At 63.3% G+C, this 114,358-nt stretch carries 99 protein-coding genes and 1 pseudogene (1 of these 100 cut by a window edge); 43 read left to right on the plus strand and 57 right to left on the minus strand.

From position 1 onward, the window contains the following. Window positions 1-71: 71 nt before the first annotated feature. The 3 genes from BLT98_RS02595 to BLT98_RS02605 are packed head-to-tail and all read left to right on the plus strand — an operon-like array spanning window position 72 to window position 1,821. Complete coding sequence (locus BLT98_RS02595; RefSeq protein WP_139178986.1) at window positions 72-485, plus strand: hypothetical protein; 414 nt, start codon at window positions 72-74, stop codon at window positions 483-485. Between the two features lie 9 nt (window positions 486-494). Then, window positions 495-1,139, plus strand: coding sequence for a hypothetical protein (locus tag BLT98_RS29395; protein WP_244517358.1), 645 nt, complete (start codon window positions 495-497; stop codon window positions 1,137-1,139). Window position 1,140: 1 nt separating this feature from the next. After that, a complete protein-coding gene (locus BLT98_RS02605; protein ID WP_092605079.1) occupies window positions 1,141-1,821 on the plus strand; it encodes an RES family NAD+ phosphorylase in 681 nt (226 codons plus the stop codon). Window positions 1,822-1,831: 10 nt separating this feature from the next. On the opposite strand, the gene BLT98_RS02610 is transcribed toward BLT98_RS02605, so the two are convergent. The 14 genes from BLT98_RS02610 to ppc all read right to left on the minus strand — a co-directional run bounded on the left by BLT98_RS02610 (window position 1,832) and on the right by ppc (window position 20,526). After that, the gene (locus tag BLT98_RS02610; protein WP_070280554.1) at window positions 1,832-2,827 is read right to left on the minus strand and encodes a response regulator; all 996 of its coding nucleotides are present in this window, start codon (window positions 2,825-2,827) and stop codon (window positions 1,832-1,834) included. Between the two features lie 13 nt (window positions 2,828-2,840). After that, the gene (locus BLT98_RS02615; RefSeq protein ID WP_092605080.1) at window positions 2,841-6,548 is read right to left on the minus strand and encodes a PAS domain S-box protein; all 3,708 of its coding nucleotides are present in this window, start codon (window positions 6,546-6,548) and stop codon (window positions 2,841-2,843) included. A gap of 362 nt (window positions 6,549-6,910) precedes the next feature. Beyond that, window positions 6,911-7,567, minus strand: coding sequence for a hypothetical protein (locus BLT98_RS02620; protein WP_092605081.1), 657 nt, complete (start codon window positions 7,565-7,567; stop codon window positions 6,911-6,913). Continuing rightward, on the minus strand, window positions 7,564-7,932 hold the full coding sequence (locus BLT98_RS02625; protein ID WP_034785789.1) for a hypothetical protein: 369 nt from the start codon (window positions 7,930-7,932) through the stop codon (window positions 7,564-7,566). The genes BLT98_RS02620 and BLT98_RS02625 overlap by 4 nt, the downstream gene beginning before the upstream one ends. A gap of 75 nt (window positions 7,933-8,007) precedes the next feature. Continuing rightward, window positions 8,008-10,467, minus strand: a complete 2,460-nt coding sequence (locus BLT98_RS02630; protein WP_092605082.1) for a TonB-dependent siderophore receptor — start codon at window positions 10,465-10,467, stop codon at window positions 8,008-8,010. A gap of 166 nt (window positions 10,468-10,633) precedes the next feature. Then, on the minus strand, window positions 10,634-11,611 hold the full coding sequence (locus BLT98_RS02635) for a FecR domain-containing protein (protein WP_092605083.1): 978 nt from the start codon (window positions 11,609-11,611) through the stop codon (window positions 10,634-10,636). Then, the gene (locus tag BLT98_RS02640) at window positions 11,608-12,114 is read right to left on the minus strand and encodes a sigma-70 family RNA polymerase sigma factor (protein ID WP_034788871.1); all 507 of its coding nucleotides are present in this window, start codon (window positions 12,112-12,114) and stop codon (window positions 11,608-11,610) included. The genes BLT98_RS02635 and BLT98_RS02640 overlap by 4 nt, the downstream gene beginning before the upstream one ends. A gap of 135 nt (window positions 12,115-12,249) precedes the next feature. Further along, window positions 12,250-12,732 (minus strand): DUF3617 family protein, encoded by a 483-nt coding sequence (locus BLT98_RS02645; RefSeq protein WP_092606798.1) that lies wholly within the window; start codon window positions 12,730-12,732, stop codon window positions 12,250-12,252. A gap of 89 nt (window positions 12,733-12,821) precedes the next feature. Further along, a complete protein-coding gene (locus BLT98_RS02650; protein WP_092605084.1) occupies window positions 12,822-13,079 on the minus strand; it encodes a hypothetical protein in 258 nt (85 codons plus the stop codon). Between the two features lie 68 nt (window positions 13,080-13,147). Beyond that, the gene (locus tag BLT98_RS02655; RefSeq protein ID WP_170846265.1) at window positions 13,148-14,056 is read right to left on the minus strand and encodes a heparin lyase I family protein; all 909 of its coding nucleotides are present in this window, start codon (window positions 14,054-14,056) and stop codon (window positions 13,148-13,150) included. A gap of 25 nt (window positions 14,057-14,081) precedes the next feature. Continuing rightward, a complete protein-coding gene (locus BLT98_RS02660; protein WP_092605086.1) occupies window positions 14,082-14,879 on the minus strand; it encodes a heparin lyase I family protein in 798 nt (265 codons plus the stop codon). Between the two features lie 165 nt (window positions 14,880-15,044). Continuing rightward, window positions 15,045-16,505: a pyruvate kinase gene (gene pyk / locus BLT98_RS02665; RefSeq protein WP_080698726.1), complete on the minus strand. Its 1,461-nt coding sequence runs from the start codon at window positions 16,503-16,505 to the stop codon at window positions 15,045-15,047. Between the two features lie 91 nt (window positions 16,506-16,596). Then, window positions 16,597-17,607 carry a type I glyceraldehyde-3-phosphate dehydrogenase gene (gene gap / locus BLT98_RS02670; RefSeq protein ID WP_034785764.1) on the minus strand — a complete coding sequence of 337 codons (1,011 nt, stop codon included), beginning with the start codon at window positions 17,605-17,607 and terminating at the stop codon, window positions 16,597-16,599. Window positions 17,608-17,772: 165 nt separating this feature from the next. Next, a complete protein-coding gene (gene ppc / locus BLT98_RS02675; RefSeq protein WP_211614800.1) occupies window positions 17,773-20,526 on the minus strand; it encodes a phosphoenolpyruvate carboxylase in 2,754 nt (917 codons plus the stop codon). A gap of 340 nt (window positions 20,527-20,866) precedes the next feature. Between ppc and BLT98_RS02680 the strand changes: the two genes are divergently transcribed. Beyond that, window positions 20,867-21,325, plus strand: a complete 459-nt coding sequence (locus BLT98_RS02680) for an RrF2 family transcriptional regulator (RefSeq protein ID WP_034785762.1) — start codon at window positions 20,867-20,869, stop codon at window positions 21,323-21,325. Between the two features lie 97 nt (window positions 21,326-21,422). On the opposite strand, the gene BLT98_RS02685 is transcribed toward BLT98_RS02680, so the two are convergent. From BLT98_RS02685 to BLT98_RS02705, 5 genes are all read right to left on the minus strand, one after another. Continuing rightward, entirely contained in the window at window positions 21,423-23,252 is a 1,830-nt protein-coding gene (locus tag BLT98_RS02685) for a hypothetical protein (RefSeq protein WP_092605087.1), read from the minus strand. Between the two features lie 147 nt (window positions 23,253-23,399). Further along, window positions 23,400-25,094 carry a cation acetate symporter gene (locus tag BLT98_RS02690; RefSeq protein ID WP_170846266.1) on the minus strand — a complete coding sequence of 565 codons (1,695 nt, stop codon included), beginning with the start codon at window positions 25,092-25,094 and terminating at the stop codon, window positions 23,400-23,402. Continuing rightward, entirely contained in the window at window positions 25,091-25,399 is a 309-nt protein-coding gene (locus BLT98_RS02695) for a DUF485 domain-containing protein (RefSeq protein WP_034755744.1), read from the minus strand. Before BLT98_RS02695 ends, BLT98_RS02690 begins: the two co-directional genes overlap by 4 nt. A 128-nt stretch (window positions 25,400-25,527) precedes the next feature. Then, complete coding sequence (hmpA, locus tag BLT98_RS02700; RefSeq protein WP_092605088.1) at window positions 25,528-26,709, minus strand: NO-inducible flavohemoprotein; 1,182 nt, start codon at window positions 26,707-26,709, stop codon at window positions 25,528-25,530. A gap of 31 nt (window positions 26,710-26,740) precedes the next feature. Then, window positions 26,741-27,154, minus strand: coding sequence for a hemerythrin domain-containing protein (locus tag BLT98_RS02705; protein ID WP_034785752.1), 414 nt, complete (start codon window positions 27,152-27,154; stop codon window positions 26,741-26,743). Window positions 27,155-27,381: 227 nt separating this feature from the next. On the opposite strand from BLT98_RS02705, the gene BLT98_RS02710 reads away from it, so the two are divergent. The 7 genes from BLT98_RS02710 (at window position 27,382) to BLT98_RS02740 (ending at window position 34,680) form a co-directional block, all read left to right on the plus strand. Next, the gene (locus BLT98_RS02710) at window positions 27,382-28,260 is read left to right on the plus strand and encodes an STAS domain-containing protein (RefSeq protein WP_092606807.1); all 879 of its coding nucleotides are present in this window, start codon (window positions 27,382-27,384) and stop codon (window positions 28,258-28,260) included. Between the two features lie 7 nt (window positions 28,261-28,267). Then, window positions 28,268-28,630 (plus strand): STAS domain-containing protein, encoded by a 363-nt coding sequence (locus BLT98_RS02715; RefSeq protein WP_034785745.1) that lies wholly within the window; start codon window positions 28,268-28,270, stop codon window positions 28,628-28,630. Between the two features lie 10 nt (window positions 28,631-28,640). Then, a complete protein-coding gene (locus BLT98_RS02720; protein WP_244517359.1) occupies window positions 28,641-29,075 on the plus strand; it encodes an ATP-binding protein in 435 nt (144 codons plus the stop codon). Continuing rightward, window positions 29,072-30,166: an ATP-binding SpoIIE family protein phosphatase gene (locus BLT98_RS02725; RefSeq protein WP_244517360.1), complete on the plus strand. Its 1,095-nt coding sequence runs from the start codon at window positions 29,072-29,074 to the stop codon at window positions 30,164-30,166. The genes BLT98_RS02720 and BLT98_RS02725 overlap by 4 nt, the downstream gene beginning before the upstream one ends. Then, window positions 30,163-31,986, plus strand: a complete 1,824-nt coding sequence (locus BLT98_RS02730; RefSeq protein WP_092605090.1) for an ATP-binding protein — start codon at window positions 30,163-30,165, stop codon at window positions 31,984-31,986. The genes BLT98_RS02725 and BLT98_RS02730 overlap by 4 nt, the downstream gene beginning before the upstream one ends. Further along, complete coding sequence (locus BLT98_RS02735; protein WP_092606810.1) at window positions 31,973-33,487, plus strand: ATP-binding response regulator; 1,515 nt, start codon at window positions 31,973-31,975, stop codon at window positions 33,485-33,487. The genes BLT98_RS02730 and BLT98_RS02735 overlap by 14 nt, the downstream gene beginning before the upstream one ends. A 71-nt stretch (window positions 33,488-33,558) precedes the next feature. Further along, window positions 33,559-34,680, plus strand: a complete 1,122-nt coding sequence (locus BLT98_RS02740; RefSeq protein ID WP_092605091.1) for a metallophosphoesterase — start codon at window positions 33,559-33,561, stop codon at window positions 34,678-34,680. A gap of 3 nt (window positions 34,681-34,683) precedes the next feature. On the opposite strand, the gene BLT98_RS02745 is transcribed toward BLT98_RS02740, so the two are convergent. Then, entirely contained in the window at window positions 34,684-35,436 is a 753-nt protein-coding gene (locus tag BLT98_RS02745) for a DUF4303 domain-containing protein (RefSeq protein ID WP_092605092.1), read from the minus strand. A 16-nt stretch (window positions 35,437-35,452) separates the two neighbouring features. Continuing rightward, a complete protein-coding gene (locus BLT98_RS02750; protein ID WP_092605093.1) occupies window positions 35,453-36,376 on the minus strand; it encodes a LysR family transcriptional regulator in 924 nt (307 codons plus the stop codon). Window positions 36,377-36,499: 123 nt separating this feature from the next. Here BLT98_RS02750 and BLT98_RS02755 point away from each other — a divergent pair, with 123 nt between their 5' ends. Beyond that, window positions 36,500-37,267 (plus strand): SDR family oxidoreductase, encoded by a 768-nt coding sequence (locus BLT98_RS02755; RefSeq protein ID WP_092605094.1) that lies wholly within the window; start codon window positions 36,500-36,502, stop codon window positions 37,265-37,267. Here the strand turns inward: BLT98_RS02755 and BLT98_RS02760 are convergent. The 9 genes from BLT98_RS02760 to BLT98_RS02800 form a co-directional block, all read right to left on the minus strand. Then, window positions 37,195-38,205: an NAD(P)/FAD-dependent oxidoreductase gene (locus BLT98_RS02760; protein WP_092605095.1), complete on the minus strand. Its 1,011-nt coding sequence runs from the start codon at window positions 38,203-38,205 to the stop codon at window positions 37,195-37,197. The genes BLT98_RS02755 and BLT98_RS02760 overlap by 73 nt on opposite strands. Next, on the minus strand, window positions 38,192-38,644 hold the full coding sequence (locus BLT98_RS02765; protein WP_034786412.1) for an RrF2 family transcriptional regulator: 453 nt from the start codon (window positions 38,642-38,644) through the stop codon (window positions 38,192-38,194). Before BLT98_RS02765 ends, BLT98_RS02760 begins: the two co-directional genes overlap by 14 nt. 113 nt (window positions 38,645-38,757) lie before the next feature. After that, window positions 38,758-40,158, minus strand: a complete 1,401-nt coding sequence (locus BLT98_RS02770) for a cytochrome c (RefSeq protein WP_092605096.1) — start codon at window positions 40,156-40,158, stop codon at window positions 38,758-38,760. After that, a complete protein-coding gene (locus tag BLT98_RS02775) occupies window positions 40,155-41,765 on the minus strand; it encodes a GMC family oxidoreductase (protein ID WP_092605097.1) in 1,611 nt (536 codons plus the stop codon). Before BLT98_RS02775 ends, BLT98_RS02770 begins: the two co-directional genes overlap by 4 nt. Window positions 41,766-41,774: 9 nt before the next feature. Further along, complete coding sequence (locus tag BLT98_RS02780; RefSeq protein WP_244517361.1) at window positions 41,775-42,299, minus strand: sugar dehydrogenase complex small subunit; 525 nt, start codon at window positions 42,297-42,299, stop codon at window positions 41,775-41,777. A gap of 28 nt (window positions 42,300-42,327) precedes the next feature. Beyond that, complete coding sequence (locus BLT98_RS02785; protein WP_348272726.1) at window positions 42,328-43,494, minus strand: porin; 1,167 nt, start codon at window positions 43,492-43,494, stop codon at window positions 42,328-42,330. Window positions 43,495-43,831: 337 nt separating this feature from the next. Then, on the minus strand, window positions 43,832-44,323 hold the full coding sequence (hpaR, locus tag BLT98_RS02790) for a homoprotocatechuate degradation operon regulator HpaR (RefSeq protein ID WP_240317709.1): 492 nt from the start codon (window positions 44,321-44,323) through the stop codon (window positions 43,832-43,834). A 108-nt stretch (window positions 44,324-44,431) separates the two neighbouring features. Then, on the minus strand, window positions 44,432-46,240 hold the full coding sequence (locus tag BLT98_RS02795) for a DUF885 domain-containing protein (RefSeq protein ID WP_092605100.1): 1,809 nt from the start codon (window positions 46,238-46,240) through the stop codon (window positions 44,432-44,434). Between the two features lie 66 nt (window positions 46,241-46,306). After that, entirely contained in the window at window positions 46,307-47,350 is a 1,044-nt protein-coding gene (locus tag BLT98_RS02800) for a LacI family DNA-binding transcriptional regulator (RefSeq protein ID WP_092605101.1), read from the minus strand. Window positions 47,351-47,455: 105 nt separating this feature from the next. Between BLT98_RS02800 and BLT98_RS02805 the strand changes: the two genes are divergently transcribed. Further along, entirely contained in the window at window positions 47,456-48,649 is a 1,194-nt protein-coding gene (locus BLT98_RS02805) for a phytanoyl-CoA dioxygenase family protein (protein WP_092605102.1), read from the plus strand. A 33-nt stretch (window positions 48,650-48,682) separates the two neighbouring features. Next, on the plus strand, window positions 48,683-49,801 hold the full coding sequence (locus BLT98_RS02810; RefSeq protein WP_092605103.1) for a Gfo/Idh/MocA family protein: 1,119 nt from the start codon (window positions 48,683-48,685) through the stop codon (window positions 49,799-49,801). 14 nt (window positions 49,802-49,815) lie between these two features. On the opposite strand, the gene BLT98_RS02815 is transcribed toward BLT98_RS02810, so the two are convergent. Next, entirely contained in the window at window positions 49,816-51,825 is a 2,010-nt protein-coding gene (locus BLT98_RS02815; protein WP_092605104.1) for a glycoside hydrolase family 3 protein, read from the minus strand. Window positions 51,826-52,033: 208 nt separating this feature from the next. On the opposite strand from BLT98_RS02815, the gene BLT98_RS02820 reads away from it, so the two are divergent. Further along, window positions 52,034-53,071: a helix-turn-helix transcriptional regulator gene (locus tag BLT98_RS02820; protein WP_070280619.1), complete on the plus strand. Its 1,038-nt coding sequence runs from the start codon at window positions 52,034-52,036 to the stop codon at window positions 53,069-53,071. A gap of 229 nt (window positions 53,072-53,300) precedes the next feature. Here the strand turns inward: BLT98_RS02820 and BLT98_RS02825 are convergent, their stop codons facing one another. From BLT98_RS02825 to BLT98_RS02835, 3 genes are all read right to left on the minus strand, one after another. After that, on the minus strand, window positions 53,301-56,378 hold the full coding sequence (locus BLT98_RS02825; protein ID WP_092605105.1) for an efflux RND transporter permease subunit: 3,078 nt from the start codon (window positions 56,376-56,378) through the stop codon (window positions 53,301-53,303). Beyond that, entirely contained in the window at window positions 56,375-57,481 is a 1,107-nt protein-coding gene (locus tag BLT98_RS02830) for an efflux RND transporter periplasmic adaptor subunit (RefSeq protein WP_092605106.1), read from the minus strand. Before BLT98_RS02830 ends, BLT98_RS02825 begins: the two co-directional genes overlap by 4 nt. A gap of 83 nt (window positions 57,482-57,564) precedes the next feature. Next, window positions 57,565-58,185, minus strand: a complete 621-nt coding sequence (locus BLT98_RS02835; protein WP_070256955.1) for a TetR/AcrR family transcriptional regulator — start codon at window positions 58,183-58,185, stop codon at window positions 57,565-57,567. 92 nt (window positions 58,186-58,277) lie between these two features. Between BLT98_RS02835 and BLT98_RS02840 the strand changes: the two genes are divergently transcribed. Next, complete coding sequence (locus tag BLT98_RS02840; protein ID WP_092605107.1) at window positions 58,278-59,762, plus strand: efflux transporter outer membrane subunit; 1,485 nt, start codon at window positions 58,278-58,280, stop codon at window positions 59,760-59,762. 14 nt (window positions 59,763-59,776) lie between these two features. Here BLT98_RS02840 and BLT98_RS02845 read toward each other — a convergent pair whose 3' ends face one another. Continuing rightward, entirely contained in the window at window positions 59,777-60,172 is a 396-nt protein-coding gene (locus tag BLT98_RS02845) for a winged helix-turn-helix transcriptional regulator (RefSeq protein ID WP_092606813.1), read from the minus strand. 162 nt (window positions 60,173-60,334) lie between these two features. Between BLT98_RS02845 and BLT98_RS02850 the strand changes: the two genes are divergently transcribed. The 4 genes from BLT98_RS02850 to BLT98_RS02865 all read left to right on the plus strand — a co-directional run bounded on the left by BLT98_RS02850 (window position 60,335) and on the right by BLT98_RS02865 (window position 62,689). After that, entirely contained in the window at window positions 60,335-60,907 is a 573-nt protein-coding gene (locus BLT98_RS02850) for an FMN-dependent NADH-azoreductase (RefSeq protein ID WP_034786426.1), read from the plus strand. Between the two features lie 108 nt (window positions 60,908-61,015). Continuing rightward, complete coding sequence (locus BLT98_RS02855; protein ID WP_092605108.1) at window positions 61,016-61,303, plus strand: putative quinol monooxygenase; 288 nt, start codon at window positions 61,016-61,018, stop codon at window positions 61,301-61,303. 79 nt (window positions 61,304-61,382) lie between these two features. Further along, complete coding sequence (locus BLT98_RS02860; protein WP_092606816.1) at window positions 61,383-61,955, plus strand: hypothetical protein; 573 nt, start codon at window positions 61,383-61,385, stop codon at window positions 61,953-61,955. Beyond that, the gene (locus BLT98_RS02865; protein ID WP_092605109.1) at window positions 61,955-62,689 is read left to right on the plus strand and encodes a hypothetical protein; all 735 of its coding nucleotides are present in this window, start codon (window positions 61,955-61,957) and stop codon (window positions 62,687-62,689) included. Before BLT98_RS02860 ends, BLT98_RS02865 begins: the two co-directional genes overlap by 1 nt. Window positions 62,690-62,716: 27 nt before the next feature. Here the strand turns inward: BLT98_RS02865 and BLT98_RS02870 are convergent, their stop codons facing one another. The 8 genes from BLT98_RS02870 to alkB all read right to left on the minus strand — a co-directional run bounded on the left by BLT98_RS02870 (window position 62,717) and on the right by alkB (window position 73,350). After that, window positions 62,717-64,258 (minus strand): cryptochrome/photolyase family protein, encoded by a 1,542-nt coding sequence (locus BLT98_RS02870; RefSeq protein WP_092605110.1) that lies wholly within the window; start codon window positions 64,256-64,258, stop codon window positions 62,717-62,719. Between the two features lie 40 nt (window positions 64,259-64,298). Beyond that, a complete protein-coding gene (locus BLT98_RS02875; RefSeq protein ID WP_092605111.1) occupies window positions 64,299-66,758 on the minus strand; it encodes a penicillin-binding protein 1A in 2,460 nt (819 codons plus the stop codon). 73 nt (window positions 66,759-66,831) lie between these two features. Then, entirely contained in the window at window positions 66,832-67,227 is a 396-nt protein-coding gene (locus BLT98_RS02880) for a hypothetical protein (protein WP_092605112.1), read from the minus strand. Further along, the gene (gene blaOXA, locus BLT98_RS02885) at window positions 67,224-68,036 is read right to left on the minus strand and encodes a class D beta-lactamase (protein WP_092605113.1); all 813 of its coding nucleotides are present in this window, start codon (window positions 68,034-68,036) and stop codon (window positions 67,224-67,226) included. Before blaOXA ends, BLT98_RS02880 begins: the two co-directional genes overlap by 4 nt. Window positions 68,037-68,124: 88 nt before the next feature. Beyond that, the gene (locus BLT98_RS02890) at window positions 68,125-71,292 is read right to left on the minus strand and encodes a heparinase II/III domain-containing protein (RefSeq protein WP_170846268.1); all 3,168 of its coding nucleotides are present in this window, start codon (window positions 71,290-71,292) and stop codon (window positions 68,125-68,127) included. A gap of 148 nt (window positions 71,293-71,440) precedes the next feature. Continuing rightward, window positions 71,441-71,608 carry a hypothetical protein gene (locus BLT98_RS29060; protein WP_167468666.1) on the minus strand — a complete coding sequence of 56 codons (168 nt, stop codon included), beginning with the start codon at window positions 71,606-71,608 and terminating at the stop codon, window positions 71,441-71,443. A gap of 76 nt (window positions 71,609-71,684) precedes the next feature. Next, entirely contained in the window at window positions 71,685-72,596 is a 912-nt protein-coding gene (gene folE2, locus BLT98_RS02895; protein ID WP_211614802.1) for a GTP cyclohydrolase FolE2, read from the minus strand. Between the two features lie 91 nt (window positions 72,597-72,687). Continuing rightward, complete coding sequence (gene alkB / locus BLT98_RS02900; protein ID WP_092605115.1) at window positions 72,688-73,350, minus strand: DNA oxidative demethylase AlkB; 663 nt, start codon at window positions 73,348-73,350, stop codon at window positions 72,688-72,690. Window positions 73,351-73,444: 94 nt separating this feature from the next. On the opposite strand from alkB, the gene BLT98_RS02905 reads away from it, so the two are divergent. Then, window positions 73,445-73,915 carry a heme-degrading domain-containing protein gene (locus BLT98_RS02905; RefSeq protein ID WP_034786432.1) on the plus strand — a complete coding sequence of 157 codons (471 nt, stop codon included), beginning with the start codon at window positions 73,445-73,447 and terminating at the stop codon, window positions 73,913-73,915. Here the strand turns inward: BLT98_RS02905 and BLT98_RS02910 are convergent. From BLT98_RS02910 to BLT98_RS02920, 3 genes are read right to left on the minus strand one after another with little or no spacing between them, the layout of a single operon-like run. After that, the gene (locus tag BLT98_RS02910) at window positions 73,912-74,604 is read right to left on the minus strand and encodes an aspartate/glutamate racemase family protein (protein WP_092605116.1); all 693 of its coding nucleotides are present in this window, start codon (window positions 74,602-74,604) and stop codon (window positions 73,912-73,914) included. The genes BLT98_RS02905 and BLT98_RS02910 overlap by 4 nt on opposite strands. A 17-nt stretch (window positions 74,605-74,621) precedes the next feature. Further along, window positions 74,622-75,389, minus strand: coding sequence for an SDR family NAD(P)-dependent oxidoreductase (locus BLT98_RS02915; RefSeq protein ID WP_244517362.1), 768 nt, complete (start codon window positions 75,387-75,389; stop codon window positions 74,622-74,624). Then, window positions 75,364-76,098 (minus strand): GntR family transcriptional regulator, encoded by a 735-nt coding sequence (locus BLT98_RS02920; protein WP_092605117.1) that lies wholly within the window; start codon window positions 76,096-76,098, stop codon window positions 75,364-75,366. Before BLT98_RS02920 ends, BLT98_RS02915 begins: the two co-directional genes overlap by 26 nt. 136 nt (window positions 76,099-76,234) lie before the next feature. Here BLT98_RS02920 and BLT98_RS02925 point away from each other — a divergent pair, with 136 nt between their 5' ends. Together BLT98_RS02925 and BLT98_RS02930 are read left to right on the plus strand one after the other, a co-directional pair. Beyond that, on the plus strand, window positions 76,235-76,675 hold the full coding sequence (locus tag BLT98_RS02925; RefSeq protein ID WP_211614804.1) for an acyl-CoA thioesterase: 441 nt from the start codon (window positions 76,235-76,237) through the stop codon (window positions 76,673-76,675). 153 nt (window positions 76,676-76,828) lie between these two features. After that, window positions 76,829-78,193, plus strand: coding sequence for an amino acid permease (locus BLT98_RS02930; protein WP_070256931.1), 1,365 nt, complete (start codon window positions 76,829-76,831; stop codon window positions 78,191-78,193). Window positions 78,194-78,270: 77 nt separating this feature from the next. Here BLT98_RS02930 and BLT98_RS02935 read toward each other — a convergent pair whose 3' ends face one another. From BLT98_RS02935 to BLT98_RS02950, 4 genes are all read right to left on the minus strand, one after another. After that, the gene (locus BLT98_RS02935) at window positions 78,271-80,787 is read right to left on the minus strand and encodes a TonB-dependent siderophore receptor (RefSeq protein WP_244517363.1); all 2,517 of its coding nucleotides are present in this window, start codon (window positions 80,785-80,787) and stop codon (window positions 78,271-78,273) included. A gap of 104 nt (window positions 80,788-80,891) precedes the next feature. Continuing rightward, a complete protein-coding gene (locus BLT98_RS02940; protein WP_211614806.1) occupies window positions 80,892-81,815 on the minus strand; it encodes a FecR domain-containing protein in 924 nt (307 codons plus the stop codon). Between the two features lie 5 nt (window positions 81,816-81,820). After that, a complete protein-coding gene (locus BLT98_RS02945) occupies window positions 81,821-82,354 on the minus strand; it encodes a sigma-70 family RNA polymerase sigma factor (RefSeq protein ID WP_070280647.1) in 534 nt (177 codons plus the stop codon). Window positions 82,355-82,461: 107 nt separating this feature from the next. Then, complete coding sequence (locus BLT98_RS02950) at window positions 82,462-84,093, minus strand: hypothetical protein (RefSeq protein WP_139178989.1); 1,632 nt, start codon at window positions 84,091-84,093, stop codon at window positions 82,462-82,464. A gap of 260 nt (window positions 84,094-84,353) precedes the next feature. Here BLT98_RS02950 and BLT98_RS02955 point away from each other — a divergent pair, with 260 nt between their 5' ends. The 3 genes from BLT98_RS02955 to BLT98_RS02965 all read left to right on the plus strand — a co-directional run bounded on the left by BLT98_RS02955 (window position 84,354) and on the right by BLT98_RS02965 (window position 86,644). Next, entirely contained in the window at window positions 84,354-85,697 is a 1,344-nt protein-coding gene (locus BLT98_RS02955; protein WP_092605123.1) for a sensor domain-containing protein, read from the plus strand. 48 nt (window positions 85,698-85,745) lie between these two features. Next, complete coding sequence (locus BLT98_RS02960; protein WP_139178992.1) at window positions 85,746-86,132, plus strand: hypothetical protein; 387 nt, start codon at window positions 85,746-85,748, stop codon at window positions 86,130-86,132. A gap of 68 nt (window positions 86,133-86,200) precedes the next feature. Next, entirely contained in the window at window positions 86,201-86,644 is a 444-nt protein-coding gene (locus BLT98_RS02965) for a DUF411 domain-containing protein (RefSeq protein ID WP_092605127.1), read from the plus strand. Between the two features lie 93 nt (window positions 86,645-86,737). On the opposite strand, the gene BLT98_RS02970 is transcribed toward BLT98_RS02965, so the two are convergent. Beyond that, on the minus strand, window positions 86,738-88,969 hold the full coding sequence (locus BLT98_RS02970) for an NADP-dependent isocitrate dehydrogenase (RefSeq protein WP_034786464.1): 2,232 nt from the start codon (window positions 88,967-88,969) through the stop codon (window positions 86,738-86,740). A 2-nt stretch (window positions 88,970-88,971) separates the two neighbouring features. Next, window positions 88,972-89,259: a hypothetical protein gene (locus BLT98_RS02975; RefSeq protein ID WP_092605129.1), complete on the minus strand. Its 288-nt coding sequence runs from the start codon at window positions 89,257-89,259 to the stop codon at window positions 88,972-88,974. 74 nt (window positions 89,260-89,333) lie between these two features. On the opposite strand from BLT98_RS02975, the gene BLT98_RS02980 reads away from it, so the two are divergent. The 10 genes from BLT98_RS02980 (at window position 89,334) to BLT98_RS03025 (ending at window position 103,708) form a co-directional block, all read left to right on the plus strand. After that, entirely contained in the window at window positions 89,334-91,487 is a 2,154-nt protein-coding gene (locus BLT98_RS02980; protein WP_092605131.1) for a TonB-dependent receptor, read from the plus strand. 542 nt (window positions 91,488-92,029) lie between these two features. After that, a complete protein-coding gene (locus BLT98_RS02985; protein WP_092605133.1) occupies window positions 92,030-93,337 on the plus strand; it encodes a flavin-dependent violacein biosynthesis tryptophan-2 monooxygenase VioA in 1,308 nt (435 codons plus the stop codon). Then, the gene (vioB, locus tag BLT98_RS02990) at window positions 93,334-96,354 is read left to right on the plus strand and encodes an iminophenyl-pyruvate dimer synthase VioB (RefSeq protein ID WP_092605135.1); all 3,021 of its coding nucleotides are present in this window, start codon (window positions 93,334-93,336) and stop codon (window positions 96,352-96,354) included. Before BLT98_RS02985 ends, vioB begins: the two co-directional genes overlap by 4 nt. 1 nt (window position 96,355) lies before the next feature. Beyond that, window positions 96,356-97,645, plus strand: coding sequence for an NADP-dependent violacein biosynthesis oxygenase VioC (locus tag BLT98_RS02995; RefSeq protein WP_070256920.1), 1,290 nt, complete (start codon window positions 96,356-96,358; stop codon window positions 97,643-97,645). After that, entirely contained in the window at window positions 97,645-98,763 is a 1,119-nt protein-coding gene (locus BLT98_RS03000) for a flavin-dependent violacein biosynthesis monooxygenase VioD (RefSeq protein ID WP_034786445.1), read from the plus strand. Before BLT98_RS02995 ends, BLT98_RS03000 begins: the two co-directional genes overlap by 1 nt. Before the next feature lie 10 nt (window positions 98,764-98,773). After that, complete coding sequence (gene vioE / locus BLT98_RS03005; protein WP_092605137.1) at window positions 98,774-99,355, plus strand: violacein biosynthesis enzyme VioE; 582 nt, start codon at window positions 98,774-98,776, stop codon at window positions 99,353-99,355. Between the two features lie 91 nt (window positions 99,356-99,446). Further along, entirely contained in the window at window positions 99,447-100,610 is a 1,164-nt protein-coding gene (locus tag BLT98_RS03010; RefSeq protein ID WP_092605139.1) for an MFS transporter, read from the plus strand. Window positions 100,611-100,845: 235 nt separating this feature from the next. Beyond that, entirely contained in the window at window positions 100,846-101,889 is a 1,044-nt protein-coding gene (locus BLT98_RS03015) for a helix-turn-helix domain-containing protein (protein WP_092606827.1), read from the plus strand. A 104-nt stretch (window positions 101,890-101,993) separates the two neighbouring features. Continuing rightward, window positions 101,994-103,355 (plus strand): Vps62-related protein, encoded by a 1,362-nt coding sequence (locus tag BLT98_RS03020; protein ID WP_092605141.1) that lies wholly within the window; start codon window positions 101,994-101,996, stop codon window positions 103,353-103,355. A gap of 65 nt (window positions 103,356-103,420) precedes the next feature. Then, window positions 103,421-103,708, plus strand: a complete 288-nt coding sequence (locus tag BLT98_RS03025; protein ID WP_092605143.1) for a hypothetical protein — start codon at window positions 103,421-103,423, stop codon at window positions 103,706-103,708. Window positions 103,709-103,767: 59 nt separating this feature from the next. On the opposite strand, the gene yddG is transcribed toward BLT98_RS03025, so the two are convergent. Next, complete coding sequence (gene yddG / locus BLT98_RS03030) at window positions 103,768-104,673, minus strand: aromatic amino acid DMT transporter YddG (RefSeq protein WP_092606830.1); 906 nt, start codon at window positions 104,671-104,673, stop codon at window positions 103,768-103,770. A gap of 136 nt (window positions 104,674-104,809) precedes the next feature. Here yddG and BLT98_RS03035 point away from each other — a divergent pair, with 136 nt between their 5' ends. The 4 genes from BLT98_RS03035 (at window position 104,810) to BLT98_RS28580 (ending at window position 107,507) form a co-directional block, all read left to right on the plus strand. After that, window positions 104,810-106,282, plus strand: coding sequence for a hypothetical protein (locus BLT98_RS03035; RefSeq protein WP_139178995.1), 1,473 nt, complete (start codon window positions 104,810-104,812; stop codon window positions 106,280-106,282). Window positions 106,283-106,597: 315 nt separating this feature from the next. Continuing rightward, window positions 106,598-106,678, plus strand: coding sequence for a hypothetical protein (locus BLT98_RS29400; protein WP_244517435.1), 81 nt, complete (start codon window positions 106,598-106,600; stop codon window positions 106,676-106,678). Beyond that, entirely contained in the window at window positions 106,675-106,986 is a 312-nt protein-coding gene (locus BLT98_RS03040; protein WP_092605147.1) for a hypothetical protein, read from the plus strand. Before BLT98_RS29400 ends, BLT98_RS03040 begins: the two co-directional genes overlap by 4 nt. 251 nt (window positions 106,987-107,237) lie before the next feature. Continuing rightward, window positions 107,238-107,507 carry a hypothetical protein gene (locus BLT98_RS28580; protein ID WP_034784458.1) on the plus strand — a complete coding sequence of 90 codons (270 nt, stop codon included), beginning with the start codon at window positions 107,238-107,240 and terminating at the stop codon, window positions 107,505-107,507. Window positions 107,508-107,590: 83 nt separating this feature from the next. On the opposite strand, the gene BLT98_RS03045 is transcribed toward BLT98_RS28580, so the two are convergent. Next, complete coding sequence (locus tag BLT98_RS03045) at window positions 107,591-108,508, minus strand: LysR family transcriptional regulator (protein WP_092606833.1); 918 nt, start codon at window positions 108,506-108,508, stop codon at window positions 107,591-107,593. 137 nt (window positions 108,509-108,645) lie between these two features. Between BLT98_RS03045 and BLT98_RS03050 the strand changes: the two genes are divergently transcribed. Further along, complete coding sequence (locus BLT98_RS03050) at window positions 108,646-109,869, plus strand: FAD-dependent monooxygenase (protein ID WP_092605149.1); 1,224 nt, start codon at window positions 108,646-108,648, stop codon at window positions 109,867-109,869. Between the two features lie 198 nt (window positions 109,870-110,067). On the opposite strand, the gene BLT98_RS03055 is transcribed toward BLT98_RS03050, so the two are convergent. Continuing rightward, the gene (locus BLT98_RS03055) at window positions 110,068-110,970 is read right to left on the minus strand and encodes a LysR family transcriptional regulator (RefSeq protein ID WP_092605151.1); all 903 of its coding nucleotides are present in this window, start codon (window positions 110,968-110,970) and stop codon (window positions 110,068-110,070) included. A gap of 192 nt (window positions 110,971-111,162) precedes the next feature. On the opposite strand from BLT98_RS03055, the gene BLT98_RS03060 reads away from it, so the two are divergent. Continuing rightward, entirely contained in the window at window positions 111,163-112,698 is a 1,536-nt protein-coding gene (locus BLT98_RS03060) for an MFS transporter (RefSeq protein ID WP_244517364.1), read from the plus strand. After that, a pseudogene (locus tag BLT98_RS29635) lies at window positions 112,691-113,020 on the plus strand (LysR family transcriptional regulator); the annotation flags it as partial. The gene BLT98_RS03060 and the pseudogene BLT98_RS29635, both read left to right, overlap by 8 nt. 161 nt (window positions 113,021-113,181) lie before the next feature. Here BLT98_RS29635 and BLT98_RS03070 read toward each other — a convergent pair. Both BLT98_RS03070 and BLT98_RS03075 read right to left on the minus strand, forming a co-directional pair. Beyond that, complete coding sequence (locus BLT98_RS03070) at window positions 113,182-113,916, minus strand: immunity 52 family protein (RefSeq protein WP_092605153.1); 735 nt, start codon at window positions 113,914-113,916, stop codon at window positions 113,182-113,184. 4 nt (window positions 113,917-113,920) lie between these two features. After that, window positions 113,921-114,358, minus strand: partial view of a Tox-REase-5 domain-containing protein gene (locus BLT98_RS03075; protein ID WP_092605155.1) — the 3' portion only. The gene runs 147 nt beyond the window's last position; only the last 438 of its 585 coding nucleotides appear in the window; the start codon falls outside the window, past its right edge — the gene reads right to left on this strand; the stop codon is at window positions 113,921-113,923.

Below are 114,358 nucleotides of genomic sequence, written 5' to 3' on the forward strand. Positions count from 1 at the left end.
GATGATAAAGTTGCGAAACATGAGAATCTTGTATATGATGTTCTTTATTACGCTTCCGCCCAGAGGTCATCATGAATGTATTGTCGCCATCTGAACTGTTCTCCGCCATTGAACGCCAGGCACTGAAAAATGCTTTTGAGCATTTGCGCGCACTCGCGGCTATCGAGCAGGAAAGTGGCATCCTGGCCCAGATCAGGCAGGCGGGCCTGCTTGCGGGGCAATCGATGCAGCGCTTGCGCGATTCCTACCTGCGTTTTTTTGAAGCAGTGGAAAACGCCAGAATGGCGACGGAAGGTGCGCGGCCCAAGCATATGGTGCGGAAATACTATGTGCGGCTGTTAATCAAGCGCGACAAAGACCGTTTGCTCGTGGCGACATTGCAAAAACTGCTGCATTGCATACCGGCCCAAGGCCTGGTGCTCTCCGGCCGGGTTCGGCGAATTACTGCAACGCATCCTTCGATCGCACCACCGACATTTGCCTGAGGAATCAAGATGACACCGAATCTGGATCATGGCGTTCTGGCGCCCGAGCATCGGGAGTGGACAGACAACGACCTTAGGGTGGTTGAACAGTTCTCGCAGCTTGTGGCCGCGCACCTCGATATCCTGGCGCAAGGTCCCGAGCGCAGCCGCTTGATCGACCTGGCCACGCGCGCGCTCCATGAGGCACGCGCCTCGTTGGGCACCGCGTCACCAGCCATGCTGGTCCGGCTTCCCGTGTCAAAACTCAAGGTTTCGGATGTGATCGAACAAGGATGGGTGGCGCTTTCGCAAGCGTCGCTGTACCGCGCGGTGGAAAGCAAGCGGTTTTATTGCGTGACACCCAAAGGGCGCAGTATCGGCAAGGAGTTTCCTGCTTGGCAATTTGTCCAGCCGGTGCCGGAACTGATCGCGCCGGCGCTCGCCATTCTTGCCGACCAGCCGAGTAGTGAAATTCATGCCTTCTGGATCAGCAGTGCCGATGAATTCAACGAACTTTCCCCTGCAGAAATGCTTGCAGGTAAATCGTTTGAAACGCGGGCCGAGGTACATCCCAGTCAGCAAGCGCTGCTGGATTTGCCGGCACGCGAAAGGCTACGCAAGGTCATTGCGGCGGCAACGTGGCAACACAGGGGCATGGCCGATATCATAGGCTAGCATGGCATATCAACTGAACGAAACACCCGTCCCGCCAGAAATGGCGGCACACTTGCCGGCGTTCGAATCGCTGCGCACTGAATTATTGAGTAATGTCGTCACCCCTCAATCAGGCCAAGCCTTGGTACGCGCGGCGTGGAACGAGGCGTCCATCTGGCCCGCGAAGGTCGAGCGCACGTATCGCTTCGGGCCACCCGTCGAACTGGCTGATCCGAACGGTTTCCCCTATCACTGGGTATATGCCGCGGACGATATCTACACGGCGGTCTGGGAAGCCCAGCTTTGCCGTAACGACGTCACGCGACCGGGCACCTTTTACATCGCTCACAACGCGAAACAAGCGCTGATCGCGACGCTGTCATTCAGCGCTCCGCTGCGATTGCTCGACCTCACAGGGCCGGTCGCCAGCCGGCTGGGCATTTATGACCGCTTGCATAGTCCCGACCACGGCTGGTGCCAATGGCTGGGCTGGCAGCTCGATCAGATCATTACACAGGAGGCAGGGGCGATTCATGGCTTCATCTATCCGTCGCGCCGTCAGCCCGGAAAACTCGCCTATGCCCTCTCCTCGCGTTACATGGCAACGCTGGGCAGGAACATGGCGCGTTCGCATCTGACGTTCGGCGACACCCCTGCCTATGCCAGCCTGCTTGCTGAACGCCTGCGCGTGGACCCGCCCTGACTGACACTCCCTACGCCGGCTCGCGCCACTGGTCCTTGATTTCCAGCATGGCCGGCAGCTGTTCGATGAACAGCGCCAGCAGTTGCGGGTCGAAGTGCGTGCCGCTGTCGCGCTGCATGGTGGCGATGGCTTCGTCGACCGTCCAGGCGCGCTTGTACGGGCGTTCGCTGGTAAGCGCGTCGAAGACGTCGGCGATGGCGACGATGCGGCCTTCGTGGGGGATTTCCTCGCCTTTCAAGCCTTGCGGATAGCCGCTGCCGTCCCATTTTTCGTGGTGCGTCAGGGCGATGGTGCGCGCCATTTTCAGCAGGCCGCCCGCATGCTCGCCGATGATGGCGGCGCCGATTTCCGCGTGGCTGCGCATGACTTGCCATTCGTCAGCATCGAGCTTGCCCGGCTTTTGCAGGATGGCGTCGGGGATGCCGATCTTGCCCACGTCGTGCATGGGCGCCGCGTTGAGCAGGTCTTCCGCCCTGGCCGCGCTGTAGCCGGCCGCCAGCGCCAGCTGGCGCGCGTAATAGCTCATGCGGATGACGTGCATGCCCGTCTCGTTATCCTTGTATTCGGCCGCCTGGCCCAGGGTCTGGATCACCTGCAGGCGCGAGCGGCGCAACTCTTCGGCGTCGACCAGCGACAGATGCGTGCGCACGCGGGCGCGCACGATGGGCGGGCTGACGGGTTTCGTGATGTAGTCGACGGCGCCCGCGTCAAAGCCATCCGCCTCGTCCTTCACGTCGCACAGGGCGGTGACGAAAATGACGGGAATGGACGCGGTGGCCGGCATGGCCTTGAGCTGCCTGCATACCTCATAGCCCGTCATGGCGGGCATCATGATGTCGAGCAGGATCAGTTCGACGGGATTGTGTTGCGCCAGTTCCAGCGCCTTCTCGCCATCCTTGGCATACAGCAGGCGGTAATCGTCCTGCAAGATCTGGCGCAGCACCTGCAGATTTGTCGCTTCATCGTCAACCAGCAGCAGGATCGGTTTGTCTTCGTGTAAGGTCATCGTTAGCCCAAGGTCAGGAAAGGTCGGCAGGCGCTGGTGCTTCCAGCCATGCCAGCAGCTGGCGCAGCACGCCCGCGGCGCGCGCAAATTCAAAGTCGTCGATGGCGCTGGCCAGCGCCTGCAGGCGCGGCTGCTGGCCGTGCGGCGCCAGCATGGCGGCAATCTGCGCCATCAAGGCGTCGTCCAGCTGCCCGCCTTCCAGGCTGGCGATGGCTTGCCGCAGCAAGGCGCCGGCGGCGGCTGCATCGATGGGCGCGCTGGCGGCCGGCGCTTCCATGGCGACGGCCGGCATATCCACCTCTTCCAGCTCGCCGGCCAGCGCCATGAAGGCGGCCGCCAGCTGCACCAGCAATTCGGTCACCGGCAACTGGCGCGCGATGGCTTGCTCGATGCGTCCCAGCAGGCTTTCGACCTGCACCAGGCACAGGTTGCCCGCCGCGCCCTTGATACGGTGCAGCAGGTGGCCCGCCACGCTGCTGCCGCCGCGTTCCAGTTCCGCCGCCAGCATCGCGGCGCAGTCGCCATTGGCTTGCACGAAGCGCGCAATGGCGCGCTGCAAGGCCGCGCGTCCGCCCCACAGGGCGATGCCGCGCTGCCAGTCGACCTGGCCGGCGGCGGCACGCGCCGCCGCGCCGGCCGCCGGCGGCGGCATGGCCACGGCGATATCGAGCAGGCGGGCGATTTCCGCCGTCAGCTTGTGCATTTCCAGCGGCTTCGAAGCAAAGCCGTTCATGCCGGCCGTCTGCGCGGCGCGCCGGTCCTGCTCCAGCACGCTGGCCGTCAGGGCGATGATGGGCGTCGCCTTCAAGCCCTGCTCGCGCTCGTGCACGCGGATCAGGCGCGTCGCTTCCAGGCCGTCCATGCGCGGCATCTGCACATCCATCAGGACGATGTCGAAGCTGCCCTTGCTGAACTCGCGCACGGCGCTCTCGCCATCGCTGGCGGCGATCACCTGGTGGCCGGCCGCGCCCAGGCTGATCAGCAGCAGTTCCACGTTCTGCGGCACGTCGTCGGCCGCCAGGATGCGCAGCGGCGGCAAGGCCACCACAGGCTGTTCGCTGCGGCGCGCCACGGCCTTGCCCGGCGCCAGCGGCAGCAGCACGTGGAACACGCTGCCCACGCCCAGGGTACTCTCCACCGTGATGGTGCCTTTCATCAGTTCGACCAATTGCAGCGAAATCGTCGTGCCCAGGCCCGTGCCGCCAAAGCGGCGGCTCATCGAAGAATCGGCTTGCGTAAAGGGGGCGAATATCTTGTCCAGGCGGTCGGCGGGGATGCCGATGCCCGTGTCGTGCACGGCGATATGCACCTGCTCGCCCTGCATGCCGACGGCCACGCGCACATGGCCCACTTCCGTGAACTTGACGGCGTTGCCGATCAGATTCGTCAGCACCTGCTGCACCCGGCGCGCGTCGCCCAGGAAGAACTGGCCCATGCCCGGATCGACATCGACATGCAGCACCAGGTCGCGCGCATGCGCCGTGATGCGCAGCGACGCGGCCACATGGTCGACCAGGTCGGGCAGCGAAAAGTCCACCAGTTCCAGTTCGGTGGCGCCTTTTTCCAGCTTGGCCATGTCGAGGATGTCGTTGAGCAGCTCGAGCAGGGAACGGGCGGACTGGCGCACCGTGCCCAGATGGCGGCGCTGCAGGCTATCCAGGGCGGTCCCCAGCAGCACTTCCGTAAAGCCGATGATGGCGTTCATCGGCGTGCGGATTTCATGGCTCATGTTGGCCAGGAAGCTGGTCTTCGATTCGGCGGCCAGCTCGGCGCGGTCTTTTGCCGCGCGCAGGTTTTCCTGCATGGCGCGCCGCTCGCTGACGTCGGTGGCCAGCTTGACCACCTTGAACGGTTTGCCGTCCGTGTTGAAGATCGGATTGTACGATGCCTGTATCCACACTTCCTTGCCATCCTTGCCGATGCGCTTGTACTCGCCCGTATTGAACTGGCCACTGGCCAGCTGCTGCCAGAACGCGATGTAGTCTGGCGAGGTCACATAACCCGGTTCGCAGAAAATGCTGTGGTGCAGGCCCAGCACATCGTCGAGCTGGTAGCCGACCAGGTCGAGGAAGTTCTCGTTGGCCGCCAGGATGCGTCCCTGCAGGTCGAACTCCGCGACGGCAGTCGCGCGCGAGATGGCCGTCACCTTGCCTTCGTATTCGGCGTTGCGCAATTCGCTTTCCGTGATGTCGAGGATGACGCCATCGATCCAGCGCACCACGCCGTCGTTATCGAGCACGGGGCCGCTGCTTTCGCGCACCCAGCGCTCGCGCCCGTCGCGGTGGATCATGCGGTAGACGTTCTCGAAGTCGCGCTTTTCTCCGGCCGCCTGCACGCAGGTGTCGTTGACGCGCTGGCGGTCGTCCGGGTGCACGAGGTCGAACAGCCTGACGCGCCCTTCGGCGAAGTCCTGCGGCATCCAGCCAGTCAGGTTGAAGACGGCATCGCTGATGAAGATCATCCTCCATTCGGGCGCGAAGCTGCAGTGGAAGGACACGCCGGGGATATTGCGGATCAGGGTGCGGTACTGGCGCTCGCTGTCCTTCAGCGCCTGCTCCATGCTGCGCGACGAGCGCATGTCCGTGACAAACGCCACGAACAGGGGCTGGCCCGGCGTGTCGATCTTGCCGATCGCCACGCGCATGGGCAGCACGGCGCCATCCTTGTGGCAGCCATCGAGTTCGCGTCCGCTGTCGAGGATGCGCGAGGCGCCCGTTTCCAGGTAGTCGCGCAGATAGCCTTCGTACTCGGCCGCGTCGGACGGCTGCAGCAGCACGCTGGCGTCGCGCCCCACGATCTCCGCTTCGCGCCAGCCGAACAGGCTTTCCGCGGCGGGATTGAAGGAGCGCACCTTGCCCTGGCCATCGATGGTGATCAGGCCGTCGGCCGCCGTATCGACGATGGCGCGCAGGCGCGATTCGCTGGCGCTGGCGTGGCGCAGCAGCTGGCGGTAGCGCAACAAGCCGTTCGCGGCGGCCACGAAGACGGTCAGGGTGACGGTGATCAGGGCCACGGCCAGGGCCACGAACGAGGCCTGTACCGTAATCGTGTTCTCGCCCGCCGTGGGCGTGCCGGAAAAGCGGGCCGCCAGCATGCCCGTGTAATGCATGCCGGAAATGGCTAGCCCCATGACAACACTGCTGACCAGCAACGACGCCAGGGGCGTGAGACGCAAACGCATGGCGCTCAGGCCAAAGCGTATCCACAGCGCCAGCATGGCCATGACGACAGCCACCACCAGCGACAGGGCGAACAGCCACGGCTGGTAATGCAGGGTCAGCGAAGTCTGCATGGCGGCCATGCCGCTGTAATGCATGGAACCGATGCCCACGCCGACGAGCACGCCGCCCACCACCAGCTGGCGCCAGTTGATGCTCGGGCGCGCCAGCAGGTGCAGCGCCACCCATGAAGCGGCCACGCCGGGCAGCATCGACAGCAGGGTCAGGCTGGGATCAAAGGATACGCGCGTGCAGATGTCGAAGGCCAGCATGCCGATGAAGTGCATCGACCAGATGCCGCCGCCGAGCGCGATGGCGCCCGTGATGATGGCCGTCTGGCGCTGGAAGCCGCGCTCGCTGCTGCGCGCCATGCCGGCGATCTGCAAGGCCATGAACGAGGCAAAGATGGCGATACCGACGGAAAACAGCACCAGCCACGCATTGTGCGTGCCGTAGATGTACTGCATGGTATCGCTCGATACGGCAAAGATGGAACTAAACATACTGTCGTGGCATAAGGTGAGTGAAACGTGACGTCGCAAAACATGACGGCCCACCGCGCGCGCCGGCGCCACGCTTTTTACTAAAGCGGCAACACAGCGGAAATGACAACGGTAGCAGTCGACTAGGGCAAGGCTCGGTCATCACGCCCGCGCCTGCCGCGCGGGGGAAAGGTGCTTTTTACAGAGTGAAAAAGCGGAATGCGTACGAACTCTGGCGCGGATGGCTGGCCGCCAGCGTGACGATGATTTTTTAAAGAGCCATGAGTATAGTTGCTTTGCGAACATATTCATAGGACTTCAGCAATACAGTTATCAAAAATGATAGTTATTGCGGCGGCGATGCGACACTGGCCCGTCTGCGCCTACGCCTGCGGCCAGCGCGCGCGGATGGCCGCGGATTCCTGGCTGATCGGTCCAGCCGTCTCGCTGACAGGGATACCGGCCAGTCTACAGCGGCGGCTCAGTTCCTCCTTGATCTGGCACAGCGTCCAGCGCTGCGGCACGGGCAAGTTCAGGCCCACCACGCGGATCAGCGGATAGTCCGCGAGTGTCGTGTAGAGCAGCAGCTCGACGCGCGCCAACGGTGCCGGGGTCCGATAGACCTGCAATGCGCCCCCATACGTGACCACGTCCAGCCGCTGCAGCTGCGACCAGTCCAGCTGCACGCTTTTATCCCAGCCGGGCAGGCGCCGCGCATGGCGCCGCAGCAACAGGCCCGCATCGTCAAGTTCCACATGAAAGAGCAGACTGCGTCCCGGAAACAGCACCAGGCCCGCGATCCAGGCGGCCAGCGCCAGCGGACAGAACAACACTGCCTCGCCCGCGTACGGCACGTCGCGCCAGACGGCTTGCAGGACAAAGGCGAGGATCAGGGCACAACCGCCCAGCAGCACGCTGCGCCACAGCACGGGACGCAGATTGGCCATCATCGCCGCATGCGAGCTTGCATCGTCGGCCGGCGAAAAACGGATCCATTCGGCGCGCGCCGGCTTCAGCGCGGGTCTCAGCTCCCCGCTCAAGCGGTCGGCGCCAGCATGCCGCGGAACCACGCCAGCTGCTCGCGCGTCAGGTAATTGGCGCCATCGCCATGCAGGAGGACGATCTCGATCTCGGGCGGAATCGAGGCGATCAGCTGCGCGCCCGTCACGGGAATCTTGGGAAAGTTGATGCCAGCCAGGAAGGCCAGATCTTCCGCCACCGTCACGCACTGGCGCTCGGGATTGGGCGATGGCACGAGGAACAGGTCGATCTGTTCGCTTTGTCCGCCGATGACGACGTGTAATTGCGCGGTCAGCAGTTCGGGCAGGATCAGCTCGATATTATTCTCGGCGCGCGATTGCTGGAAAGCGCTTTTCAGGGGCGTGAGGACAGGTGTGGCGGACATGGAGACAGTCAGAAATGGGGACGGCGGCAGTGTAGCAGAGGCGCCCGCCCGGGACGCGCTCTGCTGGCGCAACGGCTACATCTTGTAGTTCAAGGACAGCAGCACGCTGCGCGGCGCGCCGTAGCGCTCCAGCCCGCCCGACCACGAATAGCCGAGTCCCTGGTAGTAGCGGCGGTCGAGCACGTTGTCGACATTCACGCGCAGCTGCAGCTGCTCGCTGATCCGGTAGCCGGCCGTCAGCCCGACGATGGCGTAAGCGCCCTGCCGCGTATCGAAGCCCGTTTCGCGGCGGTAGATCTTGTCCTGCGCGTAGACGGAGGCGCCCAGGTTCCATTTCGCCAGGCTGCCGCTCAGCTGTACATTCGTGTACAGCTTGAACAATTGCTTCGGCTCATCCGTGGCGATGCGCTGGCCGATGTTGGCCGCTACGCTGTCCTTGGTGTACTTGGCCAGTACATAGGTGTAGCCACCCGCGATCTGCCAGCCCGGCAATGGCGAGCCCGACAATTGCAAGTCGATGCCTTCGCTCTGCACCTGCCCGGCCGCGCGGGCGCAATAGATGGCGCCGCCCGTGGGGCAATTGACCTCGTCGGCCATGGCGCGGTTGTTTTGCCTGATGCGGAACAAGGCGCCGCTGGCATTGAGCCTGCCGCCAAAATATTCTCCCTTCACGCCCACTTCCAGGTTGGTGCCGCTCAAAGGCGGCAAGGTATTGCCGCGCACATCGAGCTCGCTTTGCGGCTGGAATATCTGCGTCCCGCTCGCATACACGGAATGATGCTGGTCCAGGTCGTAGACGAGGCCCGCGTATGGCGTGAATTTCGCGTTTTCCGTCAGGCTGCGGCGCCAGGCCGGGTTGGTGGAATACCAGCCCGTGACATCCTGCGCATACCAACCGAAGCGCCCGCCCAGCACCAGGCGCAGCGGATCGGCCAGGCTGAAGTTACCGGCCGCATACAGGCCCTTCTCGTCCGTCTTGCGGCCCCAGTTATATGGCTCGAACGGCGCGCCGTTCATGCGGTAGGCGCGCGGATTCCAGTGGCGGATATCGATCACGCGCTTCCCGGCGCCTTCCCAGCTCTGGCCCGCGTCGGAATCGTCATGGCGGTAGCTGGCGCCCACGATAAGGTCATGCTGGCGGCCGAACCAGGTGACGGGGCCGCTCAAGCGCCAGTCGGCCACCACTTGTTCCGTGTTGTACTTCCAGCCCGTTTCCGACTGTTCCAGCAGATACGTTTCGCCATCGACGCGGCTGTTGGTGGTGTTGCGCGTGCTCGACGAGGCATCGATGCGCGTGATGGCGAAGCGGCTGCGCCAGCCCTTGTCCAGCTTCGTTTCCAGGTCGGCGAAGACGACGTTGTTGTCGCGCTTCTGGAAGGAATCGGCATTATTCAGGAAGGTCCAGCGGGGCAAGTCCATGTGACGGCCATCGGGCAAGGTCGGCAAGCCGACGAACACGCCGTCGGTGCGGCTGTGCTGGCGCGAAAAACCGATGCCGGCCGTGGTCGACGGCGTCAGATCCGCCTCGACGATGGCATACACGGTGCCGTTGGTATTGTTGACGACGTCAACAAAACTGTCGCTGTCGCGCCAGCTGGCCGCGACACGCCCCCGCAGGCTGCCCGAAGCGTTCAGGGCATTACTGGCGTCCACCGTCAATTGCCGGTCCTTCCAGCTTCCCAGGTGGGCCGAGGCGTTCAGCAAGGGTGTGGCCGTGGGACGCTTGCGCACCATGTTGATGCTGCCCGACGGAGCGCCCGCCCCTTCCATCAGGCCCGTGGCGCCGCGCACCACTTCCACCCGGTCGTACATCAGCATGTCGGCGGAAACGTTGCGCTCATTGAAACCCGTCACATCGAGCGGCAAGCCATCCACGTTGACGTGGCTCAAGGCAAAGCCCCGGGCGAAATACGTGGTTTCCTGGTCGGACACACCCTGCGTCTTGCCATACAGGCCGGGCGTGGCGCGCGCCACGTCCTGCAAGGTGGTCAGATCGAAATCTTCCATTTGCTGGCGCGAAATGACGCTGACCGTTTGCGGCGTGTGGCGCTGCGACAGGTTTAGGCCCGTGGCCGTCGACATATTGCGCGCCGTATATAAGCCCGTGCCTTCCGTGGCGCGGTCCGCCTCGGCGCTGACGACCACGGCGGGCATGCTGGCCAGGCCGCCATCGGCCGTGCTGGTATTGATTTTACGCAAGAGGTAATTGCCATTGCCACCGTCCGTCACTTCGAGGCCGCTGCCTTGCAGCAGTTTTTGCAGGCCGGCAGAGATGCCATGGCGCCCTTGCAAGCCCGGCGTCACCAGGCCGTCGAGCGCCACGCCCTGGGTGGACAGGTTGACGCCGGCGGCGATGGCAAACGATGCCAGCGCGTTGCGCAGGCTGCCGGCGGGAATGCTGTAGTCGCGCACGCTGGCGGCCGGGCCGGACTCGGCGGCCAGCGCCGCTTGCGGCAAACCGGTGCCGGCGACGCCCACGGCGAGGAGCAGGACCAGCGCGGCGCGCACGGCGCCGGTGGTGGGATGGAGCGTCATTCGTGCTGCGGTAATGCGGTGCTGCAAAGCCATGTGGACCCTTTCGATGGTTCGGATTGTTCGTTCTCCACCTTGTATGACGAAGCAATCCGGAAAAAGGGACAGGCAAAAAGTAAATTGGGGCATGTCGGCTTAGCGTGGCAAGGCCACGCGTAAGCCGACAATCTCAAGCCGCTTCGACACTGATCCAGTAGCGCGTGCGGCGCGCCAGACGGATCGGCAAGGAACGCTGCAGCAAGAGCAGGATGTTGTCCGGGTCGTTCAACTGGAAGATGCCGTCCACGGGCATGGCCTCCAGCGCGGGATCGCAGCGCAGCACGCCATAGCGGTAGCGCGCCACCTGTTCGAGCACCTCGCCCAGCGGCATGCGCTCGGCGATCAGCACGCCCTGCAGCCAGCCGGCAGCGCGCGGCGCCAGCGGCGTCAAGGCAGAAACGGCACGGTCGTCGAAACTGCCCTGCCGGCCCGCATCGATCCTGCGCAAGGCGTCGGGAGCGTCCCGTGGCTGTATCTCGACGGCGCCTTCGCTGACGCTCACCTCGGTGCGCGGCGCCAGCACGCTGCCAGCGTGGCGCACGCTGAAATGCGTGCCCAGCGCGCGCACGGCGCCATTGCTGCTGCGCACGAGGAAGGGGCGCGCCGGCACGGCCCCGTCGTGCGCCGTGCCGACATGGATTTCCCCTGCATGCAGCACGAGCAGCCGCGCCGCGCCGTCAAAATGCACATCGATGGCCGTGTCCGTGTTAAGCACCAGTCGCGTGCCGTCAGGTAAGGTCATGTGGCGGATTTCCCCCCTCGCCGTGCGGATGGCGGCGCGCCACGCCTGCCACGGCGCCGACTGACTGGCCAGCCACAGCGCCGGCCCCGCCGCGATCAGCCCGGCCAGGCCGTAGAGCACGGCACGCCGGTGCGGCGACTGAGGCGCCGCGTCCGCCGTCTGGCGCAGCGCGGGCGGCACGCTGGCCAGGGTGCTGCACACGAGTTCGGCACGCTGCCAGGCCGCTTCGTGCGCGGGATCGCTGGCGCGCCAGGCCTGGAACGCTTGCTGCTCGCCTGGAGTCAAGGCGCCCCCGTGCAGGCGCACCAGCCATTGCGCCGCCGCCCGCGCGGCGCGGGGATCGATGGCAGCCGTGCTGGCGCTCACAGGATCAGCAGGATGCAGCGCTCAAACGCCTGCACCATGTAGCGCTTGATGCTGCGCTCGCTCACGGCCAGGCGCCGGGCGATTTCCCCATACGCGAGACCATCGACATGCGCCAGCAGGAAGGCGCTGCGCACCGGCGGCGGCAAGCCGTCGAGCATGGCATCGATGCGCTGCAGGGCTTCGCGCACCAGCAAACGCTCTTCCGGCGACTGCATCAGCAGATCGGGCTGCTGCGCCAGGGTTTCCAGCCAGGCTTGTTCCAGCGACAGGCGCCGGTAATGGTCGATCAGCAGGCGCTGCGCCACGGTCGTCAGGTAGGCGCGCGGCTCGTGCAAGGTTTGCCGGCCCTCAGGCGGCGCCGTCAGCAGGCGCACGAAGGTATCCTGCGCCAGGTCGGCCGCATGGTCGGCGCACTGCAGCTTGGCGCGCAGCCAGCGCATCAGCCAGCCGTGGTGGCTGCTGTAGATGCCGGCTATCGACTCGCTGGACTGCGCAATGTTCACTAGGGACTCCGATGCGCACAAGGCAAGGCGCGGCCAATTGATAATAATTCTCATTATCACAAATCATTGCCTCCGCCGTCAATGCCGGCGCCTGCCTATCCGTGGAAACTGTTGTTTCAACGCGGTGGCAATCCTCTAGCGCTTGATGTACAGGCTCTTCATCACCATGCCGCCGCGCATTTTCTTCGCGCCCGGCGCCAGCCCTGCAGGACAAGCGCCCTGGAACACGGCTGCCAGTTCCGTGTGCTGCACTTCGTTCTTGCCATTGACTTGCACGGTGGTGTCGGCGCTCAAGGTATATGCCTTGGCCAGGTCGCCCTTGAAGGCACCAGCCAGCCTGGCGTCCGGGCAGCCGGCCTCGAATTGATAACTGTCGCCCTGGCGGCTTTGCGACTCGATCTTGCATTCCTGCTCGAAGCCGGACCACAGATCGTCGTCGATCAGGCGGTCGCGCGGCTGGTCGACGCAGATTTCCCAGGAAAATGGCGAGGTGGCGGGCGTCACCTTCCACAGCCCCGTGGCGCGCTGCAAGCGCTGCACCGGCTCGGCCGCCGAGGCGAACGTGGCCGCGCACAGGGGAAGGATGGTCATCAGAAACAAGGTCGCGCGGCGCTTCATGGGCATGCTCTTTCGGCTAAAAACTTGAATATAGCAAAGAGAAATGCCCGCAGGCCACACGCTTAGCCGTACATGACGGCCGCGTGGATTTACGCCGGATAGGCTTTCCCGGGCTTTGCGGCCAGCACGAAGGGGATGGCAAACGGCCCAAAAAAGGTCACCAGGACGGCCCGGACGGCCGTTGTCCTGACCTGGCGGCGCTTGGCAATGCACATGCAGGCAAAGGCCGACAAAGACCAGATCAAGGCAGGCAAGTATGCAATCATCATGAACTCCGGATGCGCCTTGGAAGGCAGGAAAACCATGCTGACACGGAAATGTGGCCAAGGCAACGGCTGATTGGGCATCTGCCATGCAATGCGCCGCTGATCACGTTTTTTTCAGCCATTCTTAAGACTGCAGTTCATTGCCCTGACTACGTTGCCGGCGGCACGGGGCATGGCGTCTCAGCGGCCATTTGCGCATAGGTACTGGCGCCGCCGCCCAGATGGATGAAATCCGTGTACAGGACACGCTTGCCCTGCAGCGTGTCGTGAAATCCGCCCAGGTAGGCGCCCGTCTTCGGATAATTGCCGCGCGACGGCAAGTCCACATTCATATAGTGGGTCGGGAAATTGCTTCCCTCATACACCAACTTGCCATTGAGCCAAAGGCGCGATGCGCCCGTGCCTGAGGCATGCTGCCAATCCGCATCGAGCACCACGCAATACCATTTCTCACGTTCAATTTTTCCCAACATCAGACGTTGCTGCACCGTGTTGTTCGCGGTCGCATCAGCCACCATCACGCCGTCCTTCAGCGTGTAGGTATCGCGGTGATTGGCCCGCGTCTCCATCACCAAGTCGGGTCCATCGGCGATGATCGAGAACGGCGGCGACGTCACGACGATGCCCCTGGCGCTGTGCACCTGGAAGACGACGATCCAGCCATCCTTGCCCGTCAAATCCCAGTCGGCGGGAAAATACACGCCGCCCGCATACCAGCGGCGCCCCTGGGGCATGCGCTCATACGATGGCGTTACCTCTGTGCGCTTGCCATACTCGTCAGGATCGCTGGCATTGACCGTCATGCGAAATACCTTGCGCGTCTCAACGCCTTGCGTCACCGCAGGATCACCCACCAATTCCACTCCGGCAGGATTGCCGGCGCTGATGCCGTACAGCCAGCTGAAATAGCGTGTTGTCACGTTGTCGAAACTGGCGGGCCTGGGCAGGCTGGTCGGCGCCATGGTGGTCACGGGTCCGCCGATGCTGTTGACGACCTGCGCGTGCAGCGGCGTGGCAGCCAGCAATGCCAGCATGGCGGTGGCGATAGATGAGCGCATGGGAAACCTTTGTTTCAGGGATTGCTCAGGGCGCCGCATGGCAAGGCGTCTTTTGCGTCAAGTCATTGAGTGATGCGGCGGCATCGCCCACCCATATAAAGTCGGCATACATCACGCGATGCCCGGGCGCAGCCCCCTCCGGCACGCTCAAGCCCACGCGCGGCACATGCAGCGCGCCCGCATAGCTGTTGTGGCTTGAGCGGGCAAAGAAAGTTTCCTTCGCACTGCCATCCATGTACACCCGCAATTCACCGGTGCCGGCCACCGCAGACCAGTCGGCGCGCACCACCATGCAATGCCAGCTGTCCAGGGTTGCCGGCCCGGCCAGCACCGTGCGGCGCGCGGAATTGGCGGGCGTGATATCGCTCGTCCGATGATTGAAATTCATGTTCAGCATCAGCTGGTCGCCACGTATCTGCAGTGCAAGCGGCGGCGCCAATGCACCTGCCCCGCTGCCGTTGTCGACCTGCGCCACGGTGACGGGCACGCTGGTGGTGATCCAGTCGGCGGGCAGGAAGACGCTCATGGCATACCAGCGCCGCGTCGATTGCACGGGATGCTGTTCGCTGAACAGATAGGCATCGCTGTGCGGCGTGGCGTCCGTGCTGTACCAGTCCGCGCGCACCACCGGCCGCGTGACGCCGCCCAGCGTCGCCGTCATCACCTGGACACGCTGCTGCGCATGCTGGCGCACGCCATAGTAATCAGTGAAATGCTGTGCGATGTCCGCCGCCGCAGCGGCAGGAAAGACGGCCGCCACGGCATGGGCCGGCAAGCCCGCAGCAGTCAACAAGGAGATGGCGGCAAGACGGAATAACTGCATGCAAAGCCTTTATGGATGGGCTATCGAAAACACGATGCATGCAATTGTATTTAAATCTATTAATTTCCACAATTAATAAATATATTTTCACAATATTACTGGATATACGGGGCAAAGCAGGATGATGCCGGGTCCGCCAGGCGGGAACCGGCACCAGTGGACGATTCAGTGCTGGCCGATCTTCATGATTTTCAGCGCGTTCGTGCCGCCGACCTTGCCCATCGGCTCGCCCCAGGTCAGCACGACGGTGTCGCCCTTGGCCACGACCTTATGTTCCACCAGCAAATCTTCGGCCTGCTGCAAGACCTTGTCGCGGTCCGTGCCGGACGTCAGTTCCAGGGTGCTGACATTGCGGTACAGGGCCAGCTTGCGGCGCGTGCCCACGCTCGGGGTCAGGGCCACGATCGGGATGTCGATATTACAACGGCTCATCCACAGTGCCGTGGAACCCGATTCTGTCAGGGTGGCAATCGCCTTCACGCGCAGGTGATGGGCCGTAAACAGGGCGCCATACGCGATCGACTGGTCGATGCGCGAGAACGTGGCGTTGAGGAAATCGGCGTCCAGCTTGCAGGTATCCCATTTCTCCGCGTCCAGGCAGATGGCGGCCATCGCTTCCACCGTTTCGATCGGATAACGGCCCGAGGCCGTTTCCGCCGACGTCATGACGGCATCCGTGCCATCGAGCACGGCATTGGCCACGTCCGACACTTCCGCGCGGGTCGGCACGGCGTTGACGATCATCGATTCCATCATCTGCGTGGCCGTGATCGCCAGCTTGTTCGAGGCGCGCGCCATCTTGATCATGCGCTTTTGCAAGGCCGGTACGGCCGCGTTGCCCACTTCCACGGCCAGGTCGCCACGGGCCACCATGATGCCGTCGGACGCGTCGAGAATTTCTTGCAGCGCAGGAATAGCTTCCGCGCGCTCGATCTTGGCGATCATCATCGGCTTGTGGTCCCACGCTTCGCCGGCGATATTGGCCAGCTGGCGCGCCATGACCATGTCGGTGGCGTTTTTCGGGAAGGACACAGCCACGTAATCGGCCTGGAAGCTCATCGCCGTTTTTACGTCTTCCATGTCTTTCGCCGTCAGGGCCGGAGCGGACAGGCCGCCGCCCTGGCGGTTGATGCCCTTGTTGTTCGACAATTCGCCGCCGATCTTGACGGTGGTGTGGATTTCGCTGCCGACGACCTTGTCCACCGTCAGCACGATGAGACCGTCATTCAGCAGCAGCACGTCGGCCGTGCGCAAGTCGCGCGGCAATTCCTTGTAGTCGAGGCCGCAGCGCTCGATATTGCCCAATTCGCCGTTTTCGCCCCATTTCGCGTCGAGGATGAACTTGGCGCCGTTTTCCAGGAAAATCTTGCCTTCTTCAAACTTGCCGACGCGAATTTTCGGGCCTTGCAAGTCGGCCATGATGGCCACTTCGCGGCCGCACAGGGCAGCCGCTTCGCGCACCATGCGGGCGCGGTCGATATGGTCTTGCGCCTTGCCATGCGAAAAGTTCAGGCGCACGACGTCGACGCCGGCCTTGAACATGCGGACCAGAGTATCGATATCGTTGGAAGCGGGGCCGATGGTGGAAACGATCTTGGTGGCGCGTTGCTGTACTTGCATGGTCATGGTGTGCTGCTTTCTATAAAGTTCGTGCTGCTACAAGGGCCGGCCTTGTGGGCCGGCCGTCCTGGTGCGCTGGATCAGCGGTACTACGTTCTTACTTGGCCGCCATCAGGGCGACCGTCGTGTCGAGCATGCGGTTCGAGAAGCCCCACTCGTTGTCGTACCACGACGACACTTTCACGAGGCGGCCCGAGACCTTGGTCAGGGTCGAATCGAAGTTCGACGAAGCGGGGTTATGGTTGAAATCGATGGAGACGAGCGGTTCCGTCTGGTACGTCAAGATGCCTTTCAGGGCGCCTTCCGACGCCGTTTTCAGCAAGGCATTGACTTCCTCGACGCTGGTATCGCGCTTGGCAATGAAGGACAGGTCGACCAGCGAGACGTTAATCGTCGGCACGCGCACGGCAAAACCGTCCAGCTTGCCATTCAGTTCCGGCAAGACCAGGCCGACGGCGGCAGCCGCGCCCGTCTTGGTGGGGATCATCGAATGCGTGGCCGAACGGGCGCGGCGCAAGTCTTCATGCATCACGTCGCTCAATACCTGGTCGTTCGTGTAGGCGTGCACGGTGGTCATCAGGCCCGATTCGATGCCGATGGCGTCGTTGAGGGGTTTCACCAATGGCGCCAGGCAATTCGTCGTGCATGAAGCGTTGGAAATCACGGTATCCGTGGCTTTCAGCACATGCTGGTTGACGCCGAACACGATGGTGGCGTCCACGTCCTTGCCGCCCGGCGCGGAAATGATGACCTTTTTCGCCCCGCCCTTCAGGTGGGCCGAGGCTTTTTCCTTGGTCGTGAAGAAGCCCGTGCATTCGAGCACCACGTCCACGCCGAGTTCGCCCCACGGTATCAGGGCCGGGTCGCGCTGCGCGAAGACGCGGATGCGGTCGCCATTGACGATCATGTTGTCGCCGTCGATGGTGACGACGCCGGGAAACTTGCCGTGTACCGTGTCGTAGCGCGTCAGATGTGCATTCGACTTGGCGTCGCCCAGGTCATTGATGGCGACGATTTCGATATCCTGCTGCTTGCCGCCTTCATAAAACGCGCGCAAGACATTGCGGCCGATGCGGCCATAGCCATTGATGGCAACTTTGATGGTCATGCTGTCTCCTTGATATTATTTAAATGATTCACCTGATACGTACAGCGCCGAACAAAACCGTAGCGAGCGGAAGGGAGTTGTGGCTGAGAAGCGGAACTGTGCTTGAGCACAGTGAGCATCGCAGGCCGCAAATCACGACGCGCAGTAGGTTTGGTTCGGTGCCATCTAACCGCTGTTGCGCAACCCCGCCGCAATGCCGTTGATCGACAAATGGATGCCCGTGCGCGCCGCCGCGTCCTGCTTGCCTTCGCGGAAACGTTTCAGCAGCTCCACCTGCACGTGGTTGAGCGGATCGATATACGGGAAGCGGTTGCGTATCGAACGCTGCATCAGCGGATTGGCTTGCTGCAACTCTTCCTGGCCCGTGATCAGCTTCAGGGCGTCGAGGGTGGCCGCGTATTCGGCGCGGATGCGCGTGAAAATGGCGTCGCGCAAGGCCTTGTCCTTGACCAGTTCCGCATACTTGCCGGCAATGGCGATATCGCTCTTGGCCAGGACCATATCCATGTTCGACAGCAAGGACGTGAAGAATGGCCAGTCCGTGTACATGCCGCGCAGCACGTCCGCGCCATCGGCAGGATGGGCGGCCAGGTAGGCTTGCACGGCGGAACCGAAACCAAACCAGCCCGGCAGCATCAAACGGCATTGCGCCCAGCTCAGGACCCAGGGAATGGCGCGCAAATCCTCGATGGACGTGGATTTCTTGCGCGAGGCGGGACGGCTGCCGATATTCAGGGCGGCAATCTCCGCGATCACCGTCGATTCCCAGAAATACTGTTCAAAGCCATCCGTGCCGTAGACGAGGTCGCGGTAGGCGTTCAGGGCCGTGCCCGAAAGTTCTTCCATCGCGGCCAGATGGCCCGCGCCAGCCGAGGCCTTCGGTTGCAGCTGCGCCTGCGGCAGCAGGGTCGACTGGATGGTGGCCGCCACCAGCACTTCCAGGTTGCGGCGCCCTACTTCCGGGTTCGCATACTTGGCCGTGATGACTTCGCCTTGCTCCGTCAAACGGATCTGTCCCTGCACGGCGCCGGCCGGCTGGGCCAGGATGGCTTCGTAGCTGGGTCCGCCGCCACGGCCGACGGAACCGCCGCGGCCGTGGAACAATCGCAGCTTGATCTGGTATTGCTTGAACACCGTCACCAGCTCGATCTCGGCCTTGTAGAGTTCCCAGCCGGAGGTCAAGAAGCCGCCATCCTTGTTGCTGTCCGAGTAACCAAGCATGACTTCCTGCTGGTCGGCGCGCGACGCGAGCAAGCCGCGGTAGAACGGCAAGCCGAAGGCGCGCGCCATGATGGCGGGGCCCGCGCGCAAGTCGGCTATGGTTTCGAACAGGGGAATGATGTTGACATCGACTTCGCGGCTATCCTGGTGCAGCAAGCCCACTTCCTTGAGCAGCAAGGCTACTTCCAGCAAGTCCGAGACGCTGGCCGCCTTCGAGATGATGCAGTTCGGTACCGATTCCTTGCCATATTTGACATGGGCCTGGCGCACGGCGCGGAAGATGTCGAGTTCGGACGTCGTTTCTTCCGAGTAGTGCGCATACGGCGAGGTCAGCAGGCGTGGCGACTCCAGCTCGGCCAGCAGCAAGCTGATGCGCTGCTCTTCATCGAGGTCCAGGTAGACGAGGCCCGGCTGGGCACCCGCGAACAGTTCGCCCACGACGCGCTCATGCACGTCGGAATTCTGGCGCAAGTCGAGCGGTGCCAGCGAAAAGCCGAAGACCTTGACGGCGCGGCGCAGCTGGCGCAGCCGGCCGCGCGCCAGCGCACGCAAGCCATTGCTGACCAGCGAATGCTGGACGACGTCCAGGTCAGCCAGCAGTTCAACAGCGGCGGCGTAGGGCTGCACGCCGTCTGCCTGCTTGCCCTTGCCGGATAGCACCACGCGCGTGGCGTCCAGGCGTGTATGGATGCCGTGCAGGGCGCGGCGGTACGGCTCGTCGACCCGGTGCGGCGACGCATCGGCCGAGCGCTCGGCCAGCGCGCGCAGCGGCTCGCTGCACGCGTTCAGTATTTGCGCCAGCGACAGTTGCGAAGCGAGCTTGCGCAATTCACCGAGGTAAAAATCGAGCACCTTGTCAGCCTGCGTTTGCAGGGTACTGCGCAGGATGTCGGCCGTGACAAACGGGTTGCCGTCGCGGTCGCCGCCTATCCAGCTGCCGACTTTCATGAAATTGGGTAATTCCGCATCCTCCCAGCGGGCATCGCGCTGGGCCAGCATGGTTTCCAGCGAGGAATACAATTTCGGCAGTTCACGCAGGATCGTATGGTCGTAGAACGACAGGCCATTGGCCACTTCATCCATGACGGACAGCTTGCTGGTGCGCAGCAGACGCGTCTGCCACAGGGTGACGATGCCGCGGCCCAGCGCTTCTTCGTTTTGCTCGGCCTCTTCCGGCGTCATTTGCACGCGGTCGCGCTCACTCAACAGGCGGGCGATGGCCATCTGGCAATTCTGGATACTCTTGCGCTGCACTTCCGTCGGATGCGCCGTGAAGACAGGGCTGACAAACGCATCTTCAAAGAACGATGCCAGCGCATCGGCCTTGCCGGCGTCAAACACGTTGCCGACGGCATGGCTGAGGCTACCCTGGCGCGGCGGCGAGCCGGCGATCAGATGGGCGCGCGTGCGGCGGATGTGATGTTGGTCTTCTGCAATATTGGCCAGCAGCGAGAAATAGCTGAAAGCGCGCGTCAACTGCGTGGTTTCTTCCTGCGACAGCGCTTGCAGCGCGTCCGACAGCTGCGCGCGCGCCGCTTCATCATTGTCGCGGCGGAAACGGATGGCCAGCTGGCGCACATGTTCGATGCGTTCGAAGGCGGGGTCGCCCAGGTGGTTGCGGATGGCGTCGCCCAGCAGACGGCCCAGCTGGCGGATATCGCTGCTCAGCAGCTCGTCTTTCACTTCATTCATTTGCATGGTATTCATTTCCTGGGGCGGCCACGGCGGCACCGCACAGATTGCGTAGTACGCGCTTCCCGGCCCGGGAAACGCCCATCGTCCAATTTGTAGTAAATTTACCTTATTGCTTCACCATCCTCTTGATTTCCATCAACAAAAATCCCACCCAAAGGGTAGGCAAGGGCTAACGAGCTGTTTGCCACGGCAACAATATGAAAATTTACTACGCATTTGAGCGAAAGGCAATCAACTTTTGTCTTTCGAGGCTGAAAAGTGACGGCGCAACACACAGGGCCGGCGCTCTCCTGTATGCTGCGGTTCAAACAAGGATGTAATCCACATCTTATGAATGATACCCATGCGACTGACTGCCTATACCGACTACACCCTGCGCACCCTGATGTACTTGGGCGTGCACCGCGACCGCCTCGTGACCATCCAGGACATCGCCGACCTGCATTCCATCTCGAAGAATCACCTGATGAAGGTGGTGCACCAGCTGGGCCTGTCAGGCATCGTGGAAACGGTACGTGGGAGAAATGGCGGCCTGCGCCTGGCGCGCGACCCGGCCGAGATCAATATCGGCACCGTCGTGCGCGAGACGGAAAGCGATTTTTTCATGGCAGAATGTTTCAACAAGGAAAACAACACTTGCCCGCTGACGCCCGATTGCCTGCTGAAGGCCAAGCTGGGCCAGGCCACGGCCGCCTTCCTGGCCGTGCTCGACACGGTGACCCTCGCATCGATACTCGAAGCGACGCCGGGCGCGCCAGCGCCGATGGCAGGCGTGATCCGCCTGCACGTGGAAAATACCTGATAATTGTCAGGAGCAGGCAGGCAGTCCTGATGGGCGATAGGCGCGATGTGCGCCACGAAACTTGGTGGCGAGGGGGCTGCGCACCAGAACATGCTTGCTATTCTTTATTTTTATGCTTTGCCTGCTTTACATGTTTTGTCTGCTTTTTCGACTTTGTTTTTGAACTGCTGCTCTTGGCACTGGTGGCGGGTTCCTTCTTCCCGGCAATCGCCTTCGCAAAATCCGCATTAAATTTCCCGCTATCTATTAACTCATCCACAATCCCGGGATAATCCTTCAACTCGGGCACCCAATCCCTGATCTCTTTGAAAAGGCCTGCCATATGCCCTTTTTTCCTGTATTTGACCACCATCTCATTCCATTGCTCGGCATAAGTGTCTGGTTTTGAATGCTGAGAGAATGTCTGGTAGAAAATGGCGTTGGTGCGGAACGGGTCTGCCAGCTTACGATCGAAGCTTTGTCTTAATGGGTTATGCTCCTCATGCAGCCCATTATGGATTTTACGTACGTGGGGGCGGTCACCGGGTTTGTCCGGGTGTATGAAAGCATCCGTATTCGATTGAAGATCGTCGCTATTAAAAAATAGCGGCCGCGTTACGCTGGACCGCATTTTCTTGGCATGGTAATGAAGTTTGCTGAATTCACCTGCCAATTCTTCGCTTGTCTTCCCGCGAAGCAAGGATTTGGATGCCTCATTGTAAGCGGCGAAGCCGGCATTCAGATTCTCGGGCAAAAGGGCTGCTGCTGTACCGCGTTCCTTTAAAAATACAATATTAGGTTGATCAGCATCAGGGTAAAGCAATGACGAAGGAGAAGCGCCAAGCGACGGCAGTACCGACCCTGGCAATTTGCTTTGCTCCTTGTAATGCCTAAATTTCTCGGGGTCGAGCACGGTGTTGAGATTATCGGCGCCAACAAGTTCCCTCCCGTCGGCCTGTGACACCCCCAGGCCGGTTGAGACGGAAATATGTTTTGGCGCATGCCAGGTTCTGTAGACAAGCCGGGTTTCTTCAAATGCCTTGTCAAGCGTATCGCTAGCCTCATGCTTATCGATATCTTTTTCAAGCAGGCTTCCAAGTTCCTCCAATTGCGCTGCTGACAAGCTTTTCAATTGATGATAAAAATCAGACAGCAGGCGCACTTTCTCCGCCTGTTTTTGCTCTGCCTCCATGTCCGACCCATCGACGGCGGCAAGCGCCTGCATGAATTCACCATACGTGTCTTCGGAATGGTACGGTTGCAAGGGCTGGTGCTGTGGAGCCACGCTACGCCATTCCACGCCCAGCTCGATCGGATGTTGATCGCCATCCTTGTACTGCATCTGCAGGCCGATCATATTGGGGTTTTCGTCCAATTCCGGCAATGCGCGTCCCGTCGCTACGGACACCCACGGGTTGAGTTTTGCCTGGACCTCGAAGCGCCCGTTCGGCACAGGCACGATACGCGTTGCCTGCGGACGCAGCACGCCCAGCTGATGGGCGATCGCCGCCGGATTGCCTGCGCCGCCGATGCCCGGCATCCGCACCCGTCCATTGCCGATACTGGCCGAGCCCGATTGCAAGGCGTCCGCCACCGGCCTGCCAGGCGCAGTGGCCGTCGCTTCCAGCGATTGCGCGAGATCGCGCAGGTGCATGGCCCCGACGTCGGGCCGCTGCGTCATTTCCACCTCGCCATCGCGCAGTCTGCCTTGCCGGGCCCTGGCCAGCATATCGTGCACGCGGGATGGATCGGCCGTGCCGTACATGGCATGGCTGCCCGCACCGCCAGCCCCATCCACCATGCCCGGCCATTTACGCGAGCCTGTGGCTTGCGGCCGCTCACTGCCGGAATGGAATGCCGCGGCCAGCTGCCCTGCCCCGCTGCCAGCGCCGGGCGCGACGAAACGATCCTGTCGCTCCTGTTTTTTTACCGCGTAGGTGTGCTTCATTGGCTCTTTCAAGTTGCACTTACTATCAGTAACAACAAGCGGACCTTCTCTGCGCGAGAGTACACCGGCCGGCCAGATCGTGCAAATCGCAGACAAAAAAAACACCCCTGCGAAAGGGGCGTTCAAGGTGTAGAGCGATTCAAATGCTCAATGCGCGCTGGCGCCTGCCGCGCCGATACCCGTTTCCGAACGCATTTGCTGCGCTTCGTAGCCGGCGCGGTCGATGCGCGCGCGGGGGCTCTTGTCGAGCACAGAGAACAGCCAGATGCCAACGAAGCCGGCCGTCATCGAAAACAGCGCCGGCGACGCGTAAGGGAACAGCGCTTCGCCATGACCGAGCACGTCGACCCACACGGACTTCGACACCACCGTCAGCGCAACGGCCGTGGTCAAGCCCAGGAAGCCGCCGATGGTGGCGCCCCGCGTGGTGCAATCCTTCCACAGCACCGACATGAACAGCACGGGGAAGTTGGCCGAGGCGGCGATGGCGAATGCCAGCGAGACCATGAAGGCGATGTTCTGCTTTTCAAAGGCGATGCCCAGCACCACGGCGATGATGCCCAGCACGACCGTCGTCACGCGCGACACTTTCAATTCGTTGGCGCCCGTGGCCTTGCCCTTCTTGATGACGGTGGCATACAGATCGTGCGACACGGCCGACGCGCCCGACAGGGTCAAGCCCGCCACGACGGCCAGGATGGTGGCAAACGCGACCGCCGACATGAAGCCGAGGAAGACGTTGCCGCCCACGGCCTTGGCCAGGTGCACGGCCGCCATGTTGTTACCACCCAGCAGCTTGCCGGCAGCATCCTTGAACTCGGGATTGGTACTCACCAGCACGATCGCGCCAAAGCCTATGATGAAAGTCAACACATAGAAGTAAGCGATCCAGGTGGTGGCCCAGAACACGGATTTACGCGCCTCCTTGGCGCTCGGCACCGTGAAGAAACGCATCAGGATGTGCGGCAAGCCGGCCGTGCCGAACATCAGCGCCATGCCGAACGAGATGGCCGAGATCGGGTCCTTGATGAAGGAACCCGGGCCCATGATGGCTTCCTTGGTCGCGTGCACGTCCACCGACTTGGCGAACAGCGCTTCCGGGCTGAAGTTGAATTGCGCCAGCACGGCCACGGCCATGAAGGTGGCGCCGCCCAGCAGCATCACCGCCTTGATGATCTGCACCCAGGTGGTGGCCGTCATGCCGCCAAACAGCACGTAGATCATCATCAATGTACCGACCAGGACGACGGCGATCCAGTATTCGAGGCCGAACAGCAGCTTGATCAGCTGGCCCGCGCCCACCATCTGCGCGATCAGATAAAAGGCCACGACGACCAGGGTGCCGGAAGCCGAAAAGATGCGGATCGGCGCCTGCTTGAAGCGGTAGGCGGCCACGTCGGCAAAGGTAAAGCGTCCCAGGTTGCGCAAGCGCTCGGCCATCAAAAAGGTGATGATGGGCCAGCCGACGAGAAAGCCGATGGCGTAGATCAGGCCATCATAGCCGTTCAAAAAGACGGCCGCGGAAATACCGAGGAAGGAGGCGGCCGACATATAGTCGCCCGCAATGGCCAGGCCATTCTGGAAACCTGTGATACCGCCGCCGGCCGTGTAGAAATCGGAGGCCGACTTGGTCTTCTTGGCCGCCCACTTGGTGACGAACAATGTAAAAATAACGAAGGCGGCAAACATGATGATCGCCGTCCAGTTGGTCGGCTGCTTGACTGCCTGGCCCAGGTCGGCGCCGGCCGCGAACGCGGCATTGCTGGCGCCCAGCAGCGCCAGGGTGCTCAGGCAGGCACTCAGGCAAGACACGCCGCGCAGCGCATGCTTGGCGGCGCTCATGCTTGCACCCGTGCCTGGATGGCGTTGCTCAGATCGTCGAATTGCTTGTTGGCGCGGCGCACATAGATGCCGGTGACCAGCACGGTAAACACGATGACGAACAGGCCGATCGGCATGCCCCAGGTCATCACGCCGGCGCCCGTCTTAGTGGCCAGAAATTCCTTGTTGAAGGCGATGAGCAGGATGTAGCCGTAGTACACCAGCATCATCAGGCCCGTCAGCGCCCAGCCGAAGCGGGAACGCACCTTGACCAGCTGATGATAGCTGGGGTCGCTCTTGATTTTTTGAACCAGATCGTCATGCATTGTGTTGCCTCCTGTTATGTAAAAGCTGCTCTTTTGTTTTCGAGCTTGGATTCACAGTACAGTGCGAGGCTTACCCGCCCCTTACGGCAGCGTTTTTTCTCGCGGGGACAACACAATGCAGAAAAAAATTAATTCAGTGCGGCAGCCGGTCCGAAGAACTCGTGGTGCGTCTGCTGTTCCGGCACGCCCAGCTCGCGCAGATACTGCTTGATAGCGCGCATGAATGGCTGCGGTCCCAGGAAGTAGGCGTCGACGTCGCGCGAAACCGGCAGCCAGTGACCGAGCTGCTCCTTATTCAACAAGCCGACGGCGTCCGGTGCGTCCTGTTCGCCGCCATGTTCCGCGTAGCAGTAATAGCGCTGCAGCTGCGGGTGCTGCGCGGCCAGTGCGTCGATCTGCGCGCGGAACGCATGCACGCCCTGGTTGCGCGCCGCGTGGATGAAATGCACGGGACGCTTGCCGCGCAGGGCCGCCGTCAGCATGGCCAGGGTCGGCGTGATGCCCACGCCGCCGCTGATCAGCACCAGCGGCTTGTCGCTATCCGTCAACACGAAGTCGCCCGAGGGCGGCGTCAGCTGCACGGTGTCGCCCGCCTGCACGTGATCGTGGAAGAAATTCGAGACCTTGCCGCCCTCTTCGCGCTTGACGCTGATGCGGTAGGTCTGGCCATTGCTGGCGGCAGACAGGGAATACTGGCGGCGCATGGGCACGCCATCGACGGTGGCCAGCACGCCGATATACTGGCCTGGCGCAAAGTCGAGCACGGCCTGGCCATCGGCGGGCGCCATCAGGAAGGAGGTGATCTCGCCGCTTTCCACCGTCTTGCTGCGCACTAAAAAATCGCGCGCGCCGCTCCAGCCGCCCGGTGCGGCGGCCTGCGCCTTGTAGATGCGCCCTTCTTCGCCGGCCAGGATATCGGCCAGCTGGCCATACGCCGCGCCCCAGGCGTCGATGACGGCATCGCTGGCGATCTCTTCGCCCAGCACTTCGCGTATCGCTTGCAGCAGGCTGGCGCCCACCAGCGGATAGTGCTCGGCGCGGATCTGCAGGGCCACGTGCTTGTTGACGATGGTGGCCACCAGGTCGCCCAGCGCCGCAAGCTTGTCGATATTTTTGGCATACATCAGCACGCCATTGGCCAGCGCGCGCTGCTGGTCGCCGCTGTGCTGGTGCGCCTGGTTAAAGTACGGCAGCACTTCGGGATGGTCGCGGAACAGATTCTTGTAGAAGTGGCGCGTCAGCGCTTCGCCGCCCTGCTCGAGGATGGGGACGGTGGCCGTGATGATGGCGCGTTGTTCTTGGGTCAGCATGTAAAACTCCTGTGTATATGTGTAAGCGGTCTCAGGCCAGCGTTTCAACGGCTGGATATAACTCGTGGTCTTCGCGCCGCATGCGCTGGAACAGCGCGTGCAGCACGGTATTGGCTTCGCTGCGGAAGGCTTCCGGTTCGGCCTCCAGGCGCACGGGCGTATTCCAGCGGCCGGCGAAATCCAGATAGGCGCCGGCGATGCCTTGCATTTCGTTTTCGTACCGGCGTCCCAGTTGTGCCACCTTGGCCACGCCGGACGCTTGCGCAGCTGGATACAGGTAGCGCTGTTCGACGGCCAGGTGCAGCTTGATCAAGCCGCTCATGGCAATGATCTGTTCGGCAATGGCTTGCGCCTGCGCAGCGACACCGCCGCGCGCCAGCCGGCGCAAGTCGTCAATGGCGGCCAGGATGTCCAGGTGCTGCTGTTTGAATTTGTCGATATTCATGGCGTGTTTCTCTTGTTGAGTGTTCCCAGTGTAGCGGAATTCGCTTAAACATGCAAATTACATGCATCTTTAAATGCATAAGTGTTTCCTGAAGGAATCTGGAACGACATGCGCCACTATGTGCGCCAGAGAACACAAGCTACGGCCATGTCTGCCTATAATTTATTTATCACAGCACAGGCCCGTTTGCGGCCGTGCCGCACCCTCCACTCCAGCCAAGGATGAGCATGAAAAACAAGACGGGCACGGGCCAGGCGCAGCAACTGGCAGGCATCATCAACGAGCACCACACGGACCTGCTGGACGGCTGGATGGCCGGCCTGATCGCCCGCCTGGTGCGCCGCGACAAGATCGCCGAGAACGAGCTGCGCCAGCAGGCATCGCAATTCCTGCCGCTGCTGGCGGGCGCGCTGGAAAGCGGCGACTCGTTCGACATCGAAGGCGGCGCCTGGGACGATACGCGCCAGCTGCTGGCGGAGATATCGCAGTCGCGCGTGCGCCAGGGCTATTCGCCGATCGACACGGCCAGCTTCATGTTCTCCCTCAAGGAGCCGCTGTTCGCCTACCTGCGCAAGGCAATCACGGCGCATCCGGAGCAACTGGGCGACGCCATCGTCAGCACCAGCAAGCTGTTCGATGAACTGGGCCTGCTGACCATCGCCATCTACCAGAAAGCGCGCGAACAGGTGATTCTGCGACAGCAGCAGGAATTGCTCGAGCTGTCCACGCCCGTGGTGCAGCTGTGGCAAAACGTGCTGGCCCTGCCCCTGATCGGCACCCTCGACAGCGCGCGCACGCAGGTGGTGATGGAAAGCCTGCTGCAAAAGATCGTCGACACGGGCGCCCTGATCGCCATCATCGATATCACGGGCGTGCCTACCGTCGACACCCTGGTGGCGCAGCATCTGCTGAAAACCATCGCCGCCGCGCGCCTGATGGGCGCCGACTGCATCATCAGCGGCATCCGCCCGCAGATCGCGCAAACCATCGTGCACCTGGGCGTCAACCTGGAAGACGTGATGACCAAGGCCACGCTGGCCGACGCTTTCGTCGTGGCCCTGAAACGTACGGGCTCCAGCATCACCTACCAGCAGCAACAACACTGAGGCGCCTATGGAAAGAATCCCCATTTTACGCATGGGCCGGCTGCTGCTGGTGACGATCCAGGTGGACATGCATGACCGCCTGGCGATGACCTTGCAGGATGACCTGACCACCCGCATCGTGACGGACCGCGCCACGGGCGTGCTGATCGACATTTCCGCGCTCGACATCGTCGACTCCTTCATCGGCCGCATGATCAGCAACACGGCGGCGATGGCGAAAATCCTCGACGCGCGCACCGTCGTCGTCGGCATGCAGCCGGCCGTCGCCATCACCCTCGTGGAACTGGGGCTGACGCTGGAAGGCGTGAGCACGGCGCTCAACGTGGAGCTGGGCATCAAGCTGCTGGAACGGGGCGGCGCATGCGCATGACGGGGGCGCCGTGCTAGGCGCGCAGGAGCAGGCTGGAGTGCAGCAGACGCAGCAGATTCTGCCCCTGCACAGCGACGAAGACGTCGTACGGCTGCGCAAGCAGGTACGCGACAGCATGGTCGCCATGGGTTTTGGCCTGATCGAACAGACCAAGATCATCACGGCGGCGAGCGAACTGGCGCGCAATACCCTGCGCTACGGCGGCGGGGGCGAAGCGCGCATCGCGCGCGTCAGCGATGGCGCGCGCCAGGGACTGGAGCTGCGCTTTGTCGATGCGGGACCGGGCATCGAAGATATTCCCCTGGCGCTGACCGATGGCTATACCAGCGGCGGCGGGCTGGGACTGGGGCTGGGCGGCGCCAAGCGCCTGGCCGACGCATTTCACATCGACACGGCGCCCGGCGCGGGCACCACTGTCACCATCGCGAAATGGAAGCTGTTTTGAACCACCTCGAGCAAGCCCCTGACATCGTCAGGCAACGCAGTTTTCCCATCGGCGAACCGAGCGAGATCGCCGCGGCCCGCCGCGCCGGCAACGAACTGGCGCGCCGCATCGGCTTCGACGACGTGCGCACGGGCCAGCTGGCCATCATCATCAGCGAGGCGGCGACCAACATCGTCAAGCACGCGCAGCGCGGCGAAATCCTGCTGCGCAAGGTGCTGCGCGGCGGCACCAGCGGCATCGAAGTGCTGGCCATCGACAACGGCCCCGGCATGGCCAACGTGCGCCAGCACATGCAGGACGGCCATTCCACCACGGGCACCTACGGCGTGGGACTGGGCGCGATACGCCGCCTGAGCCAGGAATTCGACCTGTACACGGCGCCCGGCAAGGGCACGGTGCTGATGATGGTGGTATGGGGACAGCACGCCAGCAGCGCCATTCCTGCCAGTCCGAACTGGCAGATCGGCGCCGTATGCCTGCCGCTGGCCTCGGAACAGGTGTGCGGCGACGCCTGGAACGTGGTTTGCGAAGGCCATGAACTGAGCCTGATGGTGGCCGATGGCCTGGGCCACGGCCCGCTGGCGGCGCGCGCTTCGGAATGCGCCAGCGCCCTGCTGGAACACAGCACGCCCGGCTTGCCGCCCCTGCCCGCCTCCTTCATCGAACTGGCCCACGGCGCCCTGCGTGCCACGCGCGGCGCAGCCCTGGCGGTGGCGCATATCGACAGCGCACGCCGCGAATTGCGCTACGCCGGCGTGGGCAATATCGCCGCCTGCGCCTTCGACGCACAGCAGCGCCGGCATCTGCTGTCGCATAACGGCATCGTCGGCAGCAATCTGCGCAAGGTGCAGGAGTTTTGCTTTCCATGGCAGCAGGCCACGACACTGATCATGCATTCGGACGGCTTGCACACGCGCTGGGACCTGGAGCGCTATCCGGGCCTGGCGCAATGCCACCCCAGCCTCGTCGCCGCCGTGCTGTACCGGGATTTTGCCCGTGGGCGCGACGACGTCACGGTGGTGGTGCTGCGCGAACATGAGGAACACCAGGCTGTAACAGCTGAAACAGCGGAAGGAACAGGTGCGGCATGACACAACGCATATTGACAGCCCATATCGGCAGCGAACTCGATGTGGTGGGCGCGCGCCAGCGCGCTCGGCAGATCGCCGCCCTGTGCGGCTTCGGCGTGCAGGACCAGGTGCGCATCGCCACGGCCGTATCGGAACTGGCGCGCAACGTCTACAACTACGCCGGCAGCGGCAAGGTGCATTTCGCCATCGATGGCCAGACGGCGCCGCAGGTGCTCAGCATCCGCATCGAGGACCAGGGCCCCGGCATCGCGCAGCTCGACAGGATACTGGCCGGCACCTACCGCTCGCCTACGGGCATGGGCCTGGGCATCCTGGGCGCCCAGCGCCTGATGGACCGCTGCCATATCCATAGCACGCCGGGCGACGGCACGCAGATCACCCTGCACAAGCTGTTCTCCCGCGACGCTCCCCTGCTCGACGGCGCCACGATCGGCGTGCTGTCCGGCAGCCTGCAGGCGCTGCCCCCGGATATCACGCTGTCCGAAGTGCAGCAGCAGAACCGCGAACTCCTGAGCACCCTGGCCGAACTGAAGACGCGCCAGGACGATCTGCTGCAGCTGACGCGCGAACTGGAAGACACCAACCGGGGCGTGGTGGCGCTATTCGCGGAGCTGGACGAGAAAGCCGACCACCTGCGCCGCGCCGACCAGATGAAATCGCGCTTCCTGTCCAACATGAGCCATGAATTCCGCACCCCGCTCAGCTCCATCCGCGCCCTGTCCAAGCTGCTGCTCGACCGCATCGACGGCGAGCTGTCCGAGGAACAGGAAAAGCAGGTGCTGTTCATCCTGCAAAGCGCCGTCAGCCTGAGCGAGCTGGTCAACGACCTGCTGGACCTGGCCAAGATCGAGGCCGGCAAGGTCGACGTGCATGCCAACAGTTTCCAGGTGGCCGACCTGTTCAGCGCCCTGCGCGGCATGCTGCGCCCGCTGCTGGTGTCCGAGTCGCTGACCTTGACCTTCATCGACCCCGACCCGGCGCTGCACATCCACACGGATGAAGGCAAGCTGTCGCAAATCCTGCGCAACTTCATCGCCAACGCCCTGAAGTTCACGGAAGCGGGCGCCATCATCGTCAGCGCCACGCCCTTGCCGGAGCAGGATGCCATCCGCTTTTCCGTCTCCGACACGGGCCTGGGCATCGCCGCCGAGGACGTGCAGCTGATCTTCGAGGAATTCAGCCAGGTGGAAAACCACATGCAGCGCAAGGTCAAGGGCACGGGCCTGGGCCTGCCCCTGTGCCGCAACCTGGCCACCCTGCTCAATGGCACGGTGAGCGTGGAAAGCACGCCGGGCGAGGGATCGCTGTTTTCCGTCGTCCTGCCCGCCAGCTACCATGCGCCCGAGGGCAGCCTGCCGCCGTGCACGCCTGCCAATGACAATGGCAACGACCAGCGCATCGCCGTGCTGGTGGTGGAAGACAATCCGCCCGTGCGCCTGCTGTATGAAAAATTCCTGGCCGGCAGCGAATTTCGCGTGGTCCCCGCGCGCAGCGTGCGCGAAGCGCAGGAGCGCTGGGAGCAGCAGCGCCCCGCCGCCGTCATCCTCGACATCATGCTGCACGGCGAAACGGCCTGGCACTGGCTGGCCGAGCTGAAAAACGACCCGCTGCGGCGCCAGGTGCCCGTCATCGTCGCCACCGAGATCGACGACGTGCGCAAGGGCCTGGCCCTGGGCGCCGACGCCTACTACGTCAAGCCGCTGCCGCGCCAGCAATTGCTGGCGACCCTGCGCGCGCTGATCGGCAATCCACACCACCGGCAAGAGCCGGTTCCGCCGCAAGGCACAACCACATGGGACAATGCGCATGCTACCGGATAACAACAGCGATGCTCTGATCCTGAACGTCGATGACAGCGATGGCGCACGCTACGCCAAGTCGCGCATCCTCAAACGCGCCGGCTTCAAGGTCATCGAAGCCTCGAACGGGGGAGACGCACTGCTGCGCGCCCGCCAGGACCGCCCCAACCTGATCCTCCTCGACGTCAAGCTGCCCGATATCAACGGCCTGGAAGTATGCCGCCAATTGAAGGGCGGCACCGAGACGAACACCATCCTGGTGCTGCAGACGTCCGCTTCCTGCATCGGCTCGGCCGACAAGATCCGCGCCCTCGACGGCGGCGCCGACAATTACCTGGTCGAGCCGATCGAGGCCGATGAACTGATCGCCAACGTCAAGGCGCTGCTGCGCCTGGGACGGGTCGAGCGCGCGCTGCGCGACGTGGACCGCCGCAAGGATGAATTCCTGGCCACTCTCGCGCACGAATTGCGCAACCCGCTGGGCCCCATCCGCACGGCGCTGGCCCTGCTGTGCAAGCTCGATCCCGTCGTGCCGGCCGTGCAGGACAATGCGCGCCGCACCATCGGCCGCCACACGGACCACCTGGTGCGCCTGGTCGACGACCTGCTCGACGTGTCGCGCATTTCACAGGGCAAAATCTCGCTGCAATGGGAAAGCGTAAGCCTGGCCAGCGTCATCCGCAGCGCGCTGGAAACGAGTTCGCACAGCGTCGAGGCGCGCGGCCATGCGCTGGACGTGAACCTGCCCCAGGAAGAACTGTGGGTCTGCGGCGACGCCGTGCGCCTGTCGCAGATCGTCGCCAACCTGCTGCTCAACGCGGCCAAGTTCACGGCGCCGGGCGGGCGCATCGCCATTAGCGCCGGGCGCGAAGGCGACAACGTGCGCATCCGCCTGAGCGACAACGGCATCGGCATCGCCGCCGCCAGCATCGACAGCATCTTCGGCCTGTTCGAGCAGAGCGGCCATTCGCCCGACCGGGTGCAGGATGGCCTGGGCATCGGCCTGTCGCTGGTGCGCAACCTGGTGACCTTGCACGGCGGCCAGGTCAGCGTGCACAGCCCCGGCGTGGGACTGGGCAGCACCTTCGAAGTCATCCTTCCGCTCGACGCCAACGTGCCGCTGCCGGCCGCGCCAGTGCCGGAGGCGGCCACCGGCGGCAGCCAGCGCATCCTCGTCGTCGACGACAACTGCGATGCGGCCGACACCCTGGCCGAATTGCTGGAGATGTACGGCCACACGGTGCGCACAGCCTACACGGGGATACAAGCCACCGAGCGCACCCTGGAATTCAAGCCCGACATCGTCTTTCTCGATATCGGCCTGCCCGACATGAGCGGCTACGACGTGGCCGTCAAACTGCGCCAGTTGCCGATACCGCAGCAATTCCTGCTCGTCGCGCTGACCGGCTACGGCCAGGAACACGACCGCCAGGCGGCCCTGCAGGCCGGTTTCAACGAGCACTTCGCCAAGCCTGTCGATTTCGGCAAGCTGGCCATGCTGGGATTGCATATCGCCCCCTGAACAGGGTGGCGGCTGCCTGCGGCCAGGGCGTCGGCTATAATCGGCGGCCGCCTCACCTCTGGAACCATGACATGACCACCCGCACGCCGCTGCTGCGCATCACCATGATACTGGGCGCCCTGCACGCCCTGCTGGGCTGGCTGCTGTTGCCTTCGCTGCCCGTCGGCCTGGCCGGCTGGCTGCTGGGCGGCCTGGTCTTGCTGGCGTCGACCATGCTCATGCCGATGACGATCTTCGCCCGCGCCGTCACCAACGATGCGCGCCTGGCCGACCGCCTGATCTGGGCCGGCTCGCTGTGCATGGGCTTTTTTTCCTCGCTGTTCGTGCTCGCCGTGCTGCGCGAACTCACCTTGCTGATACCCGCCGCCCGCCAGCACGCGCAGGCGTCCGCCGTAGCCGTGCTGCTCCTGGCCCTGCTGGCCACCATCGTCGGCTTCATCAACGCCCGCCGCGTGGCGCGCGTGCGCGAAGTGACAGTGCCCATCGCCGGCCTGCCGGCCGCCTTGCAGGGCTTGACCATCGTGCAGCTGAGCGACATCCACGTGGGCGCCACCATCAAGCGCGCCTACGTGCAGGCCATCGTCGCGCGCGCCAATGGCCTGCAGCCCGACATCATCGCCATCACGGGCGACATCGTCGACGGCACGGTGGCGCAACTGGGCAGCCATACGGCGCCGCTGGGCGAGCTGCGCGCGCGCCATGGCGTCTTCCTCGTCACCGGCAACCACGAGTACTATTCGGGCGCCGCGCCGTGGGTGGCGGAATTTCGTCGCCTGGGCTTGCGCGTGCTGATGAACGAACATGCGGTGCTCGAGCACAACGGCGCGCGCATGGCGCTGGCCGGCGTGACCGATTTCAATGCCGCCGCCTTCGACCCTGCCCAGAAAAGCGACCCGCAGGCCGCCATCGCCGGGGCACCGGCCGATATCCCCCGCATCCTGCTGGCGCACCAGCCGCGCAGCGCGCCCGAGGCGGAAGCGGCCGGCTACGACCTGCAACTGTCGGGCCACACGCATGGCGGCCAGTTCTGGCCATGGAACCTGTTCGTGCCGCTGCAGCAGCCGTATGTGGCGGGATTGCACCGGCAAGGCCGGCTGTGGATTTATGTCAGCCGCGGCACCGGCTACTGGGGGCCGCCGAAACGCATCGGCGCGCCGGCGGAGATTACGCTACTCAGGCTGGTGGCGGAGTAAGACTCACTCCGCCCAGCTGGCCATCCACGCCGCGAAACGCGCCACCACCGCCGGCGGATTCAGGCGCGCCATGGCGCCGTCCACTGCTTCGCTGTCGCTGACCTCGAACAGCAGCACGCTTTCGTCGCGCTGCGCTCCGGCACCAAAACATCCCTCGCCATCCAGCTGCTCCAGGGCCCCGATGCAGGCGTCGAACACGCCGGCGCGGAAGGTGGCGAAATCCACGTCAAACGGCAAGTCGCGGTGCGCCTGCAGCAACAAGCGGTAGGCGCTGTCGAAGTACGCGCCACCTTCGTCGAACGCCCATTCGGCCGGGTTCCACAGCATCTCTTCGCCGTATTCCGAGGCAGCCAGCGCTTCGCGGCTATTCGCCATGGGGCCGATGGTCATGGCGCTGTCGTCGCTCACCAACGCGAAGGCGTCGATGTGCTGGTCCGGATGCGCACGGCGCACGGCTTCGACAGCCTGGCGCGCGGCGTGCGCCACCAGGGTTTGCAGCAGCGCGAAATCGAAGACAGCCGGGTCGATCAGCATGGCGCGCGCCAGGGCATAACCGTCGGCCAGCGCTGCATGGCAGTGGGCCAGGTAGGCGGCATGCGCCTGCGCCTCGCTGGCGTAGTCGTTGCGCGTCTCTTCGCCCCAAGTCATGGCCGCGCCGCTGGCCGTCCAGACGCTCGTGCCGAATACGCGCGCTTCGCGGAAATGCAGGGGCTGATCGCCGTCAAAGGTGTAAAACAGGCTGTAGTTACTATGCATGGGAATTGTTCATCGTTTAATCGGGCCGTATCTGCGCGGCGAAATCGCGGTGGCGGAACTGCTCCAGCAGGAAATCGACGAACACGCGCGTCTTCGCGGGCAAAAGCTTCTTGCTGGGATAGTACACGGACAGGGGACCGGAATCGGCATGCCAGCCAGGCAGCAGCCGGACCAAGGCGCCGCTGCGCAGATGGGCCAGCGCGTGCGGCATGGGCAGCAGCGCCACGCCGACGCCGAGGATGGCCGCCTGCGCCATCGCTTCCGGATCGTCGAAGATGGCGCGCGGCCTGCATTCGGCCACGCCCTCGCCGCCGGAGCCGTCGCGCAGTATCCAGCTGCGCAATCTGCCGCTGCCGGCCGAGCGGCGCGCCACGCCGTCGAAGTGCGCCAGGTCCGACGGATGCACGGGCATGGCCTTGCCCTGCATGAAGGCCGGCGACGCCGTGGCGACGATGTGGGCGTGGCCCAGTTCGCGCGCCACCACGCCGGGCGTCAGCTCGATGCCGCCGCCGATGGCCACGTCAAACCCTTCGCCGATCAGGTCCACTTGCCGGTTATCGAAATGGCAGTCGGGAATGACGCCAGGGTAGCGGGCGATGAAGTCGCCCAGCAGCGGCACCACATAGCTGCGTCCGAACGACGGCGCCATGCTGATTTTCAGTATGCCGGCCGGCTGGCCGCCCTCTTCGGCCACGCCGGCGATCGCCTCGCGCAAGGTGGTCAGGGCGCCGCCGATCTGCTGCAGGAAGCGCTCGCCCCCTTCCGTCAGGGTCAGACGGCGCGTGCTGCGCTGGAACAGCCGCAATCCCAGGCTCGCTTCCAGCCGCGCCACGTTCTTGCTGACGGCCGCCGGCGTCAGCCCCAGGCGGCGCGCGGCGGCGGAAAAGCTGCCCAGCTCGGCAGACAGCACGAAGGATTGCAAGTGATTGAGAGCGTCCATGCGCCTATTCTACCCGCTCATCTGATACCAATGGTTGAAAGTAATTGTAGCGATTCATGGCTAGCGCGGCAGGAATGAAAGGCAGATACTGAACTCCTCGACTCCTCACTTAGAAAGCACATCATGCAAACCCAAACCACCACCAGCACCTCTTTGCCACTGCAAGACAAGATCGCGTTTGTGACGGGCGGCTCGCGCGGCATCGGCGCCGCCATCGTGCGCCGCCTGGCCAGCCAGGGCGCCAACGTCGTCTTCACCTATCAAAGCTCCGCCGCCGAAGCGCAGGCGCTGGCCGGCAAGGTGGAGGCCGCAGGCGGCAAGGCCCTGGGCGTGCAAGCCGATGCGGCCGATGCCACGGCCCTGACGGCGGCCATCGACAAGGTGGCGGCGCAGTTTGGCAGCATCGACATCCTCGTCAACAATGCGGGCGTGTTCCTGCCCGGCGCCATCGATGATTTTTCGCTGGAAGACTTCGACAAGACCTTGAACGTCAACGTGCGCGCCATCTTCGTCGCCATCAAGGCAGCCGTGGCGCACATGCAGACGGGCGGGCGCATCATCAATATCGGCAGCACGAATGCGCACCGCATGCCGTTCGGCGGCGCGGCTGCCTACGCCATGAGCAAATCGGCGCTGAGCGGCCTGACGCAAGGCCTGTCGCGTGACCTGGGCCCGCGCGGCATCACCATCAACAATGTGGAACCGGGCCCCGTCGCCACGGACATGAATCCGCCCACAGGCGACTTCGCCGACCTGATGCACGGCCTGATGGCCCTGCCCCGCCACGGCACGGCCGATGAAATCGCCGGCATGGTGGCTTACCTGGCCAGCCCGGAAGCGGCGTTCGTCACGGGTGCCGGGCTGAAGATCGATGGCGGTTTTGCCGCCTGATCCAGTCCGAACATCAGCGAGCGGTGTGCTGCCACGCCTGCCATGGCGCCATCGGCCACCGCGAACGCCACGCTGCCAGCCATGCGGCCCGCATCGCCGCAGCAAAAGACGCCGGGCACGCTGCTGGCCTTTTGCTCGTCGGTGCGCACGAACGGTCCCATGGCACCGTCTTCCAGCAAGCAGCCCAATTCGCCGGCCAGGGAACTGGCCAGGCGGGTGCGGGTCGCCACGAACAGGCCGGCCATGACGTGGCGGCTGCCGTCCGCCATGACCACGTCGGCCACGCCGTCGATCCGCGCCACGGGCGCGCGCACCATCGTCACGCCCCGCGCGGCAAGTTGCGCCAGCTGCGCCGCATCGGGCTCGAATGCGCCATTCAGGAAAAAAGTGACCGTGCCCCAGTCGGGCAGCATCAGGGCATGGTGCATGGACAGGGGGCCGGTGGCCAGCACGCCGATGGCGCCCTGCTCCAGTTCATAGCCGTGGCAATACGGGCAGTGAAAGACGCTGCCGCCCCAGCGTTCGGCCAGTCCATCGACGGGCGGCAGTTCATCGATCACGCCGGTGGCCAGCACCAGGCGGCGGCCGTGAACGACACTGCCGTCCGCCAGGGTCACGCCGAAGCCATCGCCATCGCTGCTGGCGGCTGCCTGCGTGGCCGTGCCGTCCAGCCAGGTGACGGTGGCATACGCCAGCAGCTGCGCCTTGCCTTCGGCCGCGATGGCGGCCGTCCCGCTGCCGTCCTGGGTCAGGAAACCGTGGGAATGGCTGGCGTATCGGTTGCGGCGCTGGCCGCCGTCGATTACCAGCACGCGGCGGCGGGCGCGCGCCAGTTGCGTGGCCGCGGACAGGCCCGCGTAGCTGCCGCCGACGATGATGGCGTCGAACGGGGCGGCAGGCGTGCCGCTGCCCGCGCCTTGGAGTTCAGGAATGTGCATGCGGTGCTCCTCTGTGGTTGGCGTATTGTTGGCTGAAACGGTCGGCCAGGTCGGCCAGGGTGACGGCGCCAAAGCGCTGGATCAGCAGCGCCTCGGCTTCGTCGAAGGCGCCGGCCAGCGACTGGTTGACCACTTGCTCGACCAGGCAGCCCGGCTGGTCGACGCGGTTTCCCATGGCGAAGATGGTGGGCGAACCCACGGCCACGTAGATGTCTTGCAGGGTCACGCGGTGCAGGTCGCAAACGATGCGCCAGCCGCCGCCATGGCCCTTGCCCGACGCCACGTAGCCGCGCTCGCGCAAGCCTGCCATCACGCGCCGCACCAGCACGGGGTTGGTGTCCAGGTAGCCGGAGAGTTCCTCGGACGTCATCGGGCGTCCCGCATGGGCCATGTGCAGCAGCACATGGAGGATCGATGATAGTTTGCTGTCGCGTCTCATGTAACTAATGATAGTACATAATCTGCGCAGATGCAATTGAGTTGCAATTTTTGCGGCATAAAAAAAGGGCCAGACTTTGCGGCCTGGCCCCAGCTTATGCGATCAATTCACGCTTACACCGGCTTGCGCCGCGGTCCCCGCCACCATACCAGCAAGGCCAGCAGCACCAGCACGCCGACGATGATGCCCGCGCGGGCCAGGCCGATCAGGTTTGACGGCGCGCCGCCATTGCGCAAGGTCGTCACCTGTTCCGCCGTCACCTTGATGGCGGGATTGCCGTACATCTTCTGCACGTAATTGCCGAGGGTGACGATCTGTTCGTCCGACAGAGTCTGGCGGAAGGCAGGCATCAAATGACCGGCATGGGCACCCCTGCCATCCTGCCGCTCGACGCCATCGAGGATTGCCATCACCAGGTTGTTGCTGTTGCTGCGGCCCGTCACCGAGTTATGGAACAGCGGCGGCAAGCTGCCGTCGAAACTGCCCTCGCCCCTGGCCTGGTGGCAGCTGGCGCACTGCGCATCGTACAGCTGCGCGCCCGACATCTGGTTCAGGTTTTGCGGCAGCGGCACGCCACGGATGGCGTTCAGCTCGTCGCCCGCCTGGCCCCATTGCGTCACCGGTTTCACGTCCGCCTTGTCGCGGATGGCGGGTACGCTCTTGATGTAATGCGCGATGGCGTTCAAGTCCGCGTCGCTCAGATGCTTCAGGCTATGGTCGATGGCTTCGGCCATCGGTCCGGCCGCCTGCGCCTTGTTGGCCGCGCGGCCCGTACGCAGGTAGCCGGCCAGTTCCTGCTGGCTCCAGCCGCCGACACCGCTGTTGACGTCCGACGTGATATTCGGCGCATGCCAGGTGCCCAGATCAGCGCCGCCCAGTTCCTTCGACAGCTGCTCGGCCATCAGCGCATTGCGCGGCGTGTGGCAAGTGCTGCAGTGGGCCAGCCCCTGCGCCAGGTAGGCGCCGCGGTTCCACTCCATGCTTTTCGATGTATCTGCCACAAACAGTTTCTTGTCGAGGAAGAGCAGATTCCAGCCCGCCATCGACAGGCGGATATTGAACGGGAATGGCAAGTCCGTCTTTTGCGCCGGCGCCGTGTCCACCGCCGCCACACCATGCATGAAGTAGGCGTACAGGGCGGCCGTATCGTCATCCGTCACTTTGGCGTAGGCCGTGTAGGGCATGGCCGGGTACAGGCGCGCGCCGTCGGCCCGCACGCCATGGCGCACGGCAGCGGAGAACTGCGCCAGCGTGTAGTTGCCGATGCCATGCGTTGTCGACGGCGTGATATTGGTGGCAACGATGGCGCCCAGCGGCGTCGCCAGCGCCAGGCCGCCCGCCATCGGCTTGCCGCCAGGTACGCTGTGGCAGGCAATGCAGTCGCCGGCCGTGGCAAGGTAGCGGCCACGTTCGATCGCCTGCACGTCCGCCCCAGGGGCTTGCGCCGCCAGCACCGGCATGGCCGCGAGGGACAGCAAGGCGGCGCCGGCCGCCAGTCGGAAAGCCGCCATCATGCTGTGCCTCCCTGTTGTTCATCGAGGATGTGCTTGACGGTGCGCAGTGCCACGGCCAGGCCGTTTTCCGTCGAATTGCAGGTGCCGGACGTGGGCAGCACGCCGGTGCTGCACAGGAACAGGTTGGCGTGATCGAAGGTGCGGCCCCACTGGTCGCACACGGCCTTGGCAGGGTCGGAACCCATCGACAGGGTGCCGCAGATGTGCTGGTTGTTGGCGAACACGCCTTCCTTGCTGTGGCGCAGATTGGTGCCGCCCATCAGCCTGGCGATCTGCTCGAAATCCTGCTTCGAGCGCTCGTGGCCCCGCTTGGTGTACTCGTCGATCGCATAGTGCGCCTGCGGCTTGGGAATGCCCATGGCATCCTTTTCGCCGCTGAGGGCGATGCGGTTTTCCGGGTTCGGCAGCACTTCCAGCACGTTTTTCAGGCTCATTTCACGCGCCGAGCGGAAACGCAGTTGCTGCTCGAATTCCTCGCCAAACACGCCCTTGCCGATGAGTTCCTTGGTGGCCCCGTCGACGCGCGAGATGTTCGTGAAATCCAGGCGGTACGGCGAATGCTGGCTGCGGAAGTCGCCGTCGCGCATGGTGTTGATGGAGTTGGGGCTTTGCGGGCCTCGGCCCAGCCACAGGTCTTCATCGGCGTCGAAGGTGATCGAGGTGCTCGGGTGGTCCATCAGGTTGCGGCCCACCATGTCGCTGCTGTTGGCCAGGCCGTTCGGGTATTTGTCCGAGGCGGAAACGAGCAACAGACGGGGGCTTTCGATGCCGTTGGCCGCCAAGATGAAGGTCTTGGCCATGACGCGGTGGCTGTTCTTGTCGACGTCGTAGTACAGGGCGGCCGTGATGCGGCCCTGCGCGTCGTGTTCCAGCTTGTAGACGTTGGCATTGCAGACGATATTCACGCCCGCGTCTTCGGCCTGCTGCGCGGCGATGCCGCCGTGGTATTGCGCGTCGATGGGGCAGATCGGCTGGCAGCTGTTGTTGCCGCAGCAGGCCGGGCGGCCATCGTAGCTGACGCTGTTGCGCGCCACCGTGTTGCCGACCACCTTGAACGTGGGATCGAGGCGTTCGCGGATGCGGCGCATGGCGTACGGCTCCGTCACGGGGTCCATCGGGAAGGCCTGCTTGCGCGGCGAACCCGTATTGTCCGCACCGGAAACGCCCATGATGTCTTCCGCTTCCTGGTAGAACGGCTCCAGGTCTGCGTAGCTGATGGGCCAGTCGACGCCCACGCCATACAGGCTATGGATGCGGAAGTCGTTCGGCACATTGCGCCACGCCTGCGCGGCCCAGTGCCACGAGGTGCCGCCGAACTGGCGGATGTATTCGGCTGGGTACGGATACGGGCCGGCCTGCACCAGGTAGCCATTATCCTTCGGCTGGTAGATCGGGTGCGGCGCCGTGGCCACAGAGGGATACGGCGACATCCAGTCGCTGCGGCGCGTCGTGTTGCGGAAGCGGGCGACGATTTCGCCGCGCGACACGCGCGGCCCCGCTTCCAGGATCAGCACCGAGGCGCCGGCCAGCGCCAGCTTGCGCGCGGCCAGCGAACCGATGATGCCGGAGCCGATCACGAGGTAATCGGCGGAGAGTTCTTCAGCCATGATGGCTCCTTAAATTGGTTTTCTGGCCCAGCTGCCGTAGGCGCCGTAGGAATACGTGGGAGGCTTGAGCACATCGGCCACGACGGCCGCGTTCAATGCCTGCTCGTAGGCGACGCAGACGGCCGCCTCGCCCGTGCCGACGATGCCCAGGTACCAGGCGCTGGCGATCTGGCGCGGCAAGGCCGCCAGCGGCGACTGGGCCGGATCGAGTCCGTCGAGCGCTTCCTGCAGGCCGGCCGCCTGCAGACCCTGCGCATTGATCAGGGCCAGCAGCGCGCGCACCTTCACGGGGAAGGCCGCGTCCTGCGCCACCAGCGCGTCATACAGGCGCCTGGCCAGCACGGGATCGAGCACCTGGCGCCCCACCAGCATGGCCGACACGCCCAGGAATGCGCCCTGCTCCGCACTGGCGACCGGTTCGGCCAGCGCCCAGGGGATCAGCGCCGCGGCCGAAGCCGACAGCAAACCGGCCAGCACCATGCGGCGGCCGGGATTCAGAGGGCCGCGGCCCTCCTTATTGTGTGTAGCGTCCAATTGAAGCTCCCGTGAGTTCAGCAACCGTTCAGAAAGAATGCTTGAGACCGACCATCACCACCGTCTGGCCGCCGTTCGACGACGGCGTGCCGTTTTGCGAATCGCCGACCGAGGCGACGGCGTTGACGATGCCGCCGTCCTGGCCCAGGGTCTGGCCGCGCGCCAGCTGGCGCGCTTCGATCAGGTAGATCGCGGTGCGCTTGGACAGCGCGTAATTCTGTTCGAACGACAGCTGGCGGTAGCGCGCGCGGTCCGACACGCCGTTGGCGTGGCTGGCGAAGGTGTCGCTGTAGCCGGCGGACAGGAACCACTGCGGCGTCAGCTGGTAGCTGGAGATCAGGCCGGCCGTGTTGAAGATGGCCGTGTCGCGGAAGGCCGAGCGGCTGCCCGCCTGGTACTGCACGTTGCTGGCATTGGCGCCCACCATCCACTTGCCCATGGTGTAGCGCGCGCTGGCGGCGATGAACGCTATGCTTTCCGCCGAGGCGTAGCCCTGGTTGATGGCGGAGATGCCGAAGCTGCCCGATGCGTTGTCGCTCCAACCGGCGCCATTCTGTCCATTTTTCAGTTTCAGGTAGCCGAGCGCGAATTCGGCTGGCGACGCGCTGTACTTGACGGCGGCGCTGAAGCTGCTGCCCGCGGCATTGCCGTCGGCCGCCTCGCCAAAGCCGTATTGCGCGCTGGCCTGCAGGCCGCGCCATGCGGGCATGCTGTAGGTGACGGAATTGCTGATGCGCACGGTCGTATCGAGGCCGTCGATATCGCCCGGGTGGGCGCCGGTCGCGCCCGTCAAGACATTGCTCGACGCCAGGGAACCCACGAGCAGGTAGTACGGCGTGTACTGGCGTCCGGCCGTCACGGTGCCGTAGGCGGTCGATTGCAAGCCCACGTAAGCCTGGCGATTGAACAGGGAACTGGCGGAGCTTTGCGCGCCCGTGTCGCTTTCAAAGCCGTTTTCCAGCAGGAACAGCGCCTTCAGGTCGCCGCCCAGGTCTTCCACGCCCTGGAAACCGATTTTGCTGGCAGACAAGCTGCCGCTGCGCATGTAGGTATTCGAATTGCCGCCCTGGTTGCTCGCGTATGCGGTGGCTGCGTCGACCACGCCATAAATGGTGACATTGCTTTGGGCGCAAACGTTTGCGCCGATGAGCGTGGAGACGGCCAGCGCCGCAGCGCGCATGCATGTAGTGTTCATTTTTTTCCTGACTTTCCTGTTTTATCTGGCGGAATACGGGCGTGGCGCCCGTTGCCGCCCCATCCATCGATACGGGCGTCCGCTGTTCTTCTTGATTTGGATCAAGTGAGGCAAATTATACGCTTATTTACTCACATGTAAGTGATTGACTGTAAGGCATAGTCTTATAGCAAAACTTTCTTGTGTCTTATAGCAAAATCGGCAGGAGCACGGCCGCATGCCCCGCAACGCGCGGAAATGCGGGGAACAGATATGGGGAAAGCAGCGGCGGCGCGTGTCGGAAAACACGCGCCCGGTGGATAGTCAGGCGGGCAGAAAAACGGGGGAGCCGGGAAGGTCAGCGCAGGATGGCGGGCGCCACCGGCAGGGTTTCGAGGGCAATGAAGGCCTCCAGGGTGCGGCGCATGTCTTCGAACACCTGCTTGCCATAGGCCGCTTCCAGGTGGGCATATTGCAGGTCGATGAGTTTACCCATCTGCATCAGCAAACTGGCGCCCGCTTCCGACAGGTGCACCTTGCGGCGGCGCTGGTCGCCTTCGAACTTGCTGCGCCCGATCAGGCCGATTTCTTCCATCCGCGCCAGGATGCCGCTCATGCTGGGACTGGAAATCTGGCAGATCTCGCACAGCTCGCGCGGTTCCAGGGTCGGGCTTTCATTCAGCGCGCGCATGATGCGCCACTGCTGCTCCGTCACGCCGAAGTGATTGAGGATGGGGCGGAAATGCTGCAGCAGGCTGTCGCGGGCCTTCAGCAGCAGTTGCGGCATGTTCGGATAACGGATCGGTAGCTGCAAGTGGAACTCCTGGGTGGCCAGCACAATGAGCGTCATTATACGACTCGCCCGGGGACAATAGCGGCAAAATTCCCCCTCCATGCCGCTCCGGATGGCGCACGCCGTTCGCCGCTGGCATGCGGCGTGCCATCCCCTGCCATCGCGTCAGCCCCTGGCTTTTCTCTGCTCCGGGATGAAGTGTTCGCGCACGGCCTTGGCCAGCAAGTCCGGCGGCAGCAAGCCCTGCCCCAGCAGGAAATTATTGAATGCCAGGCGGTCGAATCTGTCTCCCAGCGCCAGCTCCGTTTCCGCGCGCAGCTGCAGGATGCGCGTGTAGCCATAGAAATAGCTGCCCGCCTGGCCCGGCGCATTGAAGGTGTAGCGGTCCAGTTCCTGGCGCGCCATCGGTTTCGACAGCATCACTTCTTCCGTCAGGATACGGCCCGCCTCTTCGCGCGTGACTTGCCCCAGGTTCAGCATCGGGTCGAGCATGGCGCGCGCCGCGCGCAGCATGCGGAACTGCAGCGCGATGAACTGGCCTTCGGCCGGCTCGTAGGGAATCATCTCCGCCTCCGCGTACAGCGCCCAGCCTTCCACGTTGACGCTGTTGAACGCGTACAGGCTGCGCGCCTGCGACACGCCCCGCTCCACCATGGCGCTGAACTGCAGCTCGTGGCCAGGGCGGCCTTCGTGCGCGCTCAGGGTCCAGGCGGCGCCGGCGAAATTGAAATCGTCATAGGCTTCGCCCTTGCCGCTGGCAGCCGGATTGCTGACGGGGAGGACGAACTGGCCGTGCTCGCCCATATTGCCGATCAGCGGAGGCGGACGCATATGCGGCGCCGGCTGGGCCGCCGATTCGGCGGCGGATGCCAGGCGCATGGTCATGGCGCGCGCAGGAATATCGACCACGCGCTGCCGGGCGATGCGCTGCTCCAGCTGCGTATTGACGCCCTTGTAGTGCGCCTCGAGCTGCTCGTTGGGGATGGAATCGGCCTTCAGCGCGCGCAGCACCTGGCGGTAATCACTGCCGTCGACGCCCTTCAAGGCCAGCTTGGCCGCCACCACGGGCGCCAGCGCCTGCATGGCGGCGCGCGTTTCCAGGTAAGCCACCTGCGCCCGTTCGACCAGCGCACGCGGTTCGATATCGATGCCCACCTGCTTCAGGCGGAATGCGTACAGCTCGGGCGCCATGCGGAAATCCGTGCGCGACAGGGGCACCACCACTTGCTTTTCCCACGCCGCATACTCGTTCAACTGCAGTTCCATGGCCGCCAGCGCAGGCTCTGCGCCAGTGATTTTCATGTCGGCGAACAGCTTGCGTATGCCGGCGATATACGTCGGCACGTTTTCCAGCGACTGCTCCACCTGCAGCCGCACGGGTCCCGCCAGGCCAGGCTGGCCGATTTGCTCCGTGAAGCGCGCCTTGGCTTGCTGCGTGATCGGCGTGCTGCCCGGGAACTGGCCCACATAGCGCTGCAGGCGTTCGAGCGCCTTGGCGCGGCGCGCGGCCGGGCGCTGTTCCTGCAGCAGGCTTTGCATGCTGCCAAAGACCATTTGCGGCACATCGACCCACGGCAATGTGTACTTGGCCTCCAGCTGGGTGTCCGTGATTTCCTGGTCCACAGCGCCGATCAAGATTTCCAGATCCTGGCGGATGCGCTCGTCGCGTTCCAGTTCCAGCTTTTGCTGCAATTGCGCGCGCGCCTTCTGCATGGCCGCCACATGGCGCTCGGTGATGTTCGGCCCCAGGTCGGCGGCCAGGCCGTCGTACTGGGCCAGACCCGTGTCGGAGGCGTCTTCGGGCGAGAACTGCGCCTGGGCCGCCAGCACGATGGCCGCGTTGCGGTTGCTCGCTTCCACCCAGGCCGATGAAGCGCTGGCAGTTGCAGGGGCGGCGGCCATGGCGGGCATGGCAAACGAGACGGAAAGTGCGGCTACCAGCACGGTCTTGGACAATTGCGGAGTGACGGACATCGGGGGATTCCTTCCTGAGGTGAGCGATGAGCGAAGCGGCGAGTATCGGCCAGCCTCGCATGCCTGTCAATTCAGGCCGTTCAGCGCGGGCAGGTTCCACGGCGTGACGATCTGGATCGCGGACAATGGCGGCGCCTGCGCCAATGCCGGCAGCGCGCCTTGCGCCCGCAGGATTTCCTGGCAGGCGCGGCGCATGTCCTGGCCCAGGTCATGGTGCAGCACGGCCTGGATGGCACCCGACTTGAGCAGCGCCACGTTGTCCGCATCCAGGTCATGACCGATGAAGACCTGGCAAGGCCGGTCCGCCTGCGCGAATGCCTGCACGATGGCGGCATTGCCGCCGCCGATGGAATACACGGCGGCGATATCCGGATGATCTGCCAGGGCTTGCCGCACCAGCGCGCCCGTGGCGCCATCGATGCCATGGCCTTCGCTCACTTCGACGATGCTCAAATGGCGGTGCCGTTCGCGCAGCGCGCGGCGAAAGCCGATCTCGCGCTCTTCCTCGCCATGAAAGCGGTTGCTGCTCAGGGTCACCAGCACTTGCTGCTGCCGCCTGCCCGCGCCCAGCCACTGGCCGATCAGGCAGGCGGCCGTTTCGCCCGCCGCGCGGTTATCCATGCCCACATAGCTGCGGCGCGCGGAAGCTGGCAAGTCCGTCACCAGGGTTACCACGGGAATGCCGGCCGCCGCCAGCCGGCTCACCGCCTCGGCCACCGGCGGCAAGTCCGGCGCTTTCAGCAGCACGCCGTGGCTGCCGTTCTTGCGGATGCGTTCCAGCAGGTCGACGATGCTATCCGCGTCCAGCGTTTCATGCAGGTGAAAGCGGGAGCGCAGCACGGCCGGATGCAAGGACGGCAGTTCCGTTTCCAGCGCCACGCGCACGGCGTGCGTAAAGCGCTGCGGCGCCACCATCAGCACGTCGAGCATGAATTTTCTGCCGGCCAGCCCCACCTGCGTGCTTTGCCGCGCCAGCTCATCGAGCGCCTGCATCACGCGGCGCACGGTATTGGCGTGCACGCCGCCGCGCTGCTTGATCACGCGGTCGACCGTGGCCACGCTGACGCCGGCCTGCAGTGCCACAACCTTGACGGGAAACGGATGCGTCATGCCATGTCCGATCTAATTGATGGTTTTTTGATGGATTTCTTGATGAAAAATGCGGATTTTCATCCCTATACTGATACTACAACATACAACATCAGGAGACACCGCATGCCCACCACAAACGCCGGCGCAGCGCCGCCCAGCCCCTTCTGGCTGTCGCAGCAAGACTGCCGGCTCGATGATTTCATCCGTACCGTCAGCCAACGCACGGCGCTGGCCGACTATCCGCACGCCGCGTCGGTCGATGCGAATATCCTCGTCTACGACTGCGACGCCGTGCGTGCGCTGGCCGCCAATGCGGCGTCGCTGCGCGCGCTGCAGGCAGAATGGGGCAAGGCGCTGATGGATGGTCCCGGCGTCATCGTGCTCCAACGCGCCGTCGACGACACGGCGACTCTGGAACAGGTCAGCGGCGTGTTCCGCGCGCTGATCGCCGAACAGCATGCCAGCGGCCAGGCAGGCGGCGACCACTTCGCCAAACCGGGCGCGAATGACCGCATCTGGAACGCCCAGCAAAAACTGTGTCTGCGCGCGCCCGAGGCGTTCGCGCGCTACTACGCCAATCCCGTTTTCGCCTGGATATCCGAGGCCTGGCTGGGGCCCGCCTACCAGATGACGGCGCAAGTGAACGTCGTCAATCCCGGCGGAGCGGCCCAGGCGCCGCACCGCGACTACCACCTGGGCTTCCAGAGCGCGGCCAGCTGCGCCGCCTATCCCGCGCCCGTGCACCAGATGTCGGCCCTCTTGACCTTGCAGGGCGCCGTCGCCCACTGCGACATGCCGCTCGAATCGGGCCCCACCCTGTACCTGCCCTATTCGCAGCGCTACCCGGCCGGCTTTCTCGCCTGGCAGCAGCAGCCTTTCCGCGATTACTTCGCACAGCATTGCGTGCAGCTGCCGCTGTCGCAAGGCGACGCCGTCTTCTTCAACCCCGCCCTGTTCCATGCGGCAGGCCACAACCGCTCGTCCGATATCCGGCGCATGGCCAACCTGCTGCAGGTATCGTCGCCATTCGGACGCGCCATGGAAGCGCTGGACCGCCGCGCCATGAGCGCAGCGCTATATCCGGCGCTGCAGGCGCTGCGCGCGCAGGGCGACTTGAATGACCTTGGCATAGGCCACGCGATCGCCGCCTGCGCCGAGGGCTATGCCTTCCCCAGCAACCTGGACCGCGACCAGCCCATCGGCGGCATGGCGCCGCCCACGCAGCAGCAGCTCATGCACGAAGCGCTGGCACAACACTGGCCCGCCGCCCGCTTCCTCGATGCCCTGGACAGCCATGCCTGGCGCCAGCAAGCCTGATCCCATCCCCCGTCACTTCCGGAGCAAGCTCATATGCAAGACCTCAACATCGGCCTGATCGGCGCCGGCTACATGGGCAAGGCCCATACCATCGCCTACAAAGCCGTGCGCAGCATTTTTCACATGTCACTGAACCCCGTGTGCGCCTGCATCAGCACCAGCAGCGAAGCAGGCGCCGCCCGCAGCGCGCAGGAACTGGGCTGGCAGCGTTCCACGGGCGACTGGCGCGCGCTGGTGGCCGATCCCGCCATCGGCGCCATCGTCGTCGCCACGCCGCCGGCCACGCACAAGGAGATCGTGCTGGCGGCCCTGGCCCTGGGCAAACCCGTATTTTGCGAAAAGCCGCTGGGCATGACGGCCGCCGAATCCCTGTTACTGGCGCAGGCGGCGGAAGCAGCGGGCGTGGCCAACATGGTCGGCTATAACTACATCCGCACACCGGCCAGCCAGCTGGCGCGGCAGATCATCGAGTCGGGCGAAATCGGCGAGATCATCCACGTCGCCGCCGAACACGTGGAAGACTACCTGCATGATCCGCGCGCCCCCGCCTCGTGGCGCACGCGCGAAGCCACGGCGACCAGGGCCGGCGCGCTGGCCGACGTGGGCTCGCACCTGCTCAACCTGGCCCTGCGCCTGGGCGGCCCCGTCGACTCGCTGGTGGCGGACATGAACACCGTGCACGCGCAACGGCAAGGGCCCGATGGCATGGAGGCGGTGGAAAATGACGACCAGGGGAATGTGATGCTGCGCTTTGCCAGCGGCGCGCTGGGCGCCATGACCTTCAGCCGCGTGGCGGCCGGGCGCAAGATGGGTTACACCTACCGCATCACGGGGACGAAAGGCGCGATCGCCTTCGACCAGGAAAACCAGAATGAACTATGGCTGTACGACGCCAGCCGCCCCGCGCAGCGCCAGGGTTTCCAGCGCCTGCTGATGGGACCGGCCCACCCCGACTACCTGGCATTCAGCCAGGGCGCCGGGCACGGCACCGGTTACAACGAGCAAATCGTCATCGAAGCGCGCGATTTTCTGCAGGCGATCGCCAGCGGCCAGCCGGTCTGGCCCACCTTCCGTGACGGCTACGAGGTGGACCGGCTGATCGACGCGGCGCTGCGCTCCGTGCAGGAGCGCAGCTGGATCACGCTGCGCTGACAGCAGGAGCGTGATCAGTACGCCAGGCCGTAACCGAACTTGTACAGCGGATGGGCCGTGTCATACGGCATATCCGATTTCTGCACCTGCACTTCGGCCATCGACGATGGCAGTTCGAACGGCAGCTTGCCTTGCGGCTTGGCCTTGCCCGTCAGGACGTCGAACAGCGCGCCGTCGCTCACGCCAAAGTTGGCGAGGATGGCGCTGGCCTTGTCCTGCACGTTGCCGAGGATGGCCGGGCGGTCCAGATACACGGTGACCACCGTCTTCGGCGCGTACTTCGCCGCGTTCTTGATCGCCTCGTAGTCGGCGTCGCCATCGGCGTAGTTCAGGCGCCCCTCGTGCTGCATGCTGCCGAAGATGTAGTTCGGGTGCAGTATCTCGAATGGCGCGGCCACGCGCAGCAGGGCCACGTCCGCTTCCTGGGGCGTGGCGACCACCGTGTAGCCATACTGCTTCGCCACGGCCGCATCGATGCCGTACAGGTAGACCTTCTTGACGCTGGCCGCCAGCGGCAAGACCTTGTCCTTGTTTTCCAGCAGGACCAGCGAGCGGCGCTGGGCATCCAGGCCCGCCTCGATGAAGTCCGCCTTGCCCACGGTGGTGGCCGCCGCAGCCGCATCGACGAACGGATGCTCGAACAGGCCCTGTTTGAATTTCTGCACCAGGATGCGGCGCGCCGAGGCGTTGATGCGCGCTTCCGTCAACTGGCCCCGCTGCACGGCTTGCGTCAGGTACGGCGCTTCCGTCACGCCGCCAAACTGGTCCATCCCCGCCGTCACGGCCTTGACATAGCGCTCGGCCTTGGTGGCGTCCTCCATGCCCCACGGCGTGCCGAAGCCGATGAAGGACGGCGCCACGCCAGGCGCCGTGCCGTTGCGGCAATTGGCATCGCAGTCGGACGTGATGCCCCAGTCGGACAGGATCACGCCGTCAAAACCGTATTTGCCGCGCAGCAGATCCGTCAGCATGGTCTTGCTGAAACCGGCCGCCACCTGTTCCAGGGCAATGCCGTCGATGGTGATGTTCCCATCAGGCAGAGCGTAGGTCGGCATGACGGAGGCCGCCTTGGCCGTGAAGGCGCCCTCGAACGGTTTCACGTGGTAGGCGAAGTTGTTGCCCGGGTAGGTCATGTAGCGGCCATAGTAATTGTGGCCGTCGAAGCCCTCTTTCGTGGCGCCGTAGCCGACCCAGTGCTTGACGACGGCCACCACGCTGCCATCGTGCAAGCCCGTGTTCCCATCCTGGAAGCCTTCGATATAGTGCTGCACCATGCGCTTGGCCAGGTCCGCGTCTTCGCCAAAGGTGCCGTTGATGCGCGACCAGCGCGGCTCGGTAGCCAGGTCGGCCTGCGGCGACAGCGCCTGCGTGATGCCGACGGCCAGGTATTCCTGGCGCGCGATATCGCCGAAGCGGCGCACCAGCGCATCGTCGCCGATGGCGGCCAGTCCCAGGGTTTCCGGCCACTGCGAGAATCCCTTGGTGCCGGCGCTGGCGCCCACCGTGTACTGGAAATGGTGGCGCGGATCCGTGCTGATGGAGACGGGAATGCCGTGGCGCGACGTTTCGCTCAGGGCCTGCACCTTGTTGTACTGGGTCGCCATGTTGGCCGCGTCGCCCGCCATGCGCGTGATGAAGGTGTTGACGTACTGCTTGACGATCAGGTCCTGCAGGGCCGTCAAGTCGTACGCGCCGCCCTGGCCGATGCCGGTGGGGTCGGCTACGGTGGGCGCCGTGCCGTGCATCATCAGGCCAGCTTTTTCATCAAGGCTCATGCGCGACAGCAGGTCGTCGGCGCGCGCCTCGGCCGACAGGCGCCAGTCTTCGTACGGGTCGATCTTGCCGTTGCGGTTCATGTCCTTGAAGGCATAGCCGTCGACCTTGAGCTGGGCATAGGTGGTGGCGCCGAACACGGGCTGCTTGTATTCCTCGCTGACGGTGTCGTTGCCGCAGGCGGCCAGGGCAAGCGTGGCGACGCAGCCGGCGACCATGCGGGCCATCGGTTTCAAAGTGCAATTCATCATTATCTCCAAGACTGTTTTTGTAGGTATCAAGGCGCGGCAGCAAGGCCGGCCGAAAACAATATAGCGTGAGAATGCGTGAGTTTCTTGACCGCGCAGCACGCGTTTTATACCCGCGAGAACAATTTTTGGTTAGACGGCACGACAACCAACAATCTCCTACAAAGTGCTAATATTTGTGAAAAATTACTACAACAAGCAGGAGACACCCTTGCACAAACCCGATACGCGCACGGTTTCGAACCGGATCGCGCAGCAATGCGCGCGCGCCATGCAGGCCGATGGACACGATCCCGCCGACTTTTTTCAGCAAACGGGCATCACGCCGGCGCAGCTTACGGAACCTGGCGGGCGCATCAACGCCGAGCGGCACCGCCGCATGACGGCCTACGCCCAGCAACTGCCGCAGCACCGGGCCCTTCTCGACCTCGACGTGACGCACTGGTTCGCGCATTACTCCGGCATCGCCCACGTCTGCTTCAACCGCCCCACCCTGCGCAGCGCGCTGCACGAGCTGCTGCACTTGCGGGGCCTGATCGGCGAGTTCGACTTCATGCTGATGAGCGAGAATGGCACGCGCATCGAGATCGAATACCTGTCCGAGTTCTGCCCGGCAGGCGGCGCCATGCAGGCGCTGGCCAATTTCCGCATGCTGTCGCTGGTGGCGCGCGCCTACGACGATGGCGCGCCCACCGCCTTCCATGCCGGCTTCCAGGGCAAGGCGCCGTGGTTCGCGCCAGCTATTTCCGAGTGCTTCGGCGCCACGGCCACCTTCGGCCAGGCACGCAACACGCTGACGTTTGACGCGCCGGCGCTGGACCGGCCTTTCGCCCAGTTCAACGCCATGCTGGCGCCGCACGCGCTGCGGCACGCGCAGGGGCAATTGCAGCAGCTGCAAGGCGCGCAGCTGTTTTCGGCCCGCGTGGAGCAAGCCATCATCGATTTGCTGGGCCGGCAAGGTGCAGGAGATGCCGACGGCGCCTCGCTGCTGCCGGCCCTGTGCGACGGCCTGGCGATGAACCGCTGGACCTTGCAGCGCCAGTTGCAGCAGGAGCAGACGTCGTTCCGCGCGCTGGAACTGCGCGCCAAGAGCCGCGAATCGCGCCGGCTGCTGCGCGAAACGAGCCTGAGCGTGGTGGAAATCGGCGAGCGCCTGGGCTTTTCCTCGCAAAGCGCGTTCACCCGCTTCTTCAAGAACCAGTTCGAATTGCCGCCGGCACGCTACCGGCAGGATGCCGCCGGAGCCTAGAGAAAGAGACAAGTGGCAAGCAACAAGAAACAAGAAACAAGCAAACCTGCAAACCACGAAACGGCCCAAGTCAGGGAGACAGGCTCCCCGGGCCAAGCGGGCCTGAAAAATGTCGAGGGCAAGGCGCAGCGACGCAGACAGTACGCACGTACGGCAAGGAAGCTGCAACGCCGCCATCGGAATTTTCTCAGGCCCGCGTCTCCGGCCCGCTGTTTCAAGCTCTACACCCTTAGGGCTGCGCCACCACCTTTACCTGCGGCCGTATCCGGAACCAGATCGCATACATGGCGGGCAGGAACACCAGGGTCAATACCGTTCCGGCAAACGTACCGCCGATCAGGGTGTAGGCCAAGGTGCCCCAGAAAACCGAATGGGTCAGCGGGATAAACGCCAGGATGGCCGCCAGTGCCGTGAGGATCACGGGACGCGCGCGCTGCACGGTCGCTTCAACCACGGCATCGAACGGCGCCAGGCCGGCCACTTCGTTCTGGTGGATCTGGCCAATCAGGATCAGGGTATTGCGCATCAAAATGCCCGACAGCGCGATCAGGCCAACCAGCGCATTGATGCCGAACGGCTGCTGGAACAGCAGCAAGGTGGGCACCACGCCGATCAGGCCCAGGGGACTGGTGAGGAGCACCATGACCATCGCCGAGATCGAACGCACCTGCAGGATGATCATCAGCAGGGTCAGCGCCAGCATGATGGGAAACAGCGGCAGCATGGCTTGCATTGCCTTGGCCGATTCCTCGATGGAGCCAGCCTGCTCGATGCGGTAGCCGGCTGGCAGCTTGTCGATGACGGCTTGCAGACGGGTCGAAATGGCGCCCGAAACGTCCGGCGGCTGCAGGCCGTCGGCGATGTCGCCGCGCACGGTGATGGTCGGCTGGCGGTCGCGCCGGCGCATCACGGGTTCTTCCGAGCGCACCTCCACTGTCCCCACCTGCGACAGCGCGATGCGTTCGCCATTCGCGCCGGCCAGGGTCAGGTCGGCGATGCGCGCCGGATCCAGCCGCACGTCGCCGGCCGCGCGCGCCACCACCTGCACCGTGCGGATATCTTCTCGCACGGCGGTGACCGGCATGCCGCTGAGCAAGAACTGCAGTTGCTGTGCCACGGCGCCGGACGTCAGGCCCATCGCCTGCAAGCGCTCCTGCTGCAGGCTGAAATACAGGGTCGGCGTGCGCGTGCCCCAGTCGGTATTGACGGTACGCATCATGGGACTGGCCTGCATCACGCGCTGCACCTCGCCGGCAATGCCGCGCAACACCGCGGGATCGGGGCCGCTGACCCGATAGGCGACGGGGAACGGCGAATACGGGCCGAACACCAGTTGCGTGACGCGTACCCTGGCCTCGGGCGCCAGCCCGGCGGCCACGGCCACGCGCAGGCGCTGCTTCAGGGCGTCGCGCGCCTGCTGGCTGTCGGTGCGCACAACGATCTTGGCAAACGACGGGTCAGGCAATTCCGGGCCCATCGCCAGGTAGAAGCGCGGCGCGCCCTGGCCGACATAGGCCGTGACGATCTTCGCCTCGGGCTGGCCCGCCAGCCACGCTTCGACCCTGGCCGCCGCGCCGCTGGTCTGTCCGATCGCGCTGCCGTACGGCAGTTGTACTTCGATCAGTACTTCAGGACGGTCCGAGATCGGAAAAAACTGCTTCTTGACGATGGCCATGCCCAGCACGGCCAGCACGAACAGCCCGATCACTGTGCCGAACACCAGCCATTTCCGGGCGATCACGCGCCCCAGCAGCCGGCGAAAGCGGTGGTAGCGCGGCGTGTCATACAGGCCTTCGTGGCCGCCGGCGACCTGTTTGAGCTCGGGCAGCAGCTTCACGCCCAGGTAGGGAGTGAACACCACCGCCACCACCCACGAGGCGATCAGGGCGATGCCGACGATCCAGAACATATTGCTGGTGTATTCACCGGCGCTGGAGCGGGCAAAGCCGTTGGGCATGAAGCCCACGGCCGTGACCAGGGTGCCCGCCAGCATGGGCGCGGCCGTGTGGCTCCAGGCGTAGGCGGAGGCGGCGATGCGGCTGTAGCCCTCTTCCATTTTCACGACCATCATTTCGATGGCGATGATGGCGTCGTCCACCAGCAGGCCGAGGCCCAGGATCAGGGAACCGAGGGTGATGCGGTCAAAGTTCTTGCCGGTCGCCGCCATCACGATAAATACCACCGCCAGGGTCAGCGGCACGGCGGCGGCCACCACGATGCCGACCCGCCAGCCCATGCTGATAAAGCACACCAGCATCACCACCAGCAGCGCGGCGAGGAACTTGAGCATGAATTCGTCGACCGCCGCGCCGATATTGACGGCCTGGTCGGTGACCTTGGCCAGGCTCATGCCCAGCGGCATGGCGGCGCCGATGGCCGTCACTTCCCCTTCAAGCGCCTTGCCCAGGTCCAGCCCGTTCCAGCCGTCGCGCATGACCACGCCCAGCAGCAGCGCCGGCTCGCCGCCATTGCGCACCATGAAGCTGGCCGGATCTTCCTGGCCACGGCGCACGGTGGCGATATCGGACAGGGTCAAGGTGCGCCCCTGCGCCACCACGGGCGTATCGCGGATCTTTTGCAGCGCATCGAGCGCGCCCTCTAGGCGGATGAATACCTGCGGCCCGCGCGTTTCCACCGAGCCGGCCGGGCTCAAGGCATTCTGGCCGTTCAGCGCGGCGAACACGTCCTGCGCCCGCACGCCCAGGGTGGCCAGGCGCTCCTGAGAAAACTCCACGTAGATGCGTTCGGCCTGTTCGCCGATGATATTGACCTTTTTGACGCCAGGCACATGCAGCAGACGCTGGCGCAAGGTTTCCGCCTCGCGCACCAGCAGGCGCTGCGGCTCGCCTTTGGCTTTCAGTGCATACAGCGCAAAGGTGACGTCGGCGTATTCGTCATTGATCATGGGACCGATCACGCCGGCCGGCAAATTGGAAGCCTCGTCGCCGGCCTTCTTGCGCGCCTGGTAAAACTCGGCCTGCACCTGCTCGGGCGGCGTGCCGTCGAGCAGGGTCAGTGTCGTGAAGGCCAGGCCTGGCGTGGTGTAGGTCTCGGCCCGGTCATACCAGCGCAGCTCCTGCAGGCGCTTTTCGATCTTGTCGGCCACCTGGTCCTGCATTTCGCGCGCGCTGGCGCCTGGCCAGGCGGTGACGATGGTCATCACCTTGACCGTGAAGGCCGGGTCTTCCGCGCGCCCCAGCTTGAAGAACGACAGCAGGCCGGCCAGCGAAATGAGGCAAATCAGGAACAGGGTGACGGAACGCTCGCGCACGGCCAGCGACGACAGGTTGAAGCCGGGCGCGCTCATGGACGCGCTCCGGCGCCAGCGGCCATTGGCGCCTGCTCGACCCTGACCCGTTCGCCCTGATGCAGCAGATGGGCGCCCAGCGCGACGATGCGCTCGCCCGCCTTCAGGCCACTGACGTCGGCGCCGTCATCGTGCAGCCCCTGCACCTTCACGGGCCGCCAGGTGACTTGGGCCGGCACACCGGCGATGACCCACACGCCCTGCCCCTTGCCCCCATCGTACAGGGCCGCCAGCGGCACTTGCACGGTGCCGCCGGCCGTTTGCGCACCGGGCAGGCGCAAGGTGACGGTGGCGCCCAGCGGCGCGCTTGACAGCGCCGCATCGAGCACATAGCGCGCCTCGAAGGTCCGCGTTTGCCGGTCCGCCGTCTGCGACAACTGGCGCAAGGTGGCCGGCACGCTGGCGCCCGGCCGGCCGAACAAGGTAGCCTGGCCGGTGGAGCCGAGCGCGGGGCGCACGGTTTCCGGCAGCTGGATCGCCGCTTCGCGCCGGCCGTCATGGGCCAGGCGCACCACCACCTGCCCGGCCGCCACCACCTGGCCCGGTTCGGCCAGGGTATCCATCACGACGCCGTCTGCGTCGGCCAGCAGCACCGCGTAATGCAGCGCATTGCGCGCCACCCCGGCCTGGGCTTCGGACGCCTTGAGCTGGGCGCCGGCCGCGTCAGCCGCCGCCCTCACCTGGTCGTAGTTTGATGCCGAAATGGCGCCGGTACCGCGCAAGTCGCGGTAGCGCGCTTCTTCGTCCGCCGCCTGGCGCGCGCGGGCGCGGTCGGCCGTGACGGACTCCTGCCGCGCCTGCGCCAGCAGCTGCAAGTCGTCGGCGTCGAGGCGCATCAACGGCTGGCCGCGGCGCACGGACTGGCCGGCGTCGACCAGCCGTTCGCTTACCTTGCCGGAAACGCGAAAACCGAGATCGCTCTGCACGCGCGGCGCGACCACGCCCGTAAAGCTGCGCGCGCCCGGTTCGGCGCCCTGCACCGCGACGGCGCGCACCAGCGGCGTGGCGGTGCGCGGATCGGCCTGCGCCTTGTCGGCACAGGCGCTTAAAGCCAGGGGCAAGGTGGAGATGACTACAGATGAAGCGAGGCGGCGCCAGCGCATAAGAATCCCATGAACGAGTGATCAGGGTTCTCATTCTGGTACTAGTGACCAAATAAGTCAATGGTCACAATCTGACTGGAAGGTTATGGCGACAGGCTGCGCAACACAAGGCTGGACAGTTGCACCACCGCCGTTTCGCTGCTGTCGACGCTGTGTTGCAACAGCAAGGGATTGACGTAGGGGCGCATCACCAGATAGATCGCGCTGGCCGTCTCGTCGAGCGGCGTCTTGCGTTCGAAGTCGCCTGTCTGGCGCCCTTGCTGCAAGATATCCTGCAGCAAGGCGCCCATCGCCAGCTCGTAGGCCTGCACGGCTGGCCAGCGCTCGGTGGCGGCCGAGGCGGCGATATCGTACAGCTTGCGGTCCTGGAAAAACAGCCGCAAGCTGGCCTCGACGCTGGCCCTGAACATGCGCCGCAGCTGCTCTGGCGGCCGCTCGGCCGCCGCGACCGCGCTTCTTACCTCGGTTTCGATCTGGCGCAGGCAGCTGGCGCAGATATGCTCGCCGATGGCCTGCTTGGATTCGAAAAACTTATAGATATAGGCCTTGGAAAAGCCGATCGCCCTGGCCAGGTCGGAGACAGTCGTCTTTTCATAGCCGTAGCGGCTGAAGTAGTCAGTGGCGGCGGCAACGATCTGGTCGCGCACGTCGTGGCCGGCGGGGCCGCGCGCAGGGCTTGGTGTATCGGGTGTAGTGGAATTCATGGCGACAGCTTAACGCGCCGCGCCGGAATGCACAATAAGTGACCAATTTGTATTATAGTCACACATTATTCTCTTTTGAACTGGAAGACCCCATGTCATTGCCGCGCCTGCGCCTCCCCTCTCTGCTGTTCGCCGCCAGCCTGGCCGCTGGCTGCACCGCCGGTGCCGATTACCGCCGGCCCGAGCTACCGCATGCGGCGCAATATCCACACCGGGCGGCGCTCGGCGCGCGCTCGGGTGCCAACACTGCCAACACTGCCGACGCTGCCGAATTGCGGCAGTGGTGGACGGCCTTCGGCGATCCGCGCCTGACCCATCTGGTGACGGTGGCGCTGGCACAAAACCTCGACCTGGCGCAAGCGCAGGCCAGGGTCAGGCAAGCGCGCGCCGCCACCGGCGCGGCCGACGCAGCGCTGCTGCCGTCGGCCAGCCTTGGCGGCCAGGCGGCGCGCGCCTACCAATCGGTGCAGACGCCGCTGGGCCAGGTCCTGGACGCGTCGCCAGGCCATGATCGCGCCGGCAGCGCGCGCGAATTGAACCTGCAGGCGTCGTGGGAGCTCGACCTGTTCGGCGGCCTGCGCCGCGAACGCGAAGCGGCGCGCGCCGATTACGAAGCCAGCGAGGCGGGATGGGTTGCCACGCGGCTGGCCGTGGCGGCGCAAACGGCCGACCTGTACCTGTCCATCCAGGGATTGCAGGCGCGGCTCGACCTGGCGCATCGGCAGGTCGACACGGAGGCGGCGCTGCTGGAGCTCGCCACGCTGCTATATGACAAGGGATTGCTGAACGAGCCGGCGCTGCGGCAGGCCGAAGCGTCGCTGGCGCAAGCGCGCGCCGTCGTGCCCGGCCTGGACACGGCGCGCGAGGTGGCGCTGCATGCGCTCGATGTGATGCTGGGCGCCGCACCCGGCACCTATGGCGATGAAATGGCCGCGGCAGGGGTAATGGCGCGCGCGCCGCGCATCACGGCCGATGGTGCGCCGGGCGAACTGCTGCGGCGCCGGCCCGACCTGATCGCCGCCGAACGGCGACTGGCCGCGGCCAGTGCGCGCATCGGCGTGGCCGTCGCCGAGTATTACCCGAAACTGAGCCTGGGTGCCCTGTTTGGCAGCGCCACGTCCGGCGGCGCCCTGTTCGGCAGCGGCTCCGGCCAGGCCGCAGCCATGCTGGGCCTGCGCTGGCGCCTGTTCGATTTCGGCCGCATCGATGCGCAGATCGAGGCTTCCCGTGGCCGGGAAGCCGAGCTGCTGGCGGCCTACCGGCTCGCTGCGCTGCATGCCGCCGAAGACGTGGAAAACGCCTGCTCGGCCCTGCTGCGCCACGAAGAACAGGCCGCACTGCTGGCGCAAAGCGTGCAAGCGTTTGAGCGCGCCCGCGCCGCCGCGCTGGCTGCCTACGAAAAAGGCGTGGTCAGCCGGCTCGATGTGTTGCAAGCCGACACGAGGCTGCTGCGCGCAGCGGACGCGCGCGCGCAGGCGCAAACGGCATCGGCGCGCGCTGCTGTCGCCACTTACCGGGCGCTGGGCGGCGGCTGGCAGGCACCGCAGGCCGCAACAGAAGCGATGGCAGCCAGGTAACTCATCGAGCTGGCTTAATCGTCGGCTGGCAACTGCTTCGCTGCCCTGGCATCAAACGCCAGCCGCGCCGCATCGATGGCGTCGCGGTGGCCATGGGCCCAGGCGCCCAGCGCGCTGATGGGGATCAGCAGCGAGCGGCCCAGGTCCGTCAACGCGTAGTCGACGCGCGGCGGCACGGTAGGGAACACGGTGCGCGTCACCAGGCCGTCGCGCTCGAGCCCGCGCAGGGTCAGCGTCAGCATGCGCTGGGAGATGCCGCCGATCAGGCGGCGCATCTCGTTGAAGCGCTTGGTGCCATTGCCGAGCAATATCACCACCATCACGCTCCATTTGTCGCCCACGCGCGTGAGGATGTCCGTGATCGGGCGGCAGGAAGCGGCCACGCCCGCATGGCCGCCTTCGTCGCGCATGCGCCGTTCCAGCTCCGCCCCTTGCGCGGCGGCGTCGCCAATAGTCACATCCGTGTGCCCCAGTGTGGAAAAAGTGCCTTCTTGTGCGTTCATTTGATAGTCACTATATTTAACTCGGTTACAAAAACATACCACCCGATCATACCACCCAAGAAGGCCCACATGAACATCCTGCACATCGATTCGAGCATCCTCGGCGAGCATTCCATCAGCCGCCAATTGTCCGCCGCCATCGTCGCCCGCCTGCAAGCGGCCGCGCCTGGCGCCACCGCCCAGTACCGCGACCTGGCCGCGCAACCGTTGCCGCAATTTACGGCAGCCCCCAGCGCCGCCGACGGCGCAGTGCTGGCCGGCGCGCTGGAGCAGGTGCTGGCCGCCGACGTCATCGTCATCGGCGCGCCCATGTACAACTTTGCCATCCCCAGCCAGCTCAAGTCGTGGCTCGATGCGCTGGCCGTGCCAGGCAAGACGTTCCAGTATGGCGCCAGCGGCCCCGAAGGTTTGTTGGGCAGCAAGCGCGTGATCATCGCCTCGACGCGCGGCGGCTATTACGGCGCCGACACGCCGATGGCGGCCCTGGAACACCAGGAAAGCCATCTGCGCGCCTTCCTCGGCTTCCTCGGCGTCACGCAGATCGAGATCGTGCGCGCCGAAGGCGTCAAGGTCAGCGACGCAGCCCGGGCGCAGGCGTTGACGGGCGCCTTCGAGCAGATCGGCGCACTGCAAGCGGCCTAAGGAGTGCCAGCTGCGCCGCAAGCCGTTGCGGCGCAGCCCCATGGTGGCCGGCCGGCAAGGAAGCGCCAGATGCGCTAAGCTGCTGGAACCTCAACCACAAGGAACACCATGACCCTGATCGTCGTCGCCACCATCGATGCCCAAGCCGACCATATCGACGCCGTGCGCGCCGCCCTGGAAGCCGTCGTGCCGCCCAGCCGCGCGGAAAGCGGCTGCCTGCGCTACGAACTGCACCTCGACAACAAGATTCCCACGCGCTTCATCATGCTGGAAGAATGGACCGACAAGGCGGCCCTGACGGCGCACTATGCGACACCCCACTTCCTGACCCTGGTGGCCGCTACTGAGGGCAAGGCCGTCAAGATCGACGTGGCGGAATTGAGCAAGCTGAAGTAAGGCCGGGCGCGCTGCGCTAGCGCGTGGCCAGATTGAAAAGTTGCCATCTATAATATGGCAACTTTTCTTTATGGCCATCATGACACCATTTACCAAGATACGCGGCGCCGCAGCGGCAGCCGCCTTGACTCTCTGCATCAGCGTATCGGCGCAAGCTCCCCTCCCCCTGGCCAAGCTGGTGGGCGAATACAATCTTGCCTCGTCGGCGACCGTGCCGGCCAGTACCTGGGGCTATTCCAAAGGACGCATTTCGGTCAAACAACTCGATGACCGGCATCTGCTGATCGCCCTGTCCTGCGAATGGAAACGCGAGCCGAAGGCCGTCTGCGGCGACTATTTTTATGCCCAGCAGCGCGACGACGGCCTGTACCTGCAAGATATGAATACCTTCGCCATGCGCCTGTACTTCGACCCCGCCTCGCGCAAGCTCACCATCATTTCGCGCGGCGCCGATGCCAAGCAAAGCGTGCGGCATGACGTCTTCGCCGCCACCACGGCGCCCCTCACGGACCCCGCTTTGGTGCGACGCATGAAACGCGAGCTGTCGAATGCCGACAGCAAGGAAAACCGGCGCGTGTTCGGACCCTACACCAAGTGGGACTATCAGGAAAACCGCATCGAATTCCAGCGCCAGGACTTGACGACGCCGTGATGTCGCGCCTGATCCAGCCCCTGCGGCGCCAGCTGCTGCGCCTCGCCGGCGCCCTGCTATGTTCGCCCATGCTCGCGCGCGCAGCCGACGGCGGCGGCCTGCCCCGCGCCGTGCGCCAGCGCATCCTGGCCACCCTCGACGCTCCGCTGCCCAAGGTGCTCAATGTGCACCACTTGGCGTTGATACGGCGTTTCAACATCGGCTGGTCGCCCGTGGAAAGCGGTGCGCCCATGCTCAACCCGGCCTACCCGCTGGGAAAAGGAGACGCCCTGGAACTGGCCATGCAAGCGATCGCCAGCAAGGATGCGGCGCTGGCCGCGCAGCGCCTGATGGAAGCGGCACTGCTGCTGCCCCACTTCGTGCAGATGGCCAGGCTGAAGCCGGGCAGCTATGCCAACGGCAAGGCGCCGTTCACGTTTACCACCCGCCACCTGCAACTGCTGCGCCAGCAGTCGTGGCTGCCGCTGGAAATGCTGGGCATGGGAGCGGAAGACTACCTGGCCGAAGGGTACTGGCCCACCCCGTCCGTCGACGGCAAGCGCCCGTACGGAGACTTCACGAATTACCCGGTGGAAATGGCGCAGGCGCTGGGCCTGCCCGTGCACCGCCAGGCCGACGGCAGCCTCGTCATCCGGCCCGCGCTGCAAGCGGAACTGGAAGCGCTGCACCAGCAGACCATGCCTGCGCTGCAAGTGTTCGTGCGGGAAGCGGGCTTGAGGCGCAATACCGTCTAAGGGTGCCCCGGACCAACTTGCCCGGCGCTATAGGGAATCGAGCCTGGCCAGCATCGTGGCTGCCTGCTGCCGGAAAGCGGCGACCGTCGCCGCGTCCATCTTCTCCAGCTGGCGATACGCCATGCCGATGCGGGGATTGCGTTCCAATGTGTCCGCGTTGCGATGGAAAAAATCCCAGTACAGGGCATTGAATGGGCAGGCGCGCTCGCCGATGCGCGCCTTTTTATCGTAATGGCAGCCTTTGCAATAATCACCCATGCGGTCGATATACGCGGCGCTGGAGACATACGGCTTGGTGGCCAGCAGCCCGCCATCGGCGAATTGGCTCATGCCGACGGTGTTGGGCAGCTCCACCCACTCGAAGGCATCGATATAAATGCCCAGGTACCAGCCATGCACCCTGGCCGGATCGAGGCCGGCCAACAGCGCGAAATTGCCGATCACCATCAGGCGCTGGATATGATGCGCATGGGCCTGTTCCAGCGACTGGGTAATCGCCTGCGACAGGCAATGCATCTTTGTCTTGCCATCCCAGAACCAGGACGGCAGCGGGCGCGCATGGCCGAAGAAATTCTTCTCGGCATACCCGGGCATATGGGCCCAGTAGACGCCGCGCACATATTCGCGCCAACCCAGTATCTGGCGGATGAAACCCTCGACTGCGGCCAACGGCGCATGGCCCGCCTGATAAGCCGCTTGCGCCCTGGCGACGACTTCGCGCGGATTGAGCATTTTCACGTTCAGCGCGAACGACAGCAGGGAATGAAACAAGCGCCATGCCTTGACGCTCATCGCATCCTGGAAGTCGCCAAAGTGCGGCAATGCCCGCTCGATGAAGGCATCGAGCTGCTGCAGCGCCTCATCCCGGTTCAGCGCCCATGCCAGCCGGTCGGCATGCGGCGCACCGAAGCTCTTCACGCCTGCGGCGACGATGCTTTGCCATAGCCGTGAATGGTCATGTACGGTGCGCGCATCCTGCGGCTCGGCGGGCGTGCCGCGCCAGGGTTTACGGTTATCGTGGTCGAAGTTCCACTGGCCGCCGACAGGCTTTTTCGCGTCTTCCATCAGCACCTGATGCGTACTGCGCATCTGGCGGTAGAAAAACTCCATCAGCCATTGCTTGCGTCCGGCGAAAATATCGGCAGCCTCATGGCGGGCCGTGTAGAAATGGTCGCTGTCGACCATCAGCCATGGAATGCGCGAGCGGCGTCCTGACTGGTACAGCTGCTGGTCGAGGCGCCACTCGTCGGGTGCTTGGTATTCGAAGGCGCAAGCGTCGTAGTGACGAATCAGCGCCTCGATATTCTCCGGTATCGACCGCGTGCTTTCCATGTCGTCGATGGCGATGTAATGCACGGTGTGGCCAAGCTGGCGCAGCTGGCGCGCCATGTCGCGCATGGCGGCGAAGATCGCCAGGATTTTCTGCGCATGATGCAGTACATAATCAGTTTCTTGCCGCACTTCCATCAAGACATAGATGGTGGCGCCATCGACTTCGGTGAACCAGCGATGCTGCGCATTGAGCTGGTCACCGAGTATCAGGCGCAGTGTGGGCTTCGGTGAGGTCATGGTTATCTTTTAATGGTTGCATTCGCCATGGAGTCGGCGACTATCCTTGCGGCGCCGGCACTGGAGCGGGCTGCGGTGCCGGGGCTGGCGCCGGCTCCGGCACCGCCTTGCCATGCGATTCCTGTCCGCCGTCGACTTCGGCCGGCATGGCCAGTGGTGCCGGCGGCGCGCCCTCTTGCAGCAGATCGCCGGGCTCTTCCACCGGTTCATCCTCGGGCTCCTCGACCGGCTCCACATGGCGCAGCGGCGGTGGCGGCTTGCCGCCGGGGAAGATGGCGTCGCGCGACAGCTTGCCCGTGTCGAGCGCCGTCTTGAAGAAGTCGCCCACCACCAGCACGGCGTTGTGGCCGCCCTGGCCCCAATAATTGCTGCGCATGGTGACCCGCGCGTCATTGAAACCGACCCAGGCGCCGCCCACCAGTTCCGGGTGCATCAGGATAAACCAGCCATCCGCATTGTTTTGCGTGGTGCCGCTCTTGCCGGCCACGTCGGAGCGGATACCGAAGCGGCTGCGGATGGCCGTGCCCGTGCCACGGTCGATGACGCCGCGCATCATGTCCGTCAAGGTAGACGCCGATGCTGCCTGCATGGCGCGCTTGGGCTTGTCTTCGCCGAAGCGGGCGATGACCTTGCCTTCGCGGTCGGTGATGTGCGTGACGACAAACGGCAGGCGGGCTTCGCCCTGGGCCGCGATGCTGGCGTAGGCGTTGACCATTTCCAGCAAGGTGACTGGACTGGTACCCAGCGCCAGCGACGGCACTTTTTCCAGCTTGCTGTCGCGGATACCGAGCGCGCGCGCCAATTTGATGATTGGCGGCAAGCCGACGTCCTGCATCACCTGCGCCGTGATGGTGTTTTTCGAGTAGACGAGGCCGTCGCGCATGGTCATGTCGCGCCCCGTGGTGCCGCTCATGTCCGTCGGGCGCCATATCGTGCCGTCGGCCGCCTTGATATCCATCACGGCGTCGCGGTAGACGTGCTCGGGACTCAAGCCCTTTTCCAGCGCCGCGCCATACACGATGGGCTTGAAGGTGGAGCCGGGCTGGCGCGCCGCCTGCGACACATGGTCGAACTGTTCGCGCGCAAAGTCGCGGCTGCCCACCCAGGCACGCACGGCGCCCGTGGCCGGATCCATGGCCGTAAAGCCCGCTTCCAGGCGCGTCTTCGACTTGCGCAGGGCCGCCATGAAGGCGCGGTCGCCTTTCAGTTGCGCCAGCGTGTCGTCCGGCGTGGCGCCGGCGGCCGTCAGCTTGCGGTAGTCGCCCGACTCGCGCACGAAGGCGTCCAGCAGGGCCGGATGCGATTTCCAGAAATAATCGAACGGCACGCTGCCGCCCTGCATGCCCGCGTACATGCCCGTCGAGGTGGACGACGGCACGCCCAGGCGGCTCCATTCCACATCGGCAATCGCCTGCAAGGCATTCGCCTGGCGTTCGACGGCGCGCTCGGCCGCCTGCTGCAAGTCGTAGTCGAGCGTGGTGTGCACCACGAGGGCGTCGAGTTCCAGGTTGTAGTCGTTCTCGTCGGCCCACTGGATCAGCCACTTGCGCACATAGGCCGTGAAATGGCTGTCCGATTGCGCCCGTTCGCTCTGGCGCTCGAAATGCAGGCGCAGCGGGCGTTTGATCAACTGTTTGTAGCGCGCCTCGTCGATGACGTCATGCTTGCGCATCTGCCCCAGCACCACGTTGCGGCGTTGCAGCGAGCGTTCGGGATTGCCGACCGGATTGTAATAATTCGTCCCCTTGAGCATGCCGACCAGGGTGGCGCTTTCCAGGATATCGAGGCGCGAGGCGGGCTTGTCGAAGTAGGTGCGGGCCGCCATCTCGATGCCGTAGGTGTTGTACAGGAAGGGTACGGTGTTCAGGTACGCTTCCAGGATTTCCGTCTTGCTGTAGGTGGCCTCGATCTTGAGGGCCGTGATCAGTTCCTTCAGCTTGCGGTTCAGGTTGCGAGAGCGGCCGATTTCCTCGGGGAACATATTGCGCGCCAGCTGCTGCGTGATGGTGGAACCGCCCTGGGGATTGCCTCCCGCAGTGTGCAAGATGGCGCCCGCCGTGCGCGTGAAGTCGATGCCGTGGTGGTCGTAGAAGCGGTGGTCTTCCGTCGAGATCAGCGCGCTGATCACGTTTGGCGAAATCTGTTTCAAGGTGACGCGTTCCTGCAAGCCCTGGTCGAAGCGGGCCAGTTCCTGCCCATCCGCGCTGACCATCGTGCTCGGCGCGGCCGCGCGCGCCTGGCGCAAGTCGTGGATGCTCGGTGTCAGGGGAATCAGCAGCAGCATGTATGCAGTCAGCAGCGCCAGCACGGCCAGGAAAGACCATAAGGCCAGCACCAGCGCGCGCCGCACGGGCGGCAAGGTCATCAAATGCGCGCGGCCGCGCCGGTACAGCGCCACCGCCCTCGCCCACCCCCCACGCGCCACGCGCCATGCCTGCGCGCGCGCCCGTATGAATGCCTGCCGTGCTTTTTCCTGAAACTGCTCCATGCCTGATGCCATGCCTGTACCTTGTCTGATGCCGGAAAATCCGTTTCAGCAAGTATATAGGGCGGGCAACAAAGCGGGCCGGAATTTACGGCAGGCAAGCATCCAGGCGGGCCAGGGTGACGCCGACATAGGCGCCAATGCAGCGCGCGTCATGCGTCGTAAACGGGTTTTCCAGCTGCAACAGGCCGCAGTCGCAGATGACGGGATCAACCTGGGTCACGACGCCCAACGCCAGGTAGCGCCAGCCATCGAGGCGCTGCAGGCGTTTTTCTTCACCCGGGTTGGCGCGGAAGATGGTGTCCCAGTCATCCATCTCGCCGGTCATGGGCCACAGTTCGAGCTGGACGTGCGCGCCGGCGGCCATCTGCCCGCCACCGAACTCGTCCATCACATGCAGGCGCTGGCCGCCCACCTCGATGATGGCTTCCAGGTACTCGCCCTCGGTCGCGATGAAGGTGGCGGCGACGATGCTGGCCGTCACTTCTGCGCCTGCTCCAGCAGGGCCGGCAATTCTTTCAGCATGGCTTCGCGCGTGCGCAAGCCCGCAGACTGCTGGCCTTTCTGCTCGTCCTGCACCAGGCGCGCAAAGACGATGCTGCGCTCGCCCTTGCTGGCCCAGCCCACGAACCAGCCGTAGCCATGTGCTTCGTCGAAGCTGCCATCTGCCTTGCGCGGGAAAGCGGCGCCCGTCTTGCCATGCACTTGCCAGCCGTCCACGTCTGCCAGGCGTGTCAGGCGCTGGGTTGCTTCCATCGCCTGCTTCGTCACGGGCAGCTGGTAATTGACCAGCTTGCGCAAGAAACCCAGCTGTTCCAGCGGAGAGATTTTCAGCGAAGAGCTGATCCACGAACGTTCCAGGCTGTTGTCCTTGCCCGGGTCGCCCGAGACGTCTGCATTGCCATAGCGCAAAGCCTTGGCGTATTTCTGGAAGCGTTCGGCGCCCAGCGCCTGCGTGATCTGCTGCGAATACCAGACGACGGAATACTGCATCCAGCGCGACGGGTCCGTATCCTGGCGCCAGGCTTCGCCGCCCCAGTCCACATAGCCCTGGCGGTATGGCAAGCTGGGCTTGTGCTCGTCCTTGAGGAAGCCGGCGTCATAGCCCATCAGGCTGAGCGCGATCTTGAACGTGGATGCGGGAGTGACGCGGTCGAGGCAATTGCCCTCTTGCAGCAAGACTGCCCCCGTCCTGGCGTCGGCCATGGCGGTGCAGATGGTGGCGGCCTGGGCAGCCGTGATGGAAAGGGCCGACAAGGCGGCCAGGAACGCGCTTTGCAAAGAAAGATTCATGCGTTTATTTAAGTAAAAGGTGGTCGTCAGTGCCCGGCCAGATGAATGGCCGGGAGCCGGTAGGCGGCACACGCCGCCCACCGCTATTCTACATGCCGATATTGACCACACCCTCGGCGGAACTGCGGTAAGTTGCACTGCCCGCTGCCGCCTGCGCCAAAACCAGCTGTTCGCCATCCGGCGTCGCAAGCCGGGTCAACAGGAAGTCCGCGTTGGGCAACAGCCCGGTCGCCAGGATGGTGCTTGCCGAGGCCGGTCCATTCCAGCTCATGCGTGCCGACGGCGTCGCATCGCGGTTGAACGCCACCACCGTCTGCGTGCCGATCAGTACGGCCTCCGTATGGCTGTCCGCCACCAGGCGGCGTGCCGAACCAGTGCCTGCGCTGCCACTGCCCAGGTCGTTGTCCGCCACGTGCAGGACATGCAGGAAGTACTGGGTGCCGCCAGCGGGCACACTCCCGTCCGCCTGTACTTCCAGACGCCAGGCGCCGATATCGCCCGTGACGCTGGTGTCGGTGGCATCAGTGGCCTTGGGTGGGTAATTGCGCCATTTATAGCTATTGTCAGCTTGCAGAACACGCACTGTGAATCGGCAATCGCCGGTGGGCCCGCCGGGCAGCAAGGTCCCCGGGCCGAAGGCGGAATCGGCACTGATCTGGTCGCATTGTCCACCCGCGTTCAGCCCCCCTACCTTGGTAATCACGGCTTTCTCGGGCAGCAAGGTTTGCGCGATCAGCATGCCGCCGCCATTGCGAATGGTAATACTGCGTGCATCGGTGGCCGCATAAGTAAAACGGTACTGCCCATTACCAAGTGCGGTGGCCGCCACTGCGGCAGCGGGTTCGTTGACCGTATGCAGCAAGAAGGTGGCGGGTGCGGCATTTGTACGCACACTGTCGAAAGTCAGGACGATGGGCAGGGAACCGGTCGCCGGCGCCGGCAGGTAGACGACGCTGCGCAGGAAACCATTCGCCTGATCCAGTTTGGATGAAGCATAGGCCTTGCTCGCGTTGCCGCGAGCATAAGTGTAGCCATGAGCATATTCATAATTGACAATGCCATCCAGGGCGTTCATCGCGCCAGGCTGGATTTCTTCCAGGGTTGGGTATGCCGCACGCGCGCTGCCCACCCATTGCCCGCCGTCATTACTGAAGTCCACCTTGCTCGTCCCGCTGCCAGCCCGCAGGAAGCGCTCATTGGCATCAAACGCAACGACTGTATTATGGGCAATGCTGCGCGTATAGTAATTGGCCCAATGGGCGCTGCCATAGCTGTCATACCTGCCTGAATCGACCAGCAACGGTCCCTTGTAATTGAGAGAAATGCTGTTCTGATCCAGATGATGGTGATTATCAGTGATAAATGATGTGGACTTGAACTCCAGCAAGGTCGCGTCCGGGTAAGTCCAACGGTCGCGCATCAGTACTTGACCCGAACGGCGGAAGTGGCGCGACAAATCCAGATCGGAAGGCTGATTCAAGCTTGCCTGATCGACAGGCCAAAACAATTGTTCCAGAATATACGGGTAGCGATTTGGCGCATAGCGCTGGCCATGTACCTGTTTCTGGTAATAATCCCAGGCATTGCCATCCCCCGCATGGGCAGCGGCCCATAACGCAATGCTGCCCACCAGTGGAAAACTTGACAATGTCACGAAGTTATCGCCACTGGCTGGATAACTTTTATCGTCACGCTGTCCATAGATATATGGATAGATGGTTTTCGGCAGCCACTGCGAGGCTTGCCCCATGTCGCCAGCATTTTGCACAGCGGTATTCCACAGCAGCAGGCGGGATGGCAAGTCAGCCAGGCTATAGGAAAATCCTGAGTGGTATCCACCATCATTGGAAATATCACGCCGTACCGCGAGAAAACCCTCGTCAAAATGGCTATACGCTGTTTCTATCATCGGCAATACATCGCCATTCTCCGGTCCGGCGATGGCCAGCAAGCCGACAGCAGCACCATATACGCTGCTGAAATTCATGCCCGCCATATAAGCGGTTGCGATGGATGGCTGGGGCGGCGAAGCATGGCGGTTCCAGTTACTGAAGACGGGCTTGACAGCGCAGTCGAACGAGGAGGCCGCCATGCCTTGCTGGCCACAGATTTCACTTAACAGATTGGTGCCGCCTGGTGCCGCCTGCGCCGTAATGGTATTGCGGATAGTGGCAGCCATGGCCGTCCGATAACTTGCCTGCGTATTATCGTCAGGCACGGCGCTGGTGCCCAGTTCCGTGTATAGCCAGTCATACAGGATGCCCAGAGCAATCACACGCCCGCCCATGGACATGTCGCCGCCAGCATTCAAGGGAACGATACGTAACTTGTCGATATAATTTAATATCGCCGAATAATAGACCGGGTCTTGCGTTATTTTATAGGCCAGCGCCAATTGCTGCGCAGACTCGACAATCCCATTGCGATGTCCATTGGCCGTATTACACACTTTCGGCTGCGTCCAGGGTGAGGCAGCGGTTGGGCACATATTCAACGATACCACATCCGATTTGACCAGCCGTGTGAAATCAAACCAGGCGGTGGCCAGTGCCATATCGAGGTTACCCGGATAATTGACAAGGATATTTCCCTGACCATCCTTCAACACGAAATTACTGATAGGCTCATTGACCCTGCCAGGAAATTGAAAAGCGGTCTGGTCAGGTGAAAAATCAACCTTGCCCGTGGATGTCTCACTCAACCATTCCAATCCCATCGCGACGTTGGCGCCACCGATTTTCAGGCTGGTGGTTTTCAGACTGCTATTCCAACTGAACTCGATCCGCGTCACCACGCCGATTGGCATGTCGATCGTCTTGTAGGCAATGTAACGCGCAGGCTTGGTACCGATTGCTTTTTGCAGCATACCAATCTGAATTCGGGAAATCCCCTGCGTATCGCCATCAATATGCCGCATGAATATGCCATTTTTACCATTATTGACATTCATTTCGCCAAAAATGAACTGCTCGGCCGCATCCGCCGGATCTTTTTTCGATGCAGTAAAATCAAATGCGATGGTGCCTGCCGCGCCAGGAAAAACCGCTGGGCCCAAAGGCAATCGGCTCTTCAAATTATCTATTGCCAGTTGCGTCGTTAATATGCGCGGATGTTGAGAAGAAATTGAAAATGGCATTGCGCCAACATTCAAACTGGCCAGACATAAAGAAGAAAGCAATAATAATTTCCTTTTTGCATTCTTTTTTTGATCGGGCAACCCAGCCCTGCCTTGCGTACCATTCAAGATTCCCAGCATATACTTCCCCATATTAAACACCATTAAATAACCAGATATCATCCACTTGCAATGACGATATCATTTTTTTAAGTATGTGGGAAATTATTAATATGCCATCATCTTCGAAAGAAGGCAGCCCTTGCGCCACTTCAACAGGCCAGCCTGGCTACCCCTTGAGCTTGTTCAAGGGCTCGCGCTCGCGTCTCAGCCGCTCCTCTTCCAGCTCATCCATGCCGAGCTTTTCCTCGTCGATCAGCGCATGTTCTCGCCGTTCGCGCTGCAGTTCCTCTTCCACGGTGCCATCGATGGCGTCCCGCTCGATTTTCTCAGGCATGCTGCACTCCTTCTCGGTGGGTGACTGAAAAGTGTAGGTGTTTCAGACAAATGTTGCCGCACGCCAGCGTGCCGCCTCAGGCAGCATTGCCCGCCTGCGCCACGGCATCGTGCGGATGCAGGCTTTCCATATGCCGCACGCTAACGCTGGCCTGCGCGTACCTGAGCGCCAACGCCGCCTGCACGCGGCGGGCCGCGTCTTCCACATACATCAGATTAGCACCATTCAGGCGCGCGAACGCCTGTTCGTCCGCCCGTTTCACGGCTGTCTGCAGCGGCGTCGCCAGCGCCGCTTCCACCAGGTCGATCAGGGGGAACAGGTCCAGCTCCGCCTGCTGCGTCAATGGCACGGTGACCGTTGCCGTGCTGCGCTGGCTGTGCGGCGTGGCCAGGCTGGCATGTTCCTGCAGCCAGGCGCGGGCGGCCGCGCCGTCGATGCCGCCTGCGCCGAACTGCGCCGCAAAGGCGTCGGCCAGCAATTGCCGCGACAGCGCCGCCGAACACGGACAGGTCGACGAGTAGCCGATCTCCACCGCCAGGGATAGCGCAAAGCCCTGTGGCGAGCAGCTGGCCTGCAGGCGCACGGGATACGATTTCCATCCCGACAGTCCCGCCGTCAGCAGCGCCGGCTGGCGCCGCAGCAAGGGAAAGGCCAGTGCCATGCGCGCCTGCGTGCTGCCGCAATCGGCGTGACTGTCCACCATGCGCCGCAGCACGGCGGCCAGGCCCCCGGCATCGAGCGGCTGCGCTGCGGCAAACGCATCGAGCAGCAGGTACAGGCGCGACATGTGGATGCCCTTCACGCGCGGGTCGGGTAAATCCACGTGCACGTCGGCCCAGGCATGCACTTGCTGCGCCTGCCCGCCCTCCTCCAGCCACAGCGGCAAGGCGATGCCCTGCATGCCGACCCACTCCAGCGGCAAGGGACTGCCCAGATGGGGGCCGGCCGCCACGTCGGGCAGGGGCGAGGAAATCGGATCGCGCTTCATGTTGGTGGCTCCATATGCAAACAAGTTGCATATCATGGAGAAAAACAATCACATTTGCAAGAAACTTGCATTAATGCGGCAAATGGGCAGATCAGCTAGCCTTGCGAAACGTCAAATTGATGCGCTGCGGACCCAGTACCGCGTGTTCGCCCTCCTTCAGGGGCGCCACGCCGTGGAAGCGCAGGCGGTCGGTGCCGCCCCACACCACCACGTCGCCATGCAGCAAGCCGATGCGCGCAGCCTTGTCGGCCCGCGCCGCTCCGCCGAACAGGAAGGTGGCGGGCAAGCCCAGTGAGACGGAGACGATGGGCGCGGTGAAATCGCATTCATCGCGGTCCTGGTGCAGGGCCATGCGCGCGCCGGGCGCATAACGGTTGACCAGGCAGGCGTCGGGAGCAAAGCCTGGATAGCCGGCCGCCAGCGCCGCCTGCCGCGCCAGGCGCAGGAACACGGGCGGCATCGGCGGCCAAGGCAGGCCGCTGGCCGGATCGAGCCGCGCATAACGGTAACCGCGTCCATCCGTGACCCAGCCGAGAGGCCCGCAATTGCTCATGGCAACGGACATGCGCAAGCCGCCCGGCGTGGCCATGTGACGCGGGGGCGCCGCCAGCACGATGGCGTCCAGCGCCGGCAGCACCTCGTCCAGATACGGCAGCGCAAAACCGCGCAGCAGCACCGAGGCGGAAGAGCCAGGCACCAGCGGCGCCGGCCCGGCCGGGGCCTGGTCTTCATCGGCAAACAGGGACAGGTTCATGCGGCCTATTTTAGCCGCGCCACGGAAAAAGCGCGCGCGGCTGCCCCATGGTGCGCTACAGTAGCGCTTCCAGCCACTACTACCCGCCTCCACGATGGATCATTACGCCGATTTGCTGCAAACCCTGGCGCAACAGGAAGAATCCCTGCAATTCGAACGCTTCGACAACGATGCCGCGCTGGCCGTGGGCCTGTGGATCGTCGAGGAAGTACGCAAGCGGGGCAAGGCCGTCACCGTCAACATCACGCGCAACGGTCAAATCCTGTTCCACCACGCCATGACGGGTGCCACGGCGGACCAGGCGGACTGGATACGCCGCAAGAACAATACGGTGCAGCGCTTTTGCCGCAGCTCCTACTACATGGGCATCTCGTATAAAAGCCGCGGCAGCACCTTCGAAGACGTGAAATACCTCGATGACATCGAGTACGCGGGCCACGGCGGCGCCTTCCCCCTGCTGATACGCGGCGTGGGACTGGTGGGCACGGTGACCGTTTCCGGCCTGGCGCAAGCCGACGACCACGCACTGGTGGTGGCCGCGCTGCAGGCGCAGCTGGAACGCTAGGTTTCCAGCGCCCGGCGCAAGGCGGCGCGCGCCAGCAAGCGCGTGGAATCGAGCGTCGGCAGCGGCGAATTGGCGTCGCTGATGATCAGCGGGATTTCCGTGCAGCCGAGGATGACAGCGTCGCAGCCCTGCTCCCGCAAGCCGGCAATGACGGCCTGGAAGCGCGCCACGCTGTCCCCCTTGACCACGCCCGGCACCAGTTCTTCCATGATGATGCGGTTGATCTCGCTGCGCTCGTCCTCGCCGGGCCGCACGCAGGCGATGCCGCGCGCGGCCAGCCTGTCCGGATACACGGCGCTGTCGACCAGCCAGCGCGTTCCCGTCAGGCCCACCCGCCGGACACCGCGCGCCGCCGCTTCGCTGGCCACGACCTCCGCGATATGCAACCATGGCAGCGGCGAACTGGGCGCCATCAGCTCGAATGCCTGGTGGATGGTGTTGTCGGGGCAGATCAGGAAATCGGCGCCGGCGGCGGCCAGCTTGCGCGCCGACGCCAGCATCAGTTCGGCCACGCCTGCCAGGTCGCCCCTGTGCAGGCAATCCACGTAACGCGCCAGCGACGGCGTGTGCATCGATACTTCCGGGTGTTCATATGCCCCCAGCGCATGCGCGCCCTCTTCGCAAATCGTGCGGTAGCACAGGGCTGCGCCTTCGGCCGAGCAGCCGACGATGCCGATATGCTGTGTCATGCGATCTTCCTTTTCAATTAAATACGCTGGCCGCCATCGATGGGGATTTCCGCGCCCGTGATATATGAGGCGCGCTCGCTGCACAGGAACTCCACCAGGTCGGCCACTTCGGCCGTCGTGCCCAGGCGGCGCAGGGGAATCTGCGTGTCGACGATGTGCGAGGTGCCGGGCGACAGGATGGCCGTATCGATCTCGCCGGGCGCGATGGCATTGACGCGCACGTTCAGCGGCGCCATGTCGTTGGCCATTTCGCGCGTCAGCGACGCCAGCGCCGCCTTCGAACTGGCATAGGCCGAGCCGGCAAACGGGTGTACACGGTAGCCGGCGATCGAGCACAGGTTCACGACGGCGCCATGCGCATTCGACAATTCCTGCGCGAAGCCGCGCGTCAGGGCCAGCGGCGCAAAGAAATTCGTGTTGTACATTTCCTGCCACGTCTGCATGTCGGTGGTCAGCGAATTGACGCGCGAGCCGCCCGGCCCCTTCGGCGACACGCCCGCATTGTTGACCAGGGCGTGCAGTTTCGAGTCGCCCAGCATGGGGCGCAGCGTCTCGACCATCTGCCCGATCTGGCTCAGGTCCGACAAATCCATGCACACATGCGTGTTGTGCTCCTGGCTGCGCGGGCAGCCGCCGGGAATCGGGCTGCGCGAGACGGTGATGACCCTCCACCCCAGGCTGCGGAAGCGCTCCGCGACGGCGTGGCCGATGCCGCGGCTGGCGCCCGTGACGATGGCGGTTTTCTGTTCCATTTTCTGTTCAATCGTGTGCTTGATGTTCGTCATGTTCTTCCTCGTCCTGTTCTTGTCCGGTTGCGCCGGCGTGGATGCGCTCCTGGCGCATGACATAGGCCAGCATCTGCGTCCCGCCGTCGAGAATGTCCTGTTCGATGGCGCGCCGCGCGGCCGCGCTGTCGCGCTGGCGCAGCGCGCTGATGATGGCGTGGTGGTGGCCCACCCGCATGTCGGGCGAAAAACTGGCGTAGCCGGCGGCGATCAGGGGCGCCGTCTGCATCCACAGGTGGTCGACGAAGCGCTTTAAGGTCGGCATGCCGGCCGCCTGCGCCAGGCCCAGGTGAAACGCCTGGTTGCATTGCAGGGCCGCCGCCAGGTCGTGCCGCGCGATGGCCTCTTCATTCGCCTGCAGCAGGCGTTCCAGGTCGGCCAGGGTGGCGCCGTCGATACGCTGCGCCGCCTCGGCAGCGCCCAGGCCTTCCAGTTCCAGGCGCAGCGCGCGGATTTCCAGGTAGCGCGCCACGCTCAGCACGGGCACGCGGAAGTCGCGCGGCGAGCGCAGCACCAGCGCCTCTTCCTGCACCAGCTGCAGCATGGCGTCGCGCACAGGCGTGACGCTGGTGCCCAGCTGCAGCGCCAGCTCGCGGATGCGCAGCCGGTCATTCGGCTGGAAGCGCCCGGCCGCCAGCGCTTCGCGCAGCATGGCGTACACGGACTTGCCCAGGTTGACGTGCACCAGACTGTCCAATGGATGGTTCATGCGTTTTTTTGATCCTTGAAAAATTATGATGCATCATACATCAATGTGAAAAACAGTGTTTTTCCATGCGTGCGCCAGAGACAGGAAGCGCCGCCAGACCGTACAATCAGCCGCCACCGTATCGAAAGGAATGCACTTGAACTGGGATTATCCGCACGCCCATACCCTGCCCGTCACGCCCGAACCGGGTGACATCGACGGTTTGCAGCACACGAATAACGCCGTCTACGTGCGCTGGTGCGAGCATATCGCCTGGCACCATTCGGCCACCCTGGGGCTGGACCTGGACGATTACCTGCGCCTGGACCGGGCCATGGCGATACGCCGCGGCGAATACGATTACCTGCTGCCGACGCGGGCCGGCGAAGCGCTGACACTGGCTACCTGGCTGTGCGCCAGCGATGGCCGCTCCAGCATGGAACGGCGCTTCCAGCTGATCCGCGACAGCGACGGCGCCACCGTCGTGCGCGGACGCTGGGAATTGATCTGCATCGAATTGAGCAGCGGCCGCGCGCGCCGCCTGCCGCCCGAGTTCCTGGCCACGTACGAACCGGCCATCGTCGCGGCCAGCGCATGAACGCGGATGCTTGGAGCGCCGTTTTGCGCGCCGTTCAGCGAAGATGCGGGGCTTTTCTTGCGCCTCCGCAGTGCAACATGCATTTCGCTCCTGATTTGCCCGTTCATGCTTTAGAATCAGCGACCTCAGCCCCGTAAAAACAGGATAAAACATATGACGGCAGTCGGGATTACCGAACCACAAGAGCTCAAGCGCGGCCTGAAAAGCCGCCACATCCAGCTCATCGCCCTGGGCGGCGCCATCGGCACCGGCTTGTTTCTGGGTATCGCGCAAACCATCAAGATGGCCGGCCCCTCTGTCCTGCTGGGCTATGGCATCGCCGGCGTCATCGCCTTCCTGATCATGCGCCAGCTGGGCGAGATGGTGGTCGATGAACCCGTCGCCGGCTCCTTCAGCTATTTTGCCGACAAATACTGCGGCCACCTGCCCGGCTTTTTGTCGGGCTGGAATTACTGGGTGCTGTATGTGCTCGTCAGCATGGCCGAACTGACGGCCGTCGGCATCTACGTGCAGTACTGGTGGCCAGGCGTGCCCACCTGGGTCTCGGCGCTCATCTTCTTTTGCGTCATCAACGCCATCAGTCTGTTGAACGTCAAGGCGTTTGGCGAGATGGAATTCTGGTTCGCCCTCGTCAAGGTGGTCGCCATCATCGGCATGATCGTCTTCGGCGCGTACCTGCTGGCCTCCGGCGACGCGGGCCCGCAGGCGTCGGTGGCCAACCTGTGGCAGCACGGCGGCTTCTTCCCGAATGGCTGGCAAGGCCTGGTGATGGCCATGGCCGTCATCATGTTCTCGTTCGGCGGCCTGGAACTGGTGGGCATCACGGCGGCCGAGGCGGACGATCCGAGCACGACGATTCCACGCGCCACCAACCAGGCCATCTACCGCATCCTGATTTTCTACATCGGCGCGCTGGGCATTTTGCTGTCGCTGTACCCATGGCAAAACGTCGTCACCGGCGGCAGCCCGTTCGTGCTGATCTTCCATGCGCTCGACAGCAACCTGGTGGCCACGGCCCTGAACGTGGTGGTGCTGACGGCCGCCCTGTCCGTGTATAACAGCGGCGTGTATTGCAACACGCGCATGCTGTTCGGCCTGGCCAAGCAAGGCAATGCGCCGCGCGCGCTGCTGCATCTGAACCGCCGCGGCGTGCCGCTCGTCGCGCTGGGCGTATCGGCCCTGGCAACGGGCGCCTGCGTGGTGGTCAATTATTTCATGCCGGGCGAAGCGTTTGAAGTGCTGATGGGACTCGTGGTGTCGGCGCTGATCATCAACTGGGCCATGATCAGCTGGATCCATTTGCGCTTCCGCGCGCAGAAAAAAATCGAAGGCAAGACGACCTTGTTCCAGAGCCTGGGCTACCCGTTCACCAACTACCTGTGCCTGGTCTTCCTGGCCGGCATCCTGGTGATCATGTATCTGACGCCGGGCCTGCGCATCTCCGTCTACCTGATACCCGTGTGGCTCGCCGCGCTGGGCGTCGGCTACTGGATCAAGCAAAGCAAGGCCAAGGCATAGGCTGCTTGCGCCGTATCAAGCTGAAGCAAAAAAGCCCGTCTTCGCAGGAAGACGGGCTTTTTTGCTTCAGCTTGGGTTTAAAACTGGCCGCGCAGGGTCAGTTGCCAATTGCGCGGCGTGCCATAGCAGTTGGCATTCGTCACTGAGCCGACGCGCTCGTAATACACGCGATCGAACAGATTGTTGACATTCAGGCTCAAGGTCCAGCGCGGATCGATCCGGTATTGCGCCATGAGGCCAACGACGGCATAGCCGCCCTGCGTGAAATCGTAGGCCTTGCCGTCTACCTTGCCCGCCACGTAGGTACTGCTCTGGATGATGGCATTGCCGCCCACCTTCCATTGCGACAGCGCGCCCGGCAAGGCGTAGGCGGTAGTGACCTTCAACATATGCCTGGGCGTGATGCTGCTGTAATCGGTGTGCGTGCTCTCGTCCTTCGTCTGGTTGTAGGTGTAGCCGGCCGTGCCTTGCCAGCCCGTGCCGAGCTCGCCGCCCAGCTCCATGTCGACGCCCCGGCTGGTGACTTTGCCTTGCGCCAGGTAGCAGCAGTTGCCCGCGAACGGATACTCGGTGTACGGGTAACGCATGTCCTGCACCCCGGTGCCCGTGCGCTGCACGTCGAAGACACTGAGGGTCGCGTTCAGCAGGCCATCCATCAATTCGCCCTTGAGGCCAGCCTCGATGCTCTTGCCGCGGATCGGCGGCAGGGAAGCGCCAGGCAGAGGCGCCGCTTTCAGCAAGGCTTGCGGTTTGAAGATGGAGGAATAGCTGAGGTAGGCCGACCACTTGTCGCTCACATCGACAATCACGCCGCCATACGGCGTGAGCTTGGTCGGTTCGCTGAAGGGCGTGTCCGTATCGAGTTGCAATACCCCTTGTTCATCGGCCAGATACGTCACCTGGCCAAAGCTGTAGCGGCTGGCCCGCGCGCCGGCGATCAGGTGCAAGCGGTCAGTGGGATGCAAGCGCAGCATGCCGTACACGGCCTTCTGTTCCTGCGTCCATGGCTCGAACACATAGCTGAGCGGTACGTCCAGGTCAGGATTCCAGGCATTGCGGTGGAACACATCGGCTGGCACGGCCCAGTTATCCACGGGCTTGCCTGTGCCCCAGCGCGCCTTCACCCGCTGCCAGTCGACGCCAGCCAGGAATTCATGGGTGCGGCCCAGCAAGGCAAATGTGCCACTGAGGCTGATATCGGCCACGTCCTGCCGGTTCTTCACCTCGTAGCGCCCGCCTCCCCACAAGGGGCCCTGACCAGTCTTCGGATCGACGGCGCCGTTGGCAAACGCCGTATCCGAGATAATGTCCATATTACTGTGGGTCAAATTGACCTTGAGTTTCCAGCGGTTGGCGAACTGGTGTTCGAACTGTCCGAACACCTCGCTGGCCGTGCGGTCATTGAAAGCCCACGGCTGGGTCAAGCTGGCACTGCGCGGCAAGCCGATATTGCGGCCGTCGCTATAGCGCGGCAAGCCGCTGCCGTAGCCATTGTCATGTTGCCGTCCATAGCTGGCGCCCACGGTCAGCAGGCTGCTGCGCCCCAGATCCGCTTCCAGTACGCCGTAGAGCTGCGGCTTTTCCACGCTGCGGTCATCGAGGTGATAGTCGCGCTGCTCATACACGGCCACGGCGCGGCCCCGCAGTCGCCCCTCGTCGGCCAGCGGGCCCGTCACGTCCACGGTGGCGCGGCGGTTATTCCAGCGGCCCAGCGATGCTTCGGTAATGATCTGGCGCTCGGCCAGGGGCTTCTTGCGCGCCAGATTGATGATGCCGCCCGGATCGCCTATGCCGCCCAACAATCCCGATGCGCCGCGCATCACTTCCATGCGGTCATAGAAGGCCATGTCTTGCTGCGCATCGTAGGAAAACGCGCCCAGCGCCAGCGGCGAACCGCCATCGATCTGCATGCTGGTGATCTGGAAGCCGCGCGAATAGAAATTGTAGGCATTGAAGCTGGCGCGGTTGGCAACGATGCCCGGCGTGAGCTTCAGGGTATCGCTGATGTCCACCAGGCGCTGGTCATCCAATTGCTGGCGCGTTACCACCGAAACGGACTGGGGAATTTCGCGGAACGACTGGTCGCTCTTCGAGGCGATGCTCGTCACGCGGCTGGTATAGGAGCCGCTACCTTCCGTGGTGCCATCGTGTGCGCGCCGCTCCATGACCTTGACGGCAGGCAAGACCTGCGGTGCCGCGCCAGCCTCGGCACCCGCTTTCCTCAGCAGATAGCCACCGGTGGCGCCGGGAATTGCGTGCAGGTCCGACCCGGCCAGCAAGGCGGCCAGGCCATCCTGGAGCGCATACCTGCCCTGCAAGCCAGGCGATAGGAGGCCTTCCGCCAGGGCCGGCGCGAACGACAGGGTGATGCCGGCTTCGCTGGCGAACTGGTACAGCGCCTGGTTCAGGGGCCCGGCGGCTATGGCGTAGCTGTGCTTGGCGTCGGCCGCCTGTGCGCCAGCCATGCCCACGCCGGCAAGACCTGCCGACAACAGCGCACCGCGCAGGGCGGCGGCCAGCAGATGGAGCCGGAAGCGGTGCGCAGGCTGGCTGGGGGTGCGTGGAGGGTGAAACTCGATTACTGTTTGCTGCATAACAATCCCTTGGATAAAGTCAGTCGAAAAGCTGCTCTCTCTGACTTGCCGGACGGGATCTAAAAAGGGGCCAGTTTTTTTGACTTCCTGCTACAACAATGGCATCAGCTGGCCGGCGCCGCCACCACGGTGAGCCAGTACGGCGTGCGCGACAGGATAGCGACGGGCAAGGTTTGCTGCAGTACATCGAGTGCCTGGTCGATATTATCGGTTCGAAAGATGCCCGAAATGCGCAAGCCGGCCACGGCTGGATCGCAGCGCAGGATGCCTCGGCGATAGCGGGCCAGTTCCAGCAAAAAATCATCGAGGCGCATTTTGTCTGCCAGCAGCAGGCCACGCTGCCAGGCCGTTTGCGCCGCCCCCGAGCGTTGTGCCGCCCCGATGGCCCGTGCGCTGAAACTGGCATGAAAGCCGGCCGGCACGACCACGGGCCGCGCCACGGCACTGGCACGTACTTCCACCGCATGGGCCAGCACGGCGAGTTCCGTGCGTCCCGCGTACTGGCGCACGGCAAAGCGCGTTCCCAGCGCACGCAGGCTGCCTTGCGCCGTGCGCACCCGGAACGGCCGCGCGCGGGCATCGCTCGCCGTCTCGATCAGCATCTCGCCTTCACGCAAGATCACCAGCCGCTGCTGCCCGTCAAACACGACATCGGCCGCCGACGCGGTATTGAGCGTCAGCACGCTGCCATCGTCCAGGATAAAACTGGCTTGCTCGCCCGTTGCGGTGCGATAAGCGGCACGCTGGCTGTAGTGCCATGCCAGCGGCGAAACCAGTGCCACGGCGGCCAATACCTTCAAGGCCGCGCGCCGGTCGCGCTGCCGCCCCAGAGTGGCTTGCCCGATATCGGTCGGCACGGCGCCGAAGGTGCGCGCCAGTTCATTGGCCGCTTGCCACGCGCGCTCGTGCTCCGGACTCTGCCCACACCATTGCGCCAGCCGGACATGCTCGCGCGCCGTCATCTCGTCGCCATGCAGCTTGACCAGCCAGGCGGCGGCATCGTGCACGATGCGACGATCGACGGGCACCGTACTCACAGCATCAGGCTCAGGCACTGTGCGAAGCCTTGCTGCATATACCGCTTCACCGTGCGCAAGGGAATACCCAACCGCTCGACGATCTGCGGATAGGTCAAGCCTTCCAGCTGCGACAGCAAGAACACGCTGCGCACCTTGGCCGGCATGGCATCGAGCATGGCATCGAGCCGTTGCAAGGCTTCCAGCACCAGCAGGCGCTCTTCGGGGGAAATGGCGACGGCATCGGGCTGGCCGGCCAGCGCAGCCAGCCAGGCTTGCTCCAGCGAGCGGCGACGAAACAGATCGATCATCAGTCCATTGGCGACCGTGCGCAAGTAAGCACGCGGTTCGCGCATGGGCACTGCCGCGCCCTGCTTGCCGGTGCGGTAGCCCGTGACGATGCGCACAAATGTATCGTGCGCCAGGTCGGCCGCATCGAAGGAACAGCCGAGCTTGCGCTGCAGCCATGTCCTGAGCCAGCCATGGTGTTCGCTATACAGCACCGTGATGGTCGAGCCATGGGGGTCGGCAGAAACAGGCGCGGCAATCATGCGGGCACTTTCAGGAGAGCATCAATAATAAATGAGAATCATTATTAATTGTAGCCATATGCGCGTGCCCGCGCAAGTTTCCCCGAGCAATGATGCCGGTTTGCTCCCTAGACCGCGCCCGCGGTCTTGTCGGCCTCCGCGGGCAGCACATCGGCTTGCCACAGGCTGATGGCATGGCCCGCATACGACTGCAGCAGCACGTCATCGCCCAAGGTCTGCAGCAATTTCTCGCGCTGCTCCGCCTTTTTCTCGGGCGTCATGCCCTGCTCGCCCGTCTTGTATGGCCCCAGCACGGAGACCAGGTCGCGCATCAGCGAATGGTCGGTCGGCGTGGTGACATCCGACTCCACCTTGCCCAGCATAAATTTCGTGATGTGGGTCGACTGGCTGGCCGCCTGTTGCAGGCTGGCCTTGACCAGCTTGCCATCCTTGTAGCCTATTTGCGCATCGCTGCTGGCCGTATCCTCGATCTGGTGATACGTGTAGTTCTGCGACTCCACCCTGTCCGTCAGGCGCAGGGCCACGCCCGGGACCAGCGTTTCGTGGAAACTGGCGCTCAGCTTAGATTGCTGCTGCTGGCGGATCGAGCGGTCATTCTGGCTGGCGCCGGTAATACTGGTCTTTTGCGACAGTTCGTACTGGAATCCATCTTTTTCCGACGAACGCATGGGATTGCTGAATGCCGCCGTTTGCGTGACCGATGCGCTAAAGTCCGGCAAGCCCGTGACCATGGCGCGGTCTGCGGCGGCCAGCTGCCATTTTCCCTGTTCCGGCAGGCCCGTGCTGGCTGGCGACACGGGCGCATTGCTGTGCACGGCCGTAAACGCATCCTTGAACATGGACATCAGCGCGGCGTCGCCGTGGCCGCGCCAGGAAGCCTGATCGATCTGCTTGATGTAGCTGCTCATGGCCTTCGCCTGGCGCTCCTTGCTGCCCAGGGCGTTCAGCTGGCTGGCGTCGACTTTCACGTCCAGCGAGCCCGCCACGCCCGTGAAGCTGACCTTGCGCTGCGTGCTGTCGGCCTGAAAATCCAGGGTTTGCGTGCTTTGCGGCTCGCCGCGCACCAGCACTTCCGCGTGCAGATTCACCGATCCCAGCACTTCCTGGTCGAATTGCATCAAGCCGGCCAGCCTGACCTTCGGCGTGCCCTGCGCCATGCCGTCGATGGCTTGCTGGAACGCTTCCGACAAGTCACCCAGGGCCTTGACCTCTGCGTCACCGAGTTCGCCGCTGGTCGTCATGCGCACGGCCAGGCCGTCATCCTGGCTGTCGAGCGACAGCTTGACCTCGACGCCGCTTTTAGTGGTGATGCTGAGGCTGACCTTGTCCTGGCCATTGCCATGCAGGCTGGCCGGCGCAATGCCGCCCACCTCGGCGTAAGCGGCAGGCTGCGTGCGCGCCGGCGGCTGCAGCAGCGCTTGCGACACATTGCGCACGCCGCCCTTGAGCTGGTCCAGCAAGGCTGCGCCCAAGCCGCTGAAACGCCCGCCAAACGATGCGTACGGGGCAAAATTTTTCGTCATCTGGTCGCTGACGTCGTCGCGCGACGGGCTTTCCCACACCTTGGGCGATGGCAGCAGGTAGGAGATGGCCGGCATCTCCCCTCCTTCCGCCCCAAAGGCAACGATGGTCGATGGCGTGGACGCCGGCACGGCCGGCGCGTCCGCCCGGCTGGCCGTGACGCCAGACACACGGGACGGGGACGCATTCCAGCTCGGGATCGGGGAGACGGAAGTCATGGTGATGTAGCCTTGTAAAACAAAAACAGATACATGGATAAAATATTGCCCATTTTAATTTTCTGGCAACCCTACATGCGCCCGCAATCCAGCGCCGCCACGGATTGAACGTGTTGGCGAGCAATTGCATGGCAATACTGTTTTAACGGCAAGAAACGGAAAAGCATGAGCGTCGGGGAAATGAAACATTTTCATGCCGCTGGCCTCGTCGGCTCCCAACAAGTTCAATCACAGCAGGGAATGTCCATTAAAATGCCACTATGGAACACAAGATTCTGCGCGCGCCGCTGGCCAGCTTTACCGACTTGTTGCTCGATGCCGTGTGCATGGTCGACGTGGAGGGGCGCTTTGTCTTCGTCAGCACCGCCTGCGAACGCATCTTCGGCTACACACAGCAGGAAATGATCGGCAAGCGCATGCTCGACATGGTCGCTCCCGCCGACCGCGCCCGCACACTCGCCGCCGCGCAAGCCATCATGGATGGCCATGCGCAGACACACTTTGAAAACCGCTACCTGCGCAAGGATGGCAGCCTGGCGCACATCATGTGGTCCGCCCGCTGGTCCGCCGCCGACCAGTTGCGCGTGGCGGTGGCGCGCGACATCACCTTGCTGAAACAGGCCCAGGCAAAGCAGGCCGCGCTGTACGCCATCTCCGAAGCCATGCAGGCGACGCAAGACTTGCCCGCCCTGCTGCACCGCATCCAGCTCATCATCGGCGAACACTTGCCCGCGCGCAGCCTGACCTTGCTGCTGCATGACGAACACGGCATACAGCCTCCCATGACTTCCCATGCCGAGGACAGCGCGCCCCAGCCAACGTCGTCCCTGGCCAGCCTGCTGTGCGACGAAGTGCTGCGCAGCGGCCGTCCCCTGCATCTGCAGGCAGGGCAACTGGCTGGCCTGCCGGCGGCGCTGCAAATGGCGGCCTGCGCCCTGTCCTCGTGCTGGCTTGCCGTGCCGCTATATTCCTCCATGGGCAGCGTCGGGGCGCTAGCCTTGCAGGGCGGCCAGGATGCCGTCATCGGCACGGAGCAAGACCAGGATTTGCTGCAATTTGTCGCCAAGCAACTTGCCACCGCCATCGAGCGTCGGCAGTTGCAGACGCAAATGCAGTTCATGGCCATGCACGATGAGCTGACCCGCCTGCCGAACCGCCGCCTGTTCCACGACCGCCTGCACACGGCGTTCGCGCGCGCGCACCGCCAGGAAGGCCGGCTGTCGCTGCTGTTCCTGGACCTCGACAACTTCAAGCGCGTCAATGACGACCACGGCCATGCCTGTGGCGACCTGCTGCTGCAAACGGTGGCGAGCCGCCTGCGCGATTGCATGCGCGAAACCGACACCCTGGCCAGGATGGGCGGCGATGAATTCGTCGTGCTTCTGGAAAGCAATACCGCGCCGGTGGATGTCAGCCTGATCGAGCAAAAGATCCATGCGGCCCTGGCCACGCCGCTGCACCTGGGCAACGGACAGCAATTGCAGATCGCCGTCAGCATCGGCGTGGCCCACTATCCGGAAGATGGCGACACCATGCAACTGCTGCTACGCCACGCGGACCGGGCCATGTATGCCTCGAAGGTACTGGCGGCCGCCTCGCGCTAGCGGCCGCCAGCTCCTGGCGATAGTGCCTCTATGCTATACTTTTCGGCGATGCTAAGACTCTTCAAAACATGGCTGATCCTGCTGCTGATCACGACGGTGCCGCTGCAAGCGGCCGCCGTGGGTGCCATGCTGCTATGCGCGCCGCTCGCTGACGAACCTGCCACCGCGATGACAGCGGCCTGCCAGCATCATGCTGCGCAGTCATCCGCCATGCCGGACAGCGCCAGCACGCCAGAAGACAACAAGACCCCTGCCAAGCACCCCGCGTGCGGCGCCTGCGCCGGCTTTTGCCTGGGCGCGCTGATGCCGCCTTCCCTCGCCCTGCCTGCCGCCGCCTGCAGCGGCGCGCAACAAGTCACCATCGCCACGGCCACCTTGCTGGCGGGATTCATTCCCGACGGCCCGCGCCGGCCGCCGCGACCGCTTTCCGCTTAAATTCCAAGCTCGTCCCAAGCAGGCCACCAAGGTGGCCACGATAACCTTACTGCGTCTGAAAGCAACACATGATCAAACATTTCTTGGTGCGCGGCGCCTTTGCCGCCATGCTGGGCCTGCCCACGTTCGCCATGGCAGCCCTGCCCGTCATTGAAGTCTACAAGAGCGCCTCCTGCGGCTGCTGTTCCGAATGGATCAAGCACCTGGAAGCGAACGGTTTTACGGTACGCGCGAAGAATGTCGAGATGCCAGCGCAATACCGCAAGCTGGCCGGCATTCCCGACGCGCTCGGTTCCTGCCACACGGGCCTCGTCAACGGCTACGCCATCGAAGGCCATGTGCCGGCCAGCGAGATCAAGCAGTTGCTGCGCGAGAAACCCAAAGCCAAAGGCCTGGCCGTGCCGGCAATGCCCATGGGCTCGCCAGGCATGGAAGGACCGCGCAAGGATGCGTATGACGTCTTGCTGGTCAAGAGCAATGGCAACACCGAGGTCTACAAGCACTACCAATAACCCTGAGGGGAAATGAAAAACACCGCCGGAATCGCTTCCGGCGGCGTTTTCTTATCAGGCAGCAGTCAGGAACTGACTGCCTTCATGACTGCATCAGATGCTGTCCAGCACGGCATTCAGGCTGGCGCTAGGACGCATGACCGCTTCCGTCTTCGCCGGATCTGGCAGGTAGTAGCCGCCGATATCCGTTTCCTTGCCTTGTACTGCTTTCAGCTCGGCAACGATCTTTTCTTCGTTGTCCGCCAGGGCTTTGGCTACCGGCGCAAAATGCGCTGCCAGTTCCGCATCGTCCTTCTGCGCTGCCAGGGCTTGCGCCCAGTACATGGCCAGGTAGAAATGGCTGCCGCGGTTGTCCAGCTCGCCGGTACGTGGCGATGGCGACTTGTTGTTGTCCAGCAGCTTGCCAGTGGCTTCGTCCAGGGTTTTCGCGAGGATTTTGGCCTTCGCATTGCCCGTCTTGATGCCCATGTCTTCCAGCGACACGGCCAGAGCCAGGAACTCGCCCAGCGAATCCCAGCGCAGATGGTTTTCTTCCACCAGTTGCTTGACGTGTTTCGGTGCCGAACCGCCGGCGCCCGTTTCGTACATGCCGCCACCGGCCATCAGCGGCACGATCGACAGCATCTTGGCGGAGGTGCCCAGTTCCAGGATCGGGAACAGGTCGGTCAGGTAGTCGCGCAGGATGTTGCCGGTCACCGAGATGGTGTCCAGGCCGCGGAAGGCGCGTTCCAGCGTATAGCGCATGGCGCGCGTCTGCGACATGATCTGGATATCCAGGCCCTTGGTGTCGTGATCCTTCAGGTAAACCTGTACCTTCTTGATGACTTCGTTCTCGTGCGGACGGTAGGAATCGAGCCAGAACACGGCAGGCATGCCCGAGTTGCGCGCGCGCGTGACGGCCAGCTTGACCCAGTCGCGGATCGGCGCGTCCTTGACCTGGCACATGCGCCAGATATCGCCCTCTTCCACCGTTTGCGTCAGCAGCACTTCGCCCGTTTCCAGGTCGGTGATGTTGGCGATGCCGCCTTCCGGCACTTCAAAGGTCTTGTCGTGCGAACCGTATTCTTCCGCTTGCTGCGCCATCAGGCCCACGTTCGGCACGGTGCCCATGGTCTTCGGATCGAAGTTGCCATGCCATTTGCAGAAGCCGATCATTTCCTGGTAGATGCGCGCGAAAGTCGATTCCGGCATGACTGCCTTGACGTCTTTCGGACGGCCATCGGCGCCCCACATCTTGCCGCCGATACGGATCATGGCTGGCATCGACGCGTCGACGATGATGTCGTTCGGCGAATGGAAGTTGGTGATGCCCTTGGCCGAATCGACCATGGCCAGTTCCGGACGGTTGGCGTGGCAGGCGTGCAAATCTTTCAGCACTTCATCTTTTTGCGACGCTGGCAGGGTTTCGATCTTGTCGTACAGGTTGCTCATGCCATTGTTGACATTCACGCCCAGCTTGTCGAACAGGGCGGCGTGCTTGGCGAACGCGTCCTTGTAGAAGATGCGCACGCAGTGGCCGAAAACGATCGGGTGCGAGACCTTCATCATGGTGGCCTTGACGTGCAGCGAGAACATCACGCCCGTCTTGAAGGCGTCGTCGATTTCTTTCTCGTAGAACTCCAGCAGCGCTTTCTTGCTCATGAACATGCTGTCGATGATTTCGCCTGCTTGCAGGGAAACCTTCGGTTTCAGCACGATGGTCTTGCCCGAGGCCGTGACCAGTTCCATCTTGACATCGCGCGCCTTTTCCAGGGTCAGCGATTTTTCGCCATGGTAGAAATCGCCATGGTGCATGTGCGAGACGTGCGTTTGCGACGATTGGCTCCACTCGCCCATCGAGTGCGGGTGCTTGCGCGCATACTCTTTGACGGCCTTCGGTGCGCGGCGGTCGGAATTGCCCTCGCGCAGGACCGGGTTGACCGAGCTGCCGATGCACTTGCCGTAGCGGGCTTTCAGGGCCTTGTCTTCGTCCGTCTTCGCATCTTCCGGATAATCCGGCAGCTTGTAGCCGCGGCCTTGCAATTCGCGCACGCAGGCGATCAGCTGGCCTTGCGAGGCGCTGATGTTCGGCAGTTTGATGATGTTGGTGTCCGGATTCTGGGTCAATTTGCCCAGTTCAGCCAGGGTGTTCGGGACTTTTTGCGCGTCCGTCAGGAATTCTGGAAATTCAGCCAGTACACGTGCCGCCACCGAAATATCGCTGGAAACGACGTCCACGCCAGCCGGCGCGGTGAATTTTTTGATAATTGGCAGCAGGGAATACGTCGCGAGCAGCGGCGCCTCGTCAGTCAGCGTGTAGATGATTTTGGATTTTTGTGTTGCCATGTTCATTCCCTTGTATGCGGTGATGCCTGGTGGTTAACTTTCTTCATTCCAAACACAGGACGGTTAGCCTTGCTTTGGACGGCTAGTGTGCCGGCGGTGACGCCGTGCTTGCCCACCACGTATTTTAGACTGTCCTGCCGCTGTTTGTGTATCCGATGGCGACGAATCTTATATAAGACAGCAAATATCCGGATCTGAAGGCCCAGGATGGCCATTTTCCGTGCGGAAATGCTCTCCAGGCGCGCGCGCGGCATGGTGATGAGCGTGGCAGCAATGACTATTCCAATCATTATAAATCGTAATGATTCTCATTTATAATGTCGTGCATGCAATTCCCCCTACTAACTTCATACACTCGCCCTCGATGCCCATTCCACAGTCCCCACTCCCCCATCCCCGCCTCACCACCCGGCTGATCCTCGCCGGCCTGCTCGTTGCCAGCGTGACGCCGCAGGCGATCGCCCAGGCGGCGGCCGATGCATCCGCCCCGCTCGCCACCGTGCTGGTGAATGGCCAGGCCGAAGCGGACGCCGGCGGACAGATCGCCAAAAGTGCGCGCGCCGGCCTGCTCGGTGAAAAAGACTTGCTCGATACGCCGTTCAGCATCAACAGCTACACCAGCCAGCGCATGCTCGACCAGCAGGCGCTGACCCTGGCCGAGGTGCTGGGCGGCGACCCGTCCACCCGCTTCACGGGCCAGATCGGCGGCGTCACGGATTCCTTCTTCATCCGCGGCTTTCCCCTCAACGAGGGTAATCTGAGCGAAGTGGCGTTTGACGGCGTGTATGGCGTGTCGCCCAATTACCACCTGTTTACGGAATACCTGCAAAGCGTGGAAGTGCTCAAGGGGCCGGCCGCCCTGCTGTACGGCATGTCGCCAAACGGCGGCGTGGGCGGCGTCGTCAATGCCGTGCCGAAACGCTCGCTGCCGCGCGACCTGACGCGCCTGACCGTCGATTACGGCTCGGGTTCGCAGGCTGGCGCGGCCATCGACGTCAGCCGCCGCTTCGGCGAGGAGCGGCGTTTCGGCATCCGCTTCAATGGCTTGCACCGCCAGGGCCACACGCCGCTCGACCACCAGACGTCGCGCGCGGAAGTGGCGGCTATCGCCCTCGATTATCAGGGACAACGGCTGCGCGCCTCGCTTGACCTGATCGAGCAATACCAGTGGATCGACGCGCCCACGCGCCCCTTCCTCGTGGCTGCGCGCCTGCCCGTGCCGGAAGCGCCCGATGGCCGCCGCAACATCGCCCAATCCTGGGGCTGGTGGAAGTCCAACGACCTGGCCACCCTGGGCAAGCTCGAATACGACCTGAACGACAAGGTCACCGTCTTTGCCGATGTGGGCGGCACGCGCTCCGATGTATCGCGCTATTCGGACCAGACGCCGACCATCACCAGCGCGGCGGGCGACATGACGGTCACGCCCATGAACTGGAAATTCCGCGTGCGGCGCGCCAGCGGCGACACGGGCGTGCGCACGCGCTTTCGCACGGGCGGCATCGAACATGCGCTGGTCGTGATGGGCAATGTCTACCGCGACGAATTTGGCAGCGCGAGCAATTCCGGCAAGCTCATCACTTCGAATATCTACCACCCAGTCGCCGTGCCCGACCCCGGCATTCCCGCGCCGGCACGCGCGCCGAAGCTGTCCGCCTCCACCCTCTCCAGCCTGGCTGTGGCCGACACCCTGGACATGCTGGACCAGCGCGTGCAGCTGACGCTGGGCGTGCGCCGCCAGCTGGTCGAAGCGAAAAACTACCATGCGACGACGGGCGCGCTGACCACGCACTACAAGCAGGGCGCCCTGACGCCGCTGGCCGGCATCGTCGTCAAGCCATTGCGCCACGTGTCGCTGTACGCGAACTATATCGAGGGCTTGAGCAAGGGCGATATCGCGCCGAACATCGCCGACAACGCGGGCCAGGTCTTCGCGCCCTACAAGAGCAAGCAGTACGAAGTGGGCACGAAGGCCGATTTCGGCATGGTGCTGGCGACCCTGGCCGTGTTCCAGGTGACTAAACCCAGCGGCCAGCTGTATGGCAAGGTCTACAGCATGGACAGCGAGCAGCGCAACCGGGGCCTGGAACTGAACCTGTCCGGCGCCGCCAGCAAGACCGTGCGCCTGCTGGCCGGCATCACCCTGCTCGACGGGCGCCTGACAAGGACCAACAACGCCGCCACCATGGGCAAGCGCCCCGTGGGCGTACCCACATCGATGGCCAACCTGGGCGGCGAATGGGATGTGCCGTACTGGCCAGGCTTGACGGCCACGGGTGCCGCCAGCTACACCAGCAAGCAGTTTGTGGATCAGGCGAATCTGCAATCGGTGCCTTCATGGACCAAGGTCGACCTTGGCCTGCGCTACCGCACGGCCATCGCCGGCAAGGCGACGACCTTGCGCGCCGGCCTGATGAACGCGTTTGACCGCCATTACTGGGCCGGCGTGGCCTCGTATGGCACCGTTTCGCAATCGGCGCCCCGCACCGTGCAACTGTCGGCTGCCGTGGATTTTTGACGGGCGCCGGCATCCGGCATCGCCCGGCTGGCGCGTGCACTGCGCGCCAGCCGCAAAGTCAGAAACAATAAAAACAGCAAGAAGCAGACCAAGCCACCGCCGAAGGCGCCAGGACCCACTACTGATCCTGGCATCATCGGCAAACGGCGACACTCCCGCAGCGGCTCGATACGCCGCACCGCACCGCATTCCAGTCCTCCCTGCCACCGCCCGGCACACGGCCGCCGCCATCGCGCATGCGGCGCTGCGTGAACACAATCGCAACATCGAACGACAACTACATTGATATTTATCAAATTGAGTGCCCGATGCCTGGGCTACTGTCGGTGCCATCTTTGATTTGAAACAGAAACTCTGCTGCCAAGAATCGACCGTACCAGACACAACGCCAGTTCTCGCCAGGCTTTTCACTCCCCAGCCGATAACGCTCGCCAAGTGCGGTAACACCCTGCGTTCCCCCTCCCTTGCCTACACGTGCTGGGGAAACTTTTGCTAGCGATTTTGCGGCTTTTTGATTAATGAACGTTAAAAAGGAATTTCGTATGAGCACGTATTCTGACATTTGCATCGTTGGCGCCGGCATCGGAGGCTTGACTTGCGCCAACAACCTGATCGACGCCGCCGCCGACAGGAACCTGCGCATCCGCGTATTCGACCTGAATGCCACCGTAGGCGGCCGCATCCAGTCGCGGAAAATAGATGGCGAGGAAATCGCCGAACTCGGCGCCGCCCGCTACTCGCCGCAACTGCATCCGCATTTTCAGCAACTCATGCAGGGCAGCGGCTTGCCGCATGCGGTCTACCCGTTCACCGAGGTCATCTCCCACGATAGCGTGCTGGAAGAGCTGAAGGCAACGCTGGATGAGCTGAGCCCGATGCTGAAAAGGCATCCGAACGACTCCTTCCTCGAGTTCGTCAGCCATTACCTGGGCGCCGCCAAGGCCAGCCACATCATCAAGGCGACCGGCTATGACGCCCTGCTGCTGCCGATGGTGTCGGCGGCCATGGCCTACGACATCATCAAGAAGCACCCGGAAACGCAGCACTTTACGGAAAACGCCGCCAACCAGTGGCACTATGCCACCGACGGCTACCACGAATTGCTGTGCCAGTTGCAGCACCAGGCCCAGGTCGCCGGGGTCGAATTCAGGCTCGAACACCGCTTGCTGTCCGTTGAAAAATCGGGCGCCGACCATGTGCTCGCCTTCAGCCACCATGGCGACACGCAGATGCACCGCACGCGCCATCTGGTGATGGCCATCCCGCCGTCCGCCATGCCGCGCCTGAACCTGGATTTCCCGAACGCCTGGAGTCCGTTCCAGTACGACTCGCTGCCCCTGTTCAAGGGATTCTTCACGTTCGACACAGCCTGGTGGGATGCGCTGGGGCTGACCGACAAGGTGCTGATGGCGGCAAATCCCCTGCGCAAGATCTACTTCAAGAGCGACAAATACGTGCTGTTCTACACCGACAGCAAAAGCGCGACCTACTGGCGGGACAGCCTGGAGCTTGGTGAAGACGTGTACCTGGAGCGGGTCCGCAGCCACCTGGAAGAAGTCCTGCCGCTCGATGGCCAGCCGCTGCCGCAGATCAAGGCCCACTTCCACAAGTTCTGGCCGCATGGCGTCGAGTTTTGCGTGGAGCCGGAAGCCGACCACCCGGCCATCCTGCTGCACCGGGACGGCATCATCTCCTGCTCGGATGCCTATACCGCGCATTGCGGCTGGATGGAAGGCAGCCTGATCAGCGCCCAGCACGCCAGCGGCCTGTTGCTGCAGCGGCTAGATCAACGGACGGAAGAAGAAGCTGCCAACGATACCTTCATCACTTCCTCGACCGAGCGCGCATGAGCCTACTTGACTTCCCCCGCCTGCATTTTCGGGGTTTTGCCCGCGCCAATGTGCCGACGGGGAATCGCAATACGCACGGCAACATCGATATCGCCACGAATGCGGTATCGATGGCGGGCGAGGCTGTCGACCTGAGCCGGCCGCCAGCCGAATTCCATGCGCACCTGAAACAGCTCGCCCCCCGCTTCAACGCACAGGGCAAGCCCGATCCGGACGGCATCTTCAGCCAGGCGGCAGGCTATAATTTTTGCGGGAACAACCATTTCTCGTGGGAAAACGCGCGGATCACGGGCGTCCAGCTGCGCGATGGCGAGGTCGATACGCAGGACGCGCTGGTGGGTGCCAAGCTGGGCCTGTGGGGCCACTACAACGAGTACCTGCGCACGACGTTCAACCGCGCCAGGTGGATCGACAACAACCCGGCGCAGCCCGACACCACGCTGATCTACGCGGGCCAGTTCACCTTGAGCGACAAGCTGGCCACGCCCAATACGCCCACGCTGTTCACGGCCGACATCGCGCAGGCGCACTCGGTGCGCTGGCTCGGCAGCGGCCACATCACGGAACGCAGCGGACATTTCCTGGACGAGGAATTCGGCCGCGCCAGGCTGTTCCAGTTTTCCGTGGCCAAGCAGGACCCGCATTTCCTGTTCAATGCAGACCTGCCGCTGCCGGCCAGTATGCATGCCTTGCAGCAAGCCCTGGCCGACGACGAAGTGCTGGGCCTGACGGTGCAGTACTGCCTGTTCAATATGTCGACGCCGCAAAAAACCGATTCGCCCGTGTTCTACGACCTGGCCGGCAGCATCGGCCTGTGGCGGCGCGGCGAGCTAGCCACCTATCCGGCCGGCCGCTTGCTGCAGCCGCGCCAGGGCAGTCTGGGGCCGGTGCTGGTGAAAGTGCATGCGGACCGGGTCTCGTTCAACATGCCGACCGCCATTCCCTTCACCACGCGCGACATAGGCGCCGTCTCGGAACAGCATCCCACGCATGCCCTGGGCGGCAAGCAGGCGCTGGGCGACCTGCTGCTGCATGACGGCGCCGGCACCGTTCTGGCGCGGATTCCCGAGCAGCTGTACCGCGACTACTGGCGCCATCACGGCGTCTTCGATGTGCCGCTGCAGCACGCTGGCGCGGCGCCAGGCTCGCTCAGCCTGGGCAGCGCGCAGGCGCAGTGGGACGAAGCCGACTGGGTGCTGCAATCGGACAGCAACCAGCTGTACCTGGAAGCGCCAAACCGGAACAAGCACGAGCAATTTCCGCAGACCATTACCGTGCAAAGCCGCTTTCGCGGCGAGCTGGCGGCACCCCCGTCCTTGGCGGAGGCGGAAGACGGCGCGCTGCTGGCCGTGGAGCAGCATCCGTCGCCGCTCGGGCACGGCTACACGGCGCTGACGCTGACGGGACGCAAGCCGGGCGCGACCCGCATCGTGCTGGGCACAGGCAAGGCCAAGCAATACCTCGGCGTGCGCGTGCTGCCCGACGACTGGGACCTCGACGACGTGCCGGCCGAACAGGTCGACTACGCCTTCCTCTACCGGCATGTGATGAGCTACTACGAGCTCGTATATCCCTTCATGTCGGACAAGGTCTTCAGCCTGGCGGACCAGTGCAAGTGCGAAACGTATTCGCGCCTGATGTGGCAGATGTGCGATCCGCAGAACCGCGACAAGAGCTACTACATGCCCAGCACCCGCGAACTGTCGCTGCCAAAGTCGCGCCTGTTCCTGAAATACCTGACGCAGGTCGAGGCGGCAGCCGCGGCCAAGGCGGCGGCACCGGAACCGGCCACGCCGCATGCCATCGGCGGCAAGGCGGAGTTGATCGACGAGCTGAAAAAAGCCATCGATCTGGAACTGTCGCTGATGCTGCAATACCTGTATGCCGCGTATTCGATTCCCAATTATGCGCAGGGGGCGGCCCTGGTGCAGTCCGGCCGCTGGCTGCCGGCCGAGCTGGAGCTGGCCTGCGGCGCCGAAGACCGGCGCCGCAACAGCGGCACGCGCGGCGCGCTGCTGGAAATCGCCCATGAAGAAATGATTCACTACTTATTGGTGAACAATGTATTGATGGCGCTTGGCGAACCGTTTTACAGCGGTACCCCGCTGCTGGGCCAGCAGGCGCGCCAGCGTTTCGGCCTGGACACGGAATTTGCGTTCGAACCATTTTCCGAACACGTGCTGGCCCGCTTCGTGCGTTTTGAATGGCCCGACTACATTCCCACGCCGGGCAAATCCATCGCCACCTTCTATATCGCGATCCGCCAGGCGCTGGCCGAGCTGCCCGGCCTGTTCGAAAGCGGCGGCGGCAAGCGCGGCGGCGAGCACCACCTGTTCCTGAAAGAACTGACCAACCGCGCCTATCCCGGCTACCAGCTGGAAGTATCCGACCGCGACAGCGCGCTGTTCGCCATCGATTTCGTCACGGAACAGGGCGAAGGCGTGGCCGTCGATTCGCCGCATTTCGCCTCCTCGCACTTCCAGCGGCTGCGCGCCATCGCCGGCAGGTTTTCGGCCTGCGACAAGCCGTTCGAACCGGCGCTGCCGGCGCTGAAGAATCCCGTGCTGGAAGCGCGCGCGGACTGCAGCGTGGTAACCGATCAGAAGGCGCGCGCGCTGATACAGCTGTATCAGGGCTGCTATGAACTGACCTTCCTGATGATGGCGCACCATTTTGCGCAGCAGCCGCTGGGCAGCCTGCGGCGCTCGCGCCTGATGAACGCCTCCATCGACATCATGACCGGCCTGTTGCGCCCCCTGTCGGCGGCCCTGATGAACATGCCGTCCGGCCTGCCTGGCCGCCATGCGGGACCGCCCGTGCCCGAGCCGGTCAGCAGCCGGGTCAGCGGCGACTACAGCCTGGGCTGCGACATGCTGGCGCAGAAATGCCTGGCGCTGGCGCAGTACGCGCGCAGCATTGAGAGCGATGCCATCGGCATGGCGCCGATAGAAATGTTGGAGTTTTTTAATCAGCAACTTACCGATTTATCTCGGGGAAAGATGTCAAGAGAGGCTTGAAATGCATAAAATCATTATCGTCGGCGGAGGCCTGGCAGGCAGCCTCAGCGCCATTTATCTGGCGCAACGGGGGCACGATGTCCACGTTGTCGAAAAGCGCGGCGATCCGCTGCTGGAGAATGCCGCCAACGCCGACCCCGTCAACTCGCGCGCCATCGGCGTGAGCATGACGGTACGCGGCATCAAGGCCGTCCTGGCCGCCGGCATCAGCAAGCAGGAGCTCGACCAGTGCGGCGAACCCATCGTCGGCATGGCATTCAGCGTGGGCGGCCGGCACCGGATACGCGAGCTGACCCCGCTCGAAGGCCTGTTCCCCCTGTCGCTGGACCGCACCGCCTTCCAGCGCCTGCTGAACCGGCATGCCGCCCTGCACGAGGTGAAGTATTACTTTGAGCATAAATGCCTGGATGTCGACCTGGAAAGAAAGATTGTGCTGATCCAGGGCCCGGACGGCGCCTTGCAGAAGCTGCATGGCGACCTGGTCATTGGCGCCGACGGCGCCCACTCTGCCGTGCGGCGCGCCATGCAAAGCGGCATGCGTCGTTTCGAGTTCAGGCAGAGTTACTTCCGCCACGGCTACAAGACGCTGGTGTTGCCGAACGCGGCGGATCTGGGTTTCAGGAAGGATTTGCTGTACTTCTTCGGCATGGATTCCAAGGGCCTGTTTGCCGGCCGCGCGGCCACCATCCCGGACGGCAGCATCAGCTTTGCCCTGTGCCTGCCCTACACCGGCACGCCCAGCCTGGGCACGCTCAACCGCGAAGCCATGGCCGACTTCTTCAGCCGCTACTTCGGCACCCTGCCGCCGGACCGTCGCAAGGAAATGCTGGACCAGTTCATGGCGCTGCCCAGCAACGACCTCATCAATGTCCGCTCCAGCACCTTCCACTACAAGGCCAATATCCTGCTGATCGGCGATGCGGCGCATGCCACCGCCCCGTTCCTCGGACAAGGCATGAACATGGCGCTGGAAGACGTCCACGTCTTCGTTTCCCTGCTGGAAAAGCACGGCAATGCCCTGGGCCCTGCCCTGTCCGAATTCACGCAGCAGCGCAAGGTGCAGGCGGACGCCATGCAGGACATGGCGATCGCCAACTATGAGGCGCTGAGCAATCCGAATCTGATTTTCTTCCTGCAGACGCGCTACACGCGCTACATGCACAAGAAATTCCCCCGTGTTTATCCGCCAGACATGGCGGAGAAACTGTACTTCACATCGGTTCCTTACGATGAATTGCAGCAAATCCAGAAGAAACAAAACGTTTGGTACAAACTTGGAAGGGTAAATTAATGAAAATTCTCGTCATCGGCGCAGGCCCCGCAGGACTGCTCTTTGCCAGTCAAATGAAACAGGCCCAGCCCGGCTGGGATATCAGCATTACGGAAAAAAATACCCCGGAAGAAGTGCTGGGCTGGGGCGTGGTGCTGCCGGGGCGGCCGCCGCGCCACCCCGCCAATCCGCTCTCCTACCTGGAGCAGCCGGAACGGCTCAATCCGCAGTTCCTGGAAGAATTCAAGCTCGTGCATCACGACCAGCCCAACCTGATGAGCACCGGCGTTACCCTGTGCGGCGTCGGACGCCAGGCCCTGGTGCAGGCCCTGCGCGCCAAGTGCGTGGCGGCCGGCATCGCCATCCGTTACGAAACGCCGCCGGCGGACAAGGCGCAGCTGGAAGCCGAGTACGACCTGGTGGTGGTATCGAATGGCGTCAATTACAAATCGCTGGAATTGCCGCCAGCACTGGCGCCGCACATCGATTTCGGCCGCAACAAATACATCTGGTACGGCACCACCCAGCTGTTCGACCAGATGAACCTGGTGTTCCGCAGCAATGAGCACGGCATTTTCATCGGCCATGCCTACAAATACTCGGACACGATGAGCACCTTTATCGTCGAATGCAGCGAAGAGACCTACGCCAAGGCCGGGCTGGAGGCGCTGTCCGAGCGCGATGCCGCCGCGTACATCGCCAAAACGTTCAAGGCCGAACTCGGCGAGCATGGACTGCAGAGCCAACCGGGCCAGGGCTGGCGCAACTTCATGACCCTCAGCCACGACCAGGCCTGCGACGGCAAGTTCGTCCTGCTCGGCGACGCGCTGCAATCGGGGCATTTTTCCATCGGCCATGGCACCACCATGGCGGTGGTGGTCGCCCTGCTGCTGGTCAAAATCCTCAATACCGAAGACGGCAAGGCCGCCGCACTGGACAGTTTCAATGCGCGTGCCGTGCCCCTGGTGCAATTGTTCAAGGAGCACGCCAACAGCAGCCGCCTGTGGTTTGAAAGCGTGGGCGAACGTATCGAACTGAGCAATGAAGAGCTGACCGCCAGCTTCGACGCCCGCCGCAAGGACTTGCCGTCGCTACAAGAAGCGCTGATGGCCAGTCTTGGCTACGCGCTGGGCCGCTAAGGGAGATACCATGCCGACACACGTCTCCCCGCCGCTGCTGCCGATGCAATGGAGCAGCGCCTATGTTTCCTACTGGACGCCGATGCAGGCGGATGACCAGGTCACGTCCGGCTATTGCTGGTTTGACTATGCGCGCAATATCTGCCGCATCGACGGCCTGTTCAACCCCTGGTCGGAAAAGGAACATGGACACCTGCTGTGGATGTCGGAAATCGGCGACGCCAGGCGCGAACAAAGCCGCAAGCAGAAAGTGGCCTACGCAAGGCAAGCGGAGGCGGCTGGCGAGCAGCTGCAGGGCACGGCGCTGGCCGATGAGGTGACCCCGTTCCATGAGCTGTTCCTGCCGCAGGCGGTGCTGCTGGACGGCGGTGCCCGTCACGACGGCCGCCACACCGTGCTGGGCCGGGAGGCGGACGCCTGGGTAGTCGAGCGGGCGGGCAAGCCGCCATCGCTCTTTTACCTGGAGGCCGGTGGCAACCGCCTGCTGCGCATGGTCACCGGCAATGACCCGCAGCACCAGTCGGTACGCGACTTTCCCAACCTGTTTGTCGGCGACATTCCGGACAGCGTCTTTACGTCTTGCAACACCTGACCGGGCCATGGCGCGCGCAAGGGCCGCATGCGGCCGGAGCGCGCGCCACGCCTGGCAAGTGTTTTTGTTATTACTCTCGAAGGATATTGATATGCCGCTGGTTGTTTACATTTTGGGGTTGACGATCTTTTCGTTAACGACATCCGAATTCATGGTGGCGGGCATGATGCCGTCGCTGGCCCTGGCCATGGACGAACCGGTGACACGGATCGGCTATCTGATCTCGCTCTACGCCATGGGCATGGTCATCGGCGGACCGCTGAGCACCATTGTCCTGCTCAAGCTGCGCGTACCGAACAAGAAGGGACTGCTGTGGCTGCTGGGCTTTTATGTCCTTGCCCAATCCGTTGCCGCGTCCGCCACCAGCTATAACATCCTGGCCATCGCGCGGGTGGTCACGGGCGTGGCCGCCGCCACCTGCTTTGGCCTGTCCCTGGCGATCTGTGCCGAAATCGTCGCCCCCAACGCGCGCGGACGCGCCGCCGCCGTCGTGATCGGCGGCCTCATGCTCGCTTCGGTGGTGGGCGTGCCGGTCGCCACGCTCATCGACCAGCACCTGGGGTGGCGCGCCAGCTTCTGGCTGGTGGTGCTGCTGGCGCTATTGTGCCTGGCGCTCATCACCGTGCTGGTGCCGCGCGCCAAGCCATCCGAAGTCGTCAGCCTCGGCAATGAACTGGGGGAGTTCCGCAACCGCCACCTGTGGGCAGCGTACGCCAGCAGCGGCCTCATCATCGGCGCGATTTTCGCGGCGTTCAGCTATTTCGCGACCATCCTGACGGAAATTACCGGTTTTCCAGCATCTTCAATCCCCTGGCTGCTGGGCATATACGGCGTCGCCAACGTGGTGGGCAATGGCGTGGTCGGCCGTTATGCGGACCGCTACACCACCGTCATCATGGTGTGGGGCATGGTCATCCTGAGCATCAGCCTGGCGCTGTTCGCCGTCTTTGCGCACGATAAAACCATCAGTGTCGCCTTGCTGGTCGTCACGGGCCTGGTCGGCATGTCGATGAATCCCGCCATCATCGCCCGCGTGATGAAAACAGCCCATCCGGGGCCGCTGGTCAACACGGTGCACACGTCCGTCATCAACATCGGCCTGGGCGCCGGTTCCTGGCTCGGCGGCCTTGGCATCGCCGCCGGCTACGGCTTGCGCTCCCCGCTGTGGGTCGGTGTCGCACTGGCCGTGCTTGGCCTCATCAGCTTGCTGCCCTACCTCGGGCACAGGTCGCGCGATTCGGTGTTGTCGCATTAGCGGCTGACGGGCGGCTGGCATTGCCAACCGCCCGTCAGCCCAGCCCCGATGCGTAACGCCTTGTTTCCATCGCGGGATGCTGCTGCGTCATCGTTTCGTTCCTGAGCGGACGGCAACCTGTCTTGACGGCCACGCCCAATCCCGGCAAGATCATGCCGCTGGCGGACAAGCTGCCGGCAACAGCTACCCTCTAGGACTGGAGCGACCACCATTGGGCCAGGAATATTCCACGGCGATGCGCGACCTGCTTGCCGCGCGTGACATCAGGCATGCCCGCACGCCCCCCGTCAGCGGGCTGACGCGGCAGCATTTCAGCGTCGCCAGCGAGCACAAGGAACTGCAGTTGCTGGCCTGGCGCGATTATCTGGGCCGGTTTCTTGACTTGCAGGTACGGCGCCAGCAGTTGGACAATGGATTTCACGCAGAACTCGACACTTACCTGCTGCCGGACATGGCGTATCTGGATAGCCGCACGGATGCGGTGACCCAGCTACGCAGCAATCAGCGCATCTCCACCGACAGCATGCGCGATTTCGTCTTTCACATCGCCGTGCAGGGCATTATCGAGACCAGCACGGCACGCCCCAGTGCTAAGGCGCAGCAATACACGCCAGGCATACTGGCCCTGGACATGAACCAGCCCATGAGCATGGCGCGGCCGACGCGGGCGCATGTACTGGCCTTCTTCCTGCCCCGTGCCGCGGTCAGCGCGCACCTGCCCGATGCCGAAGCCATCCACGGCCGCATCGTCGGCTATACCACGCCGCTGACGCGCATGCTGCCGGGTTACCTGAAGATCCTGTGCCAGCGCCTGCCAGCGCTGCCGGCAGACCAGCAAGAGCAGACGATACGCACCTGCGCCCGCCTGATCATTGCCGCATTTGCCAAGCAGCAGCGCCTGGAAGAGCATGGGCGCGCTGCCGCCCGCGCCGCGCTGCAGGGACAGATCGAACACTATATCCAGGCGAACCTGCACGAGGAACACCTGACGCCGGACGGCGTGATGCGGGCATTCCCCGTCGCCCGCTCGACCATCTACCGCCTGTTTGAATCCCAGGGGGGCCTGGCCGCCTACATCCGCCATTGCCGCCTGCGCGACGCGGCACATGAACTGACCAGCATGCGCCATCTTGCCGTGACGCAGATCGGACTGGGACTGGGATTCAACAGCGCCTCCGATTTCTCACGCGCATTCAGCCGCGCGTATGGCATGTCGCCGCGCGACTACCGTGAACAGTTCGGAATAATATTTCCTCAAAATAATATTTTGAAAAAGTGAAACAGGGTGTCAAGTCGGCGTGAACCAGGGAGGGAGAATCAAGCTCCCTACACGCCCGCGACAGCTGCGGGGCCGGTTCCTACTCTCGACGGAGTTCAGCGCCCATGCTTAACGACAACAACGATGCCAGCGACGCCACCCTCGCTCTGGCGCCATACAATGAAAAGGCGAACGCCGCCGTCGTCAAGGCGGTACGCGCCAGTGACTGGACAAGGACGGCGGTGCGCTATGGTGAAATTTGCTTGACTTTAGGCAAGCCGGAGGAGTTCACCGAAGTCTGGAGCCAACTGGACCTGAGCAAGTTCCCCCCCGACCTGAATAACATGCCGTGGATCGGCCTTTACCAGTTCACGGGCAGCGGGCAGCGCGATGCGAATTGCCTCCCTGTCGGCGATATCGCGGTGTCCACCAGACTGGCTCCGCCGTATCAGCCGCCCCGGGCGTCTCCCATGTTTTACCTGTCACCGTGCCCGGAAGCAACGCCTTCCGCCCTCGGTCCCGCATTGGCGCATCCGACGGGGTTCCGTTTCCTGGTCAATGACAGAGGCTCCAAAAATCCCAGGGACATCTGCTACTGGCAACCCATTGCGCCGGATGGCTATTACGCGCTTGGCATCTGCTTTAACCCCAGGGAGCCGGACATAAGCAAGTATTGGTGCGTAAGAAAAGACCTGTGTATTTCCGTCGACAAGATCCGGGTGTGGCAAGAACACGGATGGCAAGGCAGCGGCAGCGTGGAAGCGCCGAAGGCACGGCCGGACAAATGGAAGGATGTTCAGGATGGATACGTCCTGTTGTCGCCACTGGCGTATACCTATGGCAGCTTGCCGGCATTTTACCTGCGCCTGCCCATGGCCTGCCTCAACGTGGAACCATTTGATTTTCCCGCCCCGCAAAAGCCGGAGCTGGACCCGGCAATTGTGGTCAATCACAAGCTGAAGGCCGGCTTGAGCCCTGTCGTGATCGTCCCGTTTACCGCCATCCCCGGTGATGCCAGCAACGTACCCGACCAGCCTTACACGTCGCCCTTCTACTTCATCGCCGCCCAGCCTTACTATTTTTGCTACAACGTTTTATCGCCGACCGGGGGCGGCACCACGACGACAACCTACCGCGTGGGCGTGACGAAAGAAGAATCCACGACCTTCGAGCGGTCGACGTCGATCACCACGAATGTCGAGGTCGGTGCCGTGTTCGAAGGTCCCAGCGCTTCGGCATCCCTCTCCATGACCAACACGTTTTCATTGACGCAGCTGAGCGGCCGCACGGAAGAGACCAGCGTCGAATACTCGGAACAGCTGATCTTCAAGGAAACAGCGCGTGTATGGCAATGGCAATTGCTGACCGACCTGGTGGTGACGCGCTCGGATGGGACGCAGATCAGGCCGATCGCCTACCGGAATCAGGACCGGACCAACATTCCCCCACCGGACAAGGCGAGCCCGCCGGAAGCCATGAAAAATTGAATCGCCTTTGTTTCCCAGCAGTACAACAGTGTGTTTGACATTTCTCATCCAACCAGGAGGTTCATATGAAACTGCAACGTCTGTTTTGCCTTGTCGCCTTGATTTCGGCCGTATCGATGGCGGGTGCCGCCAAGCAGGACAAGGAAACACCCAAGGAAAATGCGGCGGCCGGCCCAGCCACCGCCAAGGCAGAGAAGGATGCCGCCGCGGACCAGGTAGGCCACGCCCCTTGCTGGTCCGCGCGGCAATGCAGCGGCAAATCCAGGCCCAATTTCACGATTGAAGCGTGCAGGCGGGGCAGCTTCGGCAAGTCGTGGGGACCCGCTCCCGGTCCGGGCTGCAGGACTTTCTGACGAAGATGCCTGAGCCTGCCCTGCCTGGCGGGCAACCTGGCCGCGTGTATTGCGCCGTTCTAGTTGCTGACTGGACTGATGCGCCCCGCCCGCGTCGCCAGCCAGCACAAGATGGCGCCGCCGCATACCATCGCCGAGCCTTGCCAGAAGGCCAGTGACAACGGCGTGCGCAGCAGCAGCGACGACAGCGCGGCGGACAGCAGAGGGATGAAATACGAGGCGCCGGCCAGGATCGTGACGTTGCCGTGCAAAATGCCCACGTTCCAGGCGCCGTAGCCAAAACCCATGGCGCCGGCGGCCAGCAGCAGGTAGATGACGGCCTCGGAAGTAAACGCCATGGGGCCGCCACCTTGCAGCAGGTATTTGATCCACAAGCTGATGGAAACGAGGATAAAGAACAGGGTCACGCCATTCTTGCCCTGCGCGATGCGCGCCGTCACGGTGCAATATGCGGCCCAGATCAGCGCGCCGGCAAAGGCCAGGCCATAGCTGAGCGGGTTGCCGCGCACGTTGGCCACGGTGCCGGCCAGGTCGAAGCCCTGTTCGCCGCCCAGTACCCAGCAGATGCCGGCGACGGACAGCAGGAAACCCGGCACGATGAGGAAATTGCTATTCTGTCCATTGAACACGATGGCCGCGACGATGGTGAAGGTTGGCCACAAATAGTTCACCATGCCAACCTCGATGGCCTGGCGCGCCGTGGCGGCATAACCTATCGACAGCGCCAGGCACAGTTCATAGGTGACGAACAGCAGGCTGCCCCAGACCAGATAGCGGCGTGGAAATTCGCCCGGCCGCGTGTAGCCCACGGACAGCAGCAGGAACACCGACGCCACGCTGTACATCATCGCCGCCCCGCCCGTGGGTCCCAGCAAGTCGGTGACGCTGCGGATCAGCCCGATAATCGAGCTCCACAGCAGGATGGCGCCCAGCCCGGTCAGGGTGGCCTTGTTGGTATTTTTCATGTTCATGTCATTCAGGTGATGCAATCAAACGCCCGGTGTCGTTCGCGAGGGCAATCCGCGGTGACAATTGTTGAGATTCCATCAATTATTTGCGGATACTATGTCTTTCAATAACTAAACTTAAACAGGTGCATTCATGTCCGTTCCAAAGTTAGTGTCCGCCAGCCTCGCCGTGTTGTTCTGCGCCACCGCAGCCGCCGGCACGCCAGCCTACCAGCCCTTCCCCAAGGGCTATGGCTATCTGGAACCGGCGGAAACCCGCGCGCTGCAGACGGCCGTAAAGACTGGCGACAACGCCGTCGTGCGCGCGCACGGCTGGCGTTTGTGGGCGGGCATCATGCAACCGGCCGCTGGCCTGGACTGGCCAGTCTGGTACACCTGGCCCAACGGCACTGACGCGTTTGCCGACACCGCGGCATTGACCGCCACTGCGGCAACCGACACGGCGGGCGCGAAGCCATCCAAGCGCCACATGGGCCGCCTGGGCGCAAGCACCTTGACTCCCGTCAACCTGAAAAACACGCCAAGCTACCCGATTCCGGAACAGGTCATCAAGGCCTATCCGCGCGCCATCACGTACGCAAAGGATGGCAAAGTCAGCGGCATCCTCGATGGCATCCACTTCGCGTTCAACGGCGATATCATGATCGCGACGGAATCGCTGAGCAAAGAGGCGCTCGATTTCATCCGCGATCCCAAACAGCCCGTCTACAAGAAAAGCACCCTGGACGCACTGTACAGCAAGGACGACCCTGCCAAGCGCGTGCATAACCTGAATGCGCCAGCCAGCTATGTCGTGACCAAACACATGTATTGGCCAGTGAAAGCCAAGGGTCTGACCGCCTTGCCCGTGTGGCACGACGACTTCAGCGCCAAATATACCGGTTATGCGGGCTACGAACAGTGGCATACGGCCGTTGCCATCGACCCGGACGGCAAGCAGGTCGGCCAGATGGCGAAGGTCAGCTACCTGCATGGCGTGTACAAGCACGGCGGCACCACGCCATGGCCAAGCATCACCAAACTGGCCAAGGTGTACGGCTTGCAGGACTTCTACCACCACAAGGTAAGCGACGCCGACTGGGCCAGTTTCGACGATGCCGACAAGGCCATCATCAACGCCGCCAGCTACTGGCTGAACGGCCAGCCATTCGGCGCAGGCGACTACCTGGTCACCGTCGCCATGCACATCAATACCAAGGAAATTCCCAGCTGGGGCCTGCAAAGCGTGTGGTGGTCGGACCGCCCCGACAGCATGCCATACGCAGCCAACCGCCCGGCCGACATCCAGGCCACGGGGCCATGGAAACACTATCTGCTGACGGAAGCCTACGGCATCCCGGAAAAAGGCAATCCGGCACTGCTCCCCGTCGCCACCAACCCGTACATCGAACTGGTGACGCACCCCGTCGGCACCAGCTGCTACACCTGCCACGCCAACGCGGGCTGGCCCAGCAGCTTTAAAGCCATGACACCGGGCGTGGCCAGCTATCAAAATCCACAATGCCCGAACCTGCGCGCCTCGCTCAACCCCAGGAGCTCCTGCCTGGCACCGTTCACCCTCACGGATTTCCAATGGATCATCCCGGATCGGGCGGTGGGGAACTAAGTAGGTCGTGGGAAATTATTGTGAAGTTATGACGAACAGAACCGGATGCTCTGCAAGGCGCCCGCTGCGACGCAGTGCAAGCACTGCTAGCAGCGGGCAACACCGCAGAGCGCCGGTTATGGAAGTCAGAAATGACAATAATTTATTACGCCCTACTTAGCATACGCAAGAAATTGCCGCAGTGTGAATTGATGCCGGGAGGCGCATCCTGACGATGCAGGCCGCCACCTGAACAGTCATCTTTTCCCATACGCCATCATCCCGATGGTGGACGGCAGACTGGCGGTACGCCTTGGTTTGAATAATATCAACGGGATGGTGAAAGAGGCCGCCTCGCGCATCGAGGAAGCCCGCGCTGCAGCCCCCTTCAAAAACACGCGCGATGCGGGGATATGAAGGCCCTGGCGTCGGCCAATGCCCTGGTAACGCTTACGGGCAACCGGCGCATGGCCATGTGGGATGCCGCGGCGAGCGTGCCGGAGCGGGATTGGATGCGCGCGACGACCATTGCCGAACCTGTGCTGGAGCTGGCGCCGCCCACGGAAGCCGATGCCATCGTGGCGGACTACCGGCATGTCGGCCTGACACTGGGCCGCCATCCGCTTGCTCTCTTGCGCGAGCGCCTCAACAAAATGCGCTTTGTGCCGTCGGATATCCTGAACACCTTCGGCGCTGGCCAGCTGGCCAGGGGCTGCGTACCATGACGTGAAGGTATGACGTACATGCTGTTTCCTACGTGTTAATCAATGGCAAAAAGGTCTGCTTTGGAGCTATTGTGTTGAAGAAGTCAAACGGCAACAATTTCTGAAGGTCTCAGACCTTCAGGCAGTCGCTGATCGTTCAACAGCGGCAGTTCTGGCCAGTCTAGGCTAGCAGGATTTCTATCGTAACGTCAACGGACCCGCGTTTTTCAACACAATAGGCCATAAGCGGTCACTCGTGCGAGCAAGAAAAAATGGAAGATAAAATCATGCTCTTGCGGAAGATTCAATCAGCTATTCAGCAGATTCAGCCTCTGGCAGCGAAAGGCTGGCCTCCTGGGCAATCTATCCTACGACAACTAGGTTGGAGTGAGGGATTTGTGTCTGGAGGTCCTTCCGACCCAGCGCCAGGGCCGCTGTCCATGGGATTGATTGCCACTCGCGAACTCGACATGTACGGCGACAATCCCGATCTCGCCTTGTTGATCAACGATATCCAAGACGCTGTGAATTCACTTCATTGATCCGCCTACTTCGATAATTCCATGACCGCTTCGGGTTGCAGAGCAGACATTCGGCTATTCGGCCGCGTTCTTCAATGCGATTTTCATTTTGAGCCGCTCCCGACTCCTTCCAACCGCACCTGTATCAATTCCAGTAAAGCCCGAACCCGCGCAGTCACGGAATGACGATGGCTGTACACGCCAAGCAATTGCAGTGGCGCAGGGCACAGGTCCAGCGGCACTTCCTGCAATCGGCCCGCGGCAAGATCTTCCTGGCATGGATAGGCCGCCACTATCGCAAATCCGATGCCTTGCCGCGCGCCCGCCAATGCCAGTTCTCCGCTGTTAACGCGATAACGGCTACGCACGGATACCTTCACGATTTCGCCTGTGGCGTCGAGAAACTGCCAGGGCTGGCCCTTTAACGCACTCAAGGTGGTAATGCAAGGCAATGACCTAAGTTCGCGCACTTGGCGCGGTATCCCAGTTTTGGCTAGCAGGGCCGGCGCCGCAACCACGATGCTGGGCAGCGTAGCGAGTTCGCGGGTGATGAAGGTACTGTCGTCCTGGCGCCCACGATGGAAGACGATGGACAGGTCCATGTCTTCCCGGAGAGCTTCGAGACCGGTCAGGCGCGTATCGCATTCCAGCTCGACGCCGGGATGGAGGCTGCAGAATTCGGCCAGGATAGGAGCTAGCAGCCTTGGCGCTTCGCCTGGCATGCACATCCTTAGGGTGCCGCGCAGTTCACGCTGCACTGCGCCAAGCTCTTCCTCGGTGGAGAGTAAGGCGTCGAGCAAGGGTTTTGCGCGTTCGTAGAGTAGCCTGCCAGCTTCCGTCATGCGCAGATGGCGGGTGCTGCGTTCCAGCAGGCGGACGCCCAGCATGCGTTCCAGCGAGGCGACGTGGCGGCTGACGTTAGAAGATGGCAGGGTCAGCAGGCGTGCCGCGCCGGCAAAGCTTTGTTCATCGACGACCGCCACGTAGACACGGACGGTATTCAGGTCGAGGGCATTGCGCATGATTATCCCGATTAAGGTATGAAAGCCGCCCATTTTCACATACTAGTACTCCACAGTGGCGGAATTTAAGATGCCGTCTCGTCCGATGTATCGCCGTCGGCGGCGCGTCGGGACGGGGTGAATAGGAGAGCTTCAGCATGGAAATCGGAATACTTGGCGGCGGCATTGCAGGCTTGAGCGTGGCGCTTGCCTTGAGCAAGCGGGGGTACAGTCCCCGCGTATATGAGCGCCGGGCGGGGCCTGCGACGATGGGGGCTGGCGTTACGCTCTGGCCCAACGCCGGCTTTGTGCTGGAGGAACTGGGGCTGCTGCAAGACATCGCTGCAGTGGGAGGCCGGCCAGTGGCCATGCACCGCCAGGATGCCGCGGGCAATTCTTTGGGGGGCATCGATATTGCGCTGCTAGACCAGATTATGGGACATCCGACCCATACGATTTTGCGCCGGGACTTGCAGGCGGTACTGCTGGATCATGCGGCACAGGCCGGGATCCCGGTAGAATTCGGGCATCGGGCGGTGGCGATCGACCTCGATGCTAGCGGCAAAGCCGTGGCGCGGTTCGAAAACGGGGTAAGCATTCGTCCGGATCTGCTGATCGGCGCAGATGGCCGCATGGACTCGGTGGCACGCCGGTTCGTCGCGGGGGACAACACGCCAGTTTATCAGGGCTTCGTGAACTGGGTGGGTGTGGCGCAGGGAGAGAGTGCCTTGGTGGACGATATCGCGATTCAGGATTATTGGGGTTCGGGTGATCGCTTCGGTTGCGTGGCGGTCCGGCCGGATTTGGTCTACTGGGCGGCGGCGCAGGCACGGCCATTGCCGTGGGCGACGCCCGCTGCGGATATGCGTAAGGAGATTGAGGATCTGTTCGCGGGATGGCCGGAGCCTGTCACCCGCATCATCCAGGCGACACCGGCGCATGCCATCCGACTGATTGCCGTGCACGACTTGGAGCCGCTGCACGCGTGGAGCCGGGCCAATGTACTGCTCGTGGGGGATGCGGCGCACGCGCCGTTGCCGACATCTGGCCAGGGCGCCTGTCAGGCGCTGGAAGACGCCTGGCATCTGGCGCGGTGTCTGGTTGGGACGGACGGCTGCCTCGATGCAGCCTTGCTGCGCTTCGCGGAGATCCGCGGGCCGAAGACCGCGAAGCTGGCCGAGCAGGGTCGCGTTTTCGCGCGCGGTCTGTTTGCCACTGATCCTGAAACCTGCCGCATTCGCAATGATCGCGCCAAGGCGTCCGATCCCTTGCGTGACGTGCATGCCTTGGCAGCAGGATGGGCGCAGGGTTTGCCAATGGCCGGCTGCACGGAAGGCACGCCGGTGGACAACGTTGGCTCCGGCAGTCTGTACCGTCTCTGAATATCTCCCCTGCCCTGCTGAGACTCCTGCCGCGTTTTAGCAAAAGCCGGCCTTTGAATCGCCACCAGTAGCGCATGCAAGGCGCTCTACTGTTGCATGAAGGATCTTCTTCATGCAACAGCCTTAAAGAAGCGCAAGATCACCGCAACGGTGCGCGGCGGTGGCGTGTCGTGGGAGACCGGGCGGCAACGCGGTCTTTCAATCATCTAAAGATCCCACCGGAAACAGATGTTCAGCCATGAAATCAACGAACGCCCGGACTCTGGGCAACACTTGCCGATTAGACGGCCACAATAGCCAAAAGGTACTGGACGAACCGGCCCATTCGTCCAGCACCGTCACCAACTCTCCGCGATCCAGGGCCGGCCTGACCGCGAAATCCGGCAGGTAGGCAATGCCGTGGCCCTGCATGGCCATATGCCGCAGGGTCTCGAGGTGATTGCTCGTCATGCTTGCCGCGGGGCGCATGTCGACGTCCTCGTCGCCGCGCCGCAGGCGCCATTTTTCCAGCAGGCCGGTGCTTGGGATGCGATGCAGCAGGCAAGCGTGCCGGGCGATGTCCTCGGGCCGTTCGGGCGTACCGTACCGCTCAAAATAGCGTGGCGCGCCCACGCAGACAAAGCAGCTGATCCCCAGGCGCTTGCTCATCAGGCGGGAATCGCTCAAGTCTCCAGTGCGCACTACCGCATCGAAACCTTCGTCCACGACGTCCACCAGCCGGTCGCTGAAATCCAGGTCGAGTTCGATCTGCGGATAGTGGCTGGCAAAGGCCGACAACACTGGCCACATCAATCCGCTGACCAGCGGCAGGCTCACCCGCAGTCGGCCTTGCGGGCTTGTCGTCGTGCTGGCCAGTTCATTCTCGGCCGCCGCGATCTCGGAAAGGATACGCCGGCAACGGTCGAGGAACAGCGCGCCTTCCGCTGTGAGGCTCACGCTGCGAGTACTGCGCTGGAACAGGCGCACGCCAAACTTCTGCTCCAGCCGTGCTACTCCCTTGCTGACCGCCGACGCGGAGATACCCAACCGCTGTCCCGCTGCCGCGAAGCTGCGCAATTCGGCGACCTGCACAAAGATCGTCATGCCGCTGTGGCTATCCATTCCACCTTCCAATTGATGACCAATCAGTCATGTTAATCATGATATCTGCACTATTTTTCCATGAATAGTTCCATTGTATCCTCAGTTATACAGTAGGGCCGTCGCGGCATTGCCGCCACAGCCATGAATCCGAGAGCGTGAGTCACTCTCAGAGGAAGCCAGGAGTGACTCGCCATCTTTAAGGGATACCCGATGAGTACCACCACCATCGCATCTGCGTCGGACGCGAGGGTTCATAAGACCCCGCTGATCGTGACCGGCTGCCTGACCGCTGCGGTCATTCCGTTGAGCATTGCCAGCCCCGCTGTGGTCGTTCCCTCGATCAACCAGGCACTTGGCGGCAGCGCGGTCGAGCTAAACTGGATCATCAACGCCTACATCCTGACCTACGGCAGTGCGACACTGGCCGCAGGCAGCCTGGCCGACACCTATGGGCGCAAGCGGGTCTGGCTGTCTGGGATGCTGTTGTTCGCCTTGATAACGGCGGCGATTCCCTTCATGCCGTCCGTGCTCTGGATCGACATCCTGCGACTCATCCAAGGCCTGGGCGCGGCAGCAGCCTTTGCGGGCGCGATGGCTGCGCTGACACAAGAGTTCGATGGACACGCCCGCACGCGCGTATTCAGCCTGATCGGTACGACTTTCGGCGCTGGAGCGGCATTCGGCCCATTTATGGCTGGCCTGCTGATCGACACCCTGGGATGGCAATGGGTGTTCTTTCTGCCGGCGCTCGTCGCCATGCTGGCATCCGCACTCATTGCACCATTTGCCCGCGAGACGCGCGCCCCCGACGCCACGGGACTGGACTGGCCCGGCGCCATCAGCTTTACCTCCGGTCTGGCCCTGCTGACCTACGGCATCATTCTTGCCCCCGAGCGAGGTTGGAGCCATGCCTGGGTCCTGGCTTGCCTGGCGAGCGCCCTCATGTTGCTGGCCGCCTTTGTCGTCATCGAACGCCGGCAGACCAAGCCCATGCTCGACCTGTCTCTGTTCGTCAATGCCCGGTTCGTCGGAGTGCAGGTGCTGGCGATTGCGCCGGCCTATGCGTACATTGTGCTGCTGGTCATGCTGCCAGCCCGATTCATCGGGGTCGAAGGATACAGCGCACTGGCAGCCGGGCAGATGATGATTGCATTGTCCGCGCCGCTGCTAGTGGTGCCCTTCATTGCCGGCCTGCTGGCGCGCTGGATCAACGTTGGCGTGCTCTCTGGCATTGGCCTCGCCATTGCGGCAGCCGGACTTGCCTGCTTGGGCTTGACGCTATCCGGCGATGCGCAAAGCGCGCGTTTGCTGGCGATGCTGGTGATTGGCATCGGCATCGGCCTGCCTTGGGGGTTGATGGATGGTTTGGCCGTGAGCGTTATTCCCAAGGAACGGGCGGGCATGGCGGCCGGAATCTTCAATGCGGTACGCCTGGCCGGCGACGGGATGGCCATCGCCGCCGTAGGGGCCCTGATGTCCGCCAACATTTTCTCTGGACTGGTGGCTTCAGTGCCGAATGGCACATCAGGGCAAGTGGCGAATGCCGACCTGGTCGAAGCATCGAGCCGGTTGGCGATGAGCGATCTACCGAATGCGCTGGTGCATTTGCCGACGGCCGGACGGCCGCTGCTGTTGCAGGTATACGAAGACGCATTCCGTTTTCAGCTTCTTGTCCTTGCGGGCGCTGCGGCAGCGACGGCGATCCTGGTGCTCCTGCTGTTGGGCAGGGTGAGACGGCATGACTGATCGCAAGGAATTAAGACATTTACGTTACTTCCTGGCCGTCGCTGAAGAACGACACTTCGCCCGCGCCGCCGAGCGGCTGCACATCGAGCAATCTCCGCTGTCGCGCGCCATACAGAAGCTGGGAGAAGAGCTGCGTGTTGTGCTGCTCGCCCGCACCACGCGCAGCACACGGCTGACTCGCGCGGGCAAACTGTTCCTCGATCATGTACCGCGCGTCTTCGCCGCCTTGCAGCAGGCAAGCGATAGCGTGAAAGCGACGGCAAACGGCTTCCACGGCCAGTTGCGCATCGCGTTGTCCGACGGCATCACGCCGTCGCGCTTGAATTGCCAACGGGAGACCACTACAATCAAATCCGGTCAGCGTGCAGCTACTGCAGATTAGGACGATGTACCAAAGGCCACTTGACTTGACCTTGTTGTCGAACAGTGATTATCCCCTGCATGGCAGGATATTTTCGTACCATCGAAGTGAGTTATCCTTCGTCAAATATCGACATAGCGAGGCAGCAAGTCCTGATCGACCAGGCGAATTTCAATGGCATTGGCGATCTTGACGTGCTCAGGATTCTCATCATTGAAAGGCTCGTCGGTGACACTTACGATGATGGTGCCGATCTGCTTGTCTTTACCTTGCTCGCCCGTCGCCATGACGGGTACCAAGGCACGGGCTTCTGGCACTTGCTGGGTCGTCAGTACACGCGGCAGATACAACATCCATCCAACACCTGGACGATCTTTGAAGACTTGTTTTTTAAAATACTGATTGCGTGCAACCGTGATAAAGACTGGCCGAAGGGACCCCGCGATAAGGGACAGTAGCTCTTTCACTCCATCAATACCAAGCCGTTTCACACCTTGACCTTTATCGCTGATCCTGAAAGTCCGGGCGGGCCAGTCACTGTCGCTGAACCCAAGCGCCATAGTCGCGCCCTCACCGTCTCCGAGCTCGCCATTCCAGGCGCTTAGAAATCGGGATGTCTCACCCTTGAACTCGGCCTCAAGTACGGCTTCGGCCGCAGTGGTGAGTTCCCCCGATGCATCGAAGACCGGATACAGAAACGACTTCTCTTTGGTATCTTGCGATAGAAACCAGTTTTTCCCAAATGCCGCAGTTTTATTCAAAAACTGGATAGTGGTCGCGATCTCCTGGACGTTGGGTCGGAAAGCGAGGGAGGTGCGCGTTCCATCGCGCTTATAAGAAGCATTGATTATTGTCATATTTTCATGGAACGTAGTAGGTGGTAATCCCCAACGCAGCTAATTTGGGCTCCATATATTCGTAAGCAAGTGGGGTTTGGAAGTACCATTTCAGCGAGGCCGGCGGGTTACGCATGACAATCTTTGACTGGTCCGTGGCCTGCTTTAACTTCCCCCTCACGAAAATATTTTCTTGAAAATCGTACCTGAATTCGCCGTTTTCCTTAAAAAATTGATCATAATCCGCTTTTGCTTCCTGCAACAAGCACAAGCGGGATTGGAAGCCGTCAAAGTCCTTTCCTTCAAACACCCATTCCATCCCAATCAGGAAGCCAGTAATCCGGGCTTGGTAATCGCGTGCTGCTGGCGACATGCTGTGTGGAACAGCCATAAGCGTACCCTTGTCTGGCGGGCACCGGCATCTTTCTTTGGTATCGCTTCGCGTCTCGGCACGCGCGAGGGG

The organism is Janthinobacterium sp. YR213, assembly GCF_900099875.1.
Classification (GTDB): domain Bacteria; phylum Pseudomonadota; class Gammaproteobacteria; order Burkholderiales; family Burkholderiaceae_D; genus Janthinobacterium; species Janthinobacterium lividum.

What these genes read in the sequence shown, in the direction of transcription:
- BLT98_RS02595 (WP_139178986.1), top strand. Translation starts at nt 72, where the DNA reads ATGAATGTATTGTCGCCATCTGAACTGTTCTCCGCCATTGAACGCCAG.
- BLT98_RS29395 (WP_244517358.1), top strand. Translation starts at nt 495, where the DNA reads ATGACACCGAATCTGGATCATGGCGTTCTGGCGCCCGAGCATCGGGAG.
- BLT98_RS02605 (WP_092605079.1), top strand. Translation starts at nt 1,141, where the DNA reads ATGGCATATCAACTGAACGAAACACCCGTCCCGCCAGAAATGGCGGCA.
- BLT98_RS02610 (WP_070280554.1), bottom strand. Translation starts at nt 2,827, where the DNA reads ATGACCTTACACGAAGACAAACCGATCCTGCTGCTGGTTGACGATGAA.
- BLT98_RS02615 (WP_092605080.1), bottom strand. Translation starts at nt 6,548, where the DNA reads ATGTTTAGTTCCATCTTTGCCGTATCGAGCGATACCATGCAGTACATC.
- BLT98_RS02625 (WP_034785789.1), bottom strand. Translation starts at nt 7,932, where the DNA reads ATGTCCGCCACACCTGTCCTCACGCCCCTGAAAAGCGCTTTCCAGCAA.
- BLT98_RS02630 (WP_092605082.1), bottom strand. Translation starts at nt 10,467, where the DNA reads ATGACGCTCCATCCCACCACCGGCGCCGTGCGCGCCGCGCTGGTCCTG.
- BLT98_RS02645 (WP_092606798.1), bottom strand. Translation starts at nt 12,732, where the DNA reads ATGAAGCGCCGCGCGACCTTGTTTCTGATGACCATCCTTCCCCTGTGC.
- BLT98_RS02650 (WP_092605084.1), bottom strand. Translation starts at nt 13,079, where the DNA reads ATGCCCAATCAGCCGTTGCCTTGGCCACATTTCCGTGTCAGCATGGTT.
- BLT98_RS02655 (WP_170846265.1), bottom strand. Translation starts at nt 14,056, where the DNA reads ATGCGCTCATCTATCGCCACCGCCATGCTGGCATTGCTGGCTGCCACG.
- BLT98_RS02660 (WP_092605086.1), bottom strand. Translation starts at nt 14,879, where the DNA reads ATGCAGTTATTCCGTCTTGCCGCCATCTCCTTGTTGACTGCTGCGGGC.
- pyk (WP_080698726.1), bottom strand. Translation starts at nt 16,505, where the DNA reads ATGACCATGCAAGTACAGCAACGCGCCACCAAGATCGTTTCCACCATC.
- gap (WP_034785764.1), bottom strand. Translation starts at nt 17,607, where the DNA reads ATGACCATCAAAGTTGCCATCAATGGCTATGGCCGCATCGGCCGCAAT.
- ppc (WP_211614800.1), bottom strand. Translation starts at nt 20,526, where the DNA reads ATGCAAATGAATGAAGTGAAAGACGAGCTGCTGAGCAGCGATATCCGC.
- BLT98_RS02680 (WP_034785762.1), top strand. Translation starts at nt 20,867, where the DNA reads ATGCGACTGACTGCCTATACCGACTACACCCTGCGCACCCTGATGTAC.
- BLT98_RS02685 (WP_092605087.1), bottom strand. Translation starts at nt 23,252, where the DNA reads ATGAAGCACACCTACGCGGTAAAAAAACAGGAGCGACAGGATCGTTTC.
- BLT98_RS02690 (WP_170846266.1), bottom strand. Translation starts at nt 25,094, where the DNA reads ATGAGCGCCGCCAAGCATGCGCTGCGCGGCGTGTCTTGCCTGAGTGCC.
- BLT98_RS02695 (WP_034755744.1), bottom strand. Translation starts at nt 25,399, where the DNA reads ATGCATGACGATCTGGTTCAAAAAATCAAGAGCGACCCCAGCTATCAT.
- hmpA (WP_092605088.1), bottom strand. Translation starts at nt 26,709, where the DNA reads ATGCTGACCCAAGAACAACGCGCCATCATCACGGCCACCGTCCCCATC.
- BLT98_RS02705 (WP_034785752.1), bottom strand. Translation starts at nt 27,154, where the DNA reads ATGAATATCGACAAATTCAAACAGCAGCACCTGGACATCCTGGCCGCC.
- BLT98_RS02710 (WP_092606807.1), top strand. Translation starts at nt 27,382, where the DNA reads ATGAAAAACAAGACGGGCACGGGCCAGGCGCAGCAACTGGCAGGCATC.
- BLT98_RS02715 (WP_034785745.1), top strand. Translation starts at nt 28,268, where the DNA reads ATGGAAAGAATCCCCATTTTACGCATGGGCCGGCTGCTGCTGGTGACG.
- BLT98_RS02730 (WP_092605090.1), top strand. Translation starts at nt 30,163, where the DNA reads ATGACACAACGCATATTGACAGCCCATATCGGCAGCGAACTCGATGTG.
- BLT98_RS02735 (WP_092606810.1), top strand. Translation starts at nt 31,973, where the DNA reads ATGCTACCGGATAACAACAGCGATGCTCTGATCCTGAACGTCGATGAC.
- BLT98_RS02740 (WP_092605091.1), top strand. Translation starts at nt 33,559, where the DNA reads ATGACCACCCGCACGCCGCTGCTGCGCATCACCATGATACTGGGCGCC.
- BLT98_RS02745 (WP_092605092.1), bottom strand. Translation starts at nt 35,436, where the DNA reads ATGCATAGTAACTACAGCCTGTTTTACACCTTTGACGGCGATCAGCCC.
- BLT98_RS02750 (WP_092605093.1), bottom strand. Translation starts at nt 36,376, where the DNA reads ATGGACGCTCTCAATCACTTGCAATCCTTCGTGCTGTCTGCCGAGCTG.
- BLT98_RS02755 (WP_092605094.1), top strand. Translation starts at nt 36,500, where the DNA reads ATGCAAACCCAAACCACCACCAGCACCTCTTTGCCACTGCAAGACAAG.
- BLT98_RS02760 (WP_092605095.1), bottom strand. Translation starts at nt 38,205, where the DNA reads ATGCACATTCCTGAACTCCAAGGCGCGGGCAGCGGCACGCCTGCCGCC.
- BLT98_RS02765 (WP_034786412.1), bottom strand. Translation starts at nt 38,644, where the DNA reads ATGAGACGCGACAGCAAACTATCATCGATCCTCCATGTGCTGCTGCAC.
- BLT98_RS02770 (WP_092605096.1), bottom strand. Translation starts at nt 40,158, where the DNA reads ATGATGGCGGCTTTCCGACTGGCGGCCGGCGCCGCCTTGCTGTCCCTC.
- BLT98_RS02775 (WP_092605097.1), bottom strand. Translation starts at nt 41,765, where the DNA reads ATGGCTGAAGAACTCTCCGCCGATTACCTCGTGATCGGCTCCGGCATC.
- BLT98_RS02785 (WP_348272726.1), bottom strand. Translation starts at nt 43,494, where the DNA reads ATGAACACTACATGCATGCGCGCTGCGGCGCTGGCCGTCTCCACGCTC.
- hpaR (WP_240317709.1), bottom strand. Translation starts at nt 44,323, where the DNA reads ATGACGCTCATTGTGCTGGCCACCCAGGAGTTCCACTTGCAGCTACCG.
- BLT98_RS02795 (WP_092605100.1), bottom strand. Translation starts at nt 46,240, where the DNA reads ATGTCCGTCACTCCGCAATTGTCCAAGACCGTGCTGGTAGCCGCACTT.
- BLT98_RS02800 (WP_092605101.1), bottom strand. Translation starts at nt 47,350, where the DNA reads ATGACGCATCCGTTTCCCGTCAAGGTTGTGGCACTGCAGGCCGGCGTC.
- BLT98_RS02805 (WP_092605102.1), top strand. Translation starts at nt 47,456, where the DNA reads ATGCCCACCACAAACGCCGGCGCAGCGCCGCCCAGCCCCTTCTGGCTG.
- BLT98_RS02810 (WP_092605103.1), top strand. Translation starts at nt 48,683, where the DNA reads ATGCAAGACCTCAACATCGGCCTGATCGGCGCCGGCTACATGGGCAAG.
- BLT98_RS02815 (WP_092605104.1), bottom strand. Translation starts at nt 51,825, where the DNA reads ATGATGAATTGCACTTTGAAACCGATGGCCCGCATGGTCGCCGGCTGC.
- BLT98_RS02825 (WP_092605105.1), bottom strand. Translation starts at nt 56,378, where the DNA reads ATGAGCGCGCCCGGCTTCAACCTGTCGTCGCTGGCCGTGCGCGAGCGT.
- BLT98_RS02830 (WP_092605106.1), bottom strand. Translation starts at nt 57,481, where the DNA reads ATGCGCTGGCGCCGCCTCGCTTCATCTGTAGTCATCTCCACCTTGCCC.
- BLT98_RS02835 (WP_070256955.1), bottom strand. Translation starts at nt 58,185, where the DNA reads ATGAATTCCACTACACCCGATACACCAAGCCCTGCGCGCGGCCCCGCC.
- BLT98_RS02840 (WP_092605107.1), top strand. Translation starts at nt 58,278, where the DNA reads ATGTCATTGCCGCGCCTGCGCCTCCCCTCTCTGCTGTTCGCCGCCAGC.
- BLT98_RS02845 (WP_092606813.1), bottom strand. Translation starts at nt 60,172, where the DNA reads ATGCGCGACGAAGGCGGCCATGCGGGCGTGGCCGCTTCCTGCCGCCCG.
- BLT98_RS02850 (WP_034786426.1), top strand. Translation starts at nt 60,335, where the DNA reads ATGAACATCCTGCACATCGATTCGAGCATCCTCGGCGAGCATTCCATC.
- BLT98_RS02855 (WP_092605108.1), top strand. Translation starts at nt 61,016, where the DNA reads ATGACCCTGATCGTCGTCGCCACCATCGATGCCCAAGCCGACCATATC.
- BLT98_RS02860 (WP_092606816.1), top strand. Translation starts at nt 61,383, where the DNA reads ATGACACCATTTACCAAGATACGCGGCGCCGCAGCGGCAGCCGCCTTG.
- BLT98_RS02865 (WP_092605109.1), top strand. Translation starts at nt 61,955, where the DNA reads ATGTCGCGCCTGATCCAGCCCCTGCGGCGCCAGCTGCTGCGCCTCGCC.
- BLT98_RS02870 (WP_092605110.1), bottom strand. Translation starts at nt 64,258, where the DNA reads ATGACCTCACCGAAGCCCACACTGCGCCTGATACTCGGTGACCAGCTC.
- BLT98_RS02875 (WP_092605111.1), bottom strand. Translation starts at nt 66,758, where the DNA reads ATGGCATCAGGCATGGAGCAGTTTCAGGAAAAAGCACGGCAGGCATTC.
- blaOXA (WP_092605113.1), bottom strand. Translation starts at nt 68,036, where the DNA reads ATGAATCTTTCTTTGCAAAGCGCGTTCCTGGCCGCCTTGTCGGCCCTT.
- BLT98_RS02890 (WP_170846268.1), bottom strand. Translation starts at nt 71,292, where the DNA reads ATGCTGGGAATCTTGAATGGTACGCAAGGCAGGGCTGGGTTGCCCGAT.
- BLT98_RS29060 (WP_167468666.1), bottom strand. Translation starts at nt 71,608, where the DNA reads ATGCCTGAGAAAATCGAGCGGGACGCCATCGATGGCACCGTGGAAGAG.
- folE2 (WP_211614802.1), bottom strand. Translation starts at nt 72,596, where the DNA reads ATGAAGCGCGATCCGATTTCCTCGCCCCTGCCCGACGTGGCGGCCGGC.
- alkB (WP_092605115.1), bottom strand. Translation starts at nt 73,350, where the DNA reads ATGAACCTGTCCCTGTTTGCCGATGAAGACCAGGCCCCGGCCGGGCCG.
- BLT98_RS02905 (WP_034786432.1), top strand. Translation starts at nt 73,445, where the DNA reads ATGGATCATTACGCCGATTTGCTGCAAACCCTGGCGCAACAGGAAGAA.
- BLT98_RS02910 (WP_092605116.1), bottom strand. Translation starts at nt 74,604, where the DNA reads ATGACACAGCATATCGGCATCGTCGGCTGCTCGGCCGAAGGCGCAGCC.
- BLT98_RS02915 (WP_244517362.1), bottom strand. Translation starts at nt 75,389, where the DNA reads ATGACGAACATCAAGCACACGATTGAACAGAAAATGGAACAGAAAACC.
- BLT98_RS02920 (WP_092605117.1), bottom strand. Translation starts at nt 76,098, where the DNA reads ATGAACCATCCATTGGACAGTCTGGTGCACGTCAACCTGGGCAAGTCC.
- BLT98_RS02930 (WP_070256931.1), top strand. Translation starts at nt 76,829, where the DNA reads ATGACGGCAGTCGGGATTACCGAACCACAAGAGCTCAAGCGCGGCCTG.
- BLT98_RS02935 (WP_244517363.1), bottom strand. Translation starts at nt 80,787, where the DNA reads ATGCAGCAAACAGTAATCGAGTTTCACCCTCCACGCACCCCCAGCCAG.
- BLT98_RS02945 (WP_070280647.1), bottom strand. Translation starts at nt 82,354, where the DNA reads ATGATTGCCGCGCCTGTTTCTGCCGACCCCCATGGCTCGACCATCACG.
- BLT98_RS02950 (WP_139178989.1), bottom strand. Translation starts at nt 84,093, where the DNA reads ATGACTTCCGTCTCCCCGATCCCGAGCTGGAATGCGTCCCCGTCCCGT.
- BLT98_RS02955 (WP_092605123.1), top strand. Translation starts at nt 84,354, where the DNA reads ATGGAACACAAGATTCTGCGCGCGCCGCTGGCCAGCTTTACCGACTTG.
- BLT98_RS02960 (WP_139178992.1), top strand. Translation starts at nt 85,746, where the DNA reads ATGCTAAGACTCTTCAAAACATGGCTGATCCTGCTGCTGATCACGACG.
- BLT98_RS02965 (WP_092605127.1), top strand. Translation starts at nt 86,201, where the DNA reads ATGATCAAACATTTCTTGGTGCGCGGCGCCTTTGCCGCCATGCTGGGC.
- BLT98_RS02970 (WP_034786464.1), bottom strand. Translation starts at nt 88,969, where the DNA reads ATGGCAACACAAAAATCCAAAATCATCTACACGCTGACTGACGAGGCG.
- BLT98_RS02975 (WP_092605129.1), bottom strand. Translation starts at nt 89,259, where the DNA reads ATGATTGGAATAGTCATTGCTGCCACGCTCATCACCATGCCGCGCGCG.
- BLT98_RS02980 (WP_092605131.1), top strand. Translation starts at nt 89,334, where the DNA reads ATGCCCATTCCACAGTCCCCACTCCCCCATCCCCGCCTCACCACCCGG.
- BLT98_RS02985 (WP_092605133.1), top strand. Translation starts at nt 92,030, where the DNA reads ATGAGCACGTATTCTGACATTTGCATCGTTGGCGCCGGCATCGGAGGC.
- vioB (WP_092605135.1), top strand. Translation starts at nt 93,334, where the DNA reads ATGAGCCTACTTGACTTCCCCCGCCTGCATTTTCGGGGTTTTGCCCGC.
- BLT98_RS02995 (WP_070256920.1), top strand. Translation starts at nt 96,356, where the DNA reads ATGCATAAAATCATTATCGTCGGCGGAGGCCTGGCAGGCAGCCTCAGC.
- BLT98_RS03000 (WP_034786445.1), top strand. Translation starts at nt 97,645, where the DNA reads ATGAAAATTCTCGTCATCGGCGCAGGCCCCGCAGGACTGCTCTTTGCC.
- vioE (WP_092605137.1), top strand. Translation starts at nt 98,774, where the DNA reads ATGCCGACACACGTCTCCCCGCCGCTGCTGCCGATGCAATGGAGCAGC.
- BLT98_RS03010 (WP_092605139.1), top strand. Translation starts at nt 99,447, where the DNA reads ATGCCGCTGGTTGTTTACATTTTGGGGTTGACGATCTTTTCGTTAACG.
- BLT98_RS03015 (WP_092606827.1), top strand. Translation starts at nt 100,846, where the DNA reads ATGCGCGACCTGCTTGCCGCGCGTGACATCAGGCATGCCCGCACGCCC.
- BLT98_RS03020 (WP_092605141.1), top strand. Translation starts at nt 101,994, where the DNA reads ATGCTTAACGACAACAACGATGCCAGCGACGCCACCCTCGCTCTGGCG.
- BLT98_RS03025 (WP_092605143.1), top strand. Translation starts at nt 103,421, where the DNA reads ATGAAACTGCAACGTCTGTTTTGCCTTGTCGCCTTGATTTCGGCCGTA.
- yddG (WP_092606830.1), bottom strand. Translation starts at nt 104,673, where the DNA reads ATGAAAAATACCAACAAGGCCACCCTGACCGGGCTGGGCGCCATCCTG.
- BLT98_RS03035 (WP_139178995.1), top strand. Translation starts at nt 104,810, where the DNA reads ATGTCCGTTCCAAAGTTAGTGTCCGCCAGCCTCGCCGTGTTGTTCTGC.
- BLT98_RS29400 (WP_244517435.1), top strand. Translation starts at nt 106,598, where the DNA reads ATGGTGAAAGAGGCCGCCTCGCGCATCGAGGAAGCCCGCGCTGCAGCC.
- BLT98_RS03040 (WP_092605147.1), top strand. Translation starts at nt 106,675, where the DNA reads ATGAAGGCCCTGGCGTCGGCCAATGCCCTGGTAACGCTTACGGGCAAC.
- BLT98_RS28580 (WP_034784458.1), top strand. Translation starts at nt 107,238, where the DNA reads ATGGAAGATAAAATCATGCTCTTGCGGAAGATTCAATCAGCTATTCAG.
- BLT98_RS03045 (WP_092606833.1), bottom strand. Translation starts at nt 108,508, where the DNA reads ATGCGCAATGCCCTCGACCTGAATACCGTCCGTGTCTACGTGGCGGTC.
- BLT98_RS03050 (WP_092605149.1), top strand. Translation starts at nt 108,646, where the DNA reads ATGGAAATCGGAATACTTGGCGGCGGCATTGCAGGCTTGAGCGTGGCG.
- BLT98_RS03055 (WP_092605151.1), bottom strand. Translation starts at nt 110,970, where the DNA reads ATGGATAGCCACAGCGGCATGACGATCTTTGTGCAGGTCGCCGAATTG.
- BLT98_RS03060 (WP_244517364.1), top strand. Translation starts at nt 111,163, where the DNA reads ATGAGTACCACCACCATCGCATCTGCGTCGGACGCGAGGGTTCATAAG.
- BLT98_RS03070 (WP_092605153.1), bottom strand. Translation starts at nt 113,916, where the DNA reads ATGACAATAATCAATGCTTCTTATAAGCGCGATGGAACGCGCACCTCC.